General features: G+C 71.7%; 99 protein-coding genes and 2 pseudogenes (1 of these 101 running past the window's edge). 44 read left to right on the plus strand and 57 right to left on the minus strand.

Annotated features, from left to right (window positions below; translation table 11 throughout):
- Window positions 1–1043 (minus strand): annotated as a pseudogene (locus tag ACIRHA_RS14280) (hypothetical protein); the annotation flags it as partial.
- An 86-nt stretch (window positions 1044–1129) separates the two neighbouring features.
- Here ACIRHA_RS14280 and ACIRHA_RS14285 point away from each other — a divergent pair.
- Window positions 1130–1606 carry an SRPBCC domain-containing protein gene (locus ACIRHA_RS14285; RefSeq protein ID WP_403844529.1) on the plus strand — a complete coding sequence of 159 codons (477 nt, stop codon included), beginning with the start codon at window positions 1130–1132 and terminating at the stop codon, window positions 1604–1606.
- A 15-nt stretch (window positions 1607–1621) separates the two neighbouring features.
- Here the strand turns inward: ACIRHA_RS14285 and ACIRHA_RS14290 are convergent, their stop codons facing one another.
- Window positions 1622–2170, minus strand: coding sequence for a putative immunity protein (locus ACIRHA_RS14290; protein WP_403844531.1), 549 nt, complete (start codon window positions 2168–2170; stop codon window positions 1622–1624).
- 208 nt (window positions 2171–2378) lie between these two features.
- On the opposite strand from ACIRHA_RS14290, the gene ACIRHA_RS14295 reads away from it, so the two are divergent.
- Window positions 2379–3497 (plus strand): LCP family protein, encoded by a 1119-nt coding sequence (locus ACIRHA_RS14295; protein WP_403844533.1) that lies wholly within the window; start codon window positions 2379–2381, stop codon window positions 3495–3497.
- Window positions 3498–3509: 12 nt separating this feature from the next.
- Here ACIRHA_RS14295 and ACIRHA_RS14300 read toward each other — a convergent pair whose 3' ends face one another.
- On the minus strand, window positions 3510–3977 hold the full coding sequence (locus ACIRHA_RS14300) for a MarR family winged helix-turn-helix transcriptional regulator (RefSeq protein WP_403844535.1): 468 nt from the start codon (window positions 3975–3977) through the stop codon (window positions 3510–3512).
- A 133-nt stretch (window positions 3978–4110) separates the two neighbouring features.
- Between ACIRHA_RS14300 and ACIRHA_RS14305 the strand changes: the two genes are divergently transcribed.
- A complete protein-coding gene (locus ACIRHA_RS14305; protein WP_403844537.1) occupies window positions 4111–5604 on the plus strand; it encodes a UbiD family decarboxylase in 1494 nt (497 codons plus the stop codon).
- On the opposite strand, the gene ACIRHA_RS14310 is transcribed toward ACIRHA_RS14305, so the two are convergent.
- On the minus strand, window positions 5519–6490 hold the full coding sequence (locus tag ACIRHA_RS14310; protein WP_403844539.1) for a LysR family transcriptional regulator: 972 nt from the start codon (window positions 6488–6490) through the stop codon (window positions 5519–5521). The genes ACIRHA_RS14305 and ACIRHA_RS14310 overlap by 86 nt on opposite strands.
- 102 nt (window positions 6491–6592) lie before the next feature.
- On the opposite strand from ACIRHA_RS14310, the gene ACIRHA_RS14315 reads away from it, so the two are divergent.
- On the plus strand, window positions 6593–7426 hold the full coding sequence (locus ACIRHA_RS14315; protein WP_403844542.1) for an oxidoreductase: 834 nt from the start codon (window positions 6593–6595) through the stop codon (window positions 7424–7426).
- Between the two features lie 21 nt (window positions 7427–7447).
- Here the strand turns inward: ACIRHA_RS14315 and ACIRHA_RS14320 are convergent, their stop codons facing one another.
- The 3 genes from ACIRHA_RS14320 to ACIRHA_RS14330 form a co-directional block, all read right to left on the minus strand.
- Window positions 7448–8020 (minus strand): dihydrofolate reductase family protein, encoded by a 573-nt coding sequence (locus ACIRHA_RS14320; protein ID WP_403844545.1) that lies wholly within the window; start codon window positions 8018–8020, stop codon window positions 7448–7450.
- A 258-nt stretch (window positions 8021–8278) separates the two neighbouring features.
- Window positions 8279–11239, minus strand: coding sequence for an FAD-binding and (Fe-S)-binding domain-containing protein (locus ACIRHA_RS14325; protein WP_403844547.1), 2961 nt, complete (start codon window positions 11237–11239; stop codon window positions 8279–8281).
- Between the two features lie 289 nt (window positions 11240–11528).
- Window positions 11529–12797, minus strand: coding sequence for an aspartate aminotransferase family protein (locus tag ACIRHA_RS14330; RefSeq protein ID WP_403844550.1), 1269 nt, complete (start codon window positions 12795–12797; stop codon window positions 11529–11531).
- A 165-nt stretch (window positions 12798–12962) separates the two neighbouring features.
- Between ACIRHA_RS14330 and ACIRHA_RS14335 the strand changes: the two genes are divergently transcribed.
- Together ACIRHA_RS14335 and ACIRHA_RS14340 are read left to right on the plus strand one after the other, a co-directional pair.
- Window positions 12963–14447, plus strand: coding sequence for an NAD-dependent succinate-semialdehyde dehydrogenase (locus ACIRHA_RS14335; protein ID WP_403844553.1), 1485 nt, complete (start codon window positions 12963–12965; stop codon window positions 14445–14447).
- 68 nt (window positions 14448–14515) lie between these two features.
- Window positions 14516–15037, plus strand: a complete 522-nt coding sequence (locus tag ACIRHA_RS14340; RefSeq protein ID WP_403844556.1) for a DUF3830 family protein — start codon at window positions 14516–14518, stop codon at window positions 15035–15037.
- Window positions 15038–15099: 62 nt separating this feature from the next.
- Here the strand turns inward: ACIRHA_RS14340 and ACIRHA_RS14345 are convergent, their stop codons facing one another.
- The 8 genes from ACIRHA_RS14345 to ACIRHA_RS14380 form a co-directional block, all read right to left on the minus strand.
- Window positions 15100–16011, minus strand: a complete 912-nt coding sequence (locus ACIRHA_RS14345) for an SDR family oxidoreductase (RefSeq protein ID WP_403844558.1) — start codon at window positions 16009–16011, stop codon at window positions 15100–15102.
- On the minus strand, window positions 16008–16625 hold the full coding sequence (locus ACIRHA_RS14350) for a TetR/AcrR family transcriptional regulator (RefSeq protein ID WP_403844561.1): 618 nt from the start codon (window positions 16623–16625) through the stop codon (window positions 16008–16010). Before ACIRHA_RS14350 ends, ACIRHA_RS14345 begins: the two co-directional genes overlap by 4 nt.
- A gap of 37 nt (window positions 16626–16662) precedes the next feature.
- Complete coding sequence (locus ACIRHA_RS14355) at window positions 16663–18108, minus strand: MFS transporter (RefSeq protein ID WP_403844564.1); 1446 nt, start codon at window positions 18106–18108, stop codon at window positions 16663–16665.
- On the minus strand, window positions 18105–18551 hold the full coding sequence (locus tag ACIRHA_RS14360; RefSeq protein WP_403844567.1) for an aconitase X swivel domain-containing protein: 447 nt from the start codon (window positions 18549–18551) through the stop codon (window positions 18105–18107). Before ACIRHA_RS14360 ends, ACIRHA_RS14355 begins: the two co-directional genes overlap by 4 nt.
- Window positions 18548–19828: an aconitase X gene (locus ACIRHA_RS14365; protein WP_403844570.1), complete on the minus strand. Its 1281-nt coding sequence runs from the start codon at window positions 19826–19828 to the stop codon at window positions 18548–18550. The genes ACIRHA_RS14360 and ACIRHA_RS14365 overlap by 4 nt, the downstream gene beginning before the upstream one ends.
- On the minus strand, window positions 19825–21516 hold the full coding sequence (locus ACIRHA_RS14370; RefSeq protein WP_403844573.1) for a dihydroxy-acid dehydratase: 1692 nt from the start codon (window positions 21514–21516) through the stop codon (window positions 19825–19827). The genes ACIRHA_RS14365 and ACIRHA_RS14370 overlap by 4 nt, the downstream gene beginning before the upstream one ends.
- A gap of 12 nt (window positions 21517–21528) precedes the next feature.
- Window positions 21529–22821: an FAD-dependent oxidoreductase gene (locus tag ACIRHA_RS14375; protein ID WP_403844576.1), complete on the minus strand. Its 1293-nt coding sequence runs from the start codon at window positions 22819–22821 to the stop codon at window positions 21529–21531.
- A 131-nt stretch (window positions 22822–22952) separates the two neighbouring features.
- A complete protein-coding gene (locus ACIRHA_RS14380; protein ID WP_403844579.1) occupies window positions 22953–23909 on the minus strand; it encodes a LysR family transcriptional regulator in 957 nt (318 codons plus the stop codon).
- Between the two features lie 208 nt (window positions 23910–24117).
- On the opposite strand from ACIRHA_RS14380, the gene ACIRHA_RS14385 reads away from it, so the two are divergent.
- The gene (locus ACIRHA_RS14385) at window positions 24118–27255 is read left to right on the plus strand and encodes an amidohydrolase family protein (RefSeq protein WP_403844582.1); all 3138 of its coding nucleotides are present in this window, start codon (window positions 24118–24120) and stop codon (window positions 27253–27255) included.
- Window positions 27256–27297: 42 nt separating this feature from the next.
- Here the strand turns inward: ACIRHA_RS14385 and ACIRHA_RS14390 are convergent, their stop codons facing one another.
- Together ACIRHA_RS14390 and ACIRHA_RS14395 are read right to left on the minus strand one after the other, a co-directional pair.
- Window positions 27298–27813, minus strand: a complete 516-nt coding sequence (locus ACIRHA_RS14390) for a putative immunity protein (protein WP_403844584.1) — start codon at window positions 27811–27813, stop codon at window positions 27298–27300.
- A gap of 9 nt (window positions 27814–27822) precedes the next feature.
- Window positions 27823–28200, minus strand: a complete 378-nt coding sequence (locus ACIRHA_RS14395; RefSeq protein ID WP_403844586.1) for a MerR family transcriptional regulator — start codon at window positions 28198–28200, stop codon at window positions 27823–27825.
- A gap of 71 nt (window positions 28201–28271) precedes the next feature.
- Between ACIRHA_RS14395 and ACIRHA_RS14400 the strand changes: the two genes are divergently transcribed.
- A complete protein-coding gene (locus ACIRHA_RS14400; protein WP_403844589.1) occupies window positions 28272–29243 on the plus strand; it encodes an alpha/beta hydrolase family protein in 972 nt (323 codons plus the stop codon).
- 83 nt (window positions 29244–29326) lie between these two features.
- Here the strand turns inward: ACIRHA_RS14400 and ACIRHA_RS14405 are convergent, their stop codons facing one another.
- Together ACIRHA_RS14405 and ACIRHA_RS14410 are read right to left on the minus strand one after the other, a co-directional pair.
- Window positions 29327–30808: an amidase gene (locus ACIRHA_RS14405; RefSeq protein ID WP_403844591.1), complete on the minus strand. Its 1482-nt coding sequence runs from the start codon at window positions 30806–30808 to the stop codon at window positions 29327–29329.
- Complete coding sequence (locus tag ACIRHA_RS14410) at window positions 30805–31812, minus strand: D-2-hydroxyacid dehydrogenase (RefSeq protein WP_403844594.1); 1008 nt, start codon at window positions 31810–31812, stop codon at window positions 30805–30807. Before ACIRHA_RS14410 ends, ACIRHA_RS14405 begins: the two co-directional genes overlap by 4 nt.
- 371 nt (window positions 31813–32183) lie before the next feature.
- Here ACIRHA_RS14410 and ACIRHA_RS14415 point away from each other — a divergent pair, with 371 nt between their 5' ends.
- From ACIRHA_RS14415 to ACIRHA_RS14435, 5 genes are all read left to right on the plus strand, one after another.
- Entirely contained in the window at window positions 32184–33089 is a 906-nt protein-coding gene (locus tag ACIRHA_RS14415) for a decarboxylase (RefSeq protein WP_403844596.1), read from the plus strand.
- A 113-nt stretch (window positions 33090–33202) separates the two neighbouring features.
- Complete coding sequence (locus tag ACIRHA_RS14420) at window positions 33203–33973, plus strand: decarboxylase (RefSeq protein WP_403844598.1); 771 nt, start codon at window positions 33203–33205, stop codon at window positions 33971–33973.
- 36 nt (window positions 33974–34009) lie between these two features.
- Window positions 34010–34708, plus strand: a complete 699-nt coding sequence (locus tag ACIRHA_RS14425; RefSeq protein ID WP_403844600.1) for a GntR family transcriptional regulator — start codon at window positions 34010–34012, stop codon at window positions 34706–34708.
- Between the two features lie 285 nt (window positions 34709–34993).
- A complete protein-coding gene (locus ACIRHA_RS14430; RefSeq protein ID WP_403846450.1) occupies window positions 34994–37279 on the plus strand; it encodes a DHA2 family efflux MFS transporter permease subunit in 2286 nt (761 codons plus the stop codon).
- A 142-nt stretch (window positions 37280–37421) separates the two neighbouring features.
- Complete coding sequence (locus ACIRHA_RS14435; protein WP_403844602.1) at window positions 37422–38381, plus strand: Lrp/AsnC family transcriptional regulator; 960 nt, start codon at window positions 37422–37424, stop codon at window positions 38379–38381.
- Here ACIRHA_RS14435 and ACIRHA_RS14440 read toward each other — a convergent pair.
- The 8 genes and pseudogenes from ACIRHA_RS14440 to ACIRHA_RS14475 all read right to left on the minus strand — a co-directional run bounded on the left by ACIRHA_RS14440 (window position 38359) and on the right by ACIRHA_RS14475 (window position 45390).
- Window positions 38359–39636 (minus strand): MFS transporter, encoded by a 1278-nt coding sequence (locus ACIRHA_RS14440; protein WP_403844604.1) that lies wholly within the window; start codon window positions 39634–39636, stop codon window positions 38359–38361. The two genes, ACIRHA_RS14435 and ACIRHA_RS14440, sit on opposite strands and share 23 nt — an antisense overlap.
- Before the next feature lie 42 nt (window positions 39637–39678).
- Complete coding sequence (locus tag ACIRHA_RS14445; RefSeq protein WP_403844606.1) at window positions 39679–40335, minus strand: GntR family transcriptional regulator; 657 nt, start codon at window positions 40333–40335, stop codon at window positions 39679–39681.
- Window positions 40336–40415: 80 nt separating this feature from the next.
- A pseudogene (locus ACIRHA_RS14450) lies at window positions 40416–40559 on the minus strand (ATP-dependent DNA ligase); the annotation flags it as partial.
- Between the two features lie 104 nt (window positions 40560–40663).
- Window positions 40664–41380, minus strand: a complete 717-nt coding sequence (locus tag ACIRHA_RS14455; protein WP_403844608.1) for an MIP family channel protein — start codon at window positions 41378–41380, stop codon at window positions 40664–40666.
- Window positions 41381–41497: 117 nt separating this feature from the next.
- Window positions 41498–42055: a helix-turn-helix domain-containing protein gene (locus ACIRHA_RS14460; RefSeq protein WP_403844610.1), complete on the minus strand. Its 558-nt coding sequence runs from the start codon at window positions 42053–42055 to the stop codon at window positions 41498–41500.
- On the minus strand, window positions 42052–43560 hold the full coding sequence (locus tag ACIRHA_RS14465) for an MFS transporter (protein WP_403844612.1): 1509 nt from the start codon (window positions 43558–43560) through the stop codon (window positions 42052–42054). The genes ACIRHA_RS14460 and ACIRHA_RS14465 overlap by 4 nt, the downstream gene beginning before the upstream one ends.
- A gap of 59 nt (window positions 43561–43619) precedes the next feature.
- A complete protein-coding gene (locus ACIRHA_RS14470; protein WP_403846453.1) occupies window positions 43620–44696 on the minus strand; it encodes a sensor histidine kinase in 1077 nt (358 codons plus the stop codon).
- Window positions 44697–44700: 4 nt separating this feature from the next.
- The gene (locus ACIRHA_RS14475) at window positions 44701–45390 is read right to left on the minus strand and encodes a response regulator transcription factor (protein ID WP_403844614.1); all 690 of its coding nucleotides are present in this window, start codon (window positions 45388–45390) and stop codon (window positions 44701–44703) included.
- An 87-nt stretch (window positions 45391–45477) separates the two neighbouring features.
- Between ACIRHA_RS14475 and ACIRHA_RS14480 the strand changes: the two genes are divergently transcribed.
- Complete coding sequence (locus ACIRHA_RS14480) at window positions 45478–45861, plus strand: hypothetical protein (protein ID WP_403844616.1); 384 nt, start codon at window positions 45478–45480, stop codon at window positions 45859–45861.
- A gap of 20 nt (window positions 45862–45881) precedes the next feature.
- The gene (locus tag ACIRHA_RS14485; RefSeq protein WP_403846455.1) at window positions 45882–46904 is read left to right on the plus strand and encodes an endonuclease/exonuclease/phosphatase family protein; all 1023 of its coding nucleotides are present in this window, start codon (window positions 45882–45884) and stop codon (window positions 46902–46904) included.
- A gap of 156 nt (window positions 46905–47060) precedes the next feature.
- Here ACIRHA_RS14485 and ACIRHA_RS14490 read toward each other — a convergent pair whose 3' ends face one another.
- The 4 genes from ACIRHA_RS14490 to ACIRHA_RS14505 form a co-directional block, all read right to left on the minus strand.
- Window positions 47061–48152: a tartrate dehydrogenase gene (locus ACIRHA_RS14490; protein WP_403844618.1), complete on the minus strand. Its 1092-nt coding sequence runs from the start codon at window positions 48150–48152 to the stop codon at window positions 47061–47063.
- Window positions 48153–48326: 174 nt separating this feature from the next.
- Window positions 48327–49232, minus strand: a complete 906-nt coding sequence (locus ACIRHA_RS14495; protein WP_403844620.1) for a LysR family transcriptional regulator — start codon at window positions 49230–49232, stop codon at window positions 48327–48329.
- Between the two features lie 89 nt (window positions 49233–49321).
- The gene (gene dctA / locus ACIRHA_RS14500) at window positions 49322–50710 is read right to left on the minus strand and encodes a C4-dicarboxylate transporter DctA (RefSeq protein WP_403844623.1); all 1389 of its coding nucleotides are present in this window, start codon (window positions 50708–50710) and stop codon (window positions 49322–49324) included.
- Window positions 50711–50845: 135 nt separating this feature from the next.
- A complete protein-coding gene (locus ACIRHA_RS14505; protein WP_403844625.1) occupies window positions 50846–51418 on the minus strand; it encodes a helix-turn-helix domain-containing protein in 573 nt (190 codons plus the stop codon).
- Window positions 51419–51550: 132 nt separating this feature from the next.
- On the opposite strand from ACIRHA_RS14505, the gene ACIRHA_RS14510 reads away from it, so the two are divergent.
- Together ACIRHA_RS14510 and ACIRHA_RS14515 are read left to right on the plus strand one after the other, a co-directional pair.
- Window positions 51551–52387 (plus strand): EamA family transporter, encoded by an 837-nt coding sequence (locus tag ACIRHA_RS14510; RefSeq protein WP_403844628.1) that lies wholly within the window; start codon window positions 51551–51553, stop codon window positions 52385–52387.
- Window positions 52388–52421: 34 nt separating this feature from the next.
- A complete protein-coding gene (locus ACIRHA_RS14515; RefSeq protein WP_403844631.1) occupies window positions 52422–53129 on the plus strand; it encodes a B3/4 domain-containing protein in 708 nt (235 codons plus the stop codon).
- Here ACIRHA_RS14515 and ACIRHA_RS14520 read toward each other — a convergent pair.
- From ACIRHA_RS14520 to ACIRHA_RS14530, 3 genes are all read right to left on the minus strand, one after another.
- On the minus strand, window positions 53117–54049 hold the full coding sequence (locus tag ACIRHA_RS14520) for a formylglycine-generating enzyme family protein (protein WP_403844633.1): 933 nt from the start codon (window positions 54047–54049) through the stop codon (window positions 53117–53119). The two genes, ACIRHA_RS14515 and ACIRHA_RS14520, sit on opposite strands and share 13 nt — an antisense overlap.
- Window positions 54046–55524, minus strand: a complete 1479-nt coding sequence (locus ACIRHA_RS14525; RefSeq protein WP_403846457.1) for a sulfatase-like hydrolase/transferase — start codon at window positions 55522–55524, stop codon at window positions 54046–54048. Before ACIRHA_RS14525 ends, ACIRHA_RS14520 begins: the two co-directional genes overlap by 4 nt.
- Before the next feature lie 63 nt (window positions 55525–55587).
- Window positions 55588–56883 (minus strand): ROK family protein, encoded by a 1296-nt coding sequence (locus ACIRHA_RS14530; protein WP_403844635.1) that lies wholly within the window; start codon window positions 56881–56883, stop codon window positions 55588–55590.
- A gap of 136 nt (window positions 56884–57019) precedes the next feature.
- On the opposite strand from ACIRHA_RS14530, the gene ACIRHA_RS14535 reads away from it, so the two are divergent.
- The gene (locus ACIRHA_RS14535) at window positions 57020–58402 is read left to right on the plus strand and encodes a sugar porter family MFS transporter (RefSeq protein ID WP_403844637.1); all 1383 of its coding nucleotides are present in this window, start codon (window positions 57020–57022) and stop codon (window positions 58400–58402) included.
- Between the two features lie 4 nt (window positions 58403–58406).
- On the opposite strand, the gene ACIRHA_RS14540 is transcribed toward ACIRHA_RS14535, so the two are convergent.
- Genes ACIRHA_RS14540 through ACIRHA_RS14550 form a run of 3 tightly spaced genes read right to left on the minus strand, consistent with a single transcriptional unit; the run spans window position 58407 to window position 60928 of the window.
- Complete coding sequence (locus tag ACIRHA_RS14540; RefSeq protein ID WP_403844638.1) at window positions 58407–59588, minus strand: damage-control phosphatase ARMT1 family protein; 1182 nt, start codon at window positions 59586–59588, stop codon at window positions 58407–58409.
- Window positions 59589–59627: 39 nt separating this feature from the next.
- Window positions 59628–59765: a hypothetical protein gene (locus ACIRHA_RS14545; RefSeq protein WP_403844640.1), complete on the minus strand. Its 138-nt coding sequence runs from the start codon at window positions 59763–59765 to the stop codon at window positions 59628–59630.
- Window positions 59762–60928, minus strand: a complete 1167-nt coding sequence (locus ACIRHA_RS14550) for an aminotransferase class V-fold PLP-dependent enzyme (RefSeq protein ID WP_403844642.1) — start codon at window positions 60926–60928, stop codon at window positions 59762–59764. Before ACIRHA_RS14550 ends, ACIRHA_RS14545 begins: the two co-directional genes overlap by 4 nt.
- A gap of 176 nt (window positions 60929–61104) precedes the next feature.
- Between ACIRHA_RS14550 and ACIRHA_RS14555 the strand changes: the two genes are divergently transcribed.
- The gene (locus ACIRHA_RS14555; RefSeq protein WP_403844645.1) at window positions 61105–61794 is read left to right on the plus strand and encodes a FadR/GntR family transcriptional regulator; all 690 of its coding nucleotides are present in this window, start codon (window positions 61105–61107) and stop codon (window positions 61792–61794) included.
- Here the strand turns inward: ACIRHA_RS14555 and ACIRHA_RS14560 are convergent.
- The 11 genes from ACIRHA_RS14560 to argH form a co-directional block, all read right to left on the minus strand.
- Window positions 61739–62881 (minus strand): ABC transporter ATP-binding protein, encoded by a 1143-nt coding sequence (locus ACIRHA_RS14560; RefSeq protein WP_403844647.1) that lies wholly within the window; start codon window positions 62879–62881, stop codon window positions 61739–61741. The two genes, ACIRHA_RS14555 and ACIRHA_RS14560, sit on opposite strands and share 56 nt — an antisense overlap.
- 16 nt (window positions 62882–62897) lie before the next feature.
- Window positions 62898–64595, minus strand: a complete 1698-nt coding sequence (locus tag ACIRHA_RS14565) for an ABC transporter permease (RefSeq protein WP_403844650.1) — start codon at window positions 64593–64595, stop codon at window positions 62898–62900.
- Window positions 64596–64617: 22 nt separating this feature from the next.
- A complete protein-coding gene (locus ACIRHA_RS14570) occupies window positions 64618–65622 on the minus strand; it encodes an extracellular solute-binding protein (RefSeq protein ID WP_403844652.1) in 1005 nt (334 codons plus the stop codon).
- A complete protein-coding gene (locus ACIRHA_RS14575; protein ID WP_403844654.1) occupies window positions 65619–67082 on the minus strand; it encodes a CehA/McbA family metallohydrolase in 1464 nt (487 codons plus the stop codon). The genes ACIRHA_RS14570 and ACIRHA_RS14575 overlap by 4 nt, the downstream gene beginning before the upstream one ends.
- A gap of 151 nt (window positions 67083–67233) precedes the next feature.
- The gene (locus ACIRHA_RS14580; RefSeq protein ID WP_403844656.1) at window positions 67234–68589 is read right to left on the minus strand and encodes an MmgE/PrpD family protein; all 1356 of its coding nucleotides are present in this window, start codon (window positions 68587–68589) and stop codon (window positions 67234–67236) included.
- Window positions 68586–69482 (minus strand): polysaccharide deacetylase, encoded by an 897-nt coding sequence (locus ACIRHA_RS14585; protein WP_403844658.1) that lies wholly within the window; start codon window positions 69480–69482, stop codon window positions 68586–68588. The genes ACIRHA_RS14580 and ACIRHA_RS14585 overlap by 4 nt, the downstream gene beginning before the upstream one ends.
- Window positions 69479–70351, minus strand: coding sequence for a polysaccharide deacetylase (locus ACIRHA_RS14590; protein ID WP_403844660.1), 873 nt, complete (start codon window positions 70349–70351; stop codon window positions 69479–69481). Before ACIRHA_RS14590 ends, ACIRHA_RS14585 begins: the two co-directional genes overlap by 4 nt.
- Window positions 70352–70354: 3 nt before the next feature.
- A complete protein-coding gene (locus ACIRHA_RS14595) occupies window positions 70355–71227 on the minus strand; it encodes an ABC transporter substrate-binding protein (RefSeq protein ID WP_403844662.1) in 873 nt (290 codons plus the stop codon).
- Window positions 71228–71250: 23 nt separating this feature from the next.
- Complete coding sequence (locus ACIRHA_RS14600) at window positions 71251–72033, minus strand: amino acid ABC transporter ATP-binding protein (RefSeq protein ID WP_403844665.1); 783 nt, start codon at window positions 72031–72033, stop codon at window positions 71251–71253.
- Window positions 72033–72947: an ABC transporter permease subunit gene (locus ACIRHA_RS14605; RefSeq protein WP_403844666.1), complete on the minus strand. Its 915-nt coding sequence runs from the start codon at window positions 72945–72947 to the stop codon at window positions 72033–72035. Before ACIRHA_RS14605 ends, ACIRHA_RS14600 begins: the two co-directional genes overlap by 1 nt.
- 53 nt (window positions 72948–73000) lie before the next feature.
- The gene (gene argH / locus ACIRHA_RS14610; protein ID WP_403844669.1) at window positions 73001–74434 is read right to left on the minus strand and encodes an argininosuccinate lyase; all 1434 of its coding nucleotides are present in this window, start codon (window positions 74432–74434) and stop codon (window positions 73001–73003) included.
- Window positions 74435–74737: 303 nt separating this feature from the next.
- On the opposite strand from argH, the gene ACIRHA_RS14615 reads away from it, so the two are divergent.
- Window positions 74738–75394, plus strand: a complete 657-nt coding sequence (locus tag ACIRHA_RS14615; RefSeq protein WP_403844671.1) for a GntR family transcriptional regulator — start codon at window positions 74738–74740, stop codon at window positions 75392–75394.
- A 12-nt stretch (window positions 75395–75406) separates the two neighbouring features.
- Here the strand turns inward: ACIRHA_RS14615 and ACIRHA_RS14620 are convergent, their stop codons facing one another.
- From ACIRHA_RS14620 to ald, 4 genes are all read right to left on the minus strand, one after another.
- Window positions 75407–75715, minus strand: a complete 309-nt coding sequence (locus ACIRHA_RS14620) for a hypothetical protein (protein ID WP_403844673.1) — start codon at window positions 75713–75715, stop codon at window positions 75407–75409.
- Window positions 75716–75732: 17 nt separating this feature from the next.
- Window positions 75733–77250, minus strand: a complete 1518-nt coding sequence (locus ACIRHA_RS14625) for an amino acid permease (RefSeq protein ID WP_403844675.1) — start codon at window positions 77248–77250, stop codon at window positions 75733–75735.
- Window positions 77251–77399: 149 nt separating this feature from the next.
- The gene (locus tag ACIRHA_RS14630) at window positions 77400–78806 is read right to left on the minus strand and encodes an aspartate aminotransferase family protein (protein ID WP_403844678.1); all 1407 of its coding nucleotides are present in this window, start codon (window positions 78804–78806) and stop codon (window positions 77400–77402) included.
- A gap of 22 nt (window positions 78807–78828) precedes the next feature.
- The gene (gene ald / locus ACIRHA_RS14635) at window positions 78829–79944 is read right to left on the minus strand and encodes an alanine dehydrogenase (protein WP_403844681.1); all 1116 of its coding nucleotides are present in this window, start codon (window positions 79942–79944) and stop codon (window positions 78829–78831) included.
- Between the two features lie 255 nt (window positions 79945–80199).
- On the opposite strand from ald, the gene ACIRHA_RS14640 reads away from it, so the two are divergent.
- Window positions 80200–81669, plus strand: coding sequence for a PLP-dependent aminotransferase family protein (locus ACIRHA_RS14640; RefSeq protein WP_403844684.1), 1470 nt, complete (start codon window positions 80200–80202; stop codon window positions 81667–81669).
- Window positions 81670–81700: 31 nt separating this feature from the next.
- Here ACIRHA_RS14640 and ACIRHA_RS14645 read toward each other — a convergent pair whose 3' ends face one another.
- Window positions 81701–82471, minus strand: a complete 771-nt coding sequence (locus tag ACIRHA_RS14645; RefSeq protein WP_403844686.1) for an IclR family transcriptional regulator — start codon at window positions 82469–82471, stop codon at window positions 81701–81703.
- A 233-nt stretch (window positions 82472–82704) separates the two neighbouring features.
- Here ACIRHA_RS14645 and xsc point away from each other — a divergent pair, with 233 nt between their 5' ends.
- From xsc to ACIRHA_RS14675, 6 genes are all read left to right on the plus strand, one after another.
- On the plus strand, window positions 82705–84543 hold the full coding sequence (xsc, locus tag ACIRHA_RS14650) for a sulfoacetaldehyde acetyltransferase (RefSeq protein ID WP_403844688.1): 1839 nt from the start codon (window positions 82705–82707) through the stop codon (window positions 84541–84543).
- A gap of 89 nt (window positions 84544–84632) precedes the next feature.
- A complete protein-coding gene (locus ACIRHA_RS14655) occupies window positions 84633–86312 on the plus strand; it encodes an amidohydrolase (RefSeq protein WP_403844690.1) in 1680 nt (559 codons plus the stop codon).
- Window positions 86309–86575 carry a DUF3311 domain-containing protein gene (locus tag ACIRHA_RS14660; RefSeq protein WP_403844693.1) on the plus strand — a complete coding sequence of 89 codons (267 nt, stop codon included), beginning with the start codon at window positions 86309–86311 and terminating at the stop codon, window positions 86573–86575. The genes ACIRHA_RS14655 and ACIRHA_RS14660 overlap by 4 nt, the downstream gene beginning before the upstream one ends.
- Complete coding sequence (locus ACIRHA_RS14665) at window positions 86572–88041, plus strand: sodium:solute symporter (protein WP_403844695.1); 1470 nt, start codon at window positions 86572–86574, stop codon at window positions 88039–88041. The genes ACIRHA_RS14660 and ACIRHA_RS14665 overlap by 4 nt, the downstream gene beginning before the upstream one ends.
- Window positions 88042–88141: 100 nt before the next feature.
- Window positions 88142–88570: a VOC family protein gene (locus ACIRHA_RS14670; RefSeq protein ID WP_403844698.1), complete on the plus strand. Its 429-nt coding sequence runs from the start codon at window positions 88142–88144 to the stop codon at window positions 88568–88570.
- Between the two features lie 70 nt (window positions 88571–88640).
- Entirely contained in the window at window positions 88641–88925 is a 285-nt protein-coding gene (locus ACIRHA_RS14675) for a cupin domain-containing protein (protein WP_403844701.1), read from the plus strand.
- 22 nt (window positions 88926–88947) lie between these two features.
- Here ACIRHA_RS14675 and ACIRHA_RS14680 read toward each other — a convergent pair whose 3' ends face one another.
- The gene (locus ACIRHA_RS14680) at window positions 88948–89757 is read right to left on the minus strand and encodes an SAM-dependent methyltransferase (RefSeq protein ID WP_403844704.1); all 810 of its coding nucleotides are present in this window, start codon (window positions 89755–89757) and stop codon (window positions 88948–88950) included.
- Between the two features lie 104 nt (window positions 89758–89861).
- On the opposite strand from ACIRHA_RS14680, the gene ACIRHA_RS14685 reads away from it, so the two are divergent.
- The 7 genes from ACIRHA_RS14685 (at window position 89862) to ACIRHA_RS14715 (ending at window position 98073) form a co-directional block, all read left to right on the plus strand.
- Window positions 89862–90392, plus strand: coding sequence for a TIGR03086 family metal-binding protein (locus ACIRHA_RS14685; RefSeq protein WP_403844706.1), 531 nt, complete (start codon window positions 89862–89864; stop codon window positions 90390–90392).
- A gap of 114 nt (window positions 90393–90506) precedes the next feature.
- Window positions 90507–91922 carry a purine-cytosine permease family protein gene (locus ACIRHA_RS14690; RefSeq protein ID WP_403844707.1) on the plus strand — a complete coding sequence of 472 codons (1416 nt, stop codon included), beginning with the start codon at window positions 90507–90509 and terminating at the stop codon, window positions 91920–91922.
- Between the two features lie 12 nt (window positions 91923–91934).
- A complete protein-coding gene (locus tag ACIRHA_RS14695) occupies window positions 91935–93488 on the plus strand; it encodes a hydantoinase/oxoprolinase N-terminal domain-containing protein (RefSeq protein WP_403844709.1) in 1554 nt (517 codons plus the stop codon).
- A 36-nt stretch (window positions 93489–93524) separates the two neighbouring features.
- Window positions 93525–94628, plus strand: a complete 1104-nt coding sequence (locus ACIRHA_RS14700) for a DUF917 domain-containing protein (protein WP_403844711.1) — start codon at window positions 93525–93527, stop codon at window positions 94626–94628.
- A gap of 147 nt (window positions 94629–94775) precedes the next feature.
- Entirely contained in the window at window positions 94776–95843 is a 1068-nt protein-coding gene (locus ACIRHA_RS14705) for a DUF917 domain-containing protein (protein WP_403844713.1), read from the plus strand.
- Window positions 95840–97402, plus strand: coding sequence for a PucR family transcriptional regulator (locus ACIRHA_RS14710; protein ID WP_403844715.1), 1563 nt, complete (start codon window positions 95840–95842; stop codon window positions 97400–97402). The genes ACIRHA_RS14705 and ACIRHA_RS14710 overlap by 4 nt, the downstream gene beginning before the upstream one ends.
- Before the next feature lie 125 nt (window positions 97403–97527).
- Window positions 97528–98073: a DinB family protein gene (locus ACIRHA_RS14715; protein ID WP_403844718.1), complete on the plus strand. Its 546-nt coding sequence runs from the start codon at window positions 97528–97530 to the stop codon at window positions 98071–98073.
- A gap of 53 nt (window positions 98074–98126) precedes the next feature.
- Here ACIRHA_RS14715 and ACIRHA_RS14720 read toward each other — a convergent pair whose 3' ends face one another.
- A complete protein-coding gene (locus ACIRHA_RS14720) occupies window positions 98127–98810 on the minus strand; it encodes a zinc-binding dehydrogenase (RefSeq protein WP_403844721.1) in 684 nt (227 codons plus the stop codon).
- Window positions 98811–98886: 76 nt separating this feature from the next.
- On the opposite strand from ACIRHA_RS14720, the gene ACIRHA_RS14725 reads away from it, so the two are divergent.
- Complete coding sequence (locus tag ACIRHA_RS14725; RefSeq protein ID WP_403844722.1) at window positions 98887–99690, plus strand: cyclase family protein; 804 nt, start codon at window positions 98887–98889, stop codon at window positions 99688–99690.
- A gap of 2 nt (window positions 99691–99692) precedes the next feature.
- Window positions 99693–101345, plus strand: a complete 1653-nt coding sequence (locus ACIRHA_RS14730; RefSeq protein ID WP_403844725.1) for a thiamine pyrophosphate-binding protein — start codon at window positions 99693–99695, stop codon at window positions 101343–101345.
- Window positions 101346–101668: 323 nt separating this feature from the next.
- Here ACIRHA_RS14730 and ACIRHA_RS14735 read toward each other — a convergent pair whose 3' ends face one another.
- Entirely contained in the window at window positions 101669–102562 is an 894-nt protein-coding gene (locus tag ACIRHA_RS14735) for a LysR family transcriptional regulator (protein WP_403844727.1), read from the minus strand.
- A 134-nt stretch (window positions 102563–102696) separates the two neighbouring features.
- Here ACIRHA_RS14735 and ACIRHA_RS14740 point away from each other — a divergent pair, with 134 nt between their 5' ends.
- The 8 genes from ACIRHA_RS14740 (at window position 102697) to ACIRHA_RS14775 (ending at window position 112148) form a co-directional block, all read left to right on the plus strand.
- The gene (locus ACIRHA_RS14740) at window positions 102697–103947 is read left to right on the plus strand and encodes an MFS transporter (protein WP_403844729.1); all 1251 of its coding nucleotides are present in this window, start codon (window positions 102697–102699) and stop codon (window positions 103945–103947) included.
- A 166-nt stretch (window positions 103948–104113) separates the two neighbouring features.
- Window positions 104114–105136, plus strand: a complete 1023-nt coding sequence (locus ACIRHA_RS14745) for a LacI family DNA-binding transcriptional regulator (protein ID WP_403844731.1) — start codon at window positions 104114–104116, stop codon at window positions 105134–105136.
- A 127-nt stretch (window positions 105137–105263) separates the two neighbouring features.
- On the plus strand, window positions 105264–106556 hold the full coding sequence (locus ACIRHA_RS14750) for an ABC transporter substrate-binding protein (protein WP_403844733.1): 1293 nt from the start codon (window positions 105264–105266) through the stop codon (window positions 106554–106556).
- Window positions 106553–107437: a carbohydrate ABC transporter permease gene (locus tag ACIRHA_RS14755; protein WP_403844736.1), complete on the plus strand. Its 885-nt coding sequence runs from the start codon at window positions 106553–106555 to the stop codon at window positions 107435–107437. The genes ACIRHA_RS14750 and ACIRHA_RS14755 overlap by 4 nt, the downstream gene beginning before the upstream one ends.
- 1 nt (window position 107438) lies before the next feature.
- Window positions 107439–108278, plus strand: a complete 840-nt coding sequence (locus ACIRHA_RS14760) for a carbohydrate ABC transporter permease (RefSeq protein WP_403844738.1) — start codon at window positions 107439–107441, stop codon at window positions 108276–108278.
- Window positions 108279–108286: 8 nt separating this feature from the next.
- On the plus strand, window positions 108287–109360 hold the full coding sequence (locus tag ACIRHA_RS14765; RefSeq protein ID WP_403844740.1) for a glycosidase: 1074 nt from the start codon (window positions 108287–108289) through the stop codon (window positions 109358–109360).
- The gene (locus ACIRHA_RS14770) at window positions 109357–110571 is read left to right on the plus strand and encodes a Gfo/Idh/MocA family protein (protein WP_403844743.1); all 1215 of its coding nucleotides are present in this window, start codon (window positions 109357–109359) and stop codon (window positions 110569–110571) included. The genes ACIRHA_RS14765 and ACIRHA_RS14770 overlap by 4 nt, the downstream gene beginning before the upstream one ends.
- A complete protein-coding gene (locus ACIRHA_RS14775) occupies window positions 110568–112148 on the plus strand; it encodes a glycoside hydrolase family 13 protein (RefSeq protein ID WP_403844745.1) in 1581 nt (526 codons plus the stop codon). Before ACIRHA_RS14770 ends, ACIRHA_RS14775 begins: the two co-directional genes overlap by 4 nt.
- A gap of 146 nt (window positions 112149–112294) precedes the next feature.
- Here the strand turns inward: ACIRHA_RS14775 and ACIRHA_RS14780 are convergent, their stop codons facing one another.
- Window positions 112295–113240, minus strand: the 3' portion of a protein-coding gene (locus ACIRHA_RS14780; RefSeq protein WP_403844748.1) for a low temperature requirement protein A. It continues 335 nt past the right edge of the window; 946 of the gene's 1281 nt are visible here — the last part of the coding sequence; the start codon falls outside the window, past its right edge; it ends in the stop codon at window positions 112295–112297.

Consider the following 113240-nt stretch of genomic DNA (forward strand, 5'->3'; position numbering starts at 1 on the left):
GGCGCGGTGTCGGCCGCACGGGTGCCGGTGGGCGCGGTGTCGACGGGCGCGGTGTCGGCCGCACGGGTGCCGACAGGCGCAGTGCCGACGGGCGCGGTGTCGGCCGCACGGGTGCCGACAGGCGCAGTGCCGACGGGCGCGGTGTCGGCCGCACGGGTGCCGACAGGCGCAGTGCCGACGGGCGCAGTGCCGACGGCGCGGGTGCCGGCGGCCGCGGTGCCGACAGGCGCAGTGCCGACGGCGCCGGTATCGACGGACTCCGTCCCGGCATGCCGCACAAGGGTTGCGGTCGCATCACGGGCCTGTACCAGGAGGCAGATGCGGGCCGCCGCGAGCTCGGCGCCGTCCGATTGCCGGAGGCCGTCGGACGGCGCCTGCTTGAGGCCGTCCGGGTACGACTGCCCGGCGGCGCCGCGCGGGTGCGGCCGCCCCAGACCGCCGGGGTCCAGCCGCCCCAGACCGCTGGGATCCGCCCGCCCCAGACCGCCGAGGTCCGCCCACCCCAGACCGCCGAGGTCCAGCCGCCCCAGACCGCCGGGGTCCAGCCGCCCCAGACCGCTGGGATCCGCCCGCCCCAGACCGCCGGGATCCGCCCACCCCAGGTCCGCGCCCTGCCGCTGCCCCGGCGGGGAGAGCAGTTCCACCAGGCGCGTCACCGCCGCGTCGGCCTCCGGGTCCTCGCCACCGAAGTAGACGCGCGCCACGATCCCGACCGCCTCCGCCACCGCGCCGGGTTCGCGGTATCCGAGGGCCTCGGCAAGGGTGCACACCACGTGCGGGGCCACGTCATCGGCCTCGGGCCACCGGGTGGCCGCGTTCCGCAGCCGCGCCACGTCGAGGCGGGCCAGCTCGGCCTCCACCAGCGCCCGGCGCCGCGCATGCGCCGGGCCGGAGCTGAACCGGGGCACCGAGGCGCGCAACCAGGCCATGGACGCGCCCTCCTTCCCCTCGGGGGCCGCGGGCAACTCCGGCACCAGGTCCGGGTTGGCCAGCGCCGCGCGCGCGTCCTCGTAGCGGGAGATCTCATGCACGGTTCGGTTCATGCCACCGACGCTAGGCGCGTAACACTTCGGGACCGGCCGAAGCGTCCCCGCGGGCTCGCCGACGGCGCCACCGTTACGCTCGGCCGATGTACTCGACCGAGCTCTCCCGGCATGTGAACGCCCCACGTGCCGCCGTCTATCGGGCGCTCATCGACGCGGACGCGATCGCGCACTGGCGGGTGCCTGCCGGTATGACCAGTCATGTGCACGAGTTCGACGCCCGGGAGGGCGGCAGGTTCCGCGTCTCGCTCACCTACGACGCGCCGACCGAGAGCGGTAAGTCGGCGTCGCACACCGACACGTACCACGGACACTTCGCCAGGCTCGTGCCGGACGAGCAGGTGGTCGAGGTGCTCGCCTTCGAGTCCGCCGATCCCGCGCTGCGCGACACGATGACGATGACCACCACGCTCACCGACGCGGACGGCGGCACCGAGGTGCGGATGCTGCACGAGGCGATCCCCGACGCCGTGCCCGCCGACCAGAACGAGACGGGCACGCGGATGGCGCTGGAGAACCTCGCCCGGCTCGTGGAGACGGATCCGCGGTTCGGCGACGGCTGAGGTCCGGGACGCCCGCTACGGGCGCGGGTCCCGCAACGACGCGTCGAGCGCGCTCATCAGATGCGCCACGCGTCCCTTCCCCCGAGGCGCCGCGGGGTACCGGCCCAACACGTCGACCACGACGGGGGTGGCGCGCCGCCGGGCCTGCTCGACGGACCGCTCCCCCGCCTCCGGATCGCCGCCGACGGCCAGTTCCGCCACGCGGGCCGCGCAGGCGGCAGCACGCAGGATGTGGCCGACCTGGGTGGCCTTCGCGATCGGGTGCAGATACGCGGCGGAGGCGGCGTCACCCGCGGCGCGGGCGGCGAGCCGTACGGCTTCGGTGTCCGCCTCCGCGGCGGCCCGGTGCGCGTCGAGCGCGGTACCCCGCTGCAACCGGCTCCGCTTCGCGCCGCCCACGAACTCCCACGCGGCGTCGACGGCCGCGCGGGGCCGCGGGTCGTCCGGCACCGCGGTCTCGAACACGGGGAGGACCTGCTGGGCGCTCTGCGCGGCGTACCGCGCGACCGCGCGCAGCTCGTCCATGGTCAGGTCGAAGTCCCCGGTCACGGTCGTCGTCGCCATGGCCCGATCCTCTCACCGCGCCGCGTCAGGTCCACAAGCCCCGGCGGGTTCGGGCCCTTCGCCCCTGTTCGCCGCCCGGCCGCGTGGGCGACGGTATGAGGGTCGGGAGTGGAGTGTCCACGTGCACCGCAGCGCGCGCCCGCCTTCCCGAGGCCGCCCGGCGCCGTCGCGTCCGGCAGAACGCCGCCCTCCGAAAGGTTTCCCACCGATGGCCACGCGTGAAGGACGACGGTTCCGCCTGCCCCAGCGGAACCCGGACGGGCCGGCCCCCGACACCCGGCGCCGCAAGGACGAACGCACCCGTAAGCAGCGCGTCGTCCGCCGGGCCGTCTGGATCGTCGCGCTGCTCCTGGTCGCCTGTCTCGGCACGGCCGGCTGCGCATACTGGCGCCTCGACCACAACGTGTCCGGCATCGACCTGTCCAAGGTGCTGACCGACGCCGACGACTCCGGCGAGCTGAACATCCTCGTGATGGGCTCGGACTCCCGCTCCGGCGACAACGGCGACCTCGCGGGCGGCGACACCGGCGGCACCTCGCGCTCGGACACCACGGCCGTCGTGCACATCAACGAGGACCACACCAAGGCCGAGACCGTATGGATCCCTCGGGACACCCTCGTCGACATCCCCGCGTGCACCGACGGCGACGGCGACACGGTTCCCGCGCAGCAGGACGCCATGTTCAACTCGGCGTACAGCGAGGGCGGCCCGGAGTGCACGGTGAAGACCGTGGAGCAGATGTCGGGTCTCGACCTGAACCACTACGTGGAGCTCGACTTCTCCGGCTTCGTGGACTTCATCGACGACATCGGCGGTGTCACCATCACCACGAGCGAGGACATCGACGACCCCGACAGCGGCTTCGACGAGCCGGCCGGCACCCACCACCTCGACGGCGACGAGGCCCTCGCCTTCGTCCGCACCCGGCACGGTGTCGGGGACGGCTCGGACCTGGACCGCATCACCCTGGAACAGCAGATGGCCACCGCCGTCATCGACCAGGTGACGAGCCGCGACCTGGTCACCCACCCCAAGCAGGCCTACGACCTCGCGTCCGACCTGACGAAGTCCCTGACCACGGACACCGGCCTGGACTCCGTGAGCTCTCTTCTGGGCCTCGGCAAGAGCCTCACCGGCATCGGGGCGGGCGACGTCACCCAGGTGACCCTGCCGACCGAGACCGCCCCCAGCGACCCCAACCGCGTCGCCCCCAAGGACCCGGACGCGGGCCAGGTCTGGAACGCGCTCAAGAACGACCGGGCCATCCCGTCGTCGATCGTGCACGACCAGCGGGAGAACCCGGCGAACTCCTCGGCGTCGAAGTGACGCCGTGCCGGTTCACGGCTGCTGTTGACGTGTCGTCACCTGCCGCAGCATCCGCAGGAACTCCTCCCGTTCCTCCGCCGTGAGCACGTCCAGCACCTGGTCGCTCACGTCCGTGACGCCGGGCGCCAGGCGCGCCACCAGGTGACGGCCGCTCTCCGTGATGCGGGCGATCTTGCGGCGGCGATCGCGTTCGTCCTTCTCGAGGTCCAGCAGGCCACGTCGGCGCAGTCGCTCCAGGAGCGGGGCGGCGGTCGACTTGTCGAGGTGGGCGAGGGTGCCGAGCGTGCCCTGGTCCAGGTCGCCGTGCAGGTCGAGCAGGCTCAGGACGGTGAACTGCGGGCCGGTCAGATCCTGGTGGACCTGCTCGTACCAGAGGCGCGTGTGCAGCTGGTTCAGCTGGCGGGCGAGCGGCCCCAGCCCGTCGAGTGCTGCCTGGAGGGCCTCGGCGTGCTCGCTCTTGCGGGACGACGGACGGGACATCGGACGGGACCCCTCGCTTGATCAGGACGTACACGTACTTTACCGTGAGGCGGGTAGGACGTGTACGTAATAACTGTGTGTAATGTCTGCGGAGAGCGACCGTGCCGGTGCTCGCCGCAGGAAGGGGTCTGTCATGACGCAACGCGGCAGCGCGCTCAACTTCCGGGATTTCGTGGCGGAGTTGATCGAGGTGGGCGACGCGGTCGACATCCGTCAACCGGTCAGCCCCACTCTTGAAGTCGGCGCCATCACGCGACGCGTGTACGAGACGCGCGGCCCCGCCCCCTTGTTCAGCAACCTCACCGAGGGTGATCCCGGGCATCGCGTCCTCGGCGCGCCGGCAGGACTGACCGGCCGTGCGGACGGCGCGTACGGGCGGCTCGCCGCGCACTTCGGGCTCCCCCGCGAGACCACGCCGCGCGAGTTGCTCGAACGCCTCATCTCCGCGATGCACACCGATCCCCTCGAGCCGCGCGTCGTCGACGGCGGCCCCTGCAAGGAGAACGTCCTGACGGGCGAGGACATCGACCTCACCCGCTTCCCCGTGCCGTTGCTGCACGCCGAGGACGGCGGGCGGTACTTCGGGACGTACGGCTTCCATGTGGTGCGCACACCCGACGGCGAGTGGACGAGCTGGTCCGTCAGCCGCACGATGCTGCACGGGCCGCGCACACTCGTCGGTCCCGCCATGCCGCAGCAGCACCTCGGCATGATCCACCAGATGTGGCGGGAGCGGGGCGAGCCCACCCCCTGGGCGATGGTCCTCGGCGCCCCGCCCGCCGCGCTGGCGGCCGCCGGCATGCCGCTGCCCGCAGAGGTGAACGAGGACGGGTACGTGGGCGCACTCGCCGGCAGCCCCGTCGACGTCGTCAAGACCGAACTTCACGACCTGCACGTGCCCGCCAACTCCGAGATCGTCCTTGAGGGTTGGATCAGTCCGGACGAGACCGCCCCCGAGGGACCGATGGGCGAGTACCACGGGTACTCGTTCGCCGAGAGCAAGCAACAGCCCGTCTTCCACGTGGAGACCATTACCCACCGCGACGATCCCATCCTGCCGGTGTGCGTGGCGGGTCTGCCGCCGGAGGAGAACCACACCATCTGGGGCACGATGATCTCGGCGACCAGCCTGGACCTGCTGCGGTCGAGCGGGCTGCCCGTCTCCATGGCCTGGTGCTCGTACGAGGCCGCGACCTGCTGGATCGCCGTCTCGGTCGACATCGGGCGGCTGGCCGATGCGCGGATGAGCGAGCGCCAACTGGCCGACGCCGTCGCCGAGGTGCTGTTCGGCTCGCACACCGGGTGGCTGGTCCCGAAGGTGATCCTGGTCGCCGACGACATCGACGTCACCGACATCGACCAACTGGTGTGGGCGATGGCGACGCGCTACCACCCCGGCACCGGCGAGTACGTGTACCCGCAGGCCTCGGGCATCCCCATGGTGCCCTACCTCACCGCCGAGGAGGTGCGAACGGGCCGCGGCGGCAAGGCCGTCATCAGCTGCCTGCTCCCCTCCCAACTGGCCGGCACCACACCGGGGATCACCGCGTCGTTCCGGAATTCGTACCCCGAGGACGTGCGGCGGAGCGTGGTGGAGAAGTGGACGGAGTACGGATTCCTGCGCTGAGGGACTCGGCCGCGCGCGCGTACGCGTGCACCAGCGGGCGCCGGTCGTCGGCGCGCCGGGCCAGGACGAAGCGGCTGGGCGAGACGCCGTGGACGGGGCGGGTGACGACGCCACCGAGGGAGACCAGCGGCGCGTTGCCCGCCGCGAGCAGCACGACGCCCAGTTCCGCGGCGAGCGCCTCGTACGTCTCCTCGGTGCTGGCCACCTCCGCACCGATGACCGCGGGTTTCCCGCCGCGGGATTCGGTGGCGAGCCAGTAGTCCCGCAGCGGCCCGGCGCTGTCGGGCAGGGCGAGGAACGGCTCGTCGAGGAGGTCGGTGAAGTCGATGCTCCCGCGGTCGGCCAGCGGGTGCGTCTCGGCCATGGCGACCAGGCGGGGTTCCTCGGCGACCGGCACCCACCGGTAGCGCTCCTGCTCGGGGAGCGGCAGCCAGACGAACGCGACGTCGCTCGTGCCGTCGGCGAGCCCCGCGGTCGAGTCGTCCCAGGTCACCTGCCGGACCCTCAGCCTGGTGCCGGGATGCTCGGCGGTGAACCGGGAGCGGATCGCCGGCAGCATGCCACCGCGCCCCGGGCTCGTGCTCATCCCCACCACGAGGGCCGTCGCCCGCTCGGCCAGCACCTTGGCGACCGTCTCGCGGGCCGCCTCCCACTCGGCAACCATCCGCCGGGCGTGCGGCAGCAGCGCGGCACCGACCTCGGTCAGCCGGACCGCACGCCGGTCGCGCTCGAACAGCGCGGCCCCCACCTGCTTCTCCAGCATCCGGATCTGCTTGCTCAACGCGGGCTGCGAAACGTATAGCCGCTCGGCCGCACGCGTGAAGTGCAGCTCCTCGGCCACCGCGGTGAAGTACCTGAGGTCCCGCCCGTGAACGTCCATAACCATCGGCTATCACAGCAGATCTTGGACGGGCAACTGGCTTGCACCGCAAGGTGGTTCACAGCGGGGCCCCGACAGCGGCGGCTCCCCCGGATCGAGGAGCACACCATGAACAGAGTTTGGCTGGTCACGGGAGCGAGCAGCGGGTTCGGCCGGGCCATCACCGAGGCGGCGGTGGCCGCGGGCGATGTCGTGGTGGCCGCCGCGCGGCGTACCGCGCCGCTGGACGATCTGGTCGCCGCGCACCCGGACCAGGTCGAGGCGCTGGCGCTGGATGTCACCGCGATCGACGACGTGCAGGCCGCGGTCGACGGGGTGGCCGCCCGGCACGGCCGGATCGACGTGCTGGTCAACAACGCCGGGCGCGGCATGGTCGGGGCGGTCGAGGAGGCCACGGACACGGAGCTGCGGGACCTGATGGATCTGCACTTCTTCGGACCGGCCGCGCTCACCCGGGCCGTACTGCCGCACATGCGCCGCCGCGGCTCGGGCACGATCGTCCAACTCACCAGCATGGGCGGCCGGTTCGCGTTCGCCGGGGTCGGCGCCTACTGCGCCACCAAGTTCGCCCTGGAAGGGCTCTCCGAGGCACTGGCCGCCGAGGTCGCGCCGCTCGGCATCCGGGTACTGATCGTCGAGCCCGGTGCGTTCCGGACGGGCTTCGCCGGCTCCGCCGATCTGACCCCCGTATCGACGCTGGACGCGTACCAGGACACCGTGGGGCCCGTCCTGTCCGCGCTGCCGGGCGGCAGCGGCCAGGAGCCGGGCGATCCGGCGAGGGCCGCGGCCGCGATCCTGACCGCCGTGGACGCCGAGAAGCCTCCGCTGCGCCTGCCGCTCGGCAATGACGCGGTCGACGCGATCACCGCACAGCTCGACGGTACCCGGGCCGAGTTGAGCACCTGGGAGAAGCTCGCCCGCTCCACCGACTTCGACGGGTGACGCGGCGCGCCGACAGGGGCCTCAGTGCACGACGTCGAAGACGTTCTTCTGCAGCCCGTTCGCGTACGCCTCGTGCTCGACGAGCTTGAGGTGTTGTGTGTCCTTGTCGGTGGCGCTGAACAGTCGCTTGCCCGCGCCGAGCAGCAGCGGGAACACCAGCAGGTGGTAGCGGTCGATGAGGCCCGCGTCCGACAGGTTCTGGTTGAGGGTGGCGCTGCCGTGCATGATGATCGGGCCGCCCTCGGTCTCCTTCAGCGCGGCGACCTCGTCGAGCGAGCGCAGGATCGTCGTCTCACCCCAACCGGCCACCAGGTCGCCGGACTTGAGCGTGCTGGACACGACGTACTTGGGCATCGGCTTGTACGCGGCGAACTCCTCCATGCCCGGCCACACCGGGCTGAACGCCTCGTAGCTGACCCGGCCGAACAGCATCGCCGTGGCCTCGGTCTGCTCCCGGCCTTTGATCTCGAACGCCTCGGGCACGAAGTCGACGCCCTTGAACGTCCACCCGGAGTTGCGGTACCCGGGCTCGCCGCCCGGCGCCTCCATGACTCCGTCGAGGGACACGAAGGCCGTACTGATCAGCGTACGCATGTCGGATCTCCCTGGTTCTTCACTCGGTATCGGTCGGCTACGCACCAACTAACACTCTTGGACCGGCGGGCGTGGCAGAACTCATCGGTATACGGCGGGTCGCGGAGGCGAATCGGTCACCCGGGTCGCCGTCGTGTGCATGCGGCCGGACGCCGCGAAGCCCCCGCACGAACAGTGGGGCACCCTCCTCACCGTCGGTATCGATGTCGCGGGCGGCGCGCTCGACTACGCGGTCGGCGCCCCGTCCTCCGCCGCCGCTCAGGACTTCAGCCGCTTCTCGCGGCGCGTCCTCAGCGCGTCCCTGAGCAGTTCCGCGAGGTGGCGTGGGCGGCGGTCGGAGAGCTGGGTGATCTGGGTGCGGCAGCTGTAGCCGTCCGCGAGGACCACCGTGTCGTCGGCCGCCTCGCGCAGGGCCGGGAGGAGGGCCTGTTCGCCGACCGCGACCGACACGTCGTAATGGCCGTCCTCGAAGCCGAAGTTGCCGGCCAGGCCGCAGCAACCGGAGTCGAGGCGGCCGCTGTCCACGCCGACGCGGGCGAGCACCCGGTCGTCCGCCTTGCTACCGAGCGTGGCGTGCTGGTGGCAGTGGGTCTGGGTCAGGGCGGTGACGTCGTCGAGGTGGCCGAAGTCGACGTCGGGGGCGCGCTGGTCGAGGAGTTCGGCGAGGGTCACGGTCTGCTCGGCGAGGCGCTTCGCGCGCGGGTCGCCGGGGAACAGCTCCGTGGCGTCCGTGCGGAACAGGGAGGTGCAGCTGGGCTCCAGGCCGACCAGCGGCATGCCTTCCTGGAGGTAGGGGTCGACGGCCTTGAGGGTGCGGTCCAACACCCTCTTGGCCATGTCGAGTTGGCCCGTGGTGTGCCAGGTCAGGCCGCAGCACAGACGGTCGGGCGGCAGGACCACCTCGAAGCCCGCGTGTTCCAGGACGACGACGGCCGCGCGGCCCACCTCGGGGGACATGAACTCGGTGAAGGTGTCGGGCCAGAGGAGGACCTTGCCCCGGCTGCCGGGGGCCGGCGCGTTGCGGCGCTTCTTGAAGCTCGTACGGAAGCGGCGCGCGGCGAACGGCGGGACCGGGCGCTCCGGCGCGATACCGCCCGCCTTCTTAAGAAGTGCGGCCGCCTTCTTGTTGCGTGTCACCGTGTTGACGAGACGCGGCGCCAGGCCCGCCAGGTGGGACCACACCGGCAGCCAGCCGAGCGCGTAGTGGGAGGCCGGGCGGCGCTTTCCCTTGTAGTGGTGGTGCAGGAACTCCGCCTTGTAGGAGGCCATGTCGACGCCTACGGGGCAGTCGCTCTTGCAGCCCTTGCAGGACAGGCACAGGTCGAGGGCCTCGGCGGCCTCCTCGGACTGCCAGCCGTCGGTGATGACGTCGCCCTGCACCATTTCGTAGAGCACGCGTGCGCGCCCGCGCGTGGAGTCCTTCTCGTCTCCGGTGGCGCGGTAGCTGGGGCACATCACACCGCCGGACTGGGTGCGGCACTTGGCGATGCCGACGCAGCGGCGCAGCGCCTTGGACAGGTCGCCGCCGTCCTCCTCGAGGGCGAGCGTCGTCGTCAGGGAGAGCGTGGGGCGGTGGCCCGGCGTGATGCGCAGGCGTTCGTCGGCGGGACGCGGGTGGACGAGGATGCCGGGGTTCAGCCGGTTCTGCGGGTCCCAGACGGCCTTGAACTCGCCGAACGCCTCCATCGCCTGCTCGCTGTAGACGAGCGGCAGGAATTCGGCGCGGGCCTGCCCGTCGCCGTGCTCGCCGGAGAGGGTTCCTCCGTGCCGGGCGACCAGTTCGGCCGCGTCCTTCATGAACGTACGGAAGATCCGCACCCCTTCGGCCGTCTCGTGGTCGAAGTCGATGCGGATGTGCACGCAGCCTTCGCCGAAGTGGCCGTACGGGGTGCCCTGGAGGCCGTGGCTCTCCAGGAGCGCCGCCAGGTCGCGCAGGTAGTCGCCGAGGTGCTCGACGGGGACCGCGGAGTCCTCCCAGCCGGGCCACGCCTCGGAGCCGTCGGGGGCGCGGGTGGCGAGGCCCGAGCTGTCCTCGCGGATGCGCCACAGGGCGGCCTGTTCGGCGGGGCTCTGCACGAGGCGTACGTCGACGGCGCCGGTGTCCTTCAACAGGGCCTCGGCACGGGCCCGTTCGGCCTCCGGGTCGGGGGTCGCGTCCGCGTGGCCGAACTCGCACAGCAGCCAGCCGGCTCCCTCGGGGAGCATCTCCTCGGGGCGGGCGTCGGGGACGTTGCGGCGCAGCGCCGCGACCTGGTCGCCCCCGAGTCCCTCGCAGGCGATGGGTTCGTGGCGCAGGACGTGCCGTGCGGCGTCGCCCGCGGCGGGGAGGTCGGAGAAGCCGAGCGCCACGAGGGTGCGGCGGGCGGGGAGGTCGACGAGCTTGACGGCGGCCGAGACGATGACTGCGCACGTGCCTTCGGTGCCCACCATCGCCGCCGCGAGGTCGAAGCCCCTCTCCGGCAGCAGGTGTTCGAGGCTGTAGCCGGAGACCTGGCGGCGGAATCGGCCGAACTCGGTGCGGAGCATGGCCAGATGGCGGTCGCGCAGGTCGCGCAGGCGGGCGTGGATCTCGCCGGTGCGCCCTCCCTCGTCTATGACGTGCTGGAGCTCGTCGGCGTCGAGGGAGCGCAGCCGGATGCGCTCGCCGTCGTAGGTGAGGACCTCCAGTTCGACGATGTTGTCGGCGGTGCGGCCCCAGGCCACCGAGTGGGTACCGCACGCGTTGTTGCCGATCATGCCGCCGATGGTGCAGCGGGCGTGCGTGGAGGGGTCGGGGCCGAAGCGCAGGCCGTGCGGTTTGCAGGCGTCCTGGAGGCGGTCGAGTACGACGCCGGGTTCGACGCGGGCGGTGTGTGCCTCGGCGTCGATCTCGACGATCCGGTTGAGGCTGCGGGAGGTGTCGATGACGACGCCGTCGCCGACGGCCTGTCCGGCGATGGAGGTGCCCGCGCCGCGCAGGGTGACGGCGACGTCGAGTCCGTGGCACGCGGCGAGCGCCGCCGCCAACTCGTCCGTGTCGGCGGGCAGCACGACGGCCGCGGGCACCTGCCGGTACACGGAGGCGTCCTGCGCGTACTCGGCGCGCCGCCGCTTCCCGAACGCGACCTCGCCGTGCGGCACGGCGTCCCGCAGCGCGCGCTCCAGCTTCTGCAGCGTCGCCGGGTCGGGCGCGTCCGGGCGGGGCGCGGCGGATCCGGTCGTGGCGACGGGGGCGGACATGGTGGCTCCTTCGGGCGGGCGGAGTGCTGCTGCTGGAGGTGAGGGTCTCAAGATCGCTGCGGCGGGGTGGCGGAATTGCGGGATCACGGGGTGGCGGCGGCCAGGTCCGAGGGCGGTGCATCACGAACCGGTGTGTGGCGCCCGGCTCGTGACGCACAGTCCCCCGGGCGCGGCGACGACGACGGCCGGCCCGCCCGAACGCGCCCGCGCCCCGACGCGGCAGGGGCCGGCCGGGGCGCGATGCGGTGGCGGGGCGGCGCTCACACCGCACCGCAATCTGCCGGAGGCGTCAGCCGAGGACCGCCGCGACGGACTCGCGCCACAGCCGCAGGCCCTCGTCGATCTGCTCGCCGTTCACGACGAGCGGCGGGATCATCCGGACGACCTGACCCTGCGTCCCGCAGGTGAGCAGCAGCAGACCGCGCTCGGACGCGGCGGCGTGCACGCGGGCGGCGGTGGCGCCGTCCGGCTCGCCGTCGGCGGTGACGAACTCGATGCCCGCCATCAGGCCGAGGCCGCGGACGTCACCGATGCCGCCCTGGCCGCCGACCGGGTAGCTCTCGGCGACTTCGCGCAGGCCGGCGAAGAGCTGCTCGCCACGCTCGGCGGCGTTCTCGACGAGCTTCTCCTCCTGGATGACGTCGAGCGTGGCGATGGCGGCGGCACACGACACCGCGTTGCCGCCGTACGTGCCGCCCTGCGAGCCGGGCCATGCCCGCGACATCAGCTCCTTGGACGCGGCGATCGCGGACAGCGGGAAGCCGCTGGCCAGGCCCTTGGCGGTGACGATGATGTCGGGCTTGCCGTCGAAGTGGTCGTGGCCCCAGAACTTGCCCGTGCGCCCGAACCCGGTCTGCACCTCGTCGATGATCAGCAGGATGCCGTGCCGGTCGGCGCGCTCGCGCAAGCCCCGCAGGAAGGCCGTGTTCGCGGGAACGTAGCCGCCCTCGCCGAGGACCGGCTCCACGATGAACGCGGCGGTGTCGGCGGGCGTGGTGACGGTGGCGAGCAGCTGGTCCAGCTCGCGCAGCGCGAACTTGGTCGCGGTCTCCTCGTCCCAGCCGTAGTAGAAGCAGTTGGGGAACGGGGCGAGCGCGACGCCCGACATCAGCGGGCCGTATCCGGAGCGGAACTTGGTGGCCGACGTGGTCATCGACGCGGCGGCGAGCGTACGGCCGTGGAAGCCACCCTGGAAGGCGACGATGTTCGGCCGACCGGTGGCCTGCTTGGCGAGGCGCATCGCGGCCTCGACGGCCTCCGAACCAGAGTTGACGAAGAAGAGCGAGTCGAGGCCGTTCGGCAGCACCTCGCCGAGGCGCGCGCTGAGGGTTTGCAGCGGCTTGTGCATCACCGTCGTGTACTGGCCGTGGATGAGCTTGCCGACCTGCTCCTGGGCCGCGGCGACCACCTTGGGGTGGCAGTGCCCGGTGGACGTGACGCCGATGCCGGCGGTGAAGTCCAGGTGGGCGCGGCCGGTCTCGTCGTAGAGATGGACGCCCTCGCCGCGTTCGGCCAGGACGGGGGTGGCCTGCTTGAGGACGGGGGACAAGGCACTCATGGACGGCTCCTCGCTCGGTGACCGTGGTACTTCACGGATCTTCTACGGAGATCAACATCGGACTGCGTCGTAGGATTGTCAACAACCTACACTCATGCAAGCATGCAATTCCGCGGCTGTCCACGAGTGAGCCTGGCCGGGAGTTCCAAAACCACGGGAGTCGAAGTGAGTGCAGTGACCGAACAGCAGACAGACCGCGAGCGGACCGTCGTCGCGTCCGTGCCCGACGGACTGTTCATCGGCGGCAGCTGGCGCCCGGCGGCCTCCGGCGCGACCTTCGGCGTCGAGGACCCCTCGGTCGCCCGTGAGCTGCGCACCGTCGCCGACGCGGGCGCCGAGGACGCGCGCGCCGCCGCCGAGGCCGCGGCCGCCGCGCAGGAGTCCTGGGCGGCCACCGCGCCGCGCGAGCGCAGCGAGATCCTGCGCCGCGGCTACGAACTCCTCATGCAGCGCCAGGACGAGCTGGCCCTGCTGATGACACTCGAAATGGGCAAGCCCCTCTCCGAGGCGCGCGGCGAGGTGGCGTACGCCGCCGAGTTCTTCCGCTGGTTCGCCGAGGAGGCCGTCCGGATCGAGGGCGGCTACCAGGCCTCCCCCGACGGCAAGGACCGCTTCGTCGTGATGAAGCGCCCGGTCGGCCCGGTCCTGTTGATCACGCCGTGGAACTTTCCCCTCGCCATGGGCACCCGCAAGATCGGTCCGGCGATCGCGGCGGGCTGCACGATGATCATCAAGCCCGCCGAGCAGACGCCGCTGACGATGCTGAAGCTCGCCGAGATCATGACCGAGGCGGGCGTGCCCGCGGGCGTCCTGAACGTGCTGACCACGTCCCGCCCCGCCGAGGTCGTCGAGCCGCTCATGCGCGGCGGGACCATCCGCAAGCTGTCCTTCACCGGCTCCACGGCGGTGGGCCGCCTGCTCATCGAGCAGAGCGCCGAGCACGTCCTGCGCGTCTCGCTGGAGCTGGGCGGCAACGCACCGTTCATCGTGTGCGAGGACGCCGACCTCGACAAGGCCGTCGAGGGCGCGATGGCCGCCAAGATGCGCAACATCGGCGAGGCGTGCACGGCCGCGAACCGCCTGTACGTGCACGAGTCCGTCGCCGCCGAGTTCGCCGAGAAGCTCTCCGCCCGGATGGCCGCGCTCGCGGTCGGGCGCGGCACCGAGGACGGCGTCACGGTCGGCCCGTTGATCGACGAGGACGGCCGCGGCAAGGTCGAGGAGCTGGTCGCCGACGCCGTCGAGCGCGGCGCGAAGGTCCTCACCGGCGGTGACCGCGCGGAGGGCGAGGGCTACTTCTACACCCCGACCGTCCTCACCGGCGTCTCCCCCGAGTCCGCCCTGATGAGCCAGGAGATCTTCGGCCCGGTGGCCCCGATCCTCACCTTCACGGACGAGGACGAGGTCGTCGCCGCGGCCAACGACACCGAGTACGGACTGGTCTCCTACCTGTTCACAGAGAACCTTGAGCGCGCCTTCCGGCTCTCCGAGCGCCTGGAGACCGGCATGGTCGGCCTCAACAAGGGCGTCGTCTCCAACCCCGCGGCCCCCTTCGGCGGTGTCAAGGCCTCGGGCCTCGGCCGTGAGGGCGGCCGGGTCGGCATCGACGAGTTCCTGGAGACGCGCTACCTGGCGATGCCGCTCGGCTGACAGGCGGGCGCCAACCGACCTACCGTCCACGTACGTTGATCACCGACCAGACCGGAGCGACTGCACCCATGGACCGTTTCATCGAGGTCTCCCTGCCCAAGCGCGGCGTCACCGCCACCGCCAAGCTGCTCGACGACCGCGCCCCGATCACCTGCGAAGCGATCTGGAACGCCCTGCCGCTGGGCAGCGACGTCTACCACGCGAAGTACGCGCGCAACGAGATCTACACGCTCGTACCGGCCTTCGCCCCGCAGGAGCCCCCGCTGGAGAACCCGACGATCACGCCGATCCCCGGCGACCTGTGCTACTTCACTTTCTCCAACACGCAGATGAGCACGGCTTCCTACGGCTACGAGGCCGCCGCCGAGCAGCAGGGCAACCAGGCCGCGCACGCCGAGCGCGACATCGTCGTCGACCTCGCCCTCTTCTACGAGCGCAACAACCTCCTCATCAACGGCGACCAGGGCTGGGTCCCCGGCATCGTCTGGGGCACGGTCGTCGACGGCCTCGACCGGCTCGCCGAGGCCTGTCAGGACCTGTGGCGGACGGGCGCCGTCGGGGAGTCGTTGCAGTTCAAGCGGGCGGAGTGAGCGAGTAGGAGCGCGAGGGGGCGGGCCGGTCGACCGGCCCGCCCCTTCATTGTGGGTCCGAGTTACAGCGGGTCCCCGAGGAGCCCGTGCTCCGCCTCGATGCTCTCGGCCCAGTGTGCCGCCCAGTCCGGTTGCGTCCCGTCGGCGTCGGTGAACCCGTACTCCTGGTAGAGGCCCCATGTGGCCAGCGCCCGACCGGACTTGGCCATGACGCCGGGGTCGGCGGCCAGTGCGGCGACTGCCCGGCCGAGGTAGGCCGGGGTCTCGGAGTGGGCGAAGTGCGGGTCCTTGGCAACGCCGTCCCGCCAGTTCGCCTCGGTGACTCCGAAGCCCTCCAGCATGGCCTCCGAGCGCAGGAATCCCGGCGTGATGGCGACGGCCGCGATGCCATGGGGCCGGAGCTCCTCGGCCTGGGCGACGGCGAGGCGGATGACCGCGGACTTCGCCAGGTCGTAGAAGAGCGTGCCCCGGTAGCGGGCGGTGTTGCCGTCGGTGACCTCCACGACGAGGCCGCTCTTGCGGGCGACCATGAGGGGAAGCGCGTACCGGCTGGTGATGATGTGAGTGTCCACGGCCCGCCGCAGCAGTCGCAGGCCGGTGTCCAGGTCCTGCTCCCACAGGGGGTGTTCCCAGTCGGTCAACGAGTCGCCGCCCCACACGGAGTTGACCAGGATGTCGAGCCGCCCGTCCTGTTCGGCGGCGATCCTGTCGACGAGGGCCCGGACCTCTTCGGGGCGGCTGTGGTCGGTGCGGACGGGGATGCCGTGGCCGCCCGCGGCGTCGACCTGCTCGGCGGTCTGCTCGATGGTCTCCGGGCGGTCCAGGTCGGAGCGCCCCTCCTTGCTGCTGCGGCCGGTGACGTACACCGTCGCGCCCGCGGCGCCGAGTTGGACGGCGACGCCCCGTCCGCCGCCGCGCGTGGCGCCGGCGACCAGGGCCACCCTTCCGGTCAGTGAGCGTGTGTCGGTGGTCATGACTCCTCCGGATCGGTCGAGGCTGCGCCGGGTGGAAGGTGCGGGGACAGAACGACGTCGAGTTCCTGCCGCAGCCGTGCTTCAAGGCTGCCTTCGCGCTCGAGCGCCCAGGTCAGGCCCGCGCCCGCGGTGATCGCCTGGATCGTGCGGGCGAGTGCGGCGGTGTCGGTCGAGGCCCGGAGTTCGCCCGTGTCTGCCGCCTCCGTCAGCAGTTCCTCGATCAGCCCCCGCTGCGTGCGGTGAACGGCCAGCGCACGGTCGTACAGCTGGGGATCGCCGAGGTCCATGCACAGGAACGCCAGATGGTTGGCGAAACGCTCCGGTGTGGCCAGCACGGCCGCCGACTCCGCCGTCAGCGCCGACAGCGCCCCGAGCGCCGATGTGCGCGAGGTCCGCACCCGCTCGGCCCGCTCGCCCGCGCCCCTCTCTGACCGGTCGGCGAGCGCCAGGAGCAGGCCGCGCTTGGACCCGAAGCGCTGCACCAACGTTCCCGGTACGACACCGACCTCGCGCGCCACGGCCGCCAACGTGAGACCGGCGGGCCCCTCACGGCCCATGACCTCGACCGTCGCCCGCAGAATCGCCGCGTCCTCGACGCCCCGGGGACGTGCCATCTCCGCCATCCTCCATTAATAAATGCTCGTGCATTTATTAAAGCACGCGGGACCGCACGTGACGAGACTCCGGGGTGGCCGGAGCTGGCGTCGCGTCCACCGCCCCGTTCAGCGCGCCCTCCGCGTCGGCCGGCATCCTGCGCTGCACCCGGCCGAGCAGGAACAGCACCACGACCATCACGGCGGGGCAGATCGCGAAGATGCTGAACGCGCCGCCCGCCCCGAGGCCGGCATCGAGGATGACGCCGCCGAGCCAGGGGCCGAGCATGGCACCGGCCTTGGCGACCGAGGACGCCCAGCCGGCGCCGTTGGCGCGGATCTCGGTCGGGTAGAAGGTGCCCGCGATGCTGGTGATGCCGCCGTGCCCGCCGTTGACGAACATCTTGGCGCCGATGACGAACCCGACGTACACCGCAGGGGCGAGCGCGCCGCTGCCGAGCACCACCATGCAGACGACGGCGGCGAGCGGCATCCACAGGATCGTGCCCGCGCCCTTCTTGTCGACGAACCGGCTGATGAACAGCTGACCGACGGCGCCCGCGACGCTCGCCAGGGCGGCGATGGTGGCGGCGGCGCTGACGCTGAAGCCCATCTGCTCGTTGATCATCGGCGTCCAGAAGACCAGGAAGTAGATCAGCGCGGACGACAGCAGGTAGACCAGCCACAGCAGCGGGGTGATGGCGGCGAGGTGACCGCGGAAGAGCTGCGCGGGCGTGAACCGCTTCCCCGCGAACGCCTTCCCCGGGGTCTCGGCGGTGAAGCGCGTACCCGGCTCGAAGGACAGGCCCGGCTGGAAGCGGACGAGGATGCGCGCGATGCGCTCGTCGCTGCCGGGGCGGGACTTCAGCGCCAGGAACCGCACCGACTCGGGCACCAGCGTCAGCACTCCGGCGAGCGTGAGCAGGGAGCAGACACCGCCGACGACGAACACCGTGCGCCAACCGTGCTCGGGGATCAGCCAGTTGGAGACCGGTCCGCCGGCCGCCCCGCCGAGCGTGTAGCCGACCATGATGATCGCGACGGACGTCACCCGGAACCGCTTCGGCGCGAACTCGGCCGCCAGGGCCCAGGTCAGCGGAAGTACGCCGCCGAGGAACAGCCCGGAGACGAAGCGCAGCAGGAACAGGTGCCCGTACGTGTCCGCGAAGGCGAAGGCGATCATGAAGATGCCGAAGCCCGCGACGGACACCGTGATGGTGGGGCGCCGACCGAGGCGGTCCGCCAGGTAGCCCATGATCAGCGCGCCGATCATCGTGCCGAACAGCCCGACCGTGCCCAGGGTGCCCAGTTGGGTCCCGGTGAGGTCGAAGTCCTCGCGGATGTAGGTGGCGGCGAACGACAGGATCTGGAAGTCGAATCCGTCGAGGAATGTGATCACGAAGCAGACGGCGTACATCAGGATCCAGCGGCGGCTCGCGTGCTGGCGCTCGATGACCGGGGCAAGTTCCACGACGGGTGGTGAGGTTCTCGACTGGTCGCTCATCCGGACTCCTCGGGGGAAGGTGGTGCGGCGGGGTACACCGTGACGGTGCCGTGCTCGGCGTCGATGCGGACGCGGTCGCCGGTGCGGATGGCGACGAGGGGATCCCGGTCCAGATCGGTCACGGTGGGGACGCGCGTGACGACCGCGCCGAGCGCGGCCTTGCTGGTCGTCGTCACGAAGATCATGCCGAGGGGGGCGGTGCCGGCGAGACGGGTGGCCTGGAAGAAGCCCGACCAGCCCGAGGATCCCTTGGCGCCGGGGAACACGAGGATCTTCCCGGCGAACGACACTCCGTACAGGGCGTGCCGGCGTTCGATCACGACGCCGCGAGCCGGGTCGATGCCGCCCCAGCCGGAGATCGTCTCGGGCGACACCAGGGCCTCGCCCTCCACGACGCCGGGGACGACGGTCCTGCCGTGCAGGACGATGCTCGGGCCGCTCATCGCAGCTCTCCCTTCCAGGTGCCGGTGACGGCGGCGTCGACGCAGTCGGCGAGCGTGCCGAACCAGGCCTCGATGCCGAGGATCGCGGGCAGGTAGTGGGCCTGCTTCGCCGAGTCGGTGGCGAAGACGCGGGTGCCGGGAGGCGCCGAACGGGACATGGCGGGGCAGGAGTCGGTCAGGACGCGGGCGCCCGCTCGCTCGATGGTCGCCGTCCAGCCGTTGCGGTCGGCGACGGTGCGCAGGGCGCGCGGCACCATCAGCCACAGCTGGGTCCCGGAGTTGAGCCGTCGCCCCTCCAACAGCCTGGCGGTGTCGCGCACTTGGTCGAGTGAGGCGTGCGGGCAGCCGAGGAGGACGAAGTCCACGTCGGTACTGTCGCCCTGGGAGTTGAGGTCCTCGTAGACGGCGCGGCGCTCACGCTCCCCGTACGGCACGGCCTCGGGGGCGGCCCTCCCCCCGAAGGCGGTCCGGAGGTCCGGGGCTTCGGGGGTGATACCGGGGATGTGGTAGATCTCGACGCCACCGGAGGACGCGGCGGCCGCTCCGAAGTGCTTGAGGTCGAGCAGGTCGGGGTGGGCCAACTCGCCGGTGACGACGGGCCGTTCCTCCTGGACGAGGCCACCCGCGAAGTAGCCGAGCATGCCCCAGTCAAGTGGTCCGGCGATCGGGGTGCGGGCGTCGATGTGGTGGGTGCCGTGCCGGTTCTCGGGGCGGTGGTTGCCCCAGCAGGGGATGCGTCCGGTGAGCGATGCGGCGCCGGTGGAGGCGGTGCCCTCGCAGTTGGTGCGGGCGCCGAGCACGGAGTTGGCGTAGACGACCGCGGAGGACTCCATCCAGGCCACGTGTTCGCCGCGTACGGGGATGTTGCCGACCTGGTACGGCGTGCAGGTGGCGAGGATGCTGACGCCCTTGCGGCTGTAGAAGGCCTCGGCGTCCGACTGGAGTTCGACGAGCTCCTTCGGGTAGGGCGCGATGCCCTGGGCGTCGGGGCCGAAGCTCTGCTGGAGCTGGCAGGTGGGCACCTTCATGTCGGGGACGGCGAAGTCTCCGTCGCTGTCGAGGTTGAGCACGGCGAAGGCCTTGTTCCAGCCGCCCTCCTCGACGAGGCGGGTCTTGGCGGGTGAGGGCTGGGTCATGGTGCCGGCGACGTTGCGCACGTCGCACAACTTCTCGGCGTCCAGGGCCTGTCCGTAGCGGACCAGGAGGTCCATGGCGGCCGCGGCGGCGGGGCCTTCGGCGCCGTCGAGCAGGGCCTTGTCGGTGTCGTTGAGCTTCACGCGCGCGTGCTTCCTTCCTTGAGTTCCTCGGTGGTGACCGCGCCCTGCTGCAGGGGCCGCACCGTGCGGCGGTAGACGGACAGCCAGCCGCGCCCGCCGTCCGCGTACGCGGTGAGGGGGGTTCGGGTGGCCAACTCCTCGTCCGGTACGAGGAGGTCGGCGCGGCGGGTGGTGAGGTCGACGGAGATCGTGTCGCCGTCGCGGACCAGGGCCAGCGGGCCGCCCGCCGCGGCTTCCGGGGACACTTCGCCGACGACGATGCCCTTGTTGACGAGGCCGGAGAGCTGCCCGTCGGTGACGACGGCGACCTTGCCCGTGAGCCCTGCACCGTCGAGCGCGAAGACGGGCCGGGAGGCCATGCCCATGCCGGGGGTGCCGGTGGGCCCGAGGCCCCGCAGGACGAGCACCTGGCCCGGTTGCACGTCGCCGGCCTTCAGCCCGTCGAGCGCGTCCTGCGGCGAGTCGTACACCTTGGCGGGTCCGGTGAAGGACGGTGGGCGTTCCTCGTCGACGGCGAGTTTGACGATGCCGGTGGCCGGCGCGAGCGAGCCACGGACCAGGACGATCGTGGGGCGGCGGCCGTGCGGCCGGTCGAGCGGGCGGATCACCTCGGGGTCGGCGGGGCTGCGGCCGTCGAGGTCCTTGCCGAGGGTGCGTCCGGTGACGGTGCGGGCGCCGGTGTGCAGCAGGTCCCGCAGCTGCCACAGCAGCCCGGCCGCGCCGCCCGCCGCCTCGAACTCCTCGATGGAAACAGGGCCGTTGGGCCGCACGGCGGCGAGCAGCGGCACGCGGTCGGCGAGGCGCTCGTACAGTGCGTACACGTCGACGCCGTTCCCCGTCTCCTCGGCGACCGCCTGAAGGTGTTTGACGGAGTTGATGGAGGCGCTGACGGAGAGCATGGCGGTGACCGCGTTCTCGAAGGCCTCCGGGGTGAGCAGGGCGCGCGGCCGGAGGTCCTGCCGTACGAGGTCGACGATCCGGTGGCCCGCTGCCCGCACGTCGTCCCACATCTTGGGGCTGTTGGCGAGCACGGGCGTGGAGCCGGGCAGTGCCATGCCGAGGGCTTCGCAGGCGATGTGCATGGAGTTGGCGGTGCCCATTCCGGCGCAGACGCCCGGCCCGGCCACGGCGTTCTCGCTCATGCCGGTCAGCTCGTCGAGGGTGATGCGGCCCTGGGCGTGGTGTCCGGCGCCGAGGAAGACGTCCTCGATGTCGCAGTGGCGTCCGGCGAAGGTGCCGCAGGGCTGGTAGCCGCAGCCGACGACGACGGTCGGCAGGTCGAGCCTGGCAGCCGCCATCAGCTGGCCGGGGGCGGTCTTGTCGCAGGAGGCGAGGGTGAGCATGCCGTCGAGCTGGGCGCCCTCGACGGCCGCTTCGATGTCGTGGCTGATGAGGTCGCGGGCGGAGAGGATGTAGCCGCCGCGGCCGCCCGCGCTGTGGATGAAGTCGCTGGGGGCGACGGTGCGGATCTCGAAGCCGATGCCGCCCGCATCAGCGATGGCCTCCTTGGCGGCCGCGGCGATGTCGTCGAGATGGCTGTAGCACGTGGCCAGCTGGGACGAGGAGTTGACGATGGCGATCTTCGGCTTGGCCATGTCCTCGTCGGTGAGGCCGAGGGCGCGCCACTGGGCTCTGCGGACGGCCCATGGGGAGGTTCCTACGGTGTAGTTGCTGCGGAGGTCGGTCACGGGCGGGCTCCCTCAGTCGTCGACGTTGGCGGCAAGGCGGGTGCGGAGTTCCGCGAGGTCGATCGCGTGCACGCTGCCCTCGGGTCCTGCGAGGTCCAGGGCGTGCGCGGCGCCCTGCCCCATGGCGGCGCAGGGCCCCATGACGCGGACGCTGGACAGCGCGGCGGCGTCGCCGTCGGCGCAGCGTCCGGCGGCGGCGAGGTTGTCGCAGTCGGGCGAGAGCAGGGCGCGCAGCGGCACGTAGTGGACGTGGTCGGGGCCGAAGGTCTCCCAGACGTAGCCGTCTGCACGGTCGTGGAGTTCGACGGGCCAGGCGGTGCGGGCGACGGCGTCGTCGAAGCGGGTCCCGGCCCGGACCTCTTCCAGGGACAGTTGGTGAACGCCCTTGATCCAGCGGGTCTGCCGCCGCCCCGGGAAGCCGTACGAGCGGACCTTCGCCTCGCCGAACGCCTTGGGGAACTCCGCGCGCAGGAACTCCACCACCCGGTCGGCCTGTTCGCGCCCGTCGAGCTGGGCGGACGACGCCTCGACCGGGTCGAGCGGGGCCGGGACGTGGGTCATGTTGAGCACGGCGGTGCCCCGGCCGGGGAAGAAGAACGCGAGTCCGTCGCGGCGGATCAGGCCCCACTCGGCGGCCTGGCCGTGGACGCGCTCGGCGAGTTCCTCGCGGCCCGGCTTGTGCTCCTCGTCCAAGTGCTCCAGGACGATCTGCTGCGATCCGTAGATCGTCCGCTCCGGCACCCGGCAGGGCAGCCCGGCCTCCCAGGCGAGTGCCGCGTCACCGGAGGCATCGACGAAGCCGGGGGCGGTGACCCGTACGGGGCCGTAACGGGTCGCGAAGGACGCCGAGTTGATGCGGCGGCCGTCGCGCTCGACGTCCGTGAGCGAGGCGCCGAGGACGACGCGGACGCCGAGTTCGCGGATGCGCCGCTCCACCCACCGGCCGAGGGCCACCTCGTCGTAGCTGACGGTCATGGTGTGGCTGCGGTTGTGGTGCAGATCGCCGGATGCGCCCAGGTCGGCGAGGATCCCGTCGAAGATGCCGTGGGTGAGCTGCCGGTAGTCCGGCCCGTTGCCGTACACCCCGCAGAACAGGCCGATCAGCGAGTTCACCATCTGGCCTCCGAGCACGGGCAGGCTATCGACGAGGACGACGTCACGGCCGATCCTGGCGCTCTCGATGGCGGCCGAGACACCGGCGACGCCCGCCCCGACCACGCAGACGTCGGCGTCGAGTTCATGGCGTACGGGTCCCGCGGGCTTGGTGACGGTGCGGACCTTCAGCTCGGTCAGGGCATGGGGCATGGAGGTCTCCAGGTACGGGGATGCCGCGAAAGGGTGCGGCTCTTACGGCTCTTGCGCACCGTAGGGAGACCCCGCCGCCCGTGGGAACGCCCAGGTCAATAGAGCGTTCGACTGGCCACCATCAACGGCGGTTATGGTGCGAGCCCGGCCGCCGCCCGAGTCACCAGGTCACGCAGCCAGGTGTGCGCCGGATCCTCGTCGTGGCTCGCGTCCCACCACAGGTGCTCGTCCAGCGGGTCGAGCGGGACCGGGCAGTCGAGCGTGCGCAGTCCGTGCGCGGAGGTCAGGGGCGCGGCGAGCCGCTCGGGCACGAGCGCCACCCGCCGGGTGCCGGCGACGAAGTCGGGCACCGCCCGGTAGCTCTCCACCCGTACGGCGATCCGGGGCCGGATGCCGAGCGCGCTCAGTTGCCGGGTCGCCGGGGCGGCGGACGGGTAGCCGTCGTCGCGGTGGTAGGGCACGACCCACGGCTGCCGTGCGAGGTCCTCGATGCCGAACGACGTTGTCGCGCACAGCGGGTTGGCCGCCGAGACGAGGCAGACCCAGCGGTCGGTGAACAGGGGTGCGGACGCCACTCCTGGTGTGCGGAAGTGGCCCAGCGGCGGTGAGACCATGCCGTCGACGAGCCGGATCGTCTCCCCGGCGCCGCTGCCGAGGGTCTCCCTGACGAGTTGCAGGTGCAGCGCCGCGTGGGGTGCCTCGCGGTCGAAGAGGCGGGACAGCTCGGGCCCGAGGACGGTCGCCGGATAGTCGGCCATGAGCAGCGTGAACTCCCGCTCCGTGGCGGCCGGATCGAAGGCCCGGCCCGTCGCGAAGAGCCGTTCGGCCGCCGCGCACACCGCCTCCGTCTGCCCGGCCAACTGCGCGGCGAGCGGCGACAGTACGTAGGCGCCCTGGACCCGCACGAGGAGCTCGTCCCCGAAGTGCCGGCGCAGCCGGGACAGCGTGGCGCTGACGGCCGGCTGGGTGACACCGAGGTGGCGGGCGGCGCGCGTGACGTTGCGCTCACGCAGCAGCGCGCGAAGTGTCACCAGCAGATTGAGGTCGAGGTTGGCGAGGTGTGCGGGGACGGACTGGCGGTGGGTCATGGACGCCGCATTGTGCCGTGGCCGGACCGGTTCGTCAGCAGGACTTCCGCCGGGCGGAAGAGATTTCGGGGCCGATGCGGGTGTCCCGGCGAACCGGAACCTCGGCGTATTACTTTCCCGTCACATCTACTGCGCGTGTGGGTGCGGTGACCCGTGGTGTACGTAGCCTCCGGCCAACTGTTCCCGATCTTCAGGAGGTTGGACGCTCGTGGCCTTCACACGCCGTACGTTCGTCAAACGGAGCGGACTCGTCGCCGCCGGGACCGCGCTGGCCGGGACGGGTGGCGCGGTCGTCGCCGAGCCGAGTGCCGCGGCCGTCGGGAGCGGTGCGGCGGTCACGGTGACCGGGATGACCAACGGGTCCGCCGCGCTCTCGCCGGACGGTGCCACCGTCGTGTTCGACCTCCTGAACACGCTGTGGACCGTGTCCGCCAAGGGCGGTGAGGCCGAGCGGCTCACGGGTGGCGCGCTGGAGGCCGTCGAGCCGGACTACTCGCCGGACGGGCGGCACGTGGTGTTCTCCGCGTACACCGAAGGCAACTTTCACCTGTGGGTCGTCGGCGCGGACGGCCGCGGCCTGCGCCGGCTCACCCACGGCACCGACGACCACCGCGAGCCCCGCTGGTCCCCCGACGGCACCCGCATCGCCTGCGCCGTCGAGACCGGCAGCCGCTACGCCGTCCATGTCCTGTCGGCCGACGGCCGCGAGCGCACGGTGTGGACCGAGGGCAACTCGCAAGAGGCGCAACCCGCTTGGGCACCCGACGGCGAGGCCATCGTGTTCACGTCCGGCACCAACAGCGCGCCGCGGACCGTCGAGCGGGTCGGGGCCGACGGTGGCCGCAAGGTCCTCGCGGAGGTGGACTCCGGATTCGTCGCAGGCCCCTCCCTCTCCCCCGACGGCGACCGACTGGCCTACGTACACCTGACGAGCACCGGCACGTTCGTGGTCGTCGACGGCAAGGTCGTCTCCGACGCGGAGGAGGACGTCTTCCCGCTGCCGGTGCGCTGGACCGGGAAGGACGAGCTGCTGTACACGGCGGACGGAAAGATCCGCCGCCGGGCGCTCGGCCCCGGGAAGGCCGAGGACATTCCGTTCCGGGCCTCCGTCCACGTACCCGCCGTCGAGGAACGCCCCTCGGCGAGGGACTTCGACTCCACGGCCGCCCGTCCGGTGCGCGGCATCGTCGGGCCCGAACTCTCCCCGGACGGCGGGCGCGTGGCGTTCGCGGCGCTCGGTGACATCTGGGTGCTGCGCCGCGGCGGCCGGCCCGAGGCCCTCGTCTCCGACGGGCACCACAACACCTCGCCGACGTGGTCCCCCGACGGCGACTCGATCGTGTACGTCAGTGACCGCTCCGGCACGCAGGAGCTGTGGCTGCGCACCCTCGCGGACGACGACGCCCGCCGGCTCACGGACGTGGGCGGCGCGACGCTGCCCGCGTTCAGCCACGACGGTGCGGCAGTCGCCTTCGTCGCCGCGTCCAGTGTGCACACGATCAACGTGTCAAGTGGCACTGTGCGCAAGGTCGTCGGCCCGCTGAACGCACCCGGCCGTCCCGCCTTCACCGCCGACGGCACACACCTCTCGCTGGCCGCGCTCGCGCCCGTCACCCCGCGCTTCCGGGAGGGGCACAACCGCATCCTGACCGTCGAACTCGCCACCGGCGAGACCCACTACAGCAACCCGGTGCCGGGTTCCTCGCTGGCCAACCGGGAGTACGCGGGCCCGGTGTACTCCCCTGACGGCAAGCTGATGGCGTGCGTCGTCGACGGCACGCTGCGCGTGGTGCCGGTGGACAAGGCCGGGGCGCCCTCCGGTACGGCCCGCACGGTCAACGGCGACAGCGCCGACTTCCCCTCCTTCAGCGGCGATGCACGCTCGCTGCTCTACCTCTCGGCCGCCCGGCTGCGGATCGCGGACGCGCGCGGCGGACGGGCCACCACCGTGCCCACAGGCCTGACGTGGCGTCCGGCCAAGCCGACCGGGCGCACCGTGGTGCGGGCGGGTGCGCTCTGGGACGGCACCGGCAACCGGCTCCGCCGCGACGTCGACATCGTCCTCGAAGGCGGCCGCATCGCCGCGATCTCGGCGCGTGGCGCGACGACCGTGCAAAGCGGTGACCGGGTGGTGGACGCGGGCGGGCTGACCGCCATCCCCGGCATGGTCGCCGCGCACGAGCACGGTCCGTGGGAGCTGGACGCCACCTCCCGGCTGTGGCTGGCGTTCGGCATCACGTCGGTGCGTTCGCCGGGCAGCGGCCACTACCACCTGGTGGAGGCGAAGGAGGCCGTGGAGTCCGGGCGTCGGGTGGGCCCGCGGGTGTTCACGGCCGGGGAGTTGATCGACGGCTCGCGGGTGTACTACTCGTCCGCGCGGCCCGTCACCGACCGCGAGCAGCTGCGCCGCGAGCTGGACAAGCACGAGGCGCTCGGGCACGACCTCGTCAAGACGTACGTCCGGCTGCCGTACGACATGCAGGCCGCGGCCGTCGAGGGCGGCCACCGGCTCGGCCTGCGCGCCACCTCGCACTATCTGTTCGGTCCGCTGGTGCGCGGCGCCGACGGCGTCGAGCACCTGGGCGGCACCAGCCGTTACGGCCGCCGCCAGAAGGAGACCCACCTCGGACACTCCTACGACGACGTCACCGCCCCACTGATCGCGTCCGGCATGGGCCTCACCCCGACGTTCGGCCTGTCCGGGCTCGGCCTGCCGGAAGTGCGGGCAGCGCTCTACCGATACGCGGAGTGGGCCCTGGACGATCCGCGGCTGACGGCTCTGCTGCCTCCTGAGACGTACGCGGAGTTCCGCGACGGCGTGCGCGCGGCACGCGCCGAGGAGCCCACCGCCGAGCTGGGCTTCGTCGCCCGGCACGGGGCGACGGTGCGGCGCCTGATCGAGGCGGGGGCGCACGTTCACGTCGGCACGGACAGCCCGCTGGTCCCTCCGGCGATCTACTACCACCTCAACGTGCAGACGATGGTCCGCCACGGGGTCTCCCCGGCCGACGCGCTGCGCTCGGCGACCGTCGAGGGCGCGCGCACGCTCGGCATGACGCGGCACCTGGGCACCGTTGAGGAGGGCAAGCTGGCCGACCTGGTGCTGGTGGAGGGCGATCCGCTCAAGGACGTCACTGCCGCCGCGGCGGTGCGCACCGTCATCGCGGGAGGTGTCGTGCACAAGGTGTCCGACCTGGTGGCGGACGCGACCGCGACCACCAAAGCGAACGCCTCCGGCACCCGCCCGTCGGTGCACACCGCGTCGGCGACGGACGTTCCGCAGGGCCCTGCCCTCGAACGGCACTGGTGGCACAGGCCGGAGCACGCGGTGAGCAGCTGCTGCTGACCCGACCTCCGCGAACTCCCTTACGCAGGACGCGACATCCGGTCAGCAGTCGAAGACCGACCAGCAGATGTCGTTGCGCAGCCTCTGGTCGTCCAGAACGAGTTCGCGAATGGCGTCCGGGAGCGCGGCCCGCTGTCGGCGGCACTCGGCCCGGCCCGCCTCCTCGGCCTCGTCCTTGGGTGCCGCCGCACGCACGGCCTTGATCGCGTACGCCGCCGCGCCCAGCTCATGCGCGGCGACGTGCGCGACCACCGCCGCCTGGCCCGCCGCGAAGGCGGCGTGCCGGGCCGCGCCGCTCAGCACGCGCGCCGCGGCCATGGCATGACCGCCCGCCGAGCGGGAGTCGGACATCCGGATCTCGCCGCGCGCCCACGCCCGCACCTGCTCGACCGCCTCACGAGGACGCCGGTCGGCGGGTTCCACCGCCTCGAACAGCGGCAGCACGGCCTCGGCGCAGTCGGCCGCCCACAGGGCCAGGAGGTGATGGTCGTCGTCCGTGAGCGTCCCCCCGCGGCGCAGCGTGATGAAGCGGGGGTCGCGGATCTTGGGCAGGATCACGGGGCAACGTTACGACGCCGGTGCGCGGCAGGACCGGCCGGTGCGCAGGTTCTTCGTCGCTCCGGCGATGACGGAGTCGAGGCGGTCCCGGGTGTCGGCGAGTTCGGCGATCTTGTGGTCGACGCGGTCCCGCTCGGCCGAAAGGCGCTTGAGCAGTTCGGGGGTGGCGTCACCGTCGACGACGCACGGCAGGAGTTCGACGATGGTGCGGCTCGACAGGCCGGCGGCGTAGAGCTGCTGGATCAGTCGGACCCGGTCGACCGCGTCCCGCCCGTACAGCCGTTGCCCACTGGGGCTGCGCTCCGCGGCGAGCAGTTCGTTCTCTTCGTAGTAGCGCAGCGCCCGGACGCTGACGCCGGTCCTGGTGGCGAGCTCTCCGATACGCACCGTGTGCCTCCCTGGCCGGTCCGACGCCAGGCCTTGCCTCTGACGTCGACGTCAGGTTTTAGCGTACGCGCATGGACACCTTGAACGCCTTGGACACCTCGCGTTTCTCCGGCACCGCGCCCTGCCGCATCGTCTCCGTCAAGCCGATCGTGCTGCCGGCGCCGCATCACGACGGTGGGCTGCGCGTACGCGTCACCGCGCCGGTGAGCGGACGGGACCTGCCTGTCGTACTCCTCTCGCACGGCTTCGGCTCGTCGCTGGAGGGCTACGGTCCGCTGGCCGACCACTGGGCCGCGCACGGCTTCGTCATCGTCCAGCCCACTCATCTCGACTCCCGGACGCTCGGCCTCGCGGCGGACGATCGGCGCGGGCCCCGCATATGGCGGCACCGCGTCGAGGACATGCGGATCGCGCTCGACCACCTGGAGGTGCTCGAAGCCGCCGTTCCCGGTCTGCGCGGACGCGTGGACCGGGAACGTATCGCCGTGGCCGGGCACTCCTTCGGCGGGCAGACGGCAGGCATGCTGCTCGGGCTGCGGGTCGGCGATCCGGACACCGGGGTGGCGGAGGACCTGTCCGATCCACGCGTCCGGGCGGGCGTACTGCTGGCCACGGCGGGGAGCGGCGGCGACTCCCTGACGCCTTACGCGGCGGAGAACCTCCCCTGGCTGCGGCATCCCGACTTCACGCTGATGTCCGCTCCCGCGCTGGTCGTCGCGGGAGACAAGGACGAGCTGCCGATGACCGTCCGGGGCGCGGAGTGGACGACGGACCCGTACAGGCTCGGCCCGGGCGACAAGAGTCTGCTCACGCTGTTCGGGGCCGAGCACTTCCTCGGCGGCATCTCCGGGTACGGGGCCGCGGAGACGACCGACGAGAACCCGCCGCACGTCGCCCTGGTCCAGGACGTCACGACGGCCTATCTGCGCGACGCGCTCGGCCTCGGTGGATCCGGCTGGACGGCGGTCCGGTCCGAACTCGCGGAGGGAACACACCCGTTGGGCCGCCTGGAGTCCAAGGGTGCGTCGGGCGTGCCGTCCTGACGGTGCGGGTCAGGACACGACGTCGCGGGCGGTGGGGCGTCGCTCACGTGTATGGCTCGCAACTCCCTGGCGGCAGTGGCCCGTCAGCCGACCGGCGCCGTGTCCACCACCCCGGACCCGCGCAGCGCGGCGTGCAGCACCGCCGACGCGCGCAGCACCAGCTCGTCGCCGTGGCGCGCGGCGACCAGCTGCGCGCCCACCGGCAGGCCCGCGCTCGTGACGCCGCAGGGCACCGTGGAGGCGGGCTGCTGCGTGAGGTTGAAGGGATACGTGAAGGGGGTCCAGCCCGTCCACCGCTTGTGTCCGCTACCGGCCGGCACCTCGACGCCCGCCTCGAACGCGGCGATCGGCACGGCGGGCGTGAGCAGCAGGTCGTACGTCTCGTGGAAGCGCCCCATGCGCACGCCGAGCGCCATGCGCGTGTCGACGGCGCTCAGGTAGTCGAGCGCGCTCTTCGCGGCGCCCTCTCGGCACGCCTCCTGGAGCCCGGCGTCCAGCTGGGCGAACTGCTCGGCGCCCAGGTGCTCGACGACCTTCGCCGCACCGGAGAACCACAGCGTGTGGTACGCCTCCACGGGGTCGGTGAAGCCGGGGTCGGCCTCTTCGACGTCGGCTCCGAGGTCGGCCAGGAGCCGGGCGACGGCGGCGACGCGCTCGGCGACCTGCGGGTCCACGGGGGCGTTCGCGAGGGTCGGCGCGTAGGCGATGCGCAGTCCGCGCAGCGAGCCGTCGGCGAGGGCCTCGATGACGGCTCCCCGGTAGCCGCCGCGCGGCGCTTCGAGGGCCGACCAGTCGCGGCTGTCGAAGCCCGTGACGACGTCCATCAGGAGGGCGGCGTCCTCCACGGTGCGGCTCATGGGGCCCGCGTGCGCCAGCGTGCCGAAAGGACTGGCCGGGTAGAGCGGGATCCGCCCGTACGTGGGCTTCATGCCGAAGATGCCGCAGAACGCGGCCGGGATCCGCACGGAGCCGCCGCCATCGGTGCCGATGGACAGCGGGGCCATGCCCGCGGCGACGGCCGACGCGCTGCCGCCCGACGATCCGCCGGCCGTGGTCGACGGGTCCCACGGATTGCGGGTCACACCGGTCAGCGGGTTGTCGGTGACGCCCTTCCAGCCGAACTCCGGCGTCGTCGTCTTGCCGACGAACACGGCGCCCTGGTCCCGCATCCGGGCAACGCAGGGCGCGTCCTCGTCCCACTCGCGGTCGGGCGAGATGCTCAGCGAGCCGCGCAGCGTGGGGTGGCCCTTGGTGAGCATCAGATCCTTGATGGACGTGGGCACGCCGTCGAGGAGGCCGAGGGGCTCACCGCGCCGGCGCCGCTCCTCGCTCGCCCGCGCCTGGGCGAGCGCCTCGTCCCGGTCGACCAGGCAGAACGCGTTGAGCCTGCTGTCGACGGACTCGATGCGGTCGAGCACGGAGACCGTGGCCTCCACCGGTGACAGGTCGCCGCTCTCGTAGGCGGCGAGCAGTTCGGTGGCGGTCAGCGCGTAGGGCTCCTGGGGGGCCGGGGTGCTCGCTCCGGCCGTGGCGGTCGCGCTGGTCGCACTCGTCGTGCTGGTCATCGGGAGCCCTCCTCTGCTGCGGCCCGCGGGGCGTCCGCGACCGGTACGTAACCCAGTTCCTTGTCCACGACGTTGCGCAACGGGCGGCCCGCGCGCCACCGCGTGAAGTTGTCGGCGAAGACCTCGGCGAGATCGTCGAGCCAGGTGTCGGTGTCGGCCGACATGTGCGGGGAGACCAGCAGGTTCGGGGCCTCCCACAGCGGGTTGTCGGCGGGCAGCGGTTCCTCCCGGAACACGTCCAGCGCCGCGCCGCCCAGCTGACCTTCATCGAGGGCCGCGAGGAGGTCCTTCTCGACGACCATGGGGCCACGCCCCACGTTGACGAAGCGGGCGCCGCGCTTCATGCGGCCGAACGTGGCGGCGTCGAACAGATCCTGCGTCTGCTCGGTGAGCGGCGCCGCGCAGACCACCCAGTCGGCGCGCGCGAGCAGCGCGTCGAGCTCGTCGAAGGCGTGCACCGTGCCGACCTCGGGGTCGCCCTCCCTGCGGGTGCGTCCGACCAGGCCGGTGTCGATGCCGAGCGCCCGCAGGGTGCGGACGACGGCCCGGCCGATGGGCCCGCCGCCGAGCACGACGGCGCGGGTCCCCCAGACCCGCTGGGTGACCCGGTGCCGCCAGACGTGGTCGCGCTGGCGGTCGTAGGTGCCGGCGAAGTCCTTCGCGAGGGCGATGATCTGGCCCGCGACGTACTCGGCGATGGGCTGTTCGAAGACGCCGCGCGAATTGGTCAGGATCGCGTCGGAGTCGCGCAGGGCCGGGAACATCAGCCGGTCGACACCGGCGCTCGCGGTGTGCACCCAGCGCGGTCCGCCCCGTTCGGGCCAGGCGCCGGGCAGCGCCTCGGTGCCGAACTCCCACACCAACAGCGCGTCGGCGTGCGGCAGTTCCGCGGCGAGACGGTCCTCGCGGATGCAGACGAGCTCGGCGTGGGCGGCCACCTCCTCCAGGCCGGTCGGCCGGTGGTCGGCGAGCACCAGAACGCGGGCTTTCTCGGTCTTCGGCACGGCGGTCCTTCGGGTCGCGCGACGGATGCGGCGACGGTTGGAGCGGACGGTATGCGAGGTGCGGTTCGAGGGTTGACCATGGAGAAACGAAGCCCCCGTGGGGGCTGGGGAAGGGCCATCCCCTGGGCTGATTTCCCCGGCTCTTTACCGAGGCTTTCATCACGACGAACGAGCCACCCCCCGTAGGGGATTGACACGCTAAGCAGCCGATCTTTACGTTGTCAACAATCTACAGGCGAACCGCGGACCCACTCCCCTACCCGTGGCCCACCCGGCAAAACAACCCTCCCCTCCGCACCACCTGCCATCACACGTCCACCTCAGGCGTACGACAGAACCCCGTACGCGTGCAGCCACGAAGGGGCACTGCATTGGACATCACGACCTTCGGCGGACCCGTCCCGCAGCGCGGCATCGGCGTAGTCGCCCCGTTCGACTTCGCGCTCGACCGCGAACTGTGGCGTTGGACCCCCGAGGAGATCTCCCTCCACCTGACCCGCACCCCGTACGTTCCCGTGGAGGTCAGCGTGGACATGGCTCGCTTGATCAGCGAGCACGAAACCCTGCACAACGCCGTCATGGCGCTGGACGCCGTACAGCCCGCGTCCTTCGCCTACGCCTGCACATCCGGCAGCTTCGTCGGCGGCACCGCGCACGAACGCGCGATGTGCGTGTCCATGAGCGGAGCGGGCCGTGGCGCGCCGTCCGTGACCACGTCCGGGGCGCTCCTCGATGCCCTCGGCGAGCTGGGGGCGCGCCGGGTCAGCGTCATCACGCCGTACACGGCGTCCCTGACCGACTCGCTCGCCGACTTCATGGGCGAGGCGGGCGTGGAGGTGGTCGGGCGCCAGTACATGGGCCTGACCGGGGAGATCTGGAAGGTCGGCTACCGCAACGTGGTGGAACTGGCCCGCTCGGCGGACCTCACGCACGCGGACTGCCTCTTCATCAGCTGCACCAACCTGGCGACGTACGACGTGATCCCCCAGTTGGAGGCGGAGCTCAGGATCCCGGTGATCTCCGCGAACCAGGTCACGATGTGGGCCGCGCTGCGCCACGCGGGAGCCGGCGCGGCGGGTGACTACCAGTCGCTGATCGACCCGGCGGCGCGCGCGGCACTCGCGCCGTACCGCGGGCGGGGCGGTACTCCCGCGCCGCCCGCGGCCGCGGCGGCCGTCGTGCGGGAGGCCGCCGCCGACTGGGAGCAGATCGCCGCGCCCGAGGCGACGGCGGCCGCTCCCCCGGACGAGCCGACCGTGGACCTCGATCTCGGCTGAGCCCTGAGCTACTGAGCAGCGCCACACCGTGGCGCTGCCGCTCTTCACACTGTCAACAATCTACATTCGACCGGATTCCCGGTACACTGCCTGCACGAAAGGACGTCAGACGTATGAGCGAGAAGACCACCCGAGTCGGGTTCCTGTACCCCGGATACTCCGCAGAGGACGACTACCCGCGCCTCGAGCGGATGATCGGCGGTGGCGCCCGGCTCACGCTCGTCCACACGGACATCGGCGTGGACGCGCACCGGGTGGACGACCTCCTGGAGATGGGTTCCACGCACCGTCTCAAGGCGGCGCTCGGTGAGCTGCTCGCCCAGCCGCAGGACGTGGTGATCTGGGCGTGCACCAGCGCCAGCTTCATCTTCGGCCCCGACGGCGCCCGCAAGCAGGTCGCCGAACTCGCCGAGGCGGCGGGCCTTCCGGTCGAGCGGGCCTCCTCGACGTCCTTCGCCTTCGCGCACGCCGTACAGGCGCTCGGGGTGCGCCGCCTGGCCATCGCCGCGACGTACCCGGACGACGTGGCGGGCTACTTCGTACGGTTCCTGGAGCACCACGGCGCCGAGGTCGTCTCGGTGTCGGGTCAGGGCATCATCACCGCCGCCGAGGTCGGCACGCTGGGCCGCGAGCAGGTCATCGAACTGGCGCGGGAGAACGACCACCCGGACGCCGAGGCGATCCTGCTGCCGGACACGGCGCTGCACAGCGCCGCCTGGCTTGACGACCTGGAGGAGGCCGTCGGCAAGCCCGTCCTGACGGCCAACCAGGTCACCGCCTGGGAAGGCCTGCGGCTCGCGGGCGACGAGGCGCCGCGCGAGGGCCTCGGCTCGCTGTTCCGGCTCTCCCGCACTCCCCATTCCCCGACACCCGCGGCTGTGTGAAGCGGCGGCCGCGCCGATTAGAGGACCGAACTGAATATGGCCACTGCGAAAACGCTGCGACCGGTCAAGCGTGAACCCGCGGCGACCGTCATCGCCGCCCGGCTCACCGAAGCGATCATGGACGGCACCCTGGCGCCCGGCACCCAGCTGGGCGAGGCCGAGCTGGCGGGCCAGCTCGGCGTGAGCCGGGGCCCGCTGCGAGAGGCGCTGCAACGACTCGTGCAGCAGGGCATCGCCGTCAGCGCACCGCATCGCGGCGTCTTCGTGACCCGCCTCGACGAGGACGACGTGCGCGACATCTATCTGGCGCGCACCGCCATGGAGTCCGCGGCCTGCCGTCTCGTACTGCAGCAGGACCCGCAGGCCACGGCGAACCACCTGGAGAAGGCGCACCGCAGGATGGAGTCGGCGGCGCGGCGCGGCAACGAGGCGGCGCTGAGCGCCGCCGACATGGACTTCCACCAGGTGCTCGTCGAGGAGTCCGGCAGCCCGCGGCTGCAGCGCATCGCGCAGACCCTGTTCGTGGAGACGCGGATGTGCCTGTCGGTCCTCACCGACGACCACCCCGATCCCGACGCGCTGGTCGAGGAGCACGCTGAGCTGATCGAGGCGATGCGCGACGAGGACGAGGAGCGCCTGCTCACGCTCCTCGACGCGCACATGCAGGACGCGGTCACCCGGCTCACCGGCGGGGCCGTGCAGGCGGCGGCCGAACCGGACGCGGTGGCGGGCTGACCCGCGGGACGTCATACGAGGAGGGCCCCGGCGATGTGTCGCCGGGGCCCTCCTCGTAGGTGCACACGCATGTCCGGCCGCTTGTCGGAAATCCGTGAATACGGGCACCCCGGCATCGGTTTTCCGGGGTTCGGCGACCCTGGCTGGCCTCGATGCCACCCGAGGACGGAGGGTGCCTGAGGTCGGATTGGTCGAGCGCGGCGCACGGCGCCGCAGGAGAGGGTCTTCGTGAACGTGGCGACAACGGCGAACGGAACACAGGAGCGGCGGGCCGTCACCCTCGTCATGGCCTGTGTCGGGGTGTTCGTCGCCTATCTGCCGGTGACCTCCGTGTCGGTGAGTCTCCCGGCGATCCAGCGCGCGCTCGGCGCGTCCACATCCGAGCTGTCCTGGGTGTCCGACGCGTTCGTCCTGCCGATGGCGGCGCTCATCCTGACGGCGGGCGTGTTCGGCGATGTGCACGGGCGCAAGAAGGTGTTCCAGGCGGGTCTGGCTTTCACCGCCATCGGCGCCGCGACGGCGCTGTGCGCACAGTCGGTCCAGGTGGTGTGGGCCGGGCAGGCGCTGGCCGGTATCGGCGCGGCCGCCCTGCTGCCGACGACGCTGGCGATGATCAGCCAGGCGGTGCCCGACCCGCGGGAACGCGGCAAGTTCGTCGGCCTGTGGGCCTCGTCCCTGATGGCGGCGCTGGCGGTCGGCCCGCTGATCTCGGGCGTGATCCTGGCCCACCAGGAGTGGCGCTGGATCTATCTGCCGTCGATACCCGTGGCGCTGATCGCCATGGGGGTCGCCGCCCGCCTCGTGACGGACTCCCGTGCCCCGCATGCCCGGGCGCTCGACTGGCCGGGGCAGATCACCGCCACGGTCGCCGTCACGGCGCTCGTGTACGGAGTGATCGAGGGCGGCGCGGGCTCCTTCACGGACACCCGGGTGCTGGTCGCGCTCGGGCTCGCCGTGGTCGGCCTGATCGCCTTCGTCGTCTTCGAACGGCGCAGCGCCAGCCCGATGCTCGACCTGAAGCTCTTCCGCAGCGCGGGATTCAGCGCGACGAGCCTGATCGCGATGATCACCTTTATGGGGCTCATCGGGTTCTTCTTCGTGCTCAGCCTCTACTTCGGGATGGTGCAGCAGCTCGACACCCTCGACGCCGGGTACCGGCTGCTGATGGTGACCGGGGTGTGCTTCTTCGTCGGCCCGGTGGCCGGGCGTGTGATGCACCGGATCTCCCCGCGGGTGCTGATCAGCGTCGGTCTGCTGTGCGCGGCGGGCGCGCTGTTCTCGCTGACGTCGCTGACCGCCGACACCTCGTTCGGCCCGATGGCCTGGCGGCTTGCCCTGCTGGGGCTCGGCATGGGGCTCGTCGTCACCCCGATGACGGCGACCGCTGTCTCCTCCGTGCCGCACCATCTGGCGGGCATGGCCGCGGCGGGCAACAACGCGCTGCGGCAGGTGGGCGGCGCGCTCGGTCCCGCGATCCTCGGCGCGCTGCTCACGTCGAAGTCCACGAGGTCGCTGGGCGAGCACCTGGCCGATGCCGGGGTGACCGGGTCTACGGCTGAGCGGGTGGTCGGTGCGGCCGAGGCGCAGGGGCTCGGGGCGGTCGCCCAGCTGGATCTCGGGGCGGACCGGGGGCGGGCACTCGGCGCGCTGTCCGAGTCGTTCCTCGACGGGATGCAGCTGTGCCTGATCGTGGCCGGTTCGCTGGCCGTGCTCGCGGCGCTGGTCGGTGCGGTGCTGCTGCGCCGCCCGAAGCCGGCGCCCCGGACGGCGCCCGCAGCCGAGCCGGTCGCAGCGGTGGACGCCGCTGAGCCCGCCCTGTCCGGCGCCGTGCGCGACGCGGCGGGCGCGGGCCTCGCGGGCGCCGTGCTCACCCTCATCTCGCCCGCGGGTCAGCAGCTCGCGCGCACCGTCGCCGGGGCCGAAGGGCACTACCGCGTGCCCGTTCCCGGTCCCGGCGCCCACGTGCTGATCACGACGGCGGACGGCCATCACCCGCACGCGACGAACCTCGTCCTCGCCGACCGTCCGACCGAGCACGACATCCGGCTCTCCGGCGCGGGCAGCATGACCGGCAAGGTCCTCGGCGCCGACGACGGACTCCCCCTCGCCGACGCCGTCGTCACGGTGACGGACGCCCGCGGCGACGTCCTGGCGACCGGCACCACCGACGCCTCCGGGAGCTACGTCTTCGGGGACATCGCCGAGGGCGAGATCACGATCTCCGTGACCGCCGAGGGGTTCCGGCCCACCGCCGTCGCGGCGCGGGCCGCCAAGTCCACCACGGTCCAGCCGGACATCGCGCTCCGGCCGGGCGTCCGCCTGCAGGGCCGGATCCGTACGAAGGCGGAGCTTCGGCCGCTGTCCGACGCGCGCGTGACTCTCCTGGACGCTGCCGGGAACGTGGTGGGCACCTCGACCACCGGCTCCGACGGCGCGTACGCCTTCGGTGATCTGGACACGGGCGAGTACGCGCTGGTCGCCACCGGCTACCCGGCCTCGACCCGGACGGTGTCCGTGAACGGCCGCGCGGTGGAGGCCCTCGACCTTGACCTGGCGCACCCGCACGGCTGAGGTGAGGCGATGAGCCCGGGACCGCGTCAGGCGGTCCCGGGCTCACGCGTTTCGCGAAGGTGCCACCGTCCGCCAACCCTTCCGGCTCCTTTACGATCACGCGTAGGCCCACACGTCACGACAACGCCCACCGGAGCCGCACGTGCTCGACGCACTCGACCTGCAATTGCTGCAGGCGTTGCAGCTGGACGGCCGGGCACCGTTCAGCCGGATCGCGGCCGTCCTCGGCGTCTCCGACCAGACCGTCGCCCGCCGTTTCCGAAAGTTGCGCGGGAGCGTGGGCCTGCGGGTCATCGGCGTCACCGACGAGGCGCTGCTCGGGCGCAGCAGTTGGCTGGTCCGGCTGGGCTGCGCCCCGGACGGCGCGGAGCAACTGGCGGGCGCCCTCGCCCGGCGCACCGACACGTCGTACGTGGGACTGCTCTCCGGCGGCACGGAAGTGCTGTGCTCGATCAGACCGCGCGGCGGCCAAGAGGACGAACTGCTCCTGGCCCGACTCCAGCGCACGCCTCTCGTCACGTCGGCGACCGCGCAGTGCGTGCTGCACCCGTTCTACGGTGGCCCGGTCGGCTGGCTCAACAAGATCAACGCGCTCGACGCGGACCAAGAGGCGGCTCTGCGGGTGCCGGCCGTCGAACCGTCCGCTCCGCCGCCGGCCCTCGACGAGGTCGACGAGACGCTCCTGGCCCTGCTCCGCCGGGACGGCCGGGTGGCGTTCACCGAGCTCCAGGCGGCCACGGGCCAGTCGGAGTCGGTCGTCAAGCGCCGGCTCGACCGGCTGCGTTCGAGCGGCGTCCTCTACCTCGACGTGCAGCACACCCACGAACTGCTCGGCCGCTCGGTCATGGCGGCGCTGTGGCTGACCGTCGCCCCGTCCGCGCTCGCCTCCGTGGGCGAATCCCTCGCGGCCCACCCTGAGGTCAGGTTCGCCGCGGCGGTGACCGGGGTGGCCGGGGTGTTCGCCGCGACCGTGCACCGCGACACCCGCGAGCTGTACACGTACGTGAGCGAGGGCATCGGGGCGCTCCCCGGCGTGCAGTCCGTGGAGAGCGCCCTCTTCGTACGACAGGTCAAGCAGCTCACGTACGAGCCGGGCCGCTGACCTCCTGCGTGGCGCGCCCGCCGACGGTGACCAGCACGAGGCAGGCGAGGGCCACGACGGCGATCGCACTGAGCATCACCGAGTAGGGCAGCCACGCCGAGAGCGTCGCGAGGACGGTGGGCAGCAGGAACCCGGCGTAGGCGAGCGTGTAGTAGATGCCTGTCAGGCCCGCGAGGTCGTCGGGGCCCGCCATCCGCTGGATCTCCAGGAGCCCGGAGACGACGGCGATGCCGTATCCGGCGCCGAGCGCGACGGCCGCGGCGCCCGCCAGCCACGGCGACAGCACGGCGGAGTTGACGGCGCACAGCACGGTGCCGAGCAGCATGACCGACATGGCCGCGACCGGCGCGCGGCCGCCGCGGGATCCCTTGCGGCCGTCGAGCTTCTTGGCCAGTGGCTGTACGGCGGCGCCGGTGCCCAGGGTCAGCACCGTGAGCGCGGTCGCGTAGGCGAGGCCCCAGTGTCCGACGCGGTTGTCGACGAGCTGGGGCATGACCGCGTAGGCGAGACCGGCGGCGCCGAACACCCACGGCGCCATCGGGAGTACCACCCAGCGGAAGCGGCGGCGGGCGGCGGCGGGGATGCACAGGTCGGCGGCGAGTTCACCGAGCAGCGCCCGGAGCGAGCCCGCCGCGCCGCGCACCGCGGTCCGCGTCTCCGGGATGCGCAGCAGGAGCACAGGGACCGCGGCGGTGAGCACGATGTGGACGACGTACGGCGTCACCATCGGCCAGGGGCCCCACTGGGCCAGGGCGCCGGCGACGCCCGCACCGAGGCCGAAGCCGGCCGTCTGGCACAGCGAGGCGCGGCGCGCGGCGGCCCCGCTGTCCGCCCCGGTCGACAGTTCCTTGACCCAGCTGCTGCCCACGGCCATGGCGATGCCGACGGCGACGCCGGTCATCAGACGGCCCACGTAGATGGGCCAGGCGCTCTGTTCGCCGAAGCACAGGACGAGGCTCGCGAGGATGGAGGCGACGGTCCCGGCGATCATCACCGGTCGTCGTCCGCGCCGGTCGGATATCGGCCCGGCGAGCAGCAGGCCGGGGACCAGGCCGACGACGTAGGCGCCGAGGAAGGCGTCGACGCTGAGCGTCGAATAGCCGCCCAGCTCGCGGTACATGAGCAGGAGCGGCGTGAACTGGTTGCCGCCCCAGCCACAGAGGAACATCGCCGCGGCGACGGTCCGCCACTGGCCGGGGCGTACGTATGCAGCCGTTGATTCGGCCTGCTGCTGGGTGGTGTGCGTGTCGAGCATCGTGAGGGCAGGGCTCTTTCAGGGGTGGGGGTGCGGGGTTGTTCAGTGCTGGTGGCCGTGTGTGGCGGCCAGGTGGGCGCGCAGGGCCTCGGCGAACGCGGCGCCGTCCCGGGCGCCGAGGTGGCCGAGCAGCGCCTCGTGCTCGTCGGCGAGGCCGGGCAGCCGCTCGGGGCGGTGGCCGAGCGCGGAGACGCTCATGCGGCGCTGCCGGTCGCCGAGGGTCTCGTAGAAGCGGGCGGCGATCGCGTTCCCCGAGGCTTCTACGACGCCGCGATGAAAGGCCTCGTCCGCGACGGCGAAGGCCCGCACGTCACCCACTTCCGCCAACTCCCGCTGGCGGGCGATGAGTTCACGCAGCCGCTCCTCGTGCTCGGGGGCGAGGCCGGCGCGCGCGATGCGTTCGGCGGCGGACTGCTCGACGGCCTGCCGCATCTCCAGCACGTCCGCCGCCTCCCCCGGCGGGACGGGCACGACGACGGCGCCGCGCTTGGGGTGCAGCGTCAGCAGCTCCTCGGACTCGAGCCGCAGGAACGCCTCCCGCACGGGTGTCCGACTCACCCGCACGCGCTCGGCGATCTCTCCCTCACTGATGAGGCTGCCACCGGGGAGCTCACCGGTGAGGATCAGCTCTTTGGTGACGGCATAGACCGTGGTGGCCGCCGACGTCGGTTTCGTCTGCTGAGGCTGGGTCCGAGGCATGCCCGGACCCTAGCAGGCATAGATACAAGCTTGTATCTATGCCCCCCACTCCCCGCCTTCAGGCGGCCCGGTGACGTGTGCTCCCTGACGACGTCGGTCGGGTCCTTGTCGTCCCGCAGTCCCTGGTAGCGGGGGTGGCGCAGCATGCCGTCGCGGGTCCATTCGGAGAACTCGATCTGTGCGACGAGCCGTGGGCGCGCCCAGTGCGCGGTGCGTTCGGCGACGCGGTTCTCCAGTGCGGACGGGAGCGTGTCGAGGATGCCTGTCATGTGGGCTCCGCCGGGGCCGGGTACCCGTGACATCACGGGCACACGGCCGCCGTGATCGTTCAGGCCGCGGACGCCTCATCGGCGATGGTGCGCTCCTCGCCCGAGGGGTGGGTGAGCTGGTGGACGAGGGCCGCGATCACGCCGCCGACCAGGGGCGCCACGATGAACAGCCAGAGCTGGGACAGTGCGTCGCCGCCGGCGAAGATCGCCGGGCCGAGACTGCGCGCCGGGTTGACGGACGTGCCCGTGAGCGGGATACCGACCAGGTGGATCACGGCGAGGGCGATGCCGATGGGAAGGCCGTCGAAGCCGACCACTGCCACGCGGTGGGTCACGGCGAGCACCACGAACACGAGGAGGAAGGTCAGCACGACCTCGGCGAGGAACGCGCCGCCCATGTTGATGTGCACGTCGGAGCGGTCTCCGTAGCCGTTGGAGCCGAAGGCCCCGTCGGTTTTGAGGCCGGGCACCTGCTTGGCGAGCAGGAACAGCAGGGCCGCGCCGACGATGCCGCCGACGAACTGGGCGATCCAGTAGCGGACGGCGGTCGCCACGTCGATGCGACGGGCGCAGAGCATGCCCAGCGTCACGGCCGGGTTGACGTGGCACCCGGAGATCGGGCCGAGGGCGTACGCCAGGGCGAGCAGTGTGAAGCCGAAGGCGAGCGCGATGCCGAGGGTGCCGATGAACTGGGCTCCCAGGACCGCTGACCCAACAGCGAAGAACACCAGCAGCAACGTGCCGAGAAATTCCGAAATGACAGCTCTCGTCTGCATCTCCTGCATCTCCACCACCTCGAAAGTACGGTCACTTACTTGCGAGGCTCACGTGCCGGGGCGGCGGGCGCAGAGCGAGACGGTTTGAATACCGCCACTCGGATGAAAGGTGCGGTGTCAGTCGCCGCCCCACGCCTCCAGGAGTACGTCGACGATCGTGTCGAGGTCGGCGTCCGCCAGGTCGTCGAAGGCGCCGGAGTGGCGGGCGAGCAGCACTCCGGCGACCGAGGCGACCAGGACGTCGGCGCGCAGGCCCGGCCGGTCGCGGCCCTCACGGGTGAAACGGGCGCGCAGCGGCTCGACGAGCCGGGCCTGGAGGGCGGCGCGTGCGGCGTCCTGCGCGGCCTGGTCGCTCGAGGGCTGCACGGCGACGCGCAGCAGCGGCACCGGGCCGCGGCGCTCCGCGCGCTGCGCCACCTCGCGCAGGCGGGGACCGGTGAGGAGGTCGTCCGGGGCGGTGTCGCCGTGTTCGGCGCGCAGCACCTCCACGTACAGCAGCGCCTTGCTGCCGAAGTAGCGGGAGATGAGGGCGGCGTCGACGCCGGCCCGTTCGCCGATCTCGCGGATGGTGGTGCGGTCGTAGCCACGCTCGGAGAACAGTTCGGTGGCAGCCAGCAGCAGCGCCTCACGACTGCGGGCGCTGTTGCGGCGCCGGTCGGGGGCCGTGCCGGTCATGTACGGCTCGGTTCGGTGCGGGCCTCGGCGGTCGCGCCCGCCGCGACGAGAGAGGGGCGCGGGCGGGCGCCCGCGCGGGTGAGGGCCACGGCGATGACACCGGTGGTGAGGAAGGCGGCGCAGCCGACGAGCCCTGCGTTGTGGTAGCCGTCGTCGGTGGGGAGCGAGGTGCCCGGCGCGGTGGAGGCCTGCAGGACGACGGCGCTGAGCGCGCTGCCGGTCGAGTAACCGATGTACTTCACGACCTGATTGAAACTCATCGCGCTGCCGGTCTCCGCCGCGGGCACGCCGCCGACGATGAGGCCCGGCGTGACGGCGAACGTGACGCCCACGCCGAGTCCGGCGAGCGCCATCATCGCGCCGATGCCCCAGAGGCTGGAGCGGGCGAGCAGGAAGCAGACGAGCGAGCCGAGCGAGAGCAGGCAGCCGAGCGGCAGCATGCGGCCGGGCGTCGCGGCCCGGCCCATCGCCCGTACCAGACGCCCGGTAACGAGACTGGCCGCCGAGAACGGCACGAGCAGCAGGCCGGTGACGACGATCGAGGCGCCGAAGCCGTAGCCAGCCGACTCGGGCGTCTGCACGTACCGGGTCACCAGGGAGATCAGCAGGTACGTGCCGACGCCGCCGACCATGGTGGTCAGGTTGGCGACGAGGACGCCGCGGTCCTTGACGAGCTTGACGCGTACGAGGGGGTGCGTGGAGCGCATCGAGTGCCCGATCCACCCGCCGAGGAGGACGACCGCCGCGACTGCGAGGGCCAGGAGGCGTGCGGAGAGCCAGCCCCATCGCTCTCCCTCGGCGAGTGCGAGGAGCAGCGCCGCCATGCCTCCGGCGAGGAGCAGCGCTCCGGGTACGTCCATCGGGGTGCTGGGCCGGTGCGGAGGCTTGGGCACGACGATGAGGGTGGCGAGGAACGCGGCGGCCGCCGTGGCGAGCGCGAACCAGAATCCGGCGTACATGCCGAGGTACTCCGCGAAGAGCCCGGTGATCGGGTAGCCGAGACCGATGCCCGCCGCGGTGGTCAGCGACAGCGTCGTCACCGCGCCGCGCGCCTTCTCCGGCGGCAGCGCGTCACGCGCGGTGGCGATGGCCAGCGGCACCAGACCCATGCCGACGCCCTGCAGCGCCCTGCCCACCAGGAGGCAGGCGAATCCGGCCGGCAGCGCCGCGAGCAGGCTGCCGACGAAGACGGCGGCGAGCCCGCCGAGGATGACGCGCTTGCGGTGCGGCCCGTCGCCGAGGCGCCCCATGACGGGCGTCGCGATGGCGCCGACCAGCATCGTGACGGTCAGCGCCCACTGCGCGGTGGAGACGGCGACGTGGTCCTCGGCGGCGATGGTGGGGATCAGCGGCGCGCCGAGGCTGCTGACGACGGCGACGAGCATCCCGAGGCCGACCAGCACCGGTACCAGGGCGCGGGGATGGCGGAGCGGGGCAGGGGCCGGGGCGGGCATCGGTATGGAGGGCTGCACGTTCTTCCCGTTCATGTCATCAAGCGATGTCATCGCATGATGACACGGTGACCTGGGATTCTTGACCCTTGGAACACCTTCGGTGGCCTACCTCACATGACGGCCGCCGGGAGTCGCACGGTGACGCGGAGGCCGCCGGAGGCGCGTGGGGTGAGGGTGAGCGTGCCGTCGTGGGCGCGGGTGATGGACTGGACGATGGCGAGGCCGAGGCCCACGCCTGCGTGGTCGCCGCGGATGCGTTCGGTGCCGCGCTGGAAGGGTTCGGTGAGGGTGGCGACCAGAGCCGGGGCCAGCGTCTCGCCGGTGTTCTCGACGGTGAGCAGCACCGCGCTGGGACGGACGTCGGTGGTGATCCACACGGTTCCCCGCTCGGGCAGGTTGTGGACGATCGCGTTGTGCACGAGGTTCGTGGCCAGTTGCAGCAGCAGCGGCGGCGATCCGGACGCGTGGGTGATGTCGCCGCGGGTTTCGAGGGCGACGCCGCTCTTCTCCGCGAGCGGGAGGAGCGTTTCGGTGGCTTCCTCCGCCACGAGGGAGAGGTCGACGTCCTCGCTGGTGAAGGTGCGTTGTTCGGCGCGGCTGAGCAGGAGCAGCGCTTCGGTGAGGTCGATCGCGCGGGTGTTGACGGCGCTGAGCCGGTCGATGAGTTCGCCGGTGTCGCGGTGCGGATCGGCGCGGGCCACGTCGAGGAGCGACTTGGAGACGGCGAGCGGGGTGCGCAGTTCGTGGGAGGCGTTGGCCGCGAAGCGGCGCTGTTCGGCGACGTGTGCTTCGAGCTGCGCGAGCATGACGTCGAACCCGTCGGCGAGTTCACGGAACTCGTCCTGGCGGCCCGGAAGTCGGATGCGGTGGGAGAGAGAGCCGGTCGCGGCGGTGCGGGTGGCTTCGGTGATGCGGTTCAAGGGGGCGAGCACCCGGCCGGCGAGCAGCCAGCCGCCCAGGAGGCCGAACACCAGCAGGCACGCCATGACGACGGCTGCCCCCGACGCGAAGTTCAGCGCGAGCTCCCTGCGGACCTGGAGTCCGCCGATGCCGGCTTTGACGTCGGGCAGGTCCCTCAGCAGGAAGAACCACACCGACGCGAGCATCAGGACACCGGCGAGCATGAGGAAACCGGCGTAGCTCAGGGTGAGTTTGAGCCGGACGCTGAGCCCACGCTCCCTGTCCACGGCGCTATCCACGGCCCGCTCCCCCGGCCTCCGGCCGCGCCTCGATGCGGTAGCCGACGCCCGGCACGGTGACGATGATCCACGGCTCGCCGAGCCGCTTGCGGAGCGCGGAAACCGTGATGCGCACCGCGTTGGTGAACGGGTCGGCGTGCGCGTCCCACGCACGTTCCAGGAGTTCCTCGGCGCTGACGACCCCGCCCTCGGCGGCGACGAGCACTTCGAGCACGGCGAACTGCTTCCTGGTCAGCGCGACGAAGCGGCCGTCCCGGTAGACCTCCCTGCGGAACGGGTCGAGACGTACGCCCGCGATCTCCCGGACGGGTGGCCGGCTGTGCGCGCGCCTGCGGTCGAGCGCCCGGAGCCTGAGTACGAGTTCCTGGAGTTCGAACGGCTTGGTGAGGTAGTCGTCGGCGCCGAGTTCGAACCCCGAGGCCTTGTCGTCGATGCGGTCGGCCGCGGTCAGCATGAGGATCGGCATCCCGCTGCCGGAGGCGACGATGCGGCCCGCGATCTCGTCGCCTGAGGGACCGGGGATGTCGCGGTCGAGGACGGCGATGTCGTACGTATTGACGCTCAGCAGCTCCCAGGCGGTGTCGCCGTCGCCCGCGATGTCGGCGGCGATCGCCTCCAGGCGCAGCCCGTCGCGCACGGCCTCCGCCAGATACCGCTCGTCCTCGACAATCAGCACACGCATGCCCTTCACGCTACGAGTCGGCGCGTATTGGCGGCATATCGAAAAGCGCAGACGTCTGGGCAACATCGCGCTGCCTTGACTGGCGGCATGACTCGCATCGCTATGATTCGCCGGAAGTGTCCACTGCTCCTGGTCGTCGGTTTCATCGCCGTCGCGGCCGTGATCGCCACGGTCCTCGGCCTTCAGTCACCCAGTCCACCCGCCTCGGCCTCACCGCCGACAGAAACCTCCCCGACCTCCCCGGCGGACGAGGCCGACGGTGTGGTCCCCGACGGCGTGACGGTCTTCGACGACACGACCCCGGCCGTCGGCAAGCTCGCCCCGGGTCTCCTCAAGGCCCTCCGCCAGGCGGCGGCGGACGCCTCGCGGGCGGGAGTCACGTTCTACGTCAAACTCCGCCCGGAGGCCGTCGATCACGGCTGTCCGGATCTGTACGCCAACCCCACCGAGGACCCGAGGATGCAGAAGTGACCGACAGCAAGCGCGTACGGATGATCCGGTCGATCCGCGCCCTCTCCCGTGCTCTCCTCCACGCCCTCTCCCGGCCGGGCCCCTGGAAGCGCGGCCGGGTGCTCGCGGCTCTCGCCCTGCTGCTCGGGCTGCTTCTGCTGCTGCACGCGCGGGTCACGGACCGCGGGGGCCTCGGCAGTCTGGTGGACACGTTCCTGCCGTGGTTCGGCCTCTTCGTGCCGGTGCTGCTCGCCGGGGCGCTGTGGCGGCGGTCCGCTTCCGCGGTGGTGGCGGTGCTGCTGCCTGCCCTCGTGTGGGCGGGGCTCTTCGGCGGCGTGCTCGGCGGCAAGGCCGAGGCGGACGCCAGTGACCTCACCGTCGTCAGCCACAACATCGGCGCCGACAACCGCGATCCCGCGGGCACGGCCCACGATCTGGCGGCCTCCGGAGCCGATGTGCTCGCGCTCGAGGAGATCACGGCGCAGGCCCGGGGCACGTACGAGAAGCAGCTGGCCGAGGCGTATCCGCACCACACGGTGCTGGGCACGGTCGGGCTGTGGAGCAAGCTGCCGTTGTCGGACACCGAGCCGGTCGACCTCCAACAGGACGTCGGGCCGCTGGGCGCCGCCAAGTCGGCCGCCGAGAAGCTGCCCTCCAACCGGGCGCTGCGCACCACCGTGACCACCGACGAAGGGCCGGTGGCGGTGTACGTGGCGCATCTGGGCTCCGTACGCGTGATGCCCAGGGGCGGCTTCTGGACGGACAGCCGGGACCGCAACGCACAGGCTCTCGCCGAGGCGCTCGCGGCCGAGGACAGCGAGCGGGTGGTGCTGCTCGGCGACCTCAACGGCAGCACGGACGACCGCGCCTTCGACGGGCTCACCTCGCAGTTGCGGTCGGCTCAGGAGGAGGCGGGTGGCGGCTTCGGCTTCAGTTATCCGGCGGACTTCCCGGTGGTGCGGATCGACCAGATCCTGCTCCGGGGCGTCACGGCGGACAGTTCCTGGGTGCTGCCCGCGACCGGCAGCGACCACCGGCCGGTGGCGACGGGCATCAGCTGGTAGCCGGTGCCGGGTCCCGCGGTGTGCGGGACCCGGCACATGTGTGGCCGCTTCGGAGCGGCCGTCCCGGCCTGTCGGCGCGACCCGGGGACCGGCCGGGACGATCGTGTCGACGTACGAGGGTCGGCCGGCGCCAGATGGCCAGTCGCCCTGCGAGGGTCAGTTGGCCAGCGCGTCGATCAGTGCCTTGGTGACGTCCTCGGTCGTGGCGGTGCCGCCGACATCGCGGGTGAGGGTTCCGGCTCCGGTGACCGTTTCGATGGCCTTGTTCAGGCGGGCCGCCTGGTCGGGCAGGCCGAAGTGCTCCAGCATCAGCGCGGCGCTGCCCACCGCGCCGATCGGGTTGGCGAGGCCCTGACCGGCGATGTCCGGAGCCGAGCCGTGCACCGGCTCGAACATGCTCGGGAAGCGGCGCTCGGGGTTGAGGTTGGCGCTGGCCGCCAGGCCCAGGCTGCCGGCCAGGGCGCTGCCGAGGTCGGACAGGATGTCGGCGTTGAGGTTGGAGGCAACGACGACCGACAGGTCCTCCGGCTTGAGCACGAACTTCGCCGACATCGCGTCGACCAGCACGCTCTCCGTCTCCACGTCCGGATACTCGGCGGCCACCCGCTTGAACACGTCGTCCCACAGCACCATCCCGTACTGCTGGGCATTGGACTTGGTGACCGAGGAGACCTTGCGGCGGCTGCGGGTCCGGGCCAGGTCGAAGGCGAAGCGGATGATGCGCTCGCAGCCCACCTCGGTGAACAGCGAGGACTGGACGGCCACTTCGCCGCCCGGACCACGCCCGGAGAGGTTGCGGCCGCCGAGACCGGCGTACTCGCCCTCGCTGTTCTCGCGGACGACGACCCAGTCGAGTTCGGTGTCATCGGCCTTGCGCAGCGGGCTGAGCACGCCCGGCAGGAAGTGCACGGGCCGGACGTTGGCCCACTGGTCGAAGTTCTGGCAGATCTTCAGGCGCAGGCCCCACAGGCTGACGTCGTCGGGGACGGTGGGCCAGCCGACCGCGCCGAAGTAGAGGGCGTCGAAGTCCTTGAGCTGGTCCAGTCCGTCGTCCGCCATCATCTTGCCCGTACGGGCGTAGTACTCGCAGCCCCAGTCGAACTCCTGCCAGTCGAAGGCGAAGGCCCCGTCGGAGCCGGCGGCGAGGGCGTCGAGGACGGCGCGGCCCGCCGCCACGACCTCGGTGCCGACACCGTCGGCGGGGATGGCTGCGATGCGGAAGGTGCGGGGCTCGGACGACTCGGACACGAGGGCCTCCAGAGGTACGGGAAACGCCCGTGCTCAAGGGGGTGCTCAAGAGCGCCTGGCCGGGCGGCGGTTGGTGTGTTCCCGAGTCAACAGGCCTGTTCGCGGGGCGTCCAAGACATGGTTCCGATGCGACACATAGGCGCGGCTGATAGGTGCCGCGCCCGGGGTGGGGCGTTACGTCGACGGGGTCCGCGCCCGGCGTTCGGCCAGCGAGCGGGTGAGTTCGAGGAAGGCGCGCGCCCCCGGAGTCAGATGCGCGGGCAGGCTGATCATGGCGACGTGCAGGTGTGCCGTCGGTACGAGCGAGGCGACCGCGAGGCCGCAGCGGCGGGCGAGCCGGGTCCAGGCGGCGGGCAGCACGGCGACGCCCACGCCGGTGAGGACGAGTGGAAGTATCGACGTGCGGTGGTCGACGACGGCGACGATCTCGGTGTCCCCGCCACGGGCGGTGATGTCGTCGACGATGCTGCGCATCAGGCTGCCGGTCCTTGAGGCGATCAGCTTGTGTCCGGCCAGGTCCTGGGGGTGCAGCACGGCGCCGTCGGCGAAGGGCCCGTCGGCCGCGCCCACGACGACGAACGGCTGCTCCTCGACCGGCAGCATGTCGATGCCGGGCGCGGTCACCGGCTTGTCGGCGCCGAGCAGCCCCAGCTCGCAGGCGCCGCTGCGGACCAGTTCGACGGTCTCCTCGGGGGTGAACGCGGCGCGGGTGCTGATCGTGACGTCGGGGTGCAGTTGGGCGAAGCGGTGGATCAGTGTGGCCATGGGCTCGATGCCGGGTGAGGGCATGGTGGCCACTTCGACGGTGCCGCTGCCGAGTCCGGTCAGGGCGGCGGCCCGCTCGCGTACGGCGGCCAGGTCGCGCAGTACTCGGCGGCTGGGCTCCAGGAGTTCGGCGCCCGCCTCGCTGAGGACGACGCCGCGGCCCATCCGGTGGAAGAGCGAGACACCGAGGTCCGCCTCCAGGTTGGCCATCGCCTGCGACAACGAAGGCTGCGCCACGTGGAGCGCGGCGGCGGCCCTGCTGAAGCCGCCGTGCTCCACGATGGCGAGAAAGTACTGCAGTTGCCGCGCGTCCATCCTGCCTCCTCCGCCTGCTGCCATCAGGGCAACCTATCGACAGGTCGACAGGGCGTTTCCGCAGGGAGGGGCGAGACGGGCGCCTTGGCTCAGGCCGGCGGGGCGGGCGCCGGCACCGCCTTCTGCGCGGGCACCGTCGCCGCCTCGGCCGGGGCCGCGGGGAGCGCCTCGACCTCCTCCCCCGCGAGCACCCGCCGCGCCCGCTCCAGGTCCAGCGCGTTCTCCCAGCGGGCGACGACGAGGGTGGCGACGGCGTTTCCGCAGAAGTTGACCAGGGCCCGGCACTCGGACATGAACTTGTCGATGCCGAAGATCAGCATGATGCCCGCGACTGGCACATGTCCCACGGTCGACAGGGTCGCCGTCAGGGCGATGAACCCGCCTCCCGCGACCCCTGCCGCCCCCTTGGAGGTCAGCAACATGACGGCCAGCAGGCCGAGTTGCTGACCGATGGTGAGGGTGGTGTCGGTGGCCTGGGCGATGTAGAGCGTGGCGAGGGAGAGGTAGATCGCCGCGCCGTCGAGGTTGAAGCTGTAGCCGGTCGGCACCACCAGGCCGACCGTCGAGCGGTCGACGCCCATGAACTGAAGTTTGCGCATCAGTCCCGGCAGCGCGGGCTCGGCCGTGGAGGTGCCGAGGACGAGGAGCAGCTCCTCCTTGAAGTGGCGCAGGAGTTGGAAGAGGTTCAGCTTCACGTACAGGGACAGCACGGCGCCGAGGACCACGACGACGAACACGATGGACGTGACGTAGAACAGCAGGATCAGCGAGCCGAGGCTGGCCAGCGTGGACAGGCCGAACTTGCCGATCGCGAAGGCCATCGCGCCGAAGGCACCCACCGGGGCCGCCTTCATCACGAACGACAGGACCTTGAAGACCACCTCGGTGAGGCGGTTGACGGACGCGATGATCGGCTCGCCGACCGGGCCGACCATCTTCAGGGCGATCCCGAAGATCACGGCGAGGAAGATCACCTGGAGGATGTCACCTTCGACGAACGCGCCGAAGAAGCTGTCCGGGACCAGGTGGGTGAGGAACTCCCACCAGTGCTGGGCCTCGCCCTCCTGGACGTACTGGCTCGCCTCTCCCGAGGTGTGCAGGGAGCCGACGTCCGCGTGCACACCCTCGCCGAGAGGGAACAGGTTGATGGCGAGGAGCCCGAAGCCGAGCGCCACGATGGTGCCGACCTGGAAGTAGACGAGCGCCTTGACGCCTGTGCGTCCCACCTTCTTGAGGTCGGCCACGCCCGCGATGCCGCCGATGATGGTCAGGAAGACGATCGGGCCGATCAGCATCTTCATCGCCGTGACGAAGGTCGTGCCGACCGGTTCCATCGCCGTGCCCAGGTCGGGCCACCGCCAGCCGAGCACGATGCCGACGACGATCGCCGCCAGTACCTGCGCATAGAGCTGCCGGTACCACGGTTTGGCCTTCACCGTGGTGGTGGCGCCTGCGGCGGCGTCCGGGGCATGCGTCATTGCAACCTCCATCCGGGCACGGCTGGGAGCTGCGGCTCCGGGCCCGTCCGGCGCCGCCCCAACTACCGCGTCAGTGAAGCGGTTTGCGTGCGCGGAGGTCCACGACCAAAAATCGATGCCCCGGATAGGTGGCGCCTATGACCCCGGCGGCAGCTGCACCGTCATGATCAGTTGGCAGGTTTCCTCGCCCGCACCCCGGTAGGTGTGCGCGGCGTCCCCGTCGAAGGTGGCGGTCTGGCCGGCCGCCACCGGGTGTTCGGTGCCGTCGACGACCAGGGTCATACGGCCGCTGGTGACACTCACCGTCTCGATGACGCCGGCCTGGTGGGGGTGGCTCGGATACTCCTCGCCCGATTCGAGCCGCCAGCGCCACACCTCGACCGGGGCAGGTCCCGTGGTCGTCAGCATGAGCCGGGCCTCGCCGCCCCGCTCGCCCGCCCACAAGGGCATGACCTGGTCCGAGGACACGACCCGCACGCGCCCTTCGGCCGGGCCCTCCAGCAGGGCCGACACCGAGACACCGAGGGTGTCGGCGAGCCGGACCAGGGTGGCGAAATTCGGATTGCCCTGCGCCCTCTCCAGGCCGACCAGGGCGCCCTTGCTGACCTTGGCGCGGCGGCCGAGCTCGTCGAGGGAGAGGCCCGCGCGGGTGCGGGCCGTCCTGACGTTGTGCGCGAGTGTGCGCAGGGCTGCCTCTGTCTCGGTCACCTGACCACCTTCCGCTTCACCACCGACTGGACAGTGGAATGTACCGCGCGGTCGTTCGGTTGACACATCACGGTCGGTTCATTGTACGGTTTGGTCGTTCCACTGAAGCTCGAAGATGGCAAGGAAAGTCTCGTGATCGCTCTGCTGCTGGCCCTGGGCAGCTCTCTCGCCTATGGATGCGCCGACTTCCTCGGCGGCCTCGGCGCCCGGAAGGCCCACGTGCTGCGCACCGTGATGGTCGCCGCGCCCGCCAGCCTCGCCGTCGAGCTGCTGCTGTGGCCGTTCCTCGGCGCCTCGTTCAGTTCCGCCGCCGTGGGCTGGGGCGTGGCCTCCGGTATCGCGTCGGCCGCCGCGTTCGCGCTGCTCTACAAGACCCTCGCCATCGGTCCGATGAACGTCCTGTCCCCCGTGACGGCGCTGGTGTCCGCCGCGCTGCCGGTCACCGTGGGCCTGCTGCAGGGCGAGCACCTCTCCCTCGCCGGTCTCATCGGTCTGCCGCTGGCGCTCGTCGCCGTGGTCCTGGTCAGCGCGGGGAGCGGCGCCGGCTCGTCCCGCCCCTCGCGCACGGCGCTGCTGCTCGCCCTCGGTGCGGGCGCGGCCATCGCGCTGCAGCTGGTCTGCCTGCACCAGGCGCCGTCGGACAGTGGTGTAGCGCCGCTGATCGTCGGCAGGGCGGTGTCGTCGGCCGTCACGCTGGGCGCGGCCGGTCTGTTGCGCCGGCGGCTCGGTGCGGAGAAGCCCGCGTACGGGATCTCGGCGGCCGCGGGCGTGCTCGACTCGATCGCCAACCTGCTGTTCCTGCTGGCCGCGCGCAGCGGCGATCTCACCGTCGTCGCCGTGATCACCGCCCTCTACCCGGCCGGTACGGTGCTGCTCGCGCGCGGCGTGCTGGCGGAGCGGATCCACCGGGGGCAGCTGGTCGGCCTGGGCACGGCCGCCGTCGCCGTCAGCCTCCTCGCCCTCACCTGAACCCCTCTTCCCACCCCCAGATATGGAGCCCCCGATGCCCGCCTTCCACCTCACCGCCGCCGTTGCCGACGCCTTCCCCGACACCCGGATCGCCGTGGTCACGGCCACCGGATTGCGCGGGCGTGAGCCCTGGCCGGCAACCGTCACCGCCGTCGACGACCTGGAACGGGAGCTCGCCGACGGCTCCTGGCAGCCCGCCGACGAGTCCGACCCCCGCATCGAGGCGTGGCACACCGCGTACCGCTCCTTCGGCACCAACCCGCGCCGCATCCGGCCCAGCGTCGACGCGCTCGGCCGCCGCATGGCCAAGAAGGGCTCGCTGCCGCGCATCAATCCGGCGGTCGACTCCTACAACGCCGTCTCCGTGCGGCACGGCCTGCCCGCCGGAGCCTTCGACCTCGACCACGTCACCGGCGATGTCGTGGAGATCCGCTACGCGGACGGCACCGAGGAGTTCACCCCGCTCGGCGAGCCGGACACCGTCGAGCACCCCAAGCCCGGCGAGGTCATCTACGCCGACACCAGCGGCGTACTGACCCGGCACTGGAACCACCGCGACGCGCACCGCACCTGCGTCACCGAGGACTCCACCCGCGTCGCGTTCCTCATGGAGACCGTGCGCGCGGACCGCGACGGACATCTGCTGAAGGCGGCGGCCGAGGAACTGCGTGACCTGCTCGCCGCGCACGCCGAGCAGGTCACGGTGGAGTACGTCTCCGCAGACGGCGCTCAGGCCGAGTAGGCCACCCGGAACCCCGTGTTGCCCGATGTGCTGTCCGCCGTGTTGGAGGTGCGGGCGGCCACGCGGTAGCGGTTGCAGTACGAGTGGTGGCAGAGGTACGAGCCTCCGCGCATGACGCGGGTGCTCGGATCGCCGCCCGGCTCCCACAGGTCGGCGTTCCACTCCCACACGTTGCCGGCGACGTTGTGGAGGCCGTAGCCGTTCGGCTGGAAGGCGTGGACGGGGGCCGTGCCCGCGTAGCCGTCCTCGGCGGTGTTCTTGGTGGGGAAGGTGCCCTGCCAGATGTTGCACATGTGCGCGCCGCCGGGGGTCAGTTCGTCGCCCCAGGCGTAGCGCTTCTGGTCGAGGCCTCCGCGTGCGGCGTACTCGAACTCGGCCTCGGTGGGCAGCCGGCCGCCGGCCCACCTCGCGAAGGCGGCGGCGTCGGACCAGCCGACATGGGTGACCGGGTGGTCCCAGCGGCCTTCGAGGTCGCTACCGGGACCTTCCGGTGTCTGCCAGGTCGCGCCCTCCACCCCGCACCACCACGGGGTGGCATCCGGGCGCGGTGAGATCTTGCGCAGGTGACCGGGCAGGAACTTGGCGAACACGTAGCTCCAGCCGAAGCGTTCGGCCTCGGTGCGGTGTCCGGTCGCCTCGACGAACGCGGCGAACCGGGCGGTGGTGACGGCGTACGCGTCGATGGCGAAGGCCTTCACCCGTACCTCGCGCACCGGCCCCTCCGCGTCCCCGGGGTTCGCGTCGGAGTCCTCGCTGCCCATGCGGAAGGTGCCGCCGGGCAGGTCGACGCGGGTGTCGTGGGCCGGTTCGTCGCGGGGCGCGAGGGTGAGAGCGACCGGCCCGGCGTCCGTGGCCCGCGCCCCGCCCTCGCGGGACGGCGCGCAGCAGGAGGGGGCCGGATCGGGAGTGCAGCCGCTCACCGCGCCACGCCCTCCGACTCGAACGCGGACAGCGTCGTGTCGTAGTCGGTCGGCACGTCGTACATCGGCGTCATCCAGTGGTAGAAGTTGTCGCCGCGGTCGCGCAGCAGGTGGTACAGGCGGTGCATCAACTGCGTGCGCACCTCCCGCAGTTCGGGGTGCTCGTAGCGGTTCTGGAGCTCGTCCGGGTCGGCCTGGAGGTCGTACAGCTCGTTGTGGGACTCGGGGTTCACGACGAGCTTGTAGCGGCGGGTGCGCAGCATGCGCTGAGGGTACGGGAAGTGGTGGCCGTGGTACTCGGCGAGGTGGTGTTCGTCCCACTCGGGGTGCTCGCCGTGGGCCAGCGGGAGCAGGCTGCGGCTGTCGACGGCCGGAGCGGCGTCGGCGCCGGCCAGCTCCAGGATGGTCGCCGTGTAGTCGGTGAGGGAGACGAATTCGTCGCGGACCTGGCCCGCCTCGCCGCCGGGGACGCGGAGCAGTCCGGGGATGCGGTAGATGTCCTCGTACATGGCGGGGCCCTTGTCGTGCAGGCGGTGGGCGCCGGTGAACTCGCCGTGGTCGGCGGTGAAGCAGACGGCGGTGCGCTCGTCGAGGCCGAGGTCGCGGACGGCCCGCATGATGCGGCCGATCTGCTCGTCGATGAGGGTGACATAGCCCCAGTAGGCGGCGATCAGCTTGCGGCTGTCTTCGAGCGGCATGGTGTCGAAGGCCCACAGTTGGCTGTAGTTGCTCTGCACCGGCGGCTTGTTCGCGAACGTCTCAGCCATGGAGGCGGGCAGTTCGACGAGCTCCGGGTCGTACATGTCGAAGTACTCGTTCGGCAGGATGTACGGCAGGTGGGGGCCGAAGAAGTGGGTGGCGAGGAAGAACGGGTTGCCCTCTCCCCCGCGCTCGTCCTCGGCGAACCGGCGGAGCATCTCGATGGTGCGGGTCGCGAGGTAGTACTCGAAGGTGGCCTCGACGGGCTGGTGGAGGCGGGCCGCGAGGAGGTTGCCGGGGCTGCCGTTGGGTGTCGTGCCGCGCATCCGGTCGGATATCGCGTACGCGGGCAGGCCCCGCTCCTTGAGGTAGTCGAGGTAGTCGGGGTGGTCGACGGGGTTGTGCCAGCCCTCCAGGTTCGGGCCCTCGAAGCCGTAGTCGGCGGCGGTGCGCTGCACACCTCCGTGCCACTTGCCCATGAGTCCGAGGTTGTAGCCGTCGCCCTTGAGCTGCTCGGCGAACGTGAACTGGCCGTCGGAGAGGTCCTCCAAGTAGCCCACGTTGCGCTCGTAGTTGGCGAGCAGCTTGTGCCGGAAGGGCGCCGCGCCGGTCAGGAGGCTGGCGCGGGCCGGGGTGCAGATCGCGGTGGGTGTGTAGCAACTGTCGAAGCGGGTGCCCTCGTCGGCGATCCGGTCGAGGTTCGGGGTGCGCACGTGCGGATTGCCGTAGGCACCGAGGGTGTCGACCCGGTGCTGGTCGGTCATCAGGAAGAGCATGTTGTGGCGCACGGCGGTGCCTTTCGGATCGTACGAGGGGGGTGGTTCGGTTCAGGACAGGTACTACGAGGCGTGGGTGGCGGCTTCCCCGGCGGACTCCTCCGGTGCCGCCGCGGCCGCCGTCGCGTACCCCGCGAGCAGCGGCGACTCGTGGAAGACGAGGGCGAGCGCGCCGAGCGCGCCGGAGCGTTCGCCGAGTGCGGCCGGAACAAGTTCCACGCCGTGTTGGACGCGGGTCGCGGTGTACCGGCGGAAGGCGTCCTCGACGGGGCCGAGGAAGACCGGGCCCAGCTCGGCGACCTCGCCGCCGAGCACGATGCGGCGCGGGTTGGCGGTGCTGGAGGCGGCGGCGAGGGCCCGGCCCACGGCGAGGGCCGCGCGTTCGACGGCGGCGCGCTCGGTCTCCCCGCCGGCGGCGAGGGCCTGCGTGAACCGGCCCCAGCTGCGCCGCCCGGCCGCCCGCAGCAGCGCGGGCACGGCGGCGACCTGCTCCAGGCAGCCGTGCCCGCCGCACCAGCACCGCGGCCCGTCGACGTCGACGCTGATGTGTCCGAGCTCGCCCGCCGCACCCTGCGCGCCCCGGAAGAGCAGGCCGCCGGCGACGAGCCCGCCACCGATGCCGTACGAGAGCGTGAGGTGCAGGGCGTCGCCCGCACCGCGGGCCGCGCCCCAGATGGCCTCGCCGAGGGCCGCGAGCCGCGTGTTGTTGTCGGCGAGGACGGGCACGTCGAGGGCTTCGGCAACCGCGTCGGCGACGGTCTGGCGGTGCCGGGGCACACCGGCGGCGGGTGAGGTGGCGCCAGTGGTGTCAGCCGGCCCGCGGGTGGTGTCTTCGGGACCGCCAGTGGCGTCACCGGGCCCGCCCGTGGTGTCACCGGGACCTGGTGTGCCGATGCCGACGCCGCCGAGTCCGGCGAGGTCGATGCCTTCGCGCGCGGCGAGTTCGCGCAGCAACTCCAGTGCGGCTCCCGCCTGTTCGCGGGCTCCGGAGCGCTGCGCGTGGTGGGTGCCGGCGAAGGCGGTGACCTCGTGCGCCGCGTTGGCGATCGCGACGGTGATGCGCTCGCGGCCCACCTCGATGCCGATCGCCTGGGCGGAGCGCGGGTTGAGCGTGAGCCGGTGCACCGGGCGGCCGCGGCCCGAGGGCGGGCCCGCGGGTTCCTCGGTCACGACGCCGTCGGCGAGCAGCTGTCCGACGATGCCGGAGAGCGTGGTGCGGGAGAGTCCGGTGGCGGTGGCCACATCGGCCCTGCTGCTGGGGCCCTGCCTGCGCAGCACCTGGAGGACCCGCTCCACGTTCCCGTACCGCAACTGGCGCAGCACGGTGGGGTTCTTGTCCGCTGCGTTGACCACTGCCATGGGTCGGATACTCCCTCGCCTCGCGCATTTTCGTCAAGACTGGCGACAGAAATCAAAAGTGCTGGTCGCTACCCCCTTGATTTTCGTCGGAGTCTTGACGCTAATGATGCGGAGCCGACCAGCAAGGGAGCTCGTCATGCCTGCCGTCACCCGGACCCCGGTGTCCGACGCACCGGGTGCGGACGTCCGTTCGCGCCGCACGCTTCTGCTCTATCTCTGCGGCGCCTTCGGTGGTCTGCTGTCCGGGTACGACATGGGGATCGTGGCGGGTGCCCAGCTGTTCCTCACCCGCGACCTGGGCCTGAGCGCCTGGATGCAGGGCGCGTTCGTCAGCTCGCTGATGATCGGCGCCATCGCCGGCTGCTTCGCGGCGGGGCCCGCGACGGACCGCTGGGGACGCCGCCCGGTCATGCTCTGCACGGCCGTGGTCTTCGGCGCGGGGGCGCTCGGCATGGCGCTCGCCACGGGGCCCTGGCCGCTCATCGCGTTCCGCATCATCACGGGTGTGGCCGTCGGCCTCTCCTCGTCCGTGATCCCCAGCTACCTCTCCGAGCTGGCCCCGACCGCCATCCGTGGCCGGGTGTCGACGCTCAACCAGATGATGATCGCGGTCGGCATCTTCGTGTCGTACCTCATCTCCTACCTGCTGTCCGACGCGGGCGCCTGGCGCTGGATGCTGGGGCTCGCGATCGTGCCGGCCGCCGTGCTGTTCGCGGGGATGTGGACGCAGCCGGAGACGCCGCGCTGGCTCGTCGCGCACGGCCGCGAGGACGAGGCCCGCACGGTGCTGCTGCGCCTGCACACCGAGGAAGAGGCCGATGCCGAGCTCGCGGACATCCGCGCCGCCGCGAACAGCTCGCACGAGAGTCGGGGCCGCCTCCGGGAGCTGTTCACCGACCTCCGCGTGCGGCGCGGGCTCTGCATCGCGGTGGCGATGGCGGTCATCCAGCAGATCATCGGCTCCAACACGATCGTCTTCTACGCGCCGACGATCCTGAAGGCGGCCGGTTTCGGGGACTCCGCGGCGCTGCTCAACAGCGTCGGGCTCGGTGTCCTCTCGATCGTCACGACGTTCGTGACGGGCCGTCTGGTCGACCGGGTCGGCCGCAAGCCGCTGCTGCTCACCGGGCTCGTCCTGATGATCCTCAGCATGAGCACGCTGTGCGCGGTGTTCTCGCTCGGCATGCTGCACCAGACGCTCGGCCAGGTCGCGGCCGTCGCGAGCCTCGCCGTATTCAAGGTGGCCTACTCGCTGAGCTGGGCGCCGCTGCTGTGGGTGATGCTCCCCGAGCTCTTCCCGCTGCGGGTCCGCAGCGTCGGCGTGAGTGTCGGCTCGGGCACGAACTGGGCCGCCAACTTCGCCGTCTCGCTGGTCTTCCCTGTACTGCTCACGGCCGGGGCGGGCGTCGCGTTCGCGCTCTTCGCGGGGATCTGCGTCCTCGCGTTCGCGTTCACGGCGGCGTTCATCCGGGAGACGGCGGGCAGGTCGCTGGAAACGCTGGAGCGCGCGACGGCCTGACGGTTCACGTCCTGGCCTGTACGAGCGCGTGGGCGCCGCTGATCCGCCACTTCTGGTGCGGTTCGGCGGCGTCCAGCGCGTCTCGGGTGGACGGTTCGATGCCCGTGATCACGTCGCACTTGAGTGTGCGCAGCGCGACCACGGGAGTCGGCCAGTACGCGGTCCGCTCGGCGAACGGCGTGGTGGGCTCCCACAGGCGGTCCCCCACCAGGCGCCGGTAGTTGAGGTCCCCCTTGAGCACGGTGAGCGTCGTCGCGGCGAACTCGGCGCGCAGGTCGTCGGGCATCTCGGTGTACGGGAGCGGCGCGCAGGAGAAGGAGTGGGCGCGGACCGCGAGCCGCCCGTCCCCCATCGCCGCCCGGATCCGCCCACCGGCCTCGGCCGCCGCGCCGCCCGCCCGCGTCAGCCGCCGCACGCAGTCGACGACGTCGGCGGTCATGGCGTCGGAGACGTAGTACGGGTACGGCTTGAGCTGCAAGATGACGCGTGCGGCGCGTTCGTCGTCCAGCAGGTGGTCGACGAGCAGCAGGTCGGCGAGGAGTTCACGCCCGGCGTTGTCCGCGACGAGGCTCACCGTGGCGCCGCCGCCCTGCGGCACTGCGGCCCAAAAGGCCTCGGAGTCGTCGGCGACGAGCTGCGTGTCCGCGCCGGGTTCGGAGCCGTCGGCGGTGACGCGGAAGCCGAGGTCGGCGCGGTTGCCCCAGAGCGCTCCGAGGAGCAGCCCGCGCTCCCGCTCCGCCACGGTCGCCGAGGCCAGGCGGTCGACCGCGTCCAGCTCGGCGTCGGTCTCGGGGGTGTCGAGCTCGGCCTGCTTGAACGGCCGGAAGGGATCGATGCCCTGCCAGGCGCCGTCTCCCTCGCCGAAGTACCCGACGGCTCCGAGGAGTTGGCGGTAGAAGTAGCTCTCCGCCCACAGGAACGGCGCGTCGAACCACGACGCCCCGAACCATTCGCTCCCCCACGAATCCCAGCGCTCGCGGTCGTGCGCCCCTTCGCCCAGCGGCTCGATCACACCCTCCGCCGTGTTCCGCAGCAGCGCGTCCAGGGCGCGGTGCTGCTCGGGCCCGTACGGGAAGGCGGCACGCACCTTCTCGATGAGCGCGGGGTGCCGCTCGGCGAGGACGCTGCGGGCGAACGAGCCGGGGACGTTGCCGTGGATGACGGGGGCCTGCGGGGTGTCGGACATCGGTGGCGGACTCCTGCGAGGTGGTACGGGCTTTCGACCCTAGCCGTAGTGGACCAGGGCCGTGGGCACCACGGCGCGCCGCGCGGCGGCCGGGGTGCCGCCCTGTCCGCCACCCGCTCCTGCGCGTTCGCCGAGCCGCGAGACGAGCAGCCGGCCCGCCTCCTTGGGTGTGATCACGACGCGGCCTCGGCCAGCGCCGTCGGCAGCTGGTCGGCCAGGTACGCGTAGTCCTTGCGGTCGTTGTAGAGGTGGGCGGACAGGCGGAGGAAGCCGCGGCCGTGCCACGTCGTGACGGCCGTCTCGCAGGCGATCGTGTCGGCGAGGTGGCGTTGCAGCGCGTGTGCGGCGTCCTGGTCGGCCGCCGCGCCCTCGGGGAGCGGCACGAGGCGCATGGCAGGTGCCGGGCTGCCTCCGACCGGGGCCGTGTCCACGTCCAGGGCGTCCGCGAGCAACTGCTGGGCCTCCCCCGCCAGTTCGGCCATGTGGCGGCGCGCGGCGTCCCAGCCGAAGCGCTCCTCGACGAACTCCAGAGAGCGCGGCGCCGCGAGCCAGGGGGCGAGGTCCACCGTGCCCTGCTGGTCGAAGCGCTCGGGGAACGGGTAGGGCGCGCCCCAGGAGTCGGTCAGCGGGTACAGCCGCTGCGCCCGGTCGCCGCGCGCCACGAGGGCCGCCGTGCCGCGGGGCGCGCAGGGCCACTTGTGCAGGTTGCCCACCCAGAAGTCGGCCTCGCCCGCGTCGGCGAGGGGGTCGGCGAGCATGCCCGGCGCGTGCGCCCCGTCGACGAGCACGAGGGCGCCCGCCGCGTGGGCATGCGCGGTGATGTCGGCGACCGGGAAGAGGCGGGCGGTGGCCGACGTGATCTGGTCGACGACCACGAGGGAGGTCGGCGCACCGGTACCGCCGAGGGCATCGGCGAAGAGCGCGGCGATCTCCGCGGGTGTCGCGTCGAGCGGGATGTGCAGGGTCCGTACGTGTGCGCCCGCCCGCTCGGCGGCCCGTGTCACTCCCATGGTGACGGCGCCGTAGGAGTGGTCCGTCAGCAACACCTCGCTGCCCGGCGGCAGTTCGAGCGATCCCAGCACCGTACTGATACCGGCGCTGGCGTTGGGCACGAGCGCGACGGTGTCCGGGGCGACGCGCAGGTGCCGGGCGATGTCGGTGCGGGCCCGCGCCACGCGCTCCGGGAGTTCGCGGAACCACCGGCACGGGTTGGTCTCCATCTCCGTGCGCAGCACTCGCAGCTCGTCGAGGGTGACACGGGGCACGGCGCCGAAGGAGCCGTGGTTGAGGTGGCGTACGTCGGGGTCGAGCGCCCAGGCGTCGAGGGGGTGGGAAGACATGTCACTCCGAGAGTCATCCGATGACTGTGTCCGGTCGAGTCGTACTCGCAGGACCGTAGGCGGTAAATTGCTCGCTGAACAGGGGCAGTTGTGAAACGTGAGAATCTTCCTCATGCCCTACTGTCGAATTCATCGGATGACTTCTCGGGTGACGCGAGGACGCAGGGGGTAGGTCGATGACAGCCACCGACACGGCGGCAGCCGGGCTGCGGGCGATGATCGCGAGCGGTGAACTGGCTCCGGGCGCGCAGCTGCCGCCGGAGCCCGACCTGTGTGCCCGGCTCGGGGTGTCACGCGGTTCGCTGCGCGAGGCGGTGCGCTCGCTCGCGGCGCTCGGGATGCTCGAACCCCGGCACGGCGCGGGCACGTTCGTCTCGGCGCTGCGCCCGGCCCACATGCTGGCGGGCTTCGCCGCGATGGTCGACGTACTCCCCCTCGACGGCATCCTGGAACTCTTCGACACCCGCCGCGCCGTGGAGTGCCAGGCCGCCGCACTGGCGGCGGCCCGCGCCGACGGGCGGGTGATCGCGCGGCTGCGGGACCTGCAGGCGCGCCTGAGCGCGACCGAGGACGAGCAGGAACTCCACGACCTGGACCACGAGTTCCACACCATAATCTGCGCGGCCTCCGGCAACGAGACCCTGGCCGCGCTCGCCGGTGTCCTGCGCTCCCGGGGCCGGCACTACAACGTGTATGGCTCCGCTCAGGGCACGGCGGTCCGCGCCGCGAGCGACCAGGGCCACGAGGCGCTCATCGACGCGCTGGCCTCCCACGACCCCACCGCGGCGGCAGCGGCGGCGGGCGCGCACCTCACCCGGACGGAGAGGTGGCTGCGGCAGCTGCGCCCTGCGCCGGAACCGGGCTGACGCGGTCGTCCAGGGGAACGAGGCAGCCTCCGAGTGCGCGGATGCCGACCGTGTCCCCGGGGCGGGCCGTCAGCGGCGCACGGTGGGCGACCAGGCAGCGGGTGCCGTCGGCGAGACGGACCGAGCTGGTGCGGCCCCTGCCGTGGTACGTGGTGCGCTGGAGGGTGCCCTCCCAGTGGCAGTCGGTGTGCCCGGGCTCGACCACGGTGATGTCCTCCGGGCGCAGGGCCAGTTGACAGCGGCCGGAGTCGTGCTCGTGTGCGCCCTCCACGATCCCGGCCAGGGGCTGGGCGGACGGCAGGTCGGGCACGAAGCCCGTCGGTGTGCACCGGCCCGCGATCAGCGTGACCTGGCCGACGAAGGACGCCACGAAGGAGGTCGCGGGACGCTCGTAGATGTCGGACGGCGAACCGACCTGTTCGATGCGGCCGTTGTTCAGGACCGCGACGACGTCGGACATCTCCAGCGCCTCCTCCTGGTCATGGGTGACGTAGACGGCGGTGATCCCGGCCTCGCGCTGCAGGGTGAGCAGTTCGTGGCGCATGTCGACGCGCATCTTCGCGTCGAGGTTGGACAACGGCTCGTCGAGCAGCAGCACGGTCGGGCGCAGGGCCAGGGCGCGGGCCATCGCCACGCGCTGCTGCTGGCCTCCGGAGAGCTGGCCGGGGAAGGCGTCGGCGCGCTGGGCGAGGCCGACCTGATCGAGGGTCTCGTGCACGCGGCGGGCGATCTCGGCCTTGGACAGCTTGCGGAGCTTCAGGCCGTACGCGACGTTCTCGCTCACCCGCATCTGCGGCCACAGCGCGTAGTTCTGGAACACGAATCCGACGTCCCGCTTCCACGGCGGAACGGTCGCCACGTCGCGGTCGCCGAAGCTGACGGCGCCGCTGGTCGCGGTCTCGAACCCCGCCAGAATCCGCAGCAGCGTCGTCTTTCCGCAGCCGGAGGGCCCGAGGAGCGTGGTGAACGAACCGGCGGGGACGGACAGGTCGATGCCGTCAAGGGCCAGGTGCTTGGCGAACTGCTTGCGGACACCGGAGATGGTGACGCTCACGGAGGCGCCGGAAGCGGGCAGGTCTGTGGCCATGGTGGGTGGGATCCCGTCACGAGGTTCTGAGGTCGGAGAAGCGGCGCCGGACGAAGTACAGGGGCACGTAGACGCTGACCATCAGGACGACGGTCATCGCGGAGGCGACACCGAACGGGCTGCCGGGCTGCACCGCGTTGTTGAAGATCACGACGGTCATCGTGACGAAGGGGACCGCGTAGACCATGATGGTGGCGCTCAGTTCGGTGATCATCTGGAGGAACGCGACGGTGCCGCCGGAGACCACGGCCGGCCGGATCGCGGGCAGCGTCGCCTGCCGGAACGCCCGCAGCGGCTTGGCGCCGACGCTGATCGCGGCTTCTTCGAGGGCCGGGTGCACCTGGGTCATGGCGGCCTCGACCGACTTCATGAAGTACGGCAGGCGTCGGGTCAGATAGACGAGCACGATGATGGTCGCCGTCCCGGTGAGGATGAGCGGCGCGCTGTTGAAGCTGAGGATGAGGCCGATGGCGAGGACGGTGCCCGGCAGGATGTACGGGATCATCACCATGATGTTCAGCGCCGGGGCGAGGACCCGGTAGCGGCGGCGCACCGTGATGTAGGCGGTGAGGACGCCGACGAGGATGCACAGCACGCAGCCGATGCCGGCGAGGACGAAGCTGGTGAGGATCGTGCCCAGGTCCTCGGCGAACAGCTGCCGGTAGTTGGCGAGCGTGGGCGTCCAGGTCAGGATGCCCGTCTGCCACGTCAGGAAGCTGGTTCCGATGACGACGAGGTGAGGCACGAAGGACAGGAAGAACACGAGGCAGAGCCAGCCGGTCATGAGGAGCTTCTGGGCTCGGCCGACCGGCTGGAGCGGCCGGGTGCGCACACCCACCGACGCGTAGGTCCTGCGCCGCAGCGCCCACTGCTGCACGGCGAGGGTGGCTCCGGCGACCGCGAGCATGACGAGGCTGGCGGAGGAGGCGAGAGCGGGGTTGGTGCTGACCTCGCTGAGGAACTCGTTGTAGACCTCCACCGGGAGCATGCGGTAGCCACCGCCGATGATGAGCGGGGTGCCGAAGTCGGCGAAGATCTTCATCGCGGCGGTGTAGAAGCCGGTGACGAGGGCCGGAACGGCGAGCGGCAGGACGATGCGCAGCCGGGTGCGCCACGGGTTGCTGCCCACACTGGCGGCGGCCTCGTCGAGGCTCGGGTCGATGGACCGGAAGGTGTCGTAGGCGATCAGGAACGTCATCGACTGGGTGGCCCAGATGGTCACCCAGATGATGCCGCCCGGCCCGATGATGGTGTCGAACGGCAGCGGGAGGACATCGGTGAGAATGCCACCGCGCCCCAGCAGCATGACCCAGGCGTAGGCGCCGAGGAACGGCGGCGAGACCGTCGCCATCGTCGCGAGGGTGAGGAAGAGGCTGCGCCGCGGCAGGTCGTACTGGGCGAGCAGATACGCCGTCGGGATCCCCACGAGGCAGGACAGCAGTCCGGCCGCGAGGGACACCACGACCGAGTGCCAAAGGGCCTCGGTGAAGCGGGCGGTGGTGAAGAACTCGGCGAAGTGCGCGAGGGTCGCCCCGCCGTGGCCGTCGCTGAACGCCGCCGTCACGATGCGCAGTTGGGGCAGCACGATGATGGCGAGCAGCAGCAGGGCGAGCAGGACGGCGATGAGGACCCAGATGCCGGGGCGGCGGCGCGGCCGCCCGGCGGCGGCCATGGTTCGCTTCCGTTCCTCGGGCGGGGTGTCGGTCGTGGTCATGTGAAGTTCCGCGCCCGGCCCGCTACTTGGCGCCCGAGGCGGCGTCGAACTTGTCGAGCACCTTCGACTGCTCGCTCACGAACTCCTCAGGGGACTTGGCCAGATGGAGGCTTTTACCCCCGGCGAGTCCGGCGGGCGCGGGCAGGTCGGTGCGGGCGGAGCGGCGGCCGACGGCGTCGCTCATGACCTTCTGCCCCTTGGCGGACATGAGGTAGTCCACGAAGGTCTTCGCGTTGGCGGTGTGGGGCGCGTCCTTGATGACGGCGGCGGCGCCGATCTGGTTGGAGACCACATCGGTCGGATAGACGAGCTTGAGCGGCGCCTTCGCCTTCACCCAGGCGTTTCCGAGATCCTCATTGATGAAGGCCAGGGGGAACTCGCCATTGCGTACGCCCTTGAACATGGCGTCGCTGCTGTCGGTGACCTTGGCGTTGGGGAGGAACCTGTCGACGTAGTCCCAGCCGTACTTGCTCACCATGGCGGCGAGAACGGAGTAACCGGTGCCGGAGGAACGGGGGTTGGCGAAGCCGATGCCACCCTGCTTCTTCCACTTCGGGTCGGCGAGGTCGTTCATCGTCTTCGGGTAGTCGGCCGGGTCCTTGACGCGGTCGGTGTTGACGGCGATGGCTTGGTAGAGCAGGTCGGTGGCGTGCCACTGGTGCTTGGGGTCGGTGGCCACCATGTGCTTGTCCTGGCCGAGTTCGTCCGGTGCCCAGATCCCCTTGGCCGCGACGGCCTTGTAGTTCTCGATGGAGCCGCCCCACGCGACGTCACCGAGCGGGTTGGCCTTCTCGCCCTGGATACGGCTCATCAGCGGGCCGGTACCGGAGATCGCGGTGAGCGTCACCTTGATGTCGGGGTGGGCCTTCTCGAAGGCCTTCACGATGGGACCCGTCACCTCCGGCCCGGAGGAGGTATAGACGACAAGTCCCTTGCTGTCACCGGATTTCTGCCCGCCGACGACGGAGCTGCACGCGGTGAGGGCGAGCGCGGTGACGGCGAGGACACAGACACGTACGGATCTCATGCGGAGTGCCTTTCTGCTTCCCGCGGGGACGTGGCGGCTACCCACACGGGGTTGGAGACGGCGAGCGAGGAGGCGTGCGAGCGGTTGCACGAGGCCCAGAAGTAGGGGTCGTCGCTGGAGGTGTGCAGCTCGGCGCGGTAGGGGCCGGGGAGCGGGCGCGGGTCGCTCACGCGGATGCGCGCAGGCCCTTCGGCCGCTACCGGCTCCATGTGCCAGAGCAGTCCGCCGCGCAGGATGAACAGCACGGCGGGGCGCGGTGTGTCGATCTCCACGTCGAGGTGGACGGGCCCGCCCGGAGACACGGACACGGTCCCGCCCATCCCGCACTCCGCGCTGTCGGTCCGGGCGGAGAGCCGCAGCCCGGCCCCGCGCGACACATACGCCTCGCCCGCCCGCAGCGCGCCGAGGATGCCCTCGCGGCTGCGCTCCGCCCGTACGACGGTGGTGACTTGGCCGAGCCGGTGTTCGGGCTTCTGGGGGTGGTGGCAGTCGGTTCCGGCGACGCCGGTGATGCGGTGGCCCGAGGCGAGCAGCCGGTCCCACAGTCCGACGGCCGCGTCGTTATTGGCCCCCTGACCGAAGTTGTCGATCTCGAGAAGGTCGACGTCGTCCCAGGTGTGGTCGTCCCTGCGCCACGCCTGGCGACCGCTGAAGGGGTGGTTGACACCCACGAGCCCGTCCTGGGCATGCACGTCGCGGGCGGCGTCGGCGAAGTCCCAGCCGTCGGCGTCGACGTAGGTGCCGGGCCACCGGGACAGGCCGTGCAGGTTGGCGTGGCCGAAGTGGGAGGTCAGCTCGATGGAGCGGAGAAGCACGATCCCGTCGGCGGCCCCGTCCTCCTCCAGGCGCGTGAGTTCCGCCCAGTGGCTCGACGTGAAGTGGTCGCTGACGGCGAGGAAGTCGAGTCCTGCGGCGCGCGCGGCGTCGAGCAGGGCGGACAGTTCGGCGGAGCCGTCGCTGTGCAGGGAGTGCGAGTGGAGCTCGCCGCGGAGCCAGGTGGGAGGTGACTGCGGTGCCGGTGCCGCCCGCGCACCTCGCGTACGAATGGCGGGTGCGACGGGTGCGACGGGTGCGAGAGCGACGTCATCCGCATCGGCCACGTACACCCGCAGCTCGTAACTCCCGCCCTGCGCGAACCGGTCGAGGTCGATGCGAATGGTCCACTCCCCGGCGGGCAGCGGCCCCGGATGGCACCCGAGATCGGCGTGGTCCTCTCCCACCTCGAAGGACAGCCGGCGCGGCCCGGGATCACCGGGGCACTGCACGTGACCGCGCAGGAACCCGTCGGGGTCGAGGGCGGCCGCGTAGAGCTGGAAGCAGTCGGTGACCTTCTCGAAGTCCAGCTCGACCCGGAGCGTGCCGACGCCCTCCGGGAGGGCGAGGACACGGTCCAGATACTGCTCCGTGATCGACGCGGGGTCGATGGTGCGGGTCTCCCGCAGAACACGGCGGCTGCTCACCCGGCCTCCTTCAAGCGCACCACGAGCGCCACCGTCCCCGGCGATCACCCGAGCTGCGCAGACTCGCTCACCAACTTGCAAGAACGTGCGCATAGTTGAGCACGCTTCTTCGCGACGCGCCAGCGAGTGCGCAGGATTGTCCGCCGGGATGCTACGGAGCGAGTGCCGATCCCAGCGCCCCCGCATCCCCCGCCTCTGCCAGGCCGAGCACGGCCTGCTCCAGCTCCCGGGTCCGATCCGCGGTGAGCACCCGGCCGGCAAGCCCGCGAAACTTCTCCCGGACGGCCGCTTCGGTGAGCGGGTTCCCCGGCGAGCCGCTGGGTTCGTCGACCCGAAGTGACCAGCGTCGCCCGTCGGAGCTGGTGACGGTGACGACCGGCTCCTCGTCCGCCGGGATCGCCTCGTCCACCTCGAGCTCGATACGCGCCATGGCGGCGCGCAGCGAAGCCCCGTACCCGCTGTCGCCGATATAGGCCTCAAGTCCCGCATGGCCATGGGTGATTACGGCGGCCAGCGCGCGCGGAAGGCTGAGCTGCGCCGCCGCCAGCGTCGCGGTTCCCCGTCCCCCGCACATGCCGTGCAGGAACGGGCTCATGCTCACGTGCACGGTGGCGATGTCGTCCGCGTCCAGGTTTCGGTCGCCCATGATGGACAGCAGGGCGTCAACCGATGAGTGGGTGCCCCGGCATGATGCGTACGGTTTGAGGGAGCTGCGCATGATCTTCCAATTCCGCCCCAACCCCTCGGTGAGCGCGCCCGGCTCGGCCTCCTTTCCCGCGTACGTGGCAAGCGCACCGCCCCAGGTGTCGTCGAAGACCGCCGATGGCCCCGTCATCCCCGCTGCCGCCATGCGCGCCGCGAGCAGGCCGCTCTCGGCCGCCCGGCCCGCGTGCAGCCGCTTGGTCATGGCTCCGTCGTGAACGAAGGCCCACAGGCCCGCGCTGCCACTGGACGCCAGGCCGAGGGCCGCCTCCGTCTGGCGGGTGGTGAGGCCGAGGACGTGGGCGGCCGCGGCCGCCGCCCCGAAGGGGCCACAGGTTCCGGTGGAGTGCCAACCGGCTCCGTTGTGCGCCTCGTAGCCACCGAACGCTTCGAGCATCCGGCGCCCCACGTCATAGCCGAGGACGATCGCGGTGAGCAGCCGGGCGCCGCTCACCGGGGCGGCACCGACCGCGGCGGCCGCGAGCGCGGCGGGGACGACGACCGCGCCCGAGTGGTCGCATCCGCCGGTGTCGTCGACCTCGTAGGCGTGGCTGGAGACACCGTTCACCAGGGCCGCCGCCCGCGGTGTCAGCCGCTCACGCGTCCCCCACACCGGGGTTTCGCCACGCTCCCCGCCGAGCACCGACACAGCGATCCCGGTCTCCTCGCTGTGCGCGCCCGCGAGGCCGGCTCCGAGGGTGTCCAGGACGTGCAGCGTCGCCTTCCGCGTAGTGGCTTTCGGCAGGTGCTCGTACCTGGTGTCGGAAACCAGGCCGGCGAGCCGGGTGAGCGGGCTCGGCGTCATACGGCGGGCTCCCGTTCCGCCCGGAGCCGGGCGAACAGGTCCGCCGGGTGGCCTGGGCCGTTGTCCGGGTGGTTCGTCCGCCACCAGTCGGCGATCCGCGAACCGGTCGTGATCCACACGTCGGGGTGCGCCTGGATGTGGGTGATCAGGTCCCGGACGAGCCCGATCCTGCCCGGTGTTCCCGTGACCTCCGGGTGCAGCCGCAGCACGTAGCACAGGCCGTAGCGGTGGTGCGCCGTGAATTCCTGCGTCCAGTTGCCGAGGACGTGGGCGTACGACGCGATGCGCGACTGGCCCGTCGGGAACGGCGGTTCCAGGTTGAAGAAGAAGTACTGGTGATCCTCCAGTTCGTACTGGACCGGGATCTCCACGACACCGCCCATACCGGGGTGGAGGTAGGGCAGGTCGTCGCCGGGTGACGAGGAGGACCAGTCGAGTCCCGAGTCGGCGAGGTGGGCGCCGAGCCCCGGCTTCCACTCTCCGGCAGGGGTGCGGAAGCCGCGCACGGGTGCACCGGTGACCTGCCGCAGCCGGTCGGCTCCGTCACGGACGGCGCGTATCTGCTCGTCGAGCGTCAAGGGCTGGAAGTCCTCGTGCGCGTCTCCGTGGCAGGCCGGCTCGTGTCCGGCGGCCACGATGCGTCGCACCGCTTCGGGATGCCGTTCCGCGTTGCGTCCCGGCACGAACCACGTGGTGGGAACGGAGAGTTCGGCAAACAGGCCGAGCAGTCGGTCGATGCCGCGGTCGGTTCCGTAGCGGCCGACGGACAGGGTCTTGCCGCGGTCGGCGATGGCGGGAGAGCCGCTCAGGAGCGCGAGGTCGGCATCGTGATCGACGGTGATCATGACGGCGGCGCGGGCGCCGTTCGGCCACCGGCCGTGGATGTCGTTCACGCGGCAGCCACCTCCGTCCCCTGCCCGCTTTCGATCCACCAGTCGGCCACGTCGTGGCAGGTCGCGAACCAGACGTCGTCGTGTGCACGCATGTGGGAGATGAGTTCCTCCAGGAGCAGCAGGCGGCCGGGGCGGCCCGAGACCTTCGGGTGGAAGAGGGTCGTCAGGCAGAGCCCTTCGGCGCGGTATCCGTCGAACTCGCGCTTCCAGTTGTCGAGCGTCAGGGCGTAGCTCGCGATCCGGTCCTGGCCGCCGGGGTAGTCCGGGTTGCGGTGGTAGGCGAGGAAGGCGTAGTCGTCCATGTCCCAGCGAGCGGGTATTTCCACGAGGTCGGACGTGACGCCGTCGAGGGTGTGCCGGTACGGGCGGTCGTCGCCGCGCATCGAGCTCGAGTAGCGGAAGCCGTGCTCGCGCAGGACGCGCGGGGTCTCGGGGTGCCAGTCGCCCGACGGGGAGCGGAAGCCGGTGGCCTCGACGCCGAGGACGTCGCGGAACACCCGCTGGCTGCGTCGGATCACGGCGTGCTGTTCGTCGACGGTCAGGTCGTAATAGCACTCGTGCCGGTAACCGTGGTGGGCGACCTCGTGACCGCGCTCGACGATGGTGCGGCAGGCCTCGGGCCAGTGCTCCACCACCCAGGCCGGGGCGAAGAAGGTGGCGGGGACCCCGGCGTCGTCGAGGAGGTCCAGCAGCCGGGGCAGCGCCCGGTGAGGTCCGTAGCCGCCGAGGGCGAAGTAGCCGGGCCGGTCCCACAGGGAGCCGTCGAGCATGGCGCCACCGGTGGGTCCGTCCAGGTCGAAGGCGAGGGCGACCGCGGCGCGGTGCCCGTTCGGCCAGCGCGGCGGCCGCGGATCGACAGGGGTGTGCATGAGTCAGTCCTCAACTCCGTTGAACGTGGGCGCCATTGATCCGTAGGCCATGCCGGCCTTCTTCAGGATCCGCTGGTACGTTCCGTCGGCGCGGATCTGACGGAAGCCCTTGAGTACGAGTCGCGCCATGGGCTTGTCGTCCTTCTTCACCACGGCGGCGAACGGCTTCGCCGGGATCGGGTCGAGCACCGTCTTGAACCGTCCGGGTTCGGTGCGGCCGAAGAAGGCCAGGTTCTCGCCGCCCTGGATGGCGACGTCCGCGCGCTTCTGCTCCAGTTGCAAGCGGGCCGCCGCGCCGGAATCGGTGGGCAGGACCCGGATAGCGGGCTTTCCCTTTCCGGTGCAGTACCGCTTGTTGTAGTCGAGCGCCTGGCCGTAGTAGTCGGTCGTCTTGCTGACGGCGAGCTTGCGGCCACACACGTCGTCGCCGTCGCGGAAGTCGTCGGCGCGGCTCGGCAGAGTGTAGAAGCGGCCGACGGTGTCGAAGTAGTCGACGAAGTCCACGGTCTCCTGGCGGTCGACGGTGTCGGAGATCCCTGACATCACCATGTCGACGCGGGAGGTGGTCACGGAGTTCATGAGCTGGTCGAACTTCTGCTCCTGGAACGTGACCTTGAGACCGAGTTCGGCGCCGAGCGCCCGCGCGAGGTCGACATCGACTCCCACCACGCGGTTGGTCTTCTCGTCGCGGTACTCCATCGGCGGGAAGTCCGGCGACAGGCCGACCTTGAGCTGCTTGTCCTTGCTGATGGAGGGCGGCAGCCCGCCCTTGCCTGCCGCCGATGCGGGCATGCTCGTGCTGACACAGCCGGTGAGCGCGGCCGTCGCGGCAAGGCAGGCCGCGACGGCTGTGAGCGCGCGGAGCGGGCGGGACATGGCTTCTCCTGCGGACTCGGGGCTCACAGGACGCGGGCCAGGAACGACTGGGTGCGCGGGTGTCGCGGGTTGACGAGCACCTCGGACGGCGGGCCGACCTCCAGGATCTCGCCGCCGTCCATGAACGCCACGCGGTCGGCGACCTCGCGCGCGAAGGAGATCTCGTGCGTGACGACCATCATCGTCAGGCCGCTGCTCGCCAGGTCCTTCATCACCTCCAGGACCTCACCGACCAGCTCGGGGTCGAGCGCGGAGGTCGGCTCGTCGAAGAGCATCAGGTCAGGTTCCATGGCCAGCGCGCGGGCGATCGCGACGCGCTGCTGCTGACCGCCGGACAGCTGGCGAGGGTAGGCGTCCGCCTTGTCCTTGAGGCCCACCCGGGCCAGCAGTTCGGCGGCGCGCTCGCGGGCGGCGGCGCGGGCCACGCGCTTGACTCCGACGGGCGCCGCGACCACGTTCTCCAGGGCCGTCATGTGCGGGAACAGATTGAACCGCTGGAAGACCATGCCGATGCGTTGCCGCTGCCGGGCGATGGCGCGCTCGTTCAGCTCGTGCAGCTTGGTGCCCTGCTGCCGGTAGCCGATCACCTCGTCGCCCACCCAGATGCGGCCCGAGTTGACCTGCTCCAGGTGGTTGATGCAGCGCAGGAAGGTGCTCTTGCCCGATCCGGACGGGCCGAGCAGGCACACCACCTCGCCGCTGCGCACATCGAGGTCGATGCCCCTGAGTACCTGGAGGTCCCCGTAACTCTTGTGCACCGACTCGGCTCGCACCAGTGCGCGTTCGGTGCTCGTGGTGACGCTCATCAGGAGACCGCCTTCTTCTGCTGGAGGGTCTTGCGCAGCCGCTGCAGGGGCGTCGCGGGCAGCGCGCGGCTGCTACTGCCCCTGGCGAAGTGCCGTTCCAGGTAGTACTGGACGACCGAGAGGATGGAGACCGCGGCGAGGTACCAGATGGCACACACGATCAGCAGTTCCATGATCCGGTTGTTGACGAAGTAGATGTGCTGCGCCTCGGAGAGGATCTCGCTGACGCCGATGGCCGAGGCGAGCGAGGTCGTCTTCAGCATGCCGATGGTCTCGTTGCCGATCGGCGGCAGGATCACCCGCATCGCCTGCGGCAGGACGATCTGGCCCATGGTCCGCAGGCGTGACATACCGAGTGCCTGGGCCGCCTCGGTCTGCCCCTCGTCGATGGAGAGGATGCCGGCGCGCACCACTTCGGAGGTGTACGCACCCTGGTTGAGGCCGAGACCGATGGCGGCGGCGACGAACGGGGTGACGAGGTCGACGGTGCGGGCGCCACCGAGGCCGGGCAGCGACACGTACGGGAAGAGCAGCCCGATGTTGAACCAGGCGAGCAGCTGCAGATAGACCGGAGTACCGCGGAACACCCACACGTACAGCCAGCCGACTCCCGAGGTGACCGGGTTGCGGGACAGCCGCATCACGGCGACCAGGACACCGAGGACGATGCCGAGGATCATGCCGACGACCGTGAGGACCAGGGTGATGAGCAGCCCCTTCAGGAGCACACCCATCGTCAAGTACTCCTTGACGACACCCCAGTCGATGGCCGCGTGGGCGAAGGCATAGCCCAGCCAGCCGAGGAAGACGACGACCACGAGCGCGCCGACCCAGCGTCCGTAGTGGCTGCGCGGCACCGCGACGAGATCGCCCGTGTCCGCGGGCGCGGAGCTCTCCGCTACTGCTTCGGACATGACGTGACTCTCTTCTCCGGAGGCTGTCGTGCCGGTCGAGGGTGGTGGCGTGCTCATGCGCGGGGCCCCTGGTAGGCGGCGGCCCACGCGCGTTGTTCGACGATGAGCGCCTCCAACTCCGCTATCTGCACGTCGACCTGGGCGGGGGCGGTGCCTCCTTGTCCGCTGCGGGCGGCCAGCGCGGCCTCGACGGTGAGGACGGAGCGCACCTCGGGTGTGAGGCGGGCGTCGACGCCGGCGTAGTCGGCGTCGCTCAGCTCCTCCAGGTCCACGCCGCGCTCCTCGCAGAGCTGCACGACGGCGCCGGTGATCTCGTGGGCCTCGCTGAACGGGACGCCGCGGCGGGCGAGCCAGTCGGCGATCTCGGTGGCGAGGGTGAATCCGGCGGTGGCCTGCGCTCGCAGCTCCGCCTCGTCGACGACGAAGGTGCGCACCATGCCGGACATCGCGGGAAGCACCATCAGCAGGGTCTCGACGGTGTCGAAGGCGGCGCGCTTGTCCTCCGCGAGGTCCCGGTTGTAGGCGAGCGGTAGGCCCTTGAGCGCGCCGATGACGCCCATCAGGTTGCCGGCGAGGCGGCCCGCCTTGCCGCGGGCCAGCTCGGCGATGTCGGGGTTCTTCTTCTGCGGCATGATCGACGACCCGGTGGCGAAGCGGTCGTCGAGCGCGATCCAGCGGAACTGGCGGCTGGCCCAGAGGCAGATCTCCTCGGCGAGCCGGGACACGTCGACGGCGAGCATCGAGCCGACGAAGAGGAACTCGGCGACGTGGTCCCGACTGGCCACCGCATCGATGGAGTTGGCGCAGGTGCGCTCGTATCCGAGCTCGCGCGCGGCGTGCTCGGGGGTGAGCGCGATGGCTGATCCGGCGAGGGCGGCGGCGCCCAGCGGGGAGCGTGCGCTGCGGCGGTCCCAGTCGCGCAGCCGGTCGATGTCCCGGCTGATCGCGTGAGTGTGCGCCAGGAGTTGGTGCCCGAAGGTGATCGGCTGGGCGGGCTGCAGATGGGTGAAGCCGGGGGCAGCAGTGGCGCGGTGCCGCCGGGCCTGGGCCAGCAGGGCCTCCTCCAGCTCCGCGGTGGCCCCGGCGAGGTGGCGCACCTGGTCGCGGAGGTAGAGCCGCAGGTCGTTGGCGGCCTGGTCGTTGCGGGAGCGTCCGGCGCGCAACTTGCCGCCGACCGCGCCGAGCCGCTCGCTGAGCACCCGCTCCAGGAACGTGTGGACGTCCTCGTCCTCGGGGCGCGGCTCGACCTCGCCGCGGCGGTACTCGCCGTCGAGTACGTCGATGGCATCGACCAGCGTGGCCAGTTCCGCGTCGTCGAGCAGTCCTGCCCGGTGCAGTTCGCGGGCATGGGAGCGGGAGCCCGCGAGGTCGTAGGGCGCCATGTCGAAGTAGCTCGGCTCGGAACGCGACAGCTTTGTCAGCGCTTCGTCCGGGGCGTTGCGGAAGCGTCCGCCCCAGAGGCGTGTGGTGGCAGCGGTATCGGTCATGAACGGTCTCCCTGGGAGGAAAGGGGCAGCGCGACAGCCGTGGTCGGCAGGGTGGGGGCGCCCGGAGGACCGCCCGCGGGCAGGGCGGGCAGGGTGGCATGGCAGGGCTGAGCACGAGAGTCGTCGACGGGTTTCGCCGGACTGACTGCTTGTCGGACAATTTCAGCAACGCTGGGTGACGGTCAAGAGTCGGAGCGATTAAATCCACCGTCCAACTCCCGGTCTGCTCATGGCAGTCGGCTGCCAGTAGGGTGTCGGCAATAATTGTCCGGCAATCCGACGCATGCCTCGAGGGAGAACGTGATGGCGCTAGGGCCCATAGAGATCGATCGCTCCAGCACGGTGGACCGGGTGGCGCACGCGCTGCGCGAGGAGATGTACCGGGGCACCATCGAGGGCGGCACATCGCTGCGCGAGAGCAATGTCGCGGCGAGCCTCGGCGTCTCCCGCAGCACTGTGCGCGAGGCGCTTCAGATCCTCACTGCCGAGGGCCTGTTGGTGCGGCGGCCGAATCGCGGGGTCGAGGTGCGTCGGCTCACCGAAGAGGAGATCGAGGACATCTTCAAGGCGCGGCGCGTCCTCGAGACGGCGGCGGCGCGCTCAGTGGTGCAGGCCACCCGCGCCGACCTTGTGGCGCTCACCGCGGCCCAGCGCGACTTCGAGGAGGCGGTCGCCTCGTCGGCCGCCGCCAGTGTCGTCACGGAGGCGCATCTGTTCGTACATGTGGCGATCGTCGGGCTGTTGGGCAGCCCCCGCCTGACGGCGACCGCCCGCGACCTCATGTCGGAGATCAAGCTGGCGGTCGCCACCACGGACCGCACCAGCGACGATCTCCCGGCGCAGGTCGAGGAGCACCGGGAGATCGTTTCGCTGCTGCGTCAGGCGAAGGGCGAGGAAGCGGCCGGCCTCCTGGAGGCGCACCTCGCACACGCCAAGGCGTTCATGCCCACGGCCGGTTGACGCGCTCACCGGTCACGCCACGCCGGCGACCTCCCTGAGCACCGGCTCGAACTCCCGCCGTACATATGCGTCGAACGGCGCCGTCAGCGCGCCGTCGATCACCCGGCGCACGTGGTGCTCCTCCGCGAACTCCTTGAGGGCGGTCCGGGATTCGGGACCCACTCCCCCGCCGATGATCAGCACATCGAACTCCCGGGTCTCCAGCAGCTCGCGCGCCTCGTCGTCGGTGCTCGTCCCGTCCGCGTCGAAGCCGTCCGCGTGCAGCGTGGACAGTACCTCTGTCACCCTGGCGGGCGTCCTTCCCAGCACAAGTGTCTTCATGGCTCGAAGGTAGAAGCTCAATCGGACTTGAGGTCAAGTCCTGCCGCCGATTGTGCGCGGCGGCGTCGGCGTAGGAAGGCGTAAGAGGTCAGGACGACCGCGACCGTCAGGAGGCTGGCGGCGAAGTCGGCGCGTGTCGCCGGGAGGATCGCCATCGCGGCGATGACGACGACCATCGCGCCGATCGTGAACCAGCTGAGGTACGGGTAGCCCCACATTTTGAGGGTCAGGGAGTCGGGGTCCTCACGCTCCAGGCGCTTACGCAGGCGGAGTTGGGAGAGGGCGACCAGGAGGTAGACGAAGAGGGCGACCGCTCCGTAGGAGTGGACGATGAAGGAGAAGACCGTGTCCGGGGAGACGTAGGCGAAGACCACGGCCACGTAGCCGAGGACGGTGGCGAGGAGGATGGCTCGGCGGGGGACTCCGCTGCGGCTGAGTTTGGTGAGGCCGCGGGGTGCCTCGCCCTCGCGGGTGAGCGCGAAGACGATGCGGGACGCCGAGTACAGGCCCGCGTTGAGCGAGGAGAGGACCGCGATCAGGATCAGGATGCGCATCATGGTGTCGGCGCCGGGGATGCCGATCTCCTGGAGCGCCGCGATGTACGGGCCGCCGTTCAGCTTGTCCGAGCTCCAGGGGACGATCGCGACGACCAGGAAGATCGAGCCCACGTAGAAGAGCAGAACGCGCAGGACGACGGAGCGGGTCGCCCGTGCGACGTTGCGGCCTGGTTCGGCGGATTCGGCGGCCGCCAGCGCGGCGATCTCGGCGCCGGTGAAGAAGCCGACCGCCGGGATGATGGAGGTGAGGACCGGCCCCACGCCCATCGGCAGGAAGCCGCCGTGCGCGGTGAGGTTGTCGACGCCGCCCGCGTCGTGCGCGCCCGGCCACAGGCCGACCACAAAGACCAGGCCCACGACGAGGAACACGGTGATCGCGGCCACCTTGATCGACGAGAACCAGTACTCGAACTCGCCGAAGGTCTTCACCGACAGCATGTTGACCGCTGTCAGGATCAGCATCAGGGCCAGACTGATCGTCCAGAGCGGGAGGCCGGGGAGCCAGGCGCGGACGAGTTCGGCGCCGGCGACCGCTTCGAGGGCCACCACGTTGACCCAGAAGTACCAGTACAGCCAGCCGATGGTGAAGCTGCCCAGCGGGCCGAGGGCCAGCCGGGCGTAGGCGTGGAAGGAGCCGACGGCCGGGCGGGCCACCGCCATTTCGCCGAGCATCCGCATCACGAGGATGACCAGGCCGCCGGCGAGCGCGAAGGAGATCACGGCGGCGGGCCCAGTGTCCTGGATGACGACGCGGCTGCCGACGAAGAGTCCGGCGCCGATGACACCGCCGATCGCGATCAGGGTCATGTGACGCTGTTTGAGGGCGCTGCGCAGACCAGGGCCACCGGTCGGTGCGCCGCCGGGTTCCGGGCCGGGTTCCGGGCCGGAGTTCGCGCCGGACTTCGCGCCGGGTTCCGCTCCGGAGTTCGCCCCGGTCGTGCCGTCGCCCCGCAGGGATCTGTCGCTGGTGTCCGTCACGTCCGCCTCTTCTCCGTACGTCCGACGTGGGCCTGTCAGGCGGCGCCGCCAGGTGATGATCATGCGGCGCCGTCGGACAGTCTTGGCACACCCGAAGGCCCGCCGGGTGCGTTCAACGAACCGTTCACACGGTCGAAACGAACGGCGTTTCAGGCCACGGCGCGGGCGACTGAAGCCACCATCTCGTCGACGCCTTCGAGGAGTTCGCCGAGCACCGCCCGGTCCGCGACCAGCGGCGGAGCCACCATCAGCATCGTCGCGCCGCGGTCGTCGGGCCGAAGGATCACCCCGGTGCGGCGCATCGCGTCCGGCAGCACCTCGCGCAGGATCCGCGTCGACTGCTCGTCGGTCAGCTCCCGGCCGCTGACCCGGTCGGCCGTGAACTCGACCGCGTAGAAGAAGCCGGTGCCGCGGACGTCGGCGACGACCGGGTGGCGTGCCGCGATCTCGTCGAGTCCGGCGCGCAGCGTCGGGCCGAGGTCCCGTACGTTGCCGGGGATGTTCTCGTCGCGCATGGCGCCGATGTTCGCGACGGCGACGGCCGTGGACACCGGGTGCCCGCCCCAGGTCGCGCCGTGCGTGAAGGTGCCGCCGAGCGGTGAGTCGTACAGGCCGCGCACCAAGGGCTCGCGGACGATGGCGCCGCCGAGCGGGGCGTAGCCCGAGGTGGCTCCCTTGGCGAAGGTGATCAGGTCGGGGACGACGCCCTCGGCCGCGCTGCCGAACCAGTGGCCGAGCCGGCCGAAGGAGCAGATGACCTCGTCGGCGACGAGCAGGATGCCGTGCTCGTCGCAGATGCGGCGCAGTTCGCGCCAGTAGCCTTCGGGCGGGACGAGGGCGCCGCGGCCGTTCTGCACGGGTTCGGCGAAGACCGCGGCGACCGTCTCCGGGCCTTCCTCGGCGATGGCCTGCTCGATGGCGCGGACGCAGTCGAGTTCCCCGGCCGGGCCACAATCACCGGTGAAGCCAAGGGTGTTGGGGACGTGCCGGATGCCCGGGAGCAACGGACCGAAGGGTTCGCGGATCTTGGGGAGGCCGGTGACGGAGAGGGCGCCGAGGGTGACACCGTGGTACGCCATCGACCGGCTGATGATCTTCGTACGTTGCGGTTCGCCCTGCGAGCGGTGGTACTGGCGGGCGAACTTGATGGCCGTCTCGACCGCCTCCGAACCGGAGTTGACGAAGTACGTCACGTCCAGGTCGCCCGGAGCGAGTTCGGCGATCAGGGTCGCCGCCTCGATGGCCGGCGGGTGGGCCGCGCCCCAGTTGGTGGAGTACGCGAGGGTCTCCATCTGCTTGGCACCCGCGGCCACCACGTCGCCGCGGCCGTGGCCGATGTTCACGCAGAACAGACCGGACAGGCCGTCGAGATGGCGCCTGCCCTCGTCGTCGTAGAGGTAGCAGCCGTCGCCGCACACGTAGACCGGCGGCGGGGTGTCGTACCAGCTGTCCTTGCGGGTGAAGTGCGGGCCGAGGTGACGCTGGGCCTTGGCACGCAGGGTGGGGTCCTGGGGCACGGTGCGCTCCTTCGCGGTCACGTTCACATGCGCGGTCACGTTCACGTACGCCTTGGTGTGTTCACAGCAGGGCTTGGTCGACGTCGACGTGCTTCATGTCGTGGGCCTCGGCCACCGGGCGGTAGGTGAGCCGCCCGCCGAGCGTGTTGATGCCCCGCTTCAGCGCCGGGTCGGCGGCCGCCGCCGCGCGCAGTCCGTGGTCGGCGATGGCCTGGACGTAGGGCAGCGTGACGTTGGTGAGGGCGTGGGTCGAGGTGTGCGGGACGGCGCCGGGCATGTTGGCGACGCAGTAGAAGAGCGTGTCGTGGACCCGGTACACGGGGTCGGCGTGGGTGGTGGGCCGGGTGTCCTCGAAGCAGCCGCCCTGGTCGACGGAGATGTCGACGAGTACGGCGCCGGGCTTCATGCGGGCGACGAGGTCGTTGCTCACGAGGCGGGGGGCCTTGGCGCCGGGGACGAGGACGGCTCCGATCACCAGGTCGGCGTCGAGCACGGCCTGTTCGAGGGCGAGCCGGTTCGAGGCGAGGGTGGTGATGCGGCCCTGGTACATCCGGTCGGCGGCGCGCAGCTTGTTCAGGTCGGTGTCAAGCAGCACGACGTCCGCCCACATGCCGGTGGCGACGGCGACGGCGTTCATACCCGCGACTCCGGCGCCGATGACGACGACGCGGGCCGGGCGGGTGCCGGAGACACCGCCGGTCAGCACGCCGCGCCCGCCACCGCCCCGCATCAGGTGGTACGCCCCGACCTGCGGCGCGAGCCGACCCGCGACCTCGGACATCGGGAAGAGCAGCGGCAACGAGCCGTCCGCAGCCTGCACCGTCTCGTAGGCGACGCCGGTGGTGCCCGCGTCGAGCAGCGCCTGTGTGCACGCACGGGACGCGGCGAGGTGGAGGTAGGTGAAGAGGACCTGGTCGGGGCTGAGCCGGTGGTACTCATCCGCCACCGGCTCCTTCACCTTCAGGACCAGGTCTGCCTCGGCCCACACGTCGTCGGCCGCCGGCAGGACGCGGGCGCCGGCCTCGGCGTAGTCGGCGTCGGGCAGTGCGGAACCGGTTCCCGCACCGGCTTCGACGGTGACGGTGTGGCCGTGTGCGGTCAGTTCGTGGACCCCTGCGGGGGTCAGGGCGACGCGGAACTCGTTGTTCTTCACTTCTCGCGGAATACCGATCCTCACGGTTCGACTCCCCTCTGGACCGGCCCTGAATGCGGGGCGGACGCGGTGGCGACAGGCGTGGGTTGGCGCGCTCGACACGAGTTGGGGTGGAGGCTGCTACGTCGGGACTGAGCCTGCGTGGAAGGTGGCGTACGCCGCGCACCCTCGTGCGTTCGGGGCCACCACGGCTACCGTGCCGAACGGGACGGCGACCGCGACAGGTCCAGTTGCGTGCACGCTGAGGGTGCCAGGCCGACGGCGAGACGGAGGCGGTACATGCCACGTACGTTGATCGAGATCGAGCGGGGCCGCGGGGAGCCGCTGTACCGGCAGGTGCGGCAGGCCATCGAGCACGGCATCGCGACGGGGCGGCTCGACGCGGGCGGCCGGCTGCCGTCCTCGCGGCTCCTCGCCCAGGAGTTGGGGGTGTCACGGAACACGGTCACCGCCGCGTACGAGGAACTGGTGGCCGAAGGCTTCGTGGAGAGCCGGGCCCGGTCCGGGCTGTTCGTCAATCCGCGGATGCCGCTCCGTCCGGAGCCGGATGCCGCGCCCCCGCGGGAGCACGCCTTCGACTGGTCGGGGCGGCTGCGCGGGCGCGAAGGCGACCGGCTTCCGCACATCGAGAAGCACCACGACTGGGCGCGCTACCCGTATCCGTTTCCCGCGGGCCAGGTCGACACGCGGGCCTTCCCGGCCCGCGCCTGGGCACGCGCCCTGAACCGGGCGCTCGACCGGCCGCACGCCGCGTGGTCGTTGCAGGACTGCGTGGCGGACGACGATCCCTTGCTGGTCGAGATGGTCCGTTCGCATCTTCTGCCCGCACGCGGTGTGGCGGCGGAGGCGGACGAGGTGCTGGTCACGGTCGGTTCGCAGCAGGGCCTCGATCTCCTCGGCCGGGCGCTGCTGGGGCCCGGCACGGTGGCGGCGGTGGAGGACCCCGGGTATCTGGACGCGCGGCACATCTTCCTGCGGGCGGGCGCCGAGCTGCGGCCGCTGCCGGTCGACGGGGACGGGCTGCGGCCGCCCGCCTCGCTGGCGGGCGCCACCTTGCTGCATGTGACGCCGAGTCACCACCACCCGACCAATGTGACGTTGGGCCCGGAGCGGCGGCGCACGCTGCTCGCTGCGGCGCGGGAGGCGGGCACGGTAGTCGTGGAGGACGACTACGACAGCGAGTTCCGCTACGAGGGCAGCCCGACTCCCGCCCTCAAGTCGCAGGACACGACGGGGCAGGTGGTGTACCTGGGCACGTTCTCCAAGTTCCTCGCGCCGGGGCTCCGGCTCGGCTACCTGGTCGGGTCGGCCGAACTCGTCGCACATCTGCGGGACTTGCGCCGGTACTCCGTACGGCACCCTCCCGGCCATCTGCAACGGGCGCTGGGCCTGTTGATCGAGTCGGGCGACTACCAGTGGGCCGTACGCCGCAGCCGGGCACGCCTCGGCGCGAAGTGGCGACTCATGCGGGACGCGGTGAACGACGCGCTGCCGTGGCCTAGTTCACCGGCTCCGGGCGGGGTCAGCCTGTGGATGTCGGGGCCGGAGGGGCTCGACTGCCGGGAGTTGGTGCGGCGTGCGCGCGAGCGGGGTGTGCTGATCGAGCGTGGTGACATCCTCTTCCTGGGTGGTCCCGACCCTGACACGCTGCGGCACTTCAGGGTCGGTTTCGCGGCGCCACGGGCCGATGTGATCGAGCCCGGAATCGCGATCCTCGGCGACGTCGTACGCGAGCTGCTGCCGCGGTGACACTCGGTCCGGCACAACCGGCCCGCGACGCTCAGTCCGCCTCGACCCGCGCGATCCGCTCGGCCGCCCGCCGCAGCACCGGCACCAGCTCCACGGCCCGCTCCACACTGACCCGTACGACGGGCGCCTGGAGTGCCACGCACTGGCGCACCCGCGACGCCACCGGGTCCGCACCCGGACCGCGGGGCACGGGCACGGCGGCACAGACCAGGCCGGGCAGGAACTCCTCGTCGTCCAGGGCGAATCCGTCCCTGCGCACCTGGTCGAGCTCGGCCTCCAGGGCTTCGGGGTCGGTGCGGGTGCGCGCGGTGAACGCCTTCAGCGGGGCCGCGGTGAGGATCTTGCGGCGCTGGGCGGCGGGCAGGAACGCGAGGATCAGCTTTCCGCTGGCGCTGCAGTGCACCGGGACGCGGGAGCCGGGCCGCAGGGCGAACCGCAGCGGCTCCGGGGTCTCGACACGGTCGAGGTAGACGACCTCCGGTCCTGCCGGCGCGGTCAGATTGCAGGTCTCGCCGATCTCGTCGACGAGGTGGCGCAGCACCGCGTGCCGGGCCGCGTGGTGGGTGCCGTGGCTGAGCAGGTCCTCGGCGAACGTGCGGAGCCGCCCGCCCGCGCCGTAGCGGCGGCCGTCGCCCTGGCGGTCGAGGAGGCCCGCGCCCTCCAGCTGCTGCAGCATCCGGTGCACGGTCGGCTTGGGCAGGCCGGTCTCGGCGACCAGCTCGGTCAGCGTGACCAGGCGGTCGGTGCGGGCGATGTGTTCCAGCAGGGCGAACAGGCGCAGGGCCGGGGTCGCGTCCTCCATGTGCACCATCCTCAACTCCCCTTTGGGGAGGGCAGGTTGCCGGGCCACTGAACGTAGCAGCACGTCCCGGATTTCGGTACGCACGGTTGACGGTGCCGAGACGCCCGCTCTACGGTCCTCGACGTGTCCCGCTTTCGGGAACACCACGTACCGGATCCCGGAATCTGCTCTCCCCCACCGAACTTGCGCCACCCCGCACCAGCACCGACAGCACGTCGAAGGGTGGAAATTCCATGACCGAGTCCACGGCAAGCAACACGTCCCAGCCCCAGTTCACGACCGAGGACGGCCGTCAGGTGGCCGCCGGCGTGCAGCGGATGACCCCTTCCGAGTCGTTCGTCGAGACCTTGGTCTCGCACGGCGTCACGGACATCTTCGGCATCATGGGTTCGGCCTTCATGGACGCGATGGACATCTTCGCGCCGGCCGGCATCCAGCTGATCCCGGTCGTGCACGAGCAGGGCGCGGGCCACATGGCGGACGGCTACTCCAGGGCAAGCGGCCGGCACGGCGTGGTGATCGGCCAGAACGGGCCGGGGATCTCCAACTGCGTCACGGCGATCGCGGCGGCGTACTGGGCGCACTCCCCCGTCGTCGTGGTCACGCCCGAGGCGGGCACGATGGGCATGGGGCTCGGTGGCTTCCAGGAGACCAACCAGCTCCCGATGTTCGAGGAGTTCACCAAGTACCAGGCGCACGTGAACAATCCGCGCCGGATGGCGGAGCTGACAGGCCGCGCCTTCGACCGGGCGATGAGCGAGATGGGTCCGACACAGCTCAACATCCCGCGCGACCACTTCTACGGGGACATCGAGGCCGAGATTCCGCGCCCGTCACGCCTCGACCGGGGGCCGGGCGGCGAGCGCAGCCTGGAGGAGGCGGCGCGGCTGCTCGCCGAGGCCGAGTTCCCGGTGATCATCTCCGGTGGCGGTGTGGTCATGGGAGACGCGGTCGAGCAGTGCAAGGCGCTGGCCGAGCGGCTCGGCGCGCCGGTCGTCAACTCGTACCAGCACAACGACTCGTTCCCGGCGAGCCACCCGCTGTGGTGCGGGCCGCTCGGCTACCAGGGCTCCAAGGCGGGCATGAAGCTGCTCGCGCAAGCCGATGTGGTGGTCGCGCTCGGCACCCGGCTCGGCCCGTTCGGCACGCTGCCGCAGTACGGGATGGAGTACTGGCCGAAGGACGCCAAGATCATCCAGATCGACGCGGACCACCGCATGCTGGGTCTCGTCAAGAAGATCGAGGTCGGGATCTGCGGGGACGCGGGAGCCGCGGCGCAGTCCCTGGTGCAGCGGCTCGACGGCCGTGACCTCGTCTGCGAGCAGACCCGCGCCCGGCGTTCGGCGACCGTCCAGGCGGAGAAGGACGCCTGGGAGAAGGAGCTGGACGGCTGGATCCACGAGACGGACCCGTACAGCATCGACATGATCGCCGAACAGGACGGCGAGGACGGCTCCTGGCTGCACCCCCGTCAGGTGCTGCGCGAACTGGAGAAGGCACTGCCGGAGCGCGTGATGGTCTCCACCGACATCGGCAACATCAACTCGATCGCCCACAGCTATCTCCGCTTCGAGGAACCACGGTCCTTTTTCGCCCCGATGTCCTTCGGCAACTGCGGCTACGCGCTGCCGACGATCATCGGCGCCAAGCTGGCCGCACCCGAACGCCCCGCGGTCGCCTACGCGGGCGACGGCGCGTGGGGCATGAGCATGGGCGAGATCATGACGGCGGTGCGGCACGACATCCCGGTCACCGCCGTCGTCTTCCACAACCGCCAATGGGGCGCCGAGAAGAAGAACCAGGTCGATTTCTACGACCGCCGGTTCGTCGCGGGCGAGTTGGAGAGCGAGTCCTTCGCCGGGATCGCCCAGGCGATGGGCGCCGACGGCGTGATCGTGGACCGGCTCGAGGACGTCGGCCCGGCGCTGAGCAAGGCGGTCGAGGCGCAGATGAACGAGGGACGCACCACCGTCATCGAGGTCATGACCACCCGTGAGCTGGGCGATCCGTTCCGCCGCGACGCCCTGTCGAAGCCGGTCAGGCACCTCGACAAGTACCGGGACTACGTCTGATCGCTGTAGTCATACCCGCACGTCCGGGGCGCCCGCGAGAGGTGCGGGCGCCCCGCCCTCCGCCCCCTCTCCCCTGGTGGTGATCATCCGTGCCGAGCTCGCTCCCCCGCCCCGCCGATCCCCTGCACGCAGCCGACACGATCCTGTACGGCGGCACCGTGCGCACCCTGGACCGCGCCGGGCACACCGGTACGGCCCTCGCGGCCCGCGACGGCAAGGTGCTCGCCGTCGGCTCGGACGCCGACGTCCTGTCCCTCGCGGGGCCCGCGACCACGCTGCGCGATCTGCGCGGGCAGTGCGCCGTGCCGGGGTTCATCGAGACCCACAACCACCCCACGTTCTTCGGTCTGACCCTCGCCGCGGAGGTCGACGCGGGCAGCCCGCCGAACGACCGGATCGCCGACATCGTGGCCCGCGTGGAGCAGGCCGCCGGGCACACCGAGCGCGGCGAGTGGATCCGCGGCTACCGCTACGACGACACGCTCCTCGCCGACGACCGGCACCCCACCCGCACCGACCTGGACCCGGTATCCCCGCACCATCCGGTGTGTCTGCAGCACATCTCGGGCCACTTCTGTGTGCTCAACTCGGCGGCCCTCGGGCGCCTGGGCATCGACCGGGACACTCCCGACCCGGTCGGTGGCGCCATCGTCCGCGACGCGAAGGGCGAGCCGACCGGCGTCCTCGCGGAGACCGCCGCGTTCGCCGCGTACGCGGGCATGCCGCACCCGGGCGTGGACGACCTGGCCGACGCGATCGGCCGGGCCGGTGACGCGTACCTGGAGGCCGGTGTCACCACCGTGCACGACACCGGGCTCGGCCTGATGGGCGGGCCCGGTGAACTGGACACCTACCGCAGGGCCCGGCTCACCGGCCGGTTCCGCAACCGCGTCCAGGCGTATCTCGTACAGGACCTGTTCCCGGAGCTGGCAGAGGGCCGACTCAGCCCGGTGGAGTCGGCCGTCGCCGGGCTCGGCGACGACGAGTTCCGGGTGGCCGGCGTCAAGATGTGGGCGGACGGCTCGATCCAGGGCCTGACCGGGTGTGTGTCGGACGGCTACGCGTGCGCCCCGGACAAGCACGGGCTGCTGATCTTCCCGCCGGACGATCTGTCCCGGCGGATCGCGACGCTGCACGAGGCGGGCTGGCAGGTCGCCGTGCACGGCAACGGCGACGGTGCCATCCAGGCCATTCTCGACGCGTACCAGAAGCTCGGCCTCGACCCGGAGTCCGCGGACCGGCGCCACCGCATCGAGCACTGCCAGATGGCCGGTGAGCAGCAGCTCGCGGACATGGCGCGGGCGGGCGTGCACGCCTCGTTCTTCGTCAAGCACGTCTACTACTGGGGCGACCGGCACCGCGACCGCTTCCTCGGCCCCGAACGGGCGGCCCGCATCGACCCGTTGGCCTCGGCCCGCCGCCACGGTGTCACGTTCGGCCTGCACTCGGACACACCCGTGGTGCCGGTGCCGCCGCTGGAGGGCATGTGGTGCGCGGTCGACCGGATGACCCGCGACGGCCACCAACTGGGGCCCGAGCAGCGGGTCGACGCGGAGACCGCGCTGCGCGCCTACACCAGCGAGGCCGCGAAGCTGGCCTTCGAGGAGGACCGCAAGGGAACCCTGGAGCCGGGCAAGCTGGCCGATGTCACGGTGCTGTCCGAGGACCCGACGGCCGGTGGCGAGCGCAGCCTGCGCGATCTGACGGTCGAGGCGACGGTCATCGGCGGCGACGTCGCCTGGGAGCGAACCCCCGGAGGCACGCGATGAGTTCACCACCGACCGAACCCACCCGCCGGCTGCCGCGCAGCCTGTGGCTCGGCCTCGGCGTCCCCGCGTTCGCGCTCCTCGTGGTCATGCCACTGCTGGCGAACACGGATGTGTACGTGGCGGGCATCCCGCTGCTGTTCCTGTGGGTGTTCGCCTGCTTCCCGCTGACGACGCTGTGTCTGAAGCTGGCGTGGCGGATGGACCGGAAGCACTACCCCGAGGACACACCCAACGCCTCGGAATCGGAAGAGGTGTCCCGGTGATCGCCACCGTCTTCTTCGTCATCATGGTGCTCTCGGTCCTCGTGGCGTTCAGCGCCCGGCGCGGCATCCGCAAGGTGTCCATCAGCGAGTACCTGGTCGGCGGCCGCTCGTTCCCACCGTGGCTGCTGTACTTCCTCGCGGTCGGCGAGGTCTACAGCATCGGCACGATGATCGGCTTCCCGGCCGGGATCTACGCCAAGGGCGCGAGCTACGGCGTCTGGTTCCTCGGCTACATCCTGCTGGCCTATCCGCTCGGCTACTACGTGGCGCCGCTGATCTGGCGGGCCGGTGTCCGCTACGACGCGATGACCATCCCCGACGTGTTCGGCCGCCACTTCCGCAGCCGCGGCCTCGAACTCATCACGGCGCTCGCCCTGTTGGTGGCGCTGGTTCCGTGGGGCCAGTACCAGTTCATCGGCATGCAGGTGGTGCTTACGGCGCTCGGGCTGCCGATCACGCCGGTGCAGGCGGTGATCCTCGCGGGCGTGATGGCGTTCCTGTACGTCGCCGTGTCCGGGGTGCGGTCACCGGCGTTCGTGTCCATCCTCAAGGACGGGCTCATGGTGCTGGGTGTGGTGGCCGCCGGTGTCGCCGCGCTCGTCGCGGGTGGTGGCCTCGAGGCGGTCACCGGTCCGGCGGCCGTGCCGCGCGCGCAGGTCACCATGTCGGGCAGCCCGATGGTGTTCGCGCTGACCACCATCGTCTTCCAGGCGGTCACCTTCTATCTGGGCTTCTCCGCGGGCTACATCTTCACCGCGCGCTCCGAGCGGGCCATCAAGTCGTCGACGGTGTGGATGCCGTCGTACATGCTGATGTACCCGTTCCTGGTGGCCACGGCCTACTTTGCGTACACGGCGGGCAAGCATGTCGCCGATCCCAACACGGTGTTCATGGAGGTCGTCCGTGACGTGCTGCCCGACTGGCTGGTGGGTGTGGTCGCGGGCGGCGCGGGCCTGTCCGGGGTGCTGGTGCTCGCGGTGACGGCACTGTCGATCGGCGGCATCGTCTCCCGCAACCTCGCACCGAATCTGCGCCCGGAGGCCCAGCGCCGGTGGACGACGCTGGCCGTCGCGGTGTTCCTGGTGGCGGCCGCCGTCCTGACACTGACGGCGTCGTCGCTGATGCTGACCGTGCTCAACCTGACGTACTACCTGCTCGGCCAGCTCATCCCCGGCTGGTTCGCCCTGCTGTTCTTCCGCCGGGTGCGGGCGTGGGCGGTGGCGACCGGCATGATCGCGGGGGTCGCCGCGTCCCTGGTGCTTTACGTGGTGGAGCCCGACCTCGGCGGGATCAACGCAGGCCTGCTCACGGTGGTGTTGAACGCGGCGCTCGCCTTCGGCCTCAGCGCCCTGGCCCGGTCCCGCCCGTGTGTCACGGAGCCGCCACTGGTGTCGGTGCCCGCGCCCCGGCCGGGAGCGGCGGACACCCGGGACGGTCAGGACGAGGAGCCGGCCGCGATGCGCTGAGTCAACCGCTCCACCCGCGCACCGCTCCCACGCATACCGGCTCGCCCACCGGGACAGGGATCTGACGGCCCCGACTCACCCACCGCACAAGGAGTTCCCGATGCCGCTGGCACCCTTCCATCTCGCCATCCCGGTCGACGACCTCGCGGCCGCCCGCGACTTCTACGGCAAGGTGCTCGGCGTCGCCGAGGGACGCTCGGACACCCGGTGGATCGACTGGAACTTCGGGGGCCACCAAGTGGTCACCCACCAGGTCGGCGACGGGACACCCCGCGAGCGGCGCGCGGGCACCAACCCGGTCGACGGGCACGAGGTGCCGGTGCCGCACTTCGGCCTGGTGCTGCCGGTGCCGGAGTTCCAGCGCCTCGCCGAGCGTCTCACGGCCGCCGGTACGGACTTCGTGATCGAGCCCTATGTGCGCTTCCAGGGCGAACCGGGCGAGCAGTGGACGATGTTCTTCCTCGACCCGGCGGGCAACGCGCTGGAGTTCAAGGCCTTCGCCGACCTCGAGCAGCTCTTCGCTGTCTGATCCGGTTAGCCTGCCACCTGCGGCGATCCCCCGCCGCTACTGTTCCACCCCGACGAAAGCGATGTCGACCATGACCACCACCGCCCGCGCCACCGTGCAGCACGAGGACGAGCGCACGCGGGTCACCCGCTGGGACTTCGAGCCGGGGCAGAGCACCGGCCGCCACGTGCACGAGTACGACTATGTCGTGGTCCCGGTGACGGACGGCCGGACCGATGTCATCGCTCCGGACGGCACGGTCACGCGCAACGAGCTGCACTCGGGGCGCTCCTACGCGCGTTCGGCGGGCAGTGAGCACGAGGTGGTCAACGCGGGCCCGGCTCCGCTGGCCTTCGTGGAGGTGGAGCGCAAGTAAGGCCCCACCTCCAGGGGCGCCTTCACGCCTTGCGCGCCACCCCGCACACCGCCGCCTCGACCGCCGACGCCTCGGGCCGCGGGGCGTCGGTGTCCGGGCGCCAGGCCGACGTGTTGACGACTCCCGGTTCGACGAGGTCGAGCCCGTCGAAGAACGCGGCGATCCGCTCCGGTGCCCGCAGGTGGTAGGTGTGCACCGACTGCTGGTTGTAGCCGTCGACCGCCCTGTTGAGCGCGTCGTTGGTGTTCGTGCCGTCCGTCAGGGCCAAGTAGCTGCCGGGCGGCAGCGCGTCGAGCAGCGTGGACACCACCTCGGCGGGGTGATCGTCGTCGGACAGCTGCCCCATGATGCTGAGCAGGGTGAGACCGATCGGACGGTCGAAGTCCAGGGTCTCGCGCGCCTGGGCCAGGATCCGCTCCGGGTCCCGCACATCGGCGTCCAGATAGGCGCAGACCCCCTCGGGGGTACTGGTGAGCAGGGCCCGCGCGTGGGTCAGCACCAGCGGGTCGTTGTCGACGTACACGATCCGGCTGTCCGGCGCGATGCGCTGGGCCACCTCGTGCGTGTTGTCGGCCGTGGGCAGGCCGGTGCCGACGTCGAGGAACTGCCGGATTCCGGCCTCGCCCGCCAGGTACCGCACCGCGCGCACGAGGAACTGCCGCTGCAGCCGGGCGACGGTGGCGAACTCGGGGAACGTGGCGAGGATGGCCTCGCCGACCTCACTGTCGACGGGATAGTTGTCCTTGCCGCCCAGCAGGTAGTTCCACACCCGGGCGGAGTGCGGGCGGTCGGTCTGCAGCCTGTCGCGGAGCTCGCCATCCGTGTCATCCATGGCCCCAGCCTCACACACAACACGCCGGGTGCGCCGATGAGTTCGGGCCCTGGGCGCGGTCTGCACCAGTATCACCACGGCATGCCACCCGAGGAGGACTTTCCGTGATCGATCTGAAGCCGGCCTGCGACCGGATGACCGACGTACTGACCAGTGTGAGCGACGAGCAGCTGTCCTTGCCCACGCCCTGTTCCGAGTACTCCGTGCGCGAGCTCATCGCCCACGTCGACGATGCGGCGCGCGCGTTCACCGGCTTCGCCCGCAAGGAGGCGCCCCTGACCGCGGAGCCGGGCGACGGGCGGGAGAGCACGGCGAAGAGCGTGCGGGCGCTCGGCGAGGCCTGGGACGACCCGGAGGCCTGGCGGGGCGAGACGGAGGGGCCGGGGTTCACGCTGCCGAACGACACGTGGGGAAAGGTCGCGCTCACCGAGATGGTGGTGCACGGCTGGGACCTCGCCCGGGCCACCGGGCAGCCCTTCGACCTGCCCGAGGAGACTCTGCGCGCCTGCCTCGACCACGTCTCCGGCTTCGTGACGGCGGCGCCCCTGCCGGAGCTGTGGGGGCCGCCGGTCGAGACACCCTCCGACGCGCCGCTCATGGACCGCATCGTGGGCTGCACGGGGCGCCGCCCCTGACCCTGCTCCCCATGCACTCTGCACAGTCACCTCCGTCCCACCAGGCACTGCGCCCATCCCGCCGCTTCGGCGGCCGCCGTAGCGTGCGGGCAACCGCAGTCGCTTGGAGGTTCGATGGCCGCCGCACGCGCCGTCGGGGTGGACGACCACGCCCTGACCAGAGTGCCCACCACCGCTCGTTACAGCTGGTGGTCCGTAGCCCTCCAGCGTTTCGGGCAGATCTCCGGGCTCAGCCAGTTCGTGCTCGGCGCGACGCTGGGCTTCGGGATGGACTTCTGGACGGCGTTCTGGGCGCTCACGCTCGGCTCGGTGATCGTCGAGGTGCTCTCGATCTTCATCGGGATCATCGGCGTACGAGAAGGGCTTCCGACGTCCGTGCTCGCGCGCTGGACCGGGTTCGGGCGCGTCGGATCCTCGCTGATCGGGCTCGCGATCGCGCTGAGCCTCATCGGCTGGTTCGGCATCCAGTCGGCGATATCCGCGGACGCGCTCGCCGGGCTCGTCGGGGTGTTCCCCGCGCCCGTGTGGTCGGTGCTGTTCGGGCTCGGTGTGACGGCCGTCGTGCTGTGGGGCTTCGGCTCCATGAACTGGGCGGCGTACGTCACCGTGCCCGCGTTCCTGCTGCTCGTGGGCTGGTCGACGGTGCACGAGCTGGTCCGGTACGACATCGGGCACCTCGTCGCCTCCGCGCCGCCCGGCCCGCAGCTCTCCCTCGTCCAGGGCACGACGCTGGTGGCTGGCGGCGCCATCGCGGGCGCCATCATCACGCCGGACATGACCCGCTTCAACCGGTCCACCGCCGACGTCGTCAAGCAGACCGTGGTGGGCATCTCGCTCGGTGAGTACGTGGTCGGGCTCGCCGGAGTGCTCCTCGCGCACGCCACCCGGTCCGCCGACGTGACCGCGATCGCCGTGTCCTCGGTCGGCTGGGTCGGCACCCTCGTCGTCATCATGGGCGCGCTGAAGATCAACGACTGGAACCTCTACAGCTCCGGCCTCGGCGTCGTGAACTTCATCGAGTCGGTCTTCGGCCGCAAGGTCAACCGCGCCACCGTCACCGTCCTCCTCGGCGTCGTCGGCAGCCTGCTCGCGGCGGCCGGCATCCTCGACCGGTTCGCCGACTTCCTGACGCTGCTCGGCGTCGCCTTCCCGCCCATCGCGGGCGTGATGATCGCCGAATACTTCGTGGTCAAGCGGTGGCGCGGCGACCTGGAGGCCTCGCGGGCCTCGGGCACGCTGCCCGCGACCGCGCCGACCTGGGTCCCGGCGACGCTCGTCGTGTGGGTGCTCGCCTTCTGCGTCGGTGAATTCGTCGACTGGGGCCTGCCCAGCATCAACTCGGTCGCCTTCGCGTTCGTCGCCTACGTCGTCCTGGGCCGGCTCGGCCTGATCCGCGGCGTCGGTGTGTCCCGCGACATGGGAGCCGGTGCGCCGGTGTCCGATGAGACCCGGGCCGTCGCGAGCGACGACGGCTCCCCCGCCTCCCAGACCCCTCACGTCTCCGCCGCCTCCAGCGGCGATTCCCGCTAAGGAGAGAGTTCCGTGCGTATCGGAATCGATGTCGGCGGCACCAACACCGACGCCGTCCTGCTCGAAGGACCGCGGGTGCTCGCCACCACCAAGTCCGCGACCAGCCAGGACGTCACGTCGGGCATCGTGTCCGCGCTCAAGGCGCTGCACGCGCAGCACGCCTTCGACGCGGCGGCGGTCGGCGCCGTGATGATCGGCACCACCCACTTCCTCAACGCGCTCGTCGAGGCCCGCGGCCTCGCCCCGACGGCGGCGCTCCGGCTCGGCCTGCCGGCGACGTCGGCGCTGCCCCCGTTCGTGGACTGGCCCGAGCGCCTGACGCGGGCCATTGCCGGGCGGCCGTACCTGGCGCACGGCGGGCACGAGTTCGACGGGCGGAAGATCGCCGACCTGAACGAGGACGAGCTGCGCCGGCACGCCGCCGACATGGCCGCCCACGGCATCAGGTCGGTGGCGATCTCCTCGGTGTTCTCGCCGGTCAGCGACGAGTTCGAGGTGCGCGCGGCGGAGCTCCTCCGTGCCGAGCTTGGCCCGGACGTGGCCCTCTCGCTGTCCCACGAGATCGGTCGCATCGGCCTGCTTGAGCGGGAGAACGCGACGGCCGTGAACGCGGCACTGCGCGAGCTGGCCGCCGGGATCGTCGACGGGCTCGCCGGGGCGGTCGCCGGGTTCGGTATCACCGCGCCGCTGTATCTGAGCCAGAACGACGGCACGTTGATGGACCTGGAGTTCGCGCGCCGCTACCCGGTCGCCACGTTCGCCTCGGGGCCGACGAACTCGATGCGCGGCGCCGCGGTGCTGTCCGGGCTCGACACCTGCGCGGTCGTCGACGTCGGCGGCACGACGAGCGATGTCGGTGTGCTCACGCAGGGCTTTCCGCGTGAGGCGGGGACGGCCGTGGACGTGGCGGGGGTGCGCACCAACTTCCGGATGCCGGATGTGCAGAGCATCGGCATCGGCGGCGGTTCGCTGGTCGTCGAGGAGGGCGGCCGGGTCACGGTCGGCCCCCGCTCGGTCGGCTACCGGCTCACCGACGACGCCCTGGTGTTCGGCGGTTCCACGCTGACCGCCACCGACGTCGCCGTCGCGGCCGGACTCACCGACATCGGTGACCGCTCGGCCGTCGCCCACCTCGACGCACGCCTGGTGAAGGAGGCGCTCGACACGATCGCCGCCGACGTGGCGCGCGCGGTCGAGTCGATGCGGACGTCGCCCGAGCCGCTGCCGGTGGTCGCGGTGGGCGGCGGCTCGGTCCTCCTCCCGGACACCCTGCCGGGCTCCGGCACCGTCCACCGCCCCGACCACTTCGCGGTCGCGAACGCGATCGGTGCGGCCATCGCGCAGGTCGGCGGCGAGGTCGACCGGGTCTACGCGATCGACGCGGGGCGCCGCGAGGCCGTGCTGGACGAGGCGCGGCAGGAGGCGGTCGACCGGGCCGTGGCGGCGGGCGCGAACCCGGCCGGCGTCCGCATCGTCGAGTTCGACGAGGTCCCCGTCCCGTATCTGCCGGGCAACGCCACCCGTATCCGCTGCAAGGCCGTGGGCGACCTGCAACAGGTCGACTGAGCCCCGCCCCCACCCACGTAAGGAGAGCACGAGCACATGAGCTGGACCCTGGGCCTCGAACAGCTGGACGACCTGGCGCGCGGCGCCGCGATCCTCGGCACCGGAGGCGGCGGCGACCCGACCATCGGCCGCCTGCTGGTGCGCGAGGCGATGCGCGAGCACGGCCCCGTGACCGTCCTCGACCCGGACGAGGTCGCCGACGACGCGTTCGTCATCCCGGTCGCGAACATGGGCGCGCCGACCGTGATGGTCGAGAAGCTGCCCGGCGCCGACGAGCCCGTGGCCGCGCTGCGCGCCCTGGAACGGCTCACCGGGCGGACGGCGGACGCGACGATGCCCATCGAGTGCGGCGGCAGCAACTCCCTCATCCCGCTGATCGTCGCGGCCCGCACGGGACTCCCGGTCGTGGACGCGGACGGCATGGGCCGCGCCTTCCCCGAGCTCCAGATGGAGACGTTCCATGTCTACGGGATCCCGGCCTCGCCGCTCGCCATGGCCGGCGAACACGGCGAGACCTGTGTCTTCGACACCGGCACGGACACCAAGCGCCTGGAGGACCTGGCCCGCCGGGTCACCGTCGGGCTCGGCGGCGGCGCCGCGATCGCCGAGTACTCCATGACCGGGGAGCAGCTCAAGCGCACCGCGGTGCCGCGCACGCTCTCCCTCGCGCTGTCCCTCGGCCGTGCGGTCCGTGAGGCGCGCGAGGCGCACCGCGACCCGGTGGAGGCGCTCGGCGAGGCGGTGAGCGGCACGATCTACGGTCACCTGCGGGTGCTGTTCCGCGGCAAGGTGACCGATGTGGAGCGCCGCACGGAGGGCGGCTTCGCGCGGGGCCGTGCCACGTTCGCGGCATTCGAGGGCGACTCGGGCCTCGAACTCCGTTTCCAGAACGAGCACTTGGCGGCGCTCCTCGACGGCGAGCCGATCTGCGTGGTCCCGGACCTGGTGTGCGTCCTGGAGGCGGACACGGGCGAACCCATCACCACGGAGGCGCTCCGCTACGGCCAGCGGGTCACGGTGATCGGCATCGCGGCACCGGCCATCATGCGCACCCCGGAGGCCCTGGCCGTCTTCGGCCCAAGCTGCTTCGGCCTCCCGTACGAGTTCCGTCCGGTGGAGGACCGCCTGCCCATTTCTTGAGGCTCCCCCTGCGGCGGGTGGGCAAATCAAGCCCCTGCGGCGATTGAGCAGCGGGGTCCGGGGCGGAGCCCCGCGGCCGCAACGCCGACGCGGCGACAGTCACAGCCTGCCCGCGCACACCCGTGCACCCGCTGAGACAATCGGCCCGTGCCCCACACGATCACCCGCGGAGACGTCCCCGCCCTGGTCACCGGCGTGAACGTCCTCGGCTGCGGCGGAGGCGGCGACGCCGCGGCATTCGCCTCGATGCTCCGCCGCTCACTGGGCGAAACCGGCACGGCCGGCTGGCACGAGGCCGGCCCCCACGACCCCGTCATCGTCCCGGTCGGCGTCGTGGGCGCGGTGAACGTACTGAGCGAGAAGCTGCCGAACGGCCAGGAGTTCCGGGAGGCGGTCGGCGCGGTCGCCCGCTGGACGGGCGGCCCCGCCCCCGACGCACTCATGGCCGTGGAGGCGGGCGGCCCCAACGCCCTCACCGTGCTGCTGGCCGCACTCGACCTCGGCCTCCCCGTCGTCGACGTCGACCTGATGGGCCGCGCCCTCCCCCGCCTCGACCAGCTCAGCTGGGCGGTGCGCGGCCTCCCGGTCACCCCGTGCGCGCTGGCCGAACCGGGCGGCCAGATCCTGGTGGTGGACCGCACGGACGCGCGCGGCCTGGAACGCACGGTGCGCGGATTCCTCACGGCGGCGGGCGGCTGGGCCGCACTCGCCCTCGCCCCGGTCCGACTGAGCGAGGTGCGCGACGCCTGCGTCCACGGCTCCCTCACCCGGGCCCTGGCCCTGGGCCGCGCGCACAGCGAGCTCCCGCACCGCCCGGACAGGGACGCCGTGGAGGCCGCGCTCGGCTGCAGGGTGCTCGCGGCGGGCCGGATCCGGGAGGTCGCGCGCAGCGAGGGCACGGGCTTCGGGCGGGGCAGTGTCACGGTTACGGATGCCGGGTCCGGCGCGGTCGTCCGCCTGGAGACGGAGAACGAGATCCTGCTCGCCCTGTGCGACGGTGAGGTCGCCACGACGGTCCCCGACGTCATCTGTCTCCTGGACCGCCGCACGGCGCTTCCCGTGGCCATCGACCGGGTCAGGCCCGGCCAGGAGGTCATTGCCGCGACCCTCCCCGGCCCCGAGTTCTGGCGGCTTCCTGACACGGAGCCGTATGTGTCGCCGCGCTCCTTCGGCCTGGACTCGGGTGTCGTCGGATTCGAGGCGGCCGCGACATGACCGGTACCTCCCGAAGTGGTTCCCCCGATGGTGTCTCCCTCTCCGCGATGCTCGCCCACCCCACGTGGCACGATGTCACCCTCCTCGCGGGCCCCGAGGACGCCCGCATCGTCCAACACCCCGTAGCGGCAAAGGACTTGGCGCACCCACTCCCCGAGGAGACCGCCGGCCGGCTCCTCGTGCTGCTCGGCGGAGCGGACCGCGGGGACTGGCGGCTCGACGCGCTGCTGCGCCGTGCGCACGGCGCGGGCGTCGCGGCGCTGCTGGTTCCCGGGGTGACGGCGCTGCGCATGTCGTCGACGCTCCTCGCGGAGCGGCTGCGGCTGCCCGTCCTCGGCTCCCCCGACCCGCTCGCCTCCTACCTCGCCCTGGAGCGGATGACCGCTGAACCGGGGCTGCTGCGCGCCGAGTCGGCGCTGCGCACCGCGCAGGTGTGTGCCCGCGCGGACGAGACCGTGGACGCGCTGCTCGCCGACCTGGGCGCGCTGCTGCACCGCCCGGTCGCCCTGCTCACCGCGGACGCCCGACATCTGGCGGGCGACCCGGCCACCGTGACACTCCCCGAACAGGGCACGGTGGCACGGCAGTTGACCGGGCCGCCGCTCCCCCGCCCGCTCGACCTGCCCGGCGGCGCCCATCTCCTCACCCACCCCGTCGGCACCGAACGCGCCCGCCCCCGCCTCGCCGTGCGGCTGCCCGCCCGGCTTGCCCCCGAGGCCGACGCGGTGGCGGCCGCCCTGGAGGTGGCATCGGGCGCCGTACGGGAACGCCTTGCGCTGCTCCGGCTCGACCTGGAGCGCAGCGCCCGCCACCGCACCTCCCTGCTGGGCGAGTTGCTGCGCCCGGCGGGCGGCGAGATCCCGGACGCGGTGCGCCGGCACGCGGTCGAGTTCGGCTGGCGCCTCGACGGCTGGCACACCGGCATCCGCATCGGCACAGGCCCCGACGTGGACGTGGCGGGGCTGCGCGCCGAGGTCACCGACGCCTTCGCGGCGGAGCGGCTCGGCGCGCAGGTCGTCGAGCAGGGCGACGGCTGGTCCGCGTGGACGAGCGCCGACCAGGAGCCGTCGGCCGGCGACATCGAGCGTCAGGCCGCCGCCGTGCGCCGCGTGCAGCGCCGCCTGCCGGAGGTGCTGCACGCGTACGTGGGGGTGGGGCGCGCCCATCCGGGTCCCGCCGGCATCGCCCGCAGCCTGGGCGAGGCGGCCGACGCGGCGCGGCTTGCGCAGGGCCGGGAGGCGAGCGGCCGCTTCTTCCACGTGGACCGCCTCGGCCTCGCCCAGCTCCTCCTCGCCTGGACCCGCACGGACACCTTCCAGCCGGCCGCCCGCTCCCTGCTGGATCCGTTGTCCGGCGAGCCCGGCGACCTGGTGCGCACCCTCACCGCGTACCTCGACGCGGAGTCCTCCACGGCGGAGACCGCCGCAATCCTCGGCGTGCACCGCAACACCGTCGCGGCGCGCATCGCCCGCGTACAGCAGCTCCTGAGCGTGGACCTCGCGGATCCGGACGAGCGCCTGGCCCTGCATCTGGCGTGCCGGACGGCCGTGGACGGATGAAGCCAACGAAGCAGGACGGCCGGGGACGGATGAACTGAACGAAGTAGGACACGACCTGACCTACCTGCTGGCTACTGTGACCGAACCGAACACCAAGCGGGTACTCCCCGCGAGAGGCGGACACCATGACCACCAGCGAGTCGACCACCAACGCCCCCACCGTCACCGGCGAACGCGCCGACCTTCTTGAGGCGCTGGCCAAGCAGCGGCACTTCCTGACCTTCACCACGCGGGACCTGACGGACGACCAGGCGCGGCAGCGGACGACGGCGAGCGAGCTCTGTCTCGGCGGTCTGATCAAGCACGTCACCGGGGTGGAGCAGGGGTGGGTGGGCTTCATCCTCGAAGGGGCCGCCGCCATGCCGGACTTCACGGCCATGACCGAGAAGGACTGGGCCGCCCGGGAGGACACCTTCCGGCTGCTGCCCGAGGAGACGCTGGCCGGCGTCCTGGCGGACTACGAGGAGGCCGCGCGCGGCACCGACGAGCTGGTGGCGACCCTGCCCGATCTGGACCGCAGGTGGGCGCTGCCGAAGGCCCCGTGGAACGAGCCGGGCGCGGAGTGGTCGGTTCGCCGGGTGCTGATGCACCTCGTCGCCGAGACCGCGCAGCACGCGGGCCACGCCGACATCATCCGCGAGTCCCTGGACGGCTCGAAGAGCATGGGCTGAGGCCTCTCGAAACGCCGACGCCCCGGCCTCACGCCGCACGCGAGGTCCCGGACTCACCCGAGGTCGAGAATCGCCCTCCCGACGACCTCACCGGCGCGCAACCGCCGTACCGCCTCGGCGAGTTCGTCCATGCCGTACCGCTCGTACGGAAGGGACAGCGCGCCGGAGGCGAAGTCCGGGAGAAGGCGGTCGACGTCGGCGGCGACCTCCGAGCCGCGGTGGATCATGTTGACGGGGAGCAGGGCGACGTCCGCGAGGAGGAAGTCCGCGAGGTCGAGGGTGAGTTCGCGGCCCGCCGTGTAGCCGATGAGGGCGGCGCGGCCGCGGGGGCGGACGAGGGCGAGCGCGTCGCGCAGGACGGCGCCGCCGACCGTGTCGATCAGCACGTCGACCGTGCCGCCGACGGTCTCCTTCGAGAGGTCGGCGGCGAGGATCGCCTTCGCGGAGCCGGGCACGAGCGCGCCCTCGGGGTGGGTGGCGGAGGCGAGGACGACGCCGCTGCCCTGGGTGCCGGGGACGGAGGGCAGCTCGGGCAGGATGCCGAACTGCCCGTCGAGCACGTTCAGGTCCAGGTGTGCGACGGTCGCCGCCTTCATACGGACGAGGGTGTGTCCTGGCGCCGGCTCGGGGACGGGCCGTTCCACGAGCCGCGGCAGCACACCGAACTCTTGGAGCAGCAGCGCCCGCGAGACGGACGTGGCTGCTGAGGCCGGTGCGGACGCGGGCTCGTTGCTCATTCCGGTTCTCCGTACTTCCGTGTTCCGTGTGGGGGGAGGTATCGCTCCGGCGCCCGGAGGATCGATGATGTCCGCCATGACATCACGTCCGCACACCTCCGCCGCCACCGACCTGATCACCTCGCTCGCCGACGGTTCGCTCCGCGTGGTCGATCTCACCGCCCCGCTGTCGTCCGGGACGCCGATCCTTCCGCTGCCCGAACCGATGCACCCGATACCCCACTTCGAGCTGGAGCGGCTGAACGACTGGGACGATCCCGGTGAGATCTCCCTCCAGAACCACATCCACACGGGCGAGCACGTGGGCACACACTTCGACGCCCCGGTGCACTGGTCGTCCGGCCGTGACCTGGAGGACGTGGGCAGTGTGCCGGCCACGCGGCTCGTGGGCCCCGCCGCGGTCGTGGACACGTCGGCCGAGTGTGCCAAGGACCCCGACCACCTCCTCAGCCTCGACGAGCTCAAGGCGTGGGAGCGTGAGCACGGCGCCCTGCCCAAGGGCGGCTGGCTGGTGTACCGCACCGGTTGGGACACCCGCTCCGACGACCAGGCGGCCTTCCTCAACGCCGACGACAACGGCCCGCACACACCCGGCCTCACCCCCGAGTGCGCCCGATACCTGGCCGAGGAGACCGGCATCGTGGGGATCGGCGTGGAGACCGTCGGCACGGACGCGGGTCAGGCGTTCCGCTTCGAACCGCCCTTCCCCGTCCACCACTTCATGCTCGGCAACGGAAAGTACGGCGTGACACAGCTGCGCAACGTCGGGGAGCTTCCCCCGGTCGGCGCGGTGCTCGTGGTCGCGCCGCTGCGCATCGTCGGAGGCTCAGGCAGCCCCGCGCGTGTCCTGGCGCTGGTGCCCGCCGCGGAAGGCAAGTGAGCATGCTCGTACGGGAAGCCATCGGCCGCGAACTCCACCGGCTCGGTGTGCGCACCGCGTTCGGCGTAGTGGGAAGCGGCAACTTTCATGTCACGGGCGCGCTCGTGGCCGCGGGGGCGCGCTTCGTCGCGGCGCGGCACGAGGGCGGCGCCGCCGTCATGGCGGACGCCCACGCCCGCACCAGCGGCGAGGTCACCGTCCTCACCGTGCACCAGGGCTGCGGCTACACCAACTCCCTCACCGGTGTCGCCGAGGCCGCGAAGAGCCGTACGCCGCTGCTCGTCGTGACGGCCGAGGCGACGGAGCGGACCTCGAACTTCTACGTCGACCAGCCGGCCCTCGCCGAGGGCGTCGGGGCGGTGTCGGCGCGGGTCCGCTCCGCGCGCACGGCGCTGGACGACGTGACCCGCGCGTTCCGGCTGTGCGCCGAGGAGCGCCGCACGGTGGTGCTCAACGTCCCCATCGACGTACAGGACGAGGCGCTGCCCGAGGACGCGGTGGCGCCTCGGCGCCGCCCGGCCCCCGGCCTGCCGCGTCCGGCCGCCGCCGACGCCGAGGACTTCGCCGAGCTGCTGCGCCGCGCCGAGCGCCCGGTGTTCGTGGCCGGTCGCGGTGCCCGGTCCGGGGAGGCCGGTGAGGCGATCGCGGCGCTCGCCTCGCGGACGGGAGCGCTGCTCGCCACGTCGGCGGTGGCGCGCGGGCTTTTCAACGGGCGGCCGGGCGAGGAGTGGTGCCTGGACGTGGCGGGTGGTTTCTCCACACCGCTGGCCGCCGAGCTCATCTCGGGCGCCGACCTGATCGTGGGCTGGGGCTGCGCGCTGAACATGTGGACCATGCGGCACGGGCGACTCATCTCGGACGCCGCCAAGGTGGTCCAGGTGGACGTCGACCGCGACGCCCTCGGCCGCACCCGCGACATCGACCTGGGCCTGTGGGGCGGTGTCACGGAGACCGCGAACGATGTCGCGTCACTCCTGACGGACACCTCGGCGGGGGGCGGCTACCGCACACCGGAGGTCGCCAAGCGCCTTGCCGCCGAAGGCCGTTGGCCCCAGGTCCCGTTCGAGGACTGCACAGGTGACGGCCGCGTCGATCCGCGTACGCTCACCCGCGCGCTCAACGGCATGCTCCCGCCCGAGCGTACGGTGGCCGTCGACTCGGGCAACTTCATGGGCTACCCGAGCATGTACCTCGACGTGCCCGACCAGTACGGGCTGTGCTTCACGCAGGCGTTCCAGTCGATCGGTCTCGGCCTGTCGACGGCGATCGGCGCGGCGCTCGCCCGGCCCGAGCGGCTCCCGGTGGCGGCCTGCGGCGACGGCGGATTCCTGATGGGCGTATCGGAGTTGGAGACGGCCGTGCGTCTTGGACTGCCGCTCCTGGTGGTGGTCTACAACGACGCCATGTACGGGGCGGAGGTGCACCACTTCGGCAACCCCGCCGAGTCGGCGGACCTGTCCACGGTCACGTTCCCCGACACCGACATCGCGGCGCTCGCCCGCGGCCACGGCTGCGCGGCCCTGACGGTGAAGGCGCCGGAGGATCTGGCCCCGCTCGCCGACTGGCTCGCCGCCCCGGACCAGCCGATGGTGATCGACGCCAAGACGACGCGTGACGAGGGTTCCTGGTGGCTGCAGGAGGCGTTCGGTCACTGACACCCGCGCCGCCGTAGGGGAAGGGCAGCAGCGACCCCCGCCGGAAATCGTTTCCGAACATCGGCGGGGGTCACCCACGAGAAAGCACGGCTCCCCTTCACGCGCTTCCTCGTCTGTTCCGTCCAGTGACGCCGCGGGACCGCGGGAGGAAGCCCCAGCAGGCGCGCCTCGGACGGAGAACCACAGTCGCGTTGTCGGCGATGCGACTGTGGCGTCTTCTACCAAGTTGCCCGGGGACCAGGGGCGTTGAAGAGGGTAACCCTCTTCGGCGCATCCAAACGTATGGCACATGCCAGAGGCGTCTCAACCCCCGGTTTGCGCCTTCATGCGGTGGCTTCGGCCGAATTCCGCAGCAGGTCCGTGAGCGCGCGGGCCGCGGCGCTCGGCGGGCGGTCGGCCGGGGCCGCGAGATAGAGCGACCAGCCCAGGTCCGCGTCGGTCACCGGAAGGACGGTCAGCCCGTGCGCGGTGTCGGCGAGGAAGCGCGGCACCAGGGCGACGCCAAGGCCCGCCCTGACGTAGTCGGCGCTGGTGGCGAGGTCCGTGATCTCGATGGTGACGTGCCGCGGGACGCCCGCCGTGGCGAAGGCGCGGTCGGCGACGGAGCGGTTTCCGTAGCCGACCGGACAGTCGATGAACCGCATCCCGGCCAGTTCGCGGATCGCCACGCTGTCGCGCCCCGCGAGCGGATGATCGGCCGGCACCACGAGGTCGAGGGTCGAGCCGGCCAGCGGCGTCAGCTCGACCTCGGCCGGGCTTGCCCCGGGCAGCGAAACAAGGGCAAGGTCCAGGCGGCGTTCCGCGAGCGCCGTGAGATGCCCCTGGGACCCGGTCGGCGCGACGGTGATCTGCACCTGGATCCCCGGATGACGACGGTGGAACTCACCCAGGAGACCCGGCAGGTCGATCAGCCGGATCGACGTGAGGGTGCCCAGGCGCAGGGTGCCGCGCAGCGCGCCGCGCACCTCGGCCACGGCGTCGGCGGCGTCGCGCGCGGTTTCCAGGACGATCCGGGCGCGCGGCAGCAGCGCCCGCCCCTCGTCGGTCAGCAGCACCCGCTTGGAATTGCGGTCAAGGAGCCGTGCGTCCAGTTCGCGCTCCAGCGTTTTGACGGCAGCGGACACAGCGGACTGGACGATGTGCAGACGGGCCGCCGCGCGCGTGAAGTTCTGCTCTTCCGCGACGGCGACGAAGTACTCGAGATGACGTAGTTCCACTCGTCGACCATCCCATCAACCATCTCTCTTCGCGATCGTCACGAGCGATAAGTTTCGTTGGACGTGATGGCTGCGCGGACGGAGAGTGGGACGTACCCACCCGCACCCCCTCCAGCCGATCGGACTCCTGCCGCATGGCCACGCCGACGCGCGTCCGCACCCCGTCCCACTCCCCCGCTGCCCGGCCCTCCGAGGGTTCGCGCCGCCACGGCATCGGCTTCTGGATCGTGGCGCTCGCCTTCCTCACGTCGATGGCGTTCTCGACGGTGCCCACGCCTCTGTATCCGCTGTACGAGGAGCGGGACGGCTTCTCGACCTTCATGGTCACCGTCGTCTTCGCGGTGTACGCGGTGGGCGTGGTGGTCAGCCTGATGCTGGCCGGGCACGTGTCGGACTGGGTGGGGCGCAAGAAGATCCTTCTTCCGGCGCTCGGCCTCGAGTTCGTGGCCGCCCTGCTGTTCCTGTCGAGCCCGGCGCTGCCGGTGCTGCTCGTCGCGCGGTTCGTGTGCGGTCTCGGCATCGGCATGCTCAGTGCGACGGCCACCGCCCACCTGGCCGAACTGCACGGCGCGCACCGTCCTGGCGCTTCCCCGGGGCGGTTCGAGACGGTGTCGACGGCCGCCAACATCGGTGGGCTCGGCCTCGGCCCGCTGGTCTCCGGGTTCCTCGCGCAGTACGTGACGGCTCCGCTGCGGCTGCCCTATCTTGTGTTCGCCGTCCTCATCGCGGCCGTGGCGTTGGCCCTGTCCCGTACTCCGGAGACCGTGCGCGAGCTGTCGGTCAGGCCGCGTTACCGGCCGCAGCGGGTGAGCGCCGACCACGGCGACCGGGCCGGGTATGTGGCCGCCGCGGCGGGCGCGTTCGCGTCCTTCGCGGTGTTCGGCCTGTTCTCGTCGATCGCCGCCGGGTTCGTCGCGCACACGCTGCACCGTCCGTCGCACCTGCTGGCCGGGGCGATCTCGTTCCTGGTGTTCGGTGGCGCGGCCGTCGCCCAGATCCTCACCAACCGCCTCCCGCCGCGGGCGAAGTCGACGCTGGGGCTGCTCGCGGAGGGCGCGGGCTTCCTCACGCTCGTCGTCGGGATGCACACCGCCGACCTGGCCACGTTCCTGGTGGGAGGCGCGGTCGCGGGCGTCGGGGCGGGGCTGCTGTTCAAGGCGGCGGTCGGGGCCGTGGTCGCGATGGCGGCGCCCGCGCGGCGCGGCGAGGCGCTCGCGGGCCTGTTCCTCGTCGCCTATCTGGGGCTGAGCGGCCCGGCCGTCGCCCTCGGCGTCGCCACGCTCGCGCTCACGGCGACCTCGGCGATGACCTGGTTCGCGGTGGCCCTCTTCGCCCTGCTGGCGACGGTCGCCGTTCTCAACCGCCGCTCGCACGGCGGGCGTTGAGCGAGGCCGCGACACCACCTGTCCCACCCGAGGGCACAGCGACGCAGATCACATCGGCCAACCCCTTGACGCCTCCGCGTTCAAACCGGTTTAGTCAACGCCGTTCGGCCGTTCAAACCGGTTTGAACGCCCATCCGGAGGCCGCACCCAAGGAGTTGCGCACGCCATGGCCCGCAAACCCACCATCGCGGACGTCGCACGCCACGCCGGGGTCTCCCGCGCCACCGTTTCCTTCGCCCTCAACGACCGCCCCGGCATCGCGGAGGACACCAAGGCCCGCGTGCTCGCGGCGGCCGACGACCTCGGGTGGACGCCGAGCCGCCAGGCCCGCGCCCTCTCCCTCGGCACGGCCGGGGCATTCGGCCTCGTCCTGGCCCGCGAACCGGAGCAGATCGGGGCAGACCTCTTCTTCCCGGCGTTCATCGCGGGCGTCGAAGCTGTCATAGGTCAGCGCGGCGACGGCCTGATGGTGCACGTGACCACGCCCGAGCAGGAGCAGGGCGTGTACGAACGGCTCGCGGCCCAGCGCCAGGTGGACGGCGTACTGCTCACGGACCTCCGGCACGACGACCCGCGCCCCCCGCTGATGCGCCGGCTCGGCCTGCCCGCCGTGGTCGTCGGCCAGCCCGAGTGGGGCGACGGACTGCCCACGGTCAGCCTGGACGACGAACCCGCCTACTCCGCCGCGGTCCGCCGCCTCGCCGATCTCGGCCACCGGCGCATCGCGCACATCGAGGGCCCCCGCGAGTTCCGGCACGCGCACCGGCGCCGCCTCGCCTGGGAGCAGACGCTGCGCGACCTTGGCCTGCCCGAGGGCCCGGTGCTGCCCGGCGGGTTCAGCGCCGAGGGCGGCGCGCGGGCCACCCGTGAGCTGCTCGCGCTCGACACCCCGCCGACCGCGATCGTGTACGGCAACGACCTGGCCGCGATGGCCGGGCTCTCGGTCGCCCAGGAGCTGGGCGTCCGGGTCCCCGAGCGCCTCTCGGTCGTCGGTTACGACGACGCGCCCCTGACCCGCTACAGCTATCCGCCGCTCTCCTCGGCCCGCGCGGACGCCCGCGGCTGGGGCGAAGCCGCGGCCCGCGCCCTGGACGCGGTGCTCACCGGGGACGAGGGCGCGGCGCACGTGGCGCTGCCGCCCGCCGAGTTCATTCCCCGCGCGTCGATCGGTCCCGCCCCGCGCGACTGAATCCGCGCGCCAGAGCGACAGCGCGACAGACCAACAAGGCGACACAGCAACAGACTTCGGCCGCGCCCGCGCGGACCGGGAATTGCGCACGGCGACGAGGCCGTGCGTGAACAGTTCGGAGATCATCATGCTGAGGAGAACGGCGTCCGCGCTGGTCGTGCTCGCGCTCGCGGGAACGGCGACAGCCTGCGGCCGGTCCGCCCCCGACGCGACCGTCGCCGCCGACGCGCGCGGACCGATCAAGGTCTGGCTGTCCAACAACGCCCAAGAGGTGCAGTGGGGCAAGCAGATGGTGGCCGCGTGGAACAAGCGCCATCCCGATCAGCACGTCACGGCCCAGCAGATCCCCGCGGGCAAGACGTCCGAGGAGGCCATCAGCGCCTCGATCATCGCGGGCACGACGGCGTGTCTGGCCTTCAACACCTCGCCCGCGGCGGTGCCGACGTTCCAGAAGCAGAACGGGCTCGTGCCGCTGGACGACTTCCCTGGCGGCACGTCGTACGTCACCGACCGCAGCGGCGGCCTCGCCGACCAGTACAGGTCGCCGGACGGCAAGTTCTACCAGCTGCCCTGGAAGAGCAACCCGGTGATGATCCTCTACAACAAGAAGCTGTTCAAGAAGGCCGGCCTCGATCCGGAGCACCCGAAGCTCGCCACGTACAAGGAGTTCCTCGCGACCTCCCGGACGCTGGTGCACAGCGGCGCCGCGAAGGCGGCGATCTGGCCGTCGCCGTCCAGTGACTTCTTCCAGCCCTGGTACGACTTCTATCCCGCGTTCGCCGCGCAGAGCGGCGGCAAGCAGTTGATCGAGGACGGCAAGCCGCAGTTCGACTCGAAGGCGGGCCACCAGGTCGCAGCGTTCTGGCGCACGCTGTACGCGCAGAAGCTGGCGCCGCAGGAGGCGTATCCGGGCGACGCGCTGAACGACGGGAAGGCCGCTATGGCCACCGTCGGGCCGTGGGCGGTCTCCGCGTACAAGAACAGCGTGGACATCGGTGTCGCGCCGGTGCCCACGGCCGACGGCCGCGCGGGCAAGCACTCGTTCAGCGACGAGAAGTCGGTGGCGATGTTCAGCGCCTGCAAGAACCGGGGCACGGCCTGGGACCTGCTGAGGTTCGCGACGTCGAGCGCCCAGGACGGCCGGTTCCTGGAGACGACCGGGCAGATGCCGATGCGCGAGGACCTGACGAAACGCTACGCCGGCTACTTCGACGAGCACCCCACGTACAGGGCCTTCGCCGACCAGGCGAAGCGCGTCGTCGAGGTGCCGAACGTACCGGGTTCGGTCGACATCTGGCAGGCCTTCCGCGACGAGTGGACGAAGTCGGTCATCTTCGGCCGCGAGTCCACGCGCGCGGGCCTGCGCAACGCCTCGTCCGAGATCACCCACCTGCTGACCGAGTACGGAGACCCGTCATGAACGCCCCCACGGACCGCTTCCGGTCACGCGTCGGCGCGCTGTTCGTGTCGCCGTACGTGCTGTTCCTGCTGGTGGTCTTCGCGATACCGCTGGTCTACACGGTGTGGATGTCCTTCCACCGCTTCTACTTCACCGCTCCCGGCACGGATGTCGACTCGCCGTGGGTGGGCCTGTCCAACTACAGGGACGTGTTCACCGACCCGGTGGTCGGCCAGGCGTTCCTGAACATCCTGATCTTCCTGGTCATCAACGTGCCGCTGACCGTGGGCCTCTCGCTGGTCCTGGCCGCCGCGCTGAACGCGAAGATACGGGGGCGGGCGTTCTTCCGCGCCGCGTTCTACCTCCCGTACGTGACCGCGAGCGTCGCGCTCGTCGCCGTGTGGCAGTTCCTCTTCGGGCAGGACGGCTTCGTCAACCATCTGCTCGGCTCGCACGCCCCGGACCCGTCGTGGCTGGTCAACTCGCATCTCGCGATGCCGATGATCGCCGTCTTCGTGACCTGGAAGCAGCTCGGCTTCTTCGTGATGCTCTACCTGGCCGCGCTGCAGAACGTCGGCAAGGAGCTGTACGAGGCCTCCGCCATGGACGGCGCGGGCAAGGTGCGGCAGTTCTTCTCGGTGACCGTGCCGGGCGTACGTCCTGCAACCACGCTCGTCGTCATCTACGCGATCATCACCGGCGCCAACATGTTCAGCGAGCCCTACCTGCTGACCGGGGGCGGCGGCCCGGACCACGCGTCCACGTCGCCCGTGCTGCTCATGTACCAGAAGGGCATCGAGCAGGGGCACCCCGATGTCGCGGCGGCGCTCGGCGTCGTCCTCATCGCCTTCGTCATGGTCGTCTCGCTCGCCGCCCGCAAGCTCACCGAGAGGGGCAACTGACATGAGTGCCACGAGCCGCCCGATCGGCAAGACCCTGCGCTACGTGCTGCTGTCGCTCGGCGCGGTCGCCTTCCTCTTCCCCTTCTACTACATGGTCGTGGGCTCGCTGCGGAAGGTCACGGCCGGCGACCTGTCGGCGGCGATCCCCTCCGGCCTCACCGGCGCCAACTACGCGGCCATCAACAGCACGATCTCGCTGGGCCGTTCGCTGCTGAACTCCGGGATCATGACGATCGGCGTCCTGATCTGCACGCTGGTCTTCGGCGTGCTCGCCGGATACGCGCTCGCGGTGCTGAAGTTCCGCGGCAAGGGCGCGGTGTTCGGCGCGCTGCTGCTGGTGCAGATGATCCCGTTCCAGCTCCTCACCCTGCCGCTGTACGTGCTCGTGGTCCGTGACTACGGGCTCGGCGACAACTACCTCGGCATGATCCTGCCGTTCGCGATCAACTCCACGGCCGTCTTCCTGTTCCGGCAGTTCTTCTCACAGATGCCGCAGTCGCTCTTCGAGGCGGCGCGCATCGACGGCGCGAGCGAGCTGCGGATCCTGTGGCGGATCGCGCTGCCGATGGCCAAGCCGGCCATCCTGACCGCGCTGCTCCTGACGTTCATCGGGCCGTGGAACGAGTTCCTGTGGCCGTTCCTGGTGACGAAGAACGCGGACATGCAGCCCCTCGCGGTCTCGCTGGCGAGCTTCCTCTCCAACCTTCAGGGCACGGTCGCCAATCCGGCGGGCGCCCTGCTGGCCGGCGCGTGTGTGCTGGCCGTCCCCGCGGTGGTCCTGTTCCTCGTGTTCCAGCGCCACTTCACCTCCACCGACATCGACTCCGCAACCAAGGGCTGAACCGCATCATGACCAGTAACTCCACTCCCATCCCCTACCGCATGGTGCGCAAGGGCGTCGTCATGTCCCCCCTGGCCGGAGAGGCGAACGAGGCCGAGGGCGTCCTGAACCCGGCCGCTGGCCGCACCCCCGACGGCACGCTGCACCTGCTGCCCCGCCTGGTCGCGGAGGGCAACGTCTCCCGCGTCGGCCTCGCCGAGGTCACCTTCGACGAGCAGGGTGTCCCGAACGGCGTCGAGCGCCGCGGCGTCGTCCTCTCCCCCGACGAGGGCTGGGAGCGCGGCAAGAACAACGCCGGCGTCGAGGACCCCCGCGTCACCTGGGTCCCCTCGCTCGGCCAGCACGTCATGTCCTACGTGGCGTACGGCCCGCTCGGCCCGAAGCCCGCGCTCGCCGTCTCGGAGAACCTGACCGACTGGACGCGCCTCGGCCCGATCCAGTTCGCGTACCAGGCCGACCTGGACACCGACCTCAACCTGTTCCCGAACAAGGACGTCGTCCACTTCCCGGAGCCGGTCCCGGCCCCGGACGGCGAGCTGTCGTACGCGATGCTGCACCGCCCGATGTGGGACCTCGGCTGGTTCCGCGAGGGCGAGGGCGTGCACCTGCCGGCCGGTGTCACCGACGAGCGGCCCGGCATCTGGATCTCGTACGTTCCGGTGAAGGAGGTCGAGGCCGACATCCGCGCTCTCGTCCGCCCGCGTCAGCACACCCTCGTGGCTCTGTCCGAGTACGAGTGGGAGTCCCTGAAGATCGGCGGCGGTCCGGCCCCGATCCGGGTGCCCGAGGGCTGGCTGCTCATCCACCACGGCGTCTCCGGCACCATCGAGGACCCGTGGGCGCAGAACCAGAAGGTGTCGTACGCGGCGGGCGCGATGATCCTCGACCCGGCCGACCCGTCGAGGATCCTCGCCCGCTCGGACGCCCCGCTGATGGCGCCGGAGACCGAGGAGGAGACCTCCGGCACGGTGCCGAACGTCGTCTTCCCGACGGCGATCGAGGAGATCGACGGCCGGCTGTACGTCTTCTACGGCATGGCCGACGCGCACATCGGCGTGGCCCTCCTGGAGCGCACCGCATGACCGAGGGTGCCCCGCTCGGTATCGGGCTCGTGGGTTGCGGCGGGTTCGCGGAGTTCGTCCTGGACGCGGTCGCCGGGCTGCCGGGCCTGCGCCTGGCGGCGGTCGCGGACCCGTCGCGCTCCCGCGCACGCGCGTTGGGCGAGCGGCACGGCGTCCCGGCCCTCGGCTCGCTCGACGAGCTCCTGGAACGGGACGACGTGGCAGCCATATTGATCGCCACGCCGCCCGCCACCCACGCCGCGATGGCCACCACTGCGCTGCGTGCGGGGCGCCATGTCTTCTGCGAGAAACCCCTCGCCACCACGACCGAGGACGCGGCGTCCGTCGCCGACGAGGCGCGCCGCGCAGGGCGGGTCCTGGTCGTGGACCACGTGCTGCGCTACAACCCGCTGCTGCGGGCGGTCCAGCGGCTCATGGAGCGGGAGTTGCTCGCGCCCGTGCGCCGGTTCCTGTTCGAGAACGACGCCGCGGACGAGGATCTCGGACCCGACCACTGGTTCTGGGACCCGGCGCACTCCGGTGGCATCTTCGTCGAGCACGGCGTGCACTTCTTCGACGCGGCGCGGATGCTGCTCGGCTCGGACCCGGTGAGCGTACGGGCCACGGCGGTGGCGCGGCCCGGCGGACCGGTCGACATGGTGAGCGCGGATGTCGTGCACCCCGGCGGCGTCCTCGCCTCCCACCTGCACTCCTTCACTCACGCGCATCGCGCGGAGCGGCAACTCATGCGCCTGGACCACGGGTTCGAGGAGACGCGGATCACCGGCTGGATCCCCGCGTACGCGGAGATCTCGGCGTGGACCGACGAGGCGGGCGCCCGCCGCTGGGAGCAACTGCCGCTCCAGCCCGCCCCGTTGCTGGCGGTCGACGGCTTCCGGCCGCACGGCGACGAGCAGCTCACGGTCCACGTCGAGCGCGACGCGGGGCCTGTCGCTCCGGCCCGCGGGCGCGGCGAGCGGCGCACCGCACCGCACCACGTGCACGCCGTCATCGACCTCGGCGGCGAGGCCCGCAAGCCGTATGTGTACGCGCAGAGCGTGCGCGCGGCGATGGCCGACCTCGTACGGGCGGTGCGCGAAGGCACCCCGCCGACGGCGGACGCCCTCAGCGGCTTCGGCGCGGTGGCGGTCGCCGAAGCCGCCACGGTCGCCGCCGCGACGGGCCGCGAACAGCCGGTCCTCTCCCCTGCCCTGGGCGGAGTCACCGCATGAACAACTGGTGGCAGGACATGGTCTGTTACGAGGTGTATCCGCGGGCCTTCGCCGACTCGAACGGCGACGGTATCGGGGACCTGCCCGGGCTGACCGAACGCCTGGAACACATCAAGGACCTGGGCGCGGACGCGGTGTGGTGCACTCCGTTCTATCCGTCACCGCTGGCCGACGGCGGTTACGACATCGCCGACTACACAGGCGTCGCCCCGGACCTGGGGACGACGGCCGACGTCGACGCGCTGACCGCCCGCGCCCACGACCTGGGCCTGAAGTTCATCGTCGACCTCGTCCCGAACCACACCTCCGACCGGCATCCATGGTTCCTTGAGGCGCTGGCCGCCGGGCCCGGTTCGGCGGAGCGGGAGAGGTATCTGTTCCGCCCCGGCCGGGGCGCGGACGGTGAACTGCCGCCCAACGACTGGCAGTCGGCGTTCGGCGGACCCGCCTGGACGCGGGTCGCGGACGGCGAGTGGTACTGCCACCTGCACGCCGCCGAGCAGCCCGACCTCAACTGGCGCTGCCCCAAGGTGCGCGACGCCTTCGCCGACGTACTGCGGCACTGGCTCGACCGGGGCGTGGACGGCTTCCGGGTGGACGTGGCGCACGCCCTGTTCAAGGCGGAGGGGCTGCCCGACGCGGGTCCGGGGCAGCACACCGACCCCCTGCGCAACCACCTCATGCCCTATTACGACCAGGAGGAGCTGCACCCGCTCTACCGTGAGTGGCGCACCCTGCTCGACACGTACCCCGCGCCACCGGGTGCGGTGGAGCCGGAGGACCGGGTGATGGTCGCGGAGTCGGCGGTCTTCGACCCGGCCCGGCTCGGCCGCTACATCCGCCCCGGCGAGATGCACCAGGCCTTCAACTTCGCCTTCCTGGAGGCCTCTTGGGACGCGAAGGAACTGCGCGAGGTCATCGACGGTTCGTTCGCGGTGCCCGGCTCCGCGGTGACCTGGCTGCTCTCCAGCCATGACGCGCCCCGGCCCGTCACCCGGCACGGCTCCCTGGCGCGCGCCCGTGCGGCCGCGCTGCTGATGCTGGCGCTGCCCGGATCCGCCTACCTGTACCAGGGCGAGGAGCTGGGTCTCCCGCAGGCGTTCGTGCCCGACGACCGCATCCTCGATCCGCTGTGGGAACGCTCCGGACACACCGAGCGGGGCCGTGACGGCGCGCGTGTCCCGCTGCCCTGGTCCGGCACGGCGGCGCCGTACGGGTTCAGCGGTGCGGCGCCCGAGGCGACCTGGCTGCCCCAGCCCGACGACTGGGCGCCCCTCACGGTGTCCGCGCAACAGGCCGACCCGGGTTCGACGCTCGCCCTGTACCGGCGGGCGCTGCGGCTGCGCCGCACCCATCCGGCCCCGGATCCCGCGGCGCCCCCGCAGTGGCTCTCCGCGCCCGGCGCGTCCCATCTCGCGTTCCGCCGCGGGAACTTGGTGTGCGTGGTGAACCTGGACGAGGCCCCGCTCCCCCTCTCCGCCCTCGGCCTCACCGGCCCCCCGGTCCTCACCAGCGGCCCCCTGACGGCGGGAGCGCTGCCGCAGGACACGGCCGCGTGGCTGGTGTCCCCGGCCTGAACCGAGACCGGCCGAACCGGGCTGCCCCGTAAGCGACAGGGCGGCGGGGTTGAGCCGGTCTCCGGTTGAGCCGGTCTGCGGTTCAGCCGGTCTGCGGTTCAGCCGGTCTGCGGTTCAGCCGGTCTGCGGTTCAGCCGGTCTCCGGTTCAGTCGGCCGTCGCAGGCTCGGGCTCGCCTCGCCGTGCCCGCCACACCACCGGCCAGCCGACCGCGACCACCGCGAGCACCACCGCGGACCCGGTTCCGAGCCCCTCGGACACCGACGGGCCCTGGCCCACCGTGAGCAGGCCCGCCACCACGAGGGCCGGCAGCACGGCCCCCGCCGTCCACCGCCACCCTCGGCCGGAGGCCCACGCGCACACCCCCGCGGTCAGCAGGAGCAGCGCGACGACGGCGCCGAGCAGCATCCGCGCAGGCGCCGGCAGGGCACCGTCCGCGTCGGCCACCGCCCTGCCGAGCACGGCCGCGAGCGCCGCGACGGACCCCGCGAACAGGCAGTGCAGCGGCAGCACCAAGTGCACGGGGAGCGCCTCCGGGGCCAGCAGCGGCAGCCCGTGCGCGCCGCCCAGCAGCGCCAGCGCCCACACGAGGACCAGGATGGCGAAGGCACCGACGGCGACGATCCGCACCGAACCGTTCCACCGGGCCTCCCCGGCGGCGTCGACGGACTGGACGAGCCCTTCGCCGAGGACGATCAGGACGAACAGGCCGAGGCGCTCGGAGAGGTGCGTGAGGTCCGCGGTCACCAGCTCGGGCTTCATGAGGGCCCGGCGACCGCGCTCGCCGATACCACGGGCCGGGCGCCCGGCATCACTTCTGCTCGCTTCCTGTTCGAGGCGCCGCTCCACGCGTTCCTTCGCCTGGTCCCAGTGCTCGTCGACCGCCTCCTGCATCGCGCCGCGCGAGACCCGCACCATGACGGCCAGGTCGATGGCGAGCCCCAGCGCCCACAGCCAGAGCCGGGCGTCCCCGCCGACCCACAGCGACACGATCCACGGCACCAGTCCGCCGCTGAGCTGGAGAATCGGCAGATCGACGACCACTTGCCCCGGCCGGTTCGCCGCACGGGACGCGATGACGCGTACCACCACG

This window comes from Streptomyces sp. NPDC102360 (assembly GCF_044766085.1).
Classification (GTDB): Bacteria; Actinomycetota; Actinomycetes; order Streptomycetales; family Streptomycetaceae; genus Streptomyces.

What these genes read in the sequence shown, in the direction of transcription:
- ACIRHA_RS14285 (WP_403844529.1), top strand. Translation starts at nt 1,130, where the DNA reads ATGTACTCGACCGAGCTCTCCCGGCATGTGAACGCCCCACGTGCCGCC.
- ACIRHA_RS14290 (WP_403844531.1), bottom strand. Translation starts at nt 2,170, where the DNA reads ATGGCGACGACGACCGTGACCGGGGACTTCGACCTGACCATGGACGAG.
- ACIRHA_RS14295 (WP_403844533.1), top strand. Translation starts at nt 2,379, where the DNA reads ATGGCCACGCGTGAAGGACGACGGTTCCGCCTGCCCCAGCGGAACCCG.
- ACIRHA_RS14300 (WP_403844535.1), bottom strand. Translation starts at nt 3,977, where the DNA reads ATGTCCCGTCCGTCGTCCCGCAAGAGCGAGCACGCCGAGGCCCTCCAG.
- ACIRHA_RS14305 (WP_403844537.1), top strand. Translation starts at nt 4,111, where the DNA reads ATGACGCAACGCGGCAGCGCGCTCAACTTCCGGGATTTCGTGGCGGAG.
- ACIRHA_RS14310 (WP_403844539.1), bottom strand. Translation starts at nt 6,490, where the DNA reads ATGGTTATGGACGTTCACGGGCGGGACCTCAGGTACTTCACCGCGGTG.
- ACIRHA_RS14315 (WP_403844542.1), top strand. Translation starts at nt 6,593, where the DNA reads ATGAACAGAGTTTGGCTGGTCACGGGAGCGAGCAGCGGGTTCGGCCGG.
- ACIRHA_RS14320 (WP_403844545.1), bottom strand. Translation starts at nt 8,020, where the DNA reads ATGCGTACGCTGATCAGTACGGCCTTCGTGTCCCTCGACGGAGTCATG.
- ACIRHA_RS14325 (WP_403844547.1), bottom strand. Translation starts at nt 11,239, where the DNA reads ATGTCCGCCCCCGTCGCCACGACCGGATCCGCCGCGCCCCGCCCGGAC.
- ACIRHA_RS14330 (WP_403844550.1), bottom strand. Translation starts at nt 12,797, where the DNA reads ATGAGTGCCTTGTCCCCCGTCCTCAAGCAGGCCACCCCCGTCCTGGCC.
- ACIRHA_RS14340 (WP_403844556.1), top strand. Translation starts at nt 14,516, where the DNA reads ATGGACCGTTTCATCGAGGTCTCCCTGCCCAAGCGCGGCGTCACCGCC.
- ACIRHA_RS14345 (WP_403844558.1), bottom strand. Translation starts at nt 16,011, where the DNA reads ATGACCACCGACACACGCTCACTGACCGGAAGGGTGGCCCTGGTCGCC.
- ACIRHA_RS14350 (WP_403844561.1), bottom strand. Translation starts at nt 16,625, where the DNA reads ATGGCACGTCCCCGGGGCGTCGAGGACGCGGCGATTCTGCGGGCGACG.
- ACIRHA_RS14355 (WP_403844564.1), bottom strand. Translation starts at nt 18,108, where the DNA reads ATGAGCGACCAGTCGAGAACCTCACCACCCGTCGTGGAACTTGCCCCG.
- ACIRHA_RS14360 (WP_403844567.1), bottom strand. Translation starts at nt 18,551, where the DNA reads ATGAGCGGCCCGAGCATCGTCCTGCACGGCAGGACCGTCGTCCCCGGC.
- ACIRHA_RS14375 (WP_403844576.1), bottom strand. Translation starts at nt 22,821, where the DNA reads ATGCCCCATGCCCTGACCGAGCTGAAGGTCCGCACCGTCACCAAGCCC.
- ACIRHA_RS14380 (WP_403844579.1), bottom strand. Translation starts at nt 23,909, where the DNA reads ATGACCCACCGCCAGTCCGTCCCCGCACACCTCGCCAACCTCGACCTC.
- ACIRHA_RS14400 (WP_403844589.1), top strand. Translation starts at nt 28,272, where the DNA reads ATGGACACCTTGAACGCCTTGGACACCTCGCGTTTCTCCGGCACCGCG.
- ACIRHA_RS14405 (WP_403844591.1), bottom strand. Translation starts at nt 30,808, where the DNA reads ATGACCAGCACGACGAGTGCGACCAGCGCGACCGCCACGGCCGGAGCG.
- ACIRHA_RS14420 (WP_403844598.1), top strand. Translation starts at nt 33,203, where the DNA reads ATGAGCGAGAAGACCACCCGAGTCGGGTTCCTGTACCCCGGATACTCC.
- ACIRHA_RS14425 (WP_403844600.1), top strand. Translation starts at nt 34,010, where the DNA reads ATGGCCACTGCGAAAACGCTGCGACCGGTCAAGCGTGAACCCGCGGCG.
- ACIRHA_RS14430 (WP_403846450.1), top strand. Translation starts at nt 34,994, where the DNA reads ATGGCCTGTGTCGGGGTGTTCGTCGCCTATCTGCCGGTGACCTCCGTG.
- ACIRHA_RS14440 (WP_403844604.1), bottom strand. Translation starts at nt 39,636, where the DNA reads ATGCTCGACACGCACACCACCCAGCAGCAGGCCGAATCAACGGCTGCA.
- ACIRHA_RS14445 (WP_403844606.1), bottom strand. Translation starts at nt 40,335, where the DNA reads ATGCCTCGGACCCAGCCTCAGCAGACGAAACCGACGTCGGCGGCCACC.
- ACIRHA_RS14455 (WP_403844608.1), bottom strand. Translation starts at nt 41,380, where the DNA reads ATGCAGACGAGAGCTGTCATTTCGGAATTTCTCGGCACGTTGCTGCTG.
- ACIRHA_RS14460 (WP_403844610.1), bottom strand. Translation starts at nt 42,055, where the DNA reads ATGACCGGCACGGCCCCCGACCGGCGCCGCAACAGCGCCCGCAGTCGT.
- ACIRHA_RS14465 (WP_403844612.1), bottom strand. Translation starts at nt 43,560, where the DNA reads ATGACATCGCTTGATGACATGAACGGGAAGAACGTGCAGCCCTCCATA.
- ACIRHA_RS14475 (WP_403844614.1), bottom strand. Translation starts at nt 45,390, where the DNA reads ATGCGTGTGCTGATTGTCGAGGACGAGCGGTATCTGGCGGAGGCCGTG.
- ACIRHA_RS14480 (WP_403844616.1), top strand. Translation starts at nt 45,478, where the DNA reads ATGACTCGCATCGCTATGATTCGCCGGAAGTGTCCACTGCTCCTGGTC.
- ACIRHA_RS14485 (WP_403846455.1), top strand. Translation starts at nt 45,882, where the DNA reads ATGATCCGGTCGATCCGCGCCCTCTCCCGTGCTCTCCTCCACGCCCTC.
- ACIRHA_RS14495 (WP_403844620.1), bottom strand. Translation starts at nt 49,232, where the DNA reads ATGGACGCGCGGCAACTGCAGTACTTTCTCGCCATCGTGGAGCACGGC.
- dctA (WP_403844623.1), bottom strand. Translation starts at nt 50,710, where the DNA reads ATGACGCATGCCCCGGACGCCGCCGCAGGCGCCACCACCACGGTGAAG.
- ACIRHA_RS14515 (WP_403844631.1), top strand. Translation starts at nt 52,422, where the DNA reads ATGCCCGCCTTCCACCTCACCGCCGCCGTTGCCGACGCCTTCCCCGAC.
- ACIRHA_RS14525 (WP_403846457.1), bottom strand. Translation starts at nt 55,524, where the DNA reads ATGCTCTTCCTGATGACCGACCAGCACCGGGTCGACACCCTCGGTGCC.
- ACIRHA_RS14530 (WP_403844635.1), bottom strand. Translation starts at nt 56,883, where the DNA reads ATGGCAGTGGTCAACGCAGCGGACAAGAACCCCACCGTGCTGCGCCAG.
- ACIRHA_RS14535 (WP_403844637.1), top strand. Translation starts at nt 57,020, where the DNA reads ATGCCTGCCGTCACCCGGACCCCGGTGTCCGACGCACCGGGTGCGGAC.
- ACIRHA_RS14540 (WP_403844638.1), bottom strand. Translation starts at nt 59,588, where the DNA reads ATGTCCGACACCCCGCAGGCCCCCGTCATCCACGGCAACGTCCCCGGC.
- ACIRHA_RS14550 (WP_403844642.1), bottom strand. Translation starts at nt 60,928, where the DNA reads ATGTCTTCCCACCCCCTCGACGCCTGGGCGCTCGACCCCGACGTACGC.
- ACIRHA_RS14555 (WP_403844645.1), top strand. Translation starts at nt 61,105, where the DNA reads ATGACAGCCACCGACACGGCGGCAGCCGGGCTGCGGGCGATGATCGCG.
- ACIRHA_RS14560 (WP_403844647.1), bottom strand. Translation starts at nt 62,881, where the DNA reads ATGGCCACAGACCTGCCCGCTTCCGGCGCCTCCGTGAGCGTCACCATC.
- ACIRHA_RS14565 (WP_403844650.1), bottom strand. Translation starts at nt 64,595, where the DNA reads ATGACCACGACCGACACCCCGCCCGAGGAACGGAAGCGAACCATGGCC.
- ACIRHA_RS14570 (WP_403844652.1), bottom strand. Translation starts at nt 65,622, where the DNA reads ATGAGATCCGTACGTGTCTGTGTCCTCGCCGTCACCGCGCTCGCCCTC.
- ACIRHA_RS14580 (WP_403844656.1), bottom strand. Translation starts at nt 68,589, where the DNA reads ATGACGCCGAGCCCGCTCACCCGGCTCGCCGGCCTGGTTTCCGACACC.
- ACIRHA_RS14590 (WP_403844660.1), bottom strand. Translation starts at nt 70,351, where the DNA reads ATGCACACCCCTGTCGATCCGCGGCCGCCGCGCTGGCCGAACGGGCAC.
- ACIRHA_RS14595 (WP_403844662.1), bottom strand. Translation starts at nt 71,227, where the DNA reads ATGTCCCGCCCGCTCCGCGCGCTCACAGCCGTCGCGGCCTGCCTTGCC.
- ACIRHA_RS14600 (WP_403844665.1), bottom strand. Translation starts at nt 72,033, where the DNA reads ATGAGCGTCACCACGAGCACCGAACGCGCACTGGTGCGAGCCGAGTCG.
- ACIRHA_RS14605 (WP_403844666.1), bottom strand. Translation starts at nt 72,947, where the DNA reads ATGTCCGAAGCAGTAGCGGAGAGCTCCGCGCCCGCGGACACGGGCGAT.
- argH (WP_403844669.1), bottom strand. Translation starts at nt 74,434, where the DNA reads ATGACCGATACCGCTGCCACCACACGCCTCTGGGGCGGACGCTTCCGC.
- ACIRHA_RS14615 (WP_403844671.1), top strand. Translation starts at nt 74,738, where the DNA reads ATGGCGCTAGGGCCCATAGAGATCGATCGCTCCAGCACGGTGGACCGG.
- ACIRHA_RS14620 (WP_403844673.1), bottom strand. Translation starts at nt 75,715, where the DNA reads ATGAAGACACTTGTGCTGGGAAGGACGCCCGCCAGGGTGACAGAGGTA.
- ACIRHA_RS14640 (WP_403844684.1), top strand. Translation starts at nt 80,200, where the DNA reads ATGCCACGTACGTTGATCGAGATCGAGCGGGGCCGCGGGGAGCCGCTG.
- ACIRHA_RS14645 (WP_403844686.1), bottom strand. Translation starts at nt 82,471, where the DNA reads ATGGAGGACGCGACCCCGGCCCTGCGCCTGTTCGCCCTGCTGGAACAC.
- xsc (WP_403844688.1), top strand. Translation starts at nt 82,705, where the DNA reads ATGACCGAGTCCACGGCAAGCAACACGTCCCAGCCCCAGTTCACGACC.
- ACIRHA_RS14660 (WP_403844693.1), top strand. Translation starts at nt 86,309, where the DNA reads ATGAGTTCACCACCGACCGAACCCACCCGCCGGCTGCCGCGCAGCCTG.
- ACIRHA_RS14670 (WP_403844698.1), top strand. Translation starts at nt 88,142, where the DNA reads ATGCCGCTGGCACCCTTCCATCTCGCCATCCCGGTCGACGACCTCGCG.
- ACIRHA_RS14675 (WP_403844701.1), top strand. Translation starts at nt 88,641, where the DNA reads ATGACCACCACCGCCCGCGCCACCGTGCAGCACGAGGACGAGCGCACG.
- ACIRHA_RS14680 (WP_403844704.1), bottom strand. Translation starts at nt 89,757, where the DNA reads ATGGATGACACGGATGGCGAGCTCCGCGACAGGCTGCAGACCGACCGC.
- ACIRHA_RS14690 (WP_403844707.1), top strand. Translation starts at nt 90,507, where the DNA reads ATGGCCGCCGCACGCGCCGTCGGGGTGGACGACCACGCCCTGACCAGA.
- ACIRHA_RS14700 (WP_403844711.1), top strand. Translation starts at nt 93,525, where the DNA reads ATGAGCTGGACCCTGGGCCTCGAACAGCTGGACGACCTGGCGCGCGGC.
- ACIRHA_RS14710 (WP_403844715.1), top strand. Translation starts at nt 95,840, where the DNA reads ATGACCGGTACCTCCCGAAGTGGTTCCCCCGATGGTGTCTCCCTCTCC.
- ACIRHA_RS14715 (WP_403844718.1), top strand. Translation starts at nt 97,528, where the DNA reads ATGACCACCAGCGAGTCGACCACCAACGCCCCCACCGTCACCGGCGAA.
- ACIRHA_RS14720 (WP_403844721.1), bottom strand. Translation starts at nt 98,810, where the DNA reads ATGAGCAACGAGCCCGCGTCCGCACCGGCCTCAGCAGCCACGTCCGTC.
- ACIRHA_RS14725 (WP_403844722.1), top strand. Translation starts at nt 98,887, where the DNA reads ATGACATCACGTCCGCACACCTCCGCCGCCACCGACCTGATCACCTCG.
- ACIRHA_RS14730 (WP_403844725.1), top strand. Translation starts at nt 99,693, where the DNA reads ATGCTCGTACGGGAAGCCATCGGCCGCGAACTCCACCGGCTCGGTGTG.
- ACIRHA_RS14740 (WP_403844729.1), top strand. Translation starts at nt 102,697, where the DNA reads ATGGCCACGCCGACGCGCGTCCGCACCCCGTCCCACTCCCCCGCTGCC.
- ACIRHA_RS14745 (WP_403844731.1), top strand. Translation starts at nt 104,114, where the DNA reads ATGGCCCGCAAACCCACCATCGCGGACGTCGCACGCCACGCCGGGGTC.
- ACIRHA_RS14750 (WP_403844733.1), top strand. Translation starts at nt 105,264, where the DNA reads ATGCTGAGGAGAACGGCGTCCGCGCTGGTCGTGCTCGCGCTCGCGGGA.
- ACIRHA_RS14755 (WP_403844736.1), top strand. Translation starts at nt 106,553, where the DNA reads ATGAACGCCCCCACGGACCGCTTCCGGTCACGCGTCGGCGCGCTGTTC.
- ACIRHA_RS14760 (WP_403844738.1), top strand. Translation starts at nt 107,439, where the DNA reads ATGAGTGCCACGAGCCGCCCGATCGGCAAGACCCTGCGCTACGTGCTG.
- ACIRHA_RS14765 (WP_403844740.1), top strand. Translation starts at nt 108,287, where the DNA reads ATGACCAGTAACTCCACTCCCATCCCCTACCGCATGGTGCGCAAGGGC.
- ACIRHA_RS14770 (WP_403844743.1), top strand. Translation starts at nt 109,357, where the DNA reads ATGACCGAGGGTGCCCCGCTCGGTATCGGGCTCGTGGGTTGCGGCGGG.
- ACIRHA_RS14775 (WP_403844745.1), top strand. Translation starts at nt 110,568, where the DNA reads ATGAACAACTGGTGGCAGGACATGGTCTGTTACGAGGTGTATCCGCGG.